At 68.9% G+C, this 115343-nt stretch carries 108 protein-coding genes (2 of these 108 cut by a window edge); 78 read left to right on the top strand and 30 right to left on the bottom strand.

Annotated elements, in window-relative coordinates; translation table 11 throughout:
• The 6 genes from FV560_RS12195 to dapB form a co-directional block, all read left to right on the top strand.
• Positions 1-857: the 3' portion of an aldo/keto reductase gene (locus FV560_RS12195; RefSeq protein WP_159621818.1), read on the top strand. 97 nt of this gene lie to the left of the window's left edge; 857 of the gene's 954 nt are visible here — the last part of the coding sequence; its start codon lies beyond the left edge, outside the window; its stop codon occupies positions 855-857.
• Positions 858-989: 132 nt separating this feature from the next.
• Positions 990-1988 carry a bifunctional riboflavin kinase/FAD synthetase gene (locus FV560_RS12200; RefSeq protein ID WP_159621819.1) on the top strand — a complete coding sequence of 333 codons (999 nt, stop codon included), beginning with the start codon at positions 990-992 and terminating at the stop codon, positions 1986-1988.
• A gap of 89 nt (positions 1989-2077) precedes the next feature.
• A complete protein-coding gene (rpsO, locus tag FV560_RS12205; RefSeq protein ID WP_159621820.1) occupies positions 2078-2347 on the top strand; it encodes a 30S ribosomal protein S15 in 270 nt (89 codons plus the stop codon).
• A 187-nt stretch (positions 2348-2534) separates the two neighbouring features.
• Positions 2535-4802 (top strand): polyribonucleotide nucleotidyltransferase, encoded by a 2268-nt coding sequence (locus FV560_RS12210; RefSeq protein WP_159621821.1) that lies wholly within the window; start codon positions 2535-2537, stop codon positions 4800-4802.
• 16 nt (positions 4803-4818) lie between these two features.
• Entirely contained in the window at positions 4819-6204 is a 1386-nt protein-coding gene (locus tag FV560_RS12215; protein ID WP_159621822.1) for a M16 family metallopeptidase, read from the top strand.
• 11 nt (positions 6205-6215) lie between these two features.
• On the top strand, positions 6216-7013 hold the full coding sequence (gene dapB / locus FV560_RS12220) for a 4-hydroxy-tetrahydrodipicolinate reductase (protein ID WP_159621943.1): 798 nt from the start codon (positions 6216-6218) through the stop codon (positions 7011-7013).
• Positions 7014-7092: 79 nt separating this feature from the next.
• Here dapB and FV560_RS12225 read toward each other — a convergent pair whose 3' ends face one another.
• On the bottom strand, positions 7093-7656 hold the full coding sequence (locus FV560_RS12225) for a GNAT family N-acetyltransferase (protein WP_159621823.1): 564 nt from the start codon (positions 7654-7656) through the stop codon (positions 7093-7095).
• Between the two features lie 121 nt (positions 7657-7777).
• On the opposite strand from FV560_RS12225, the gene dapA reads away from it, so the two are divergent.
• From dapA to FV560_RS12240, 3 genes are all read left to right on the top strand, one after another.
• Positions 7778-8695: a 4-hydroxy-tetrahydrodipicolinate synthase gene (gene dapA, locus FV560_RS12230; RefSeq protein ID WP_159621824.1), complete on the top strand. Its 918-nt coding sequence runs from the start codon at positions 7778-7780 to the stop codon at positions 8693-8695.
• Entirely contained in the window at positions 8692-10377 is a 1686-nt protein-coding gene (locus FV560_RS12235) for a ribonuclease J (RefSeq protein ID WP_159621825.1), read from the top strand. Before dapA ends, FV560_RS12235 begins: the two co-directional genes overlap by 4 nt.
• A gap of 103 nt (positions 10378-10480) precedes the next feature.
• On the top strand, positions 10481-11095 hold the full coding sequence (locus tag FV560_RS12240; protein ID WP_159621826.1) for a hypothetical protein: 615 nt from the start codon (positions 10481-10483) through the stop codon (positions 11093-11095).
• Positions 11096-11114: 19 nt separating this feature from the next.
• On the opposite strand, the gene FV560_RS12245 is transcribed toward FV560_RS12240, so the two are convergent.
• The gene (locus tag FV560_RS12245; RefSeq protein ID WP_159621827.1) at positions 11115-11693 is read right to left on the bottom strand and encodes a TetR/AcrR family transcriptional regulator; all 579 of its coding nucleotides are present in this window, start codon (positions 11691-11693) and stop codon (positions 11115-11117) included.
• An 84-nt stretch (positions 11694-11777) separates the two neighbouring features.
• Here FV560_RS12245 and FV560_RS12250 point away from each other — a divergent pair, with 84 nt between their 5' ends.
• Both FV560_RS12250 and FV560_RS12255 read left to right on the top strand, forming a co-directional pair.
• A complete protein-coding gene (locus tag FV560_RS12250) occupies positions 11778-12182 on the top strand; it encodes a hypothetical protein (protein ID WP_159621828.1) in 405 nt (134 codons plus the stop codon).
• Positions 12183-12339: 157 nt separating this feature from the next.
• Positions 12340-15012: an FtsK/SpoIIIE family DNA translocase gene (locus FV560_RS12255; protein WP_159621829.1), complete on the top strand. Its 2673-nt coding sequence runs from the start codon at positions 12340-12342 to the stop codon at positions 15010-15012.
• A gap of 17 nt (positions 15013-15029) precedes the next feature.
• Here FV560_RS12255 and FV560_RS12260 read toward each other — a convergent pair whose 3' ends face one another.
• The gene (locus FV560_RS12260; protein ID WP_235020094.1) at positions 15030-16334 is read right to left on the bottom strand and encodes a CapA family protein; all 1305 of its coding nucleotides are present in this window, start codon (positions 16332-16334) and stop codon (positions 15030-15032) included.
• A gap of 74 nt (positions 16335-16408) precedes the next feature.
• On the opposite strand from FV560_RS12260, the gene pgsA reads away from it, so the two are divergent.
• The 3 genes from pgsA (at position 16409) to FV560_RS12275 (ending at position 18065) form a co-directional block, all read left to right on the top strand.
• Positions 16409-17011: a CDP-diacylglycerol--glycerol-3-phosphate 3-phosphatidyltransferase gene (pgsA, locus tag FV560_RS12265; protein ID WP_200837645.1), complete on the top strand. Its 603-nt coding sequence runs from the start codon at positions 16409-16411 to the stop codon at positions 17009-17011.
• Positions 17008-17577 carry a CinA family protein gene (locus FV560_RS12270; RefSeq protein ID WP_159621830.1) on the top strand — a complete coding sequence of 190 codons (570 nt, stop codon included), beginning with the start codon at positions 17008-17010 and terminating at the stop codon, positions 17575-17577. Before pgsA ends, FV560_RS12270 begins: the two co-directional genes overlap by 4 nt.
• A gap of 170 nt (positions 17578-17747) precedes the next feature.
• The gene (locus tag FV560_RS12275) at positions 17748-18065 is read left to right on the top strand and encodes a helix-turn-helix domain-containing protein (RefSeq protein ID WP_159621831.1); all 318 of its coding nucleotides are present in this window, start codon (positions 17748-17750) and stop codon (positions 18063-18065) included.
• 90 nt (positions 18066-18155) lie between these two features.
• Here FV560_RS12275 and FV560_RS12280 read toward each other — a convergent pair whose 3' ends face one another.
• The 3 genes from FV560_RS12280 to FV560_RS12290 all read right to left on the bottom strand — a co-directional run bounded on the left by FV560_RS12280 (position 18156) and on the right by FV560_RS12290 (position 25731).
• Complete coding sequence (locus tag FV560_RS12280) at positions 18156-18935, bottom strand: DNA-formamidopyrimidine glycosylase family protein (RefSeq protein ID WP_159621832.1); 780 nt, start codon at positions 18933-18935, stop codon at positions 18156-18158.
• Between the two features lie 2 nt (positions 18936-18937).
• Positions 18938-23812 (bottom strand): Lhr family ATP-dependent helicase, encoded by a 4875-nt coding sequence (locus FV560_RS12285; RefSeq protein ID WP_159621946.1) that lies wholly within the window; start codon positions 23810-23812, stop codon positions 18938-18940.
• Positions 23813-24015: 203 nt separating this feature from the next.
• Positions 24016-25731: a DUF222 domain-containing protein gene (locus FV560_RS12290; protein ID WP_159621833.1), complete on the bottom strand. Its 1716-nt coding sequence runs from the start codon at positions 25729-25731 to the stop codon at positions 24016-24018.
• 331 nt (positions 25732-26062) lie between these two features.
• Here FV560_RS12290 and FV560_RS12295 point away from each other — a divergent pair, with 331 nt between their 5' ends.
• Positions 26063-26284 carry a DUF3046 domain-containing protein gene (locus FV560_RS12295; protein WP_200837646.1) on the top strand — a complete coding sequence of 74 codons (222 nt, stop codon included), beginning with the start codon at positions 26063-26065 and terminating at the stop codon, positions 26282-26284.
• 224 nt (positions 26285-26508) lie between these two features.
• Here FV560_RS12295 and FV560_RS12300 read toward each other — a convergent pair whose 3' ends face one another.
• Together FV560_RS12300 and FV560_RS12305 are read right to left on the bottom strand one after the other, a co-directional pair.
• Complete coding sequence (locus FV560_RS12300; protein ID WP_159621835.1) at positions 26509-27750, bottom strand: hypothetical protein; 1242 nt, start codon at positions 27748-27750, stop codon at positions 26509-26511.
• Entirely contained in the window at positions 27750-28079 is a 330-nt protein-coding gene (locus tag FV560_RS12305) for a PadR family transcriptional regulator (protein WP_159621836.1), read from the bottom strand. Before FV560_RS12305 ends, FV560_RS12300 begins: the two co-directional genes overlap by 1 nt.
• 363 nt (positions 28080-28442) lie before the next feature.
• Between FV560_RS12305 and recA the strand changes: the two genes are divergently transcribed.
• Together recA and FV560_RS12315 are read left to right on the top strand one after the other, a co-directional pair.
• Positions 28443-29495, top strand: coding sequence for a recombinase RecA (recA, locus tag FV560_RS12310; protein ID WP_159621837.1), 1053 nt, complete (start codon positions 28443-28445; stop codon positions 29493-29495).
• A 161-nt stretch (positions 29496-29656) separates the two neighbouring features.
• Positions 29657-30202 (top strand): regulatory protein RecX, encoded by a 546-nt coding sequence (locus tag FV560_RS12315; RefSeq protein ID WP_200837647.1) that lies wholly within the window; start codon positions 29657-29659, stop codon positions 30200-30202.
• Between the two features lie 142 nt (positions 30203-30344).
• Here FV560_RS12315 and FV560_RS12320 read toward each other — a convergent pair whose 3' ends face one another.
• The 4 genes from FV560_RS12320 to FV560_RS12335 all read right to left on the bottom strand — a co-directional run bounded on the left by FV560_RS12320 (position 30345) and on the right by FV560_RS12335 (position 33780).
• Entirely contained in the window at positions 30345-31250 is a 906-nt protein-coding gene (locus FV560_RS12320; RefSeq protein ID WP_159621838.1) for an amino acid ABC transporter permease, read from the bottom strand.
• Positions 31247-31921 carry an amino acid ABC transporter permease gene (locus tag FV560_RS12325; RefSeq protein ID WP_159621839.1) on the bottom strand — a complete coding sequence of 225 codons (675 nt, stop codon included), beginning with the start codon at positions 31919-31921 and terminating at the stop codon, positions 31247-31249. Before FV560_RS12325 ends, FV560_RS12320 begins: the two co-directional genes overlap by 4 nt.
• Before the next feature lie 98 nt (positions 31922-32019).
• The gene (locus tag FV560_RS12330; protein WP_159621840.1) at positions 32020-32925 is read right to left on the bottom strand and encodes a glutamate ABC transporter substrate-binding protein; all 906 of its coding nucleotides are present in this window, start codon (positions 32923-32925) and stop codon (positions 32020-32022) included.
• Between the two features lie 57 nt (positions 32926-32982).
• Positions 32983-33780: an amino acid ABC transporter ATP-binding protein gene (locus FV560_RS12335; RefSeq protein WP_159621841.1), complete on the bottom strand. Its 798-nt coding sequence runs from the start codon at positions 33778-33780 to the stop codon at positions 32983-32985.
• 179 nt (positions 33781-33959) lie between these two features.
• On the opposite strand from FV560_RS12335, the gene miaB reads away from it, so the two are divergent.
• Genes miaB through dapF form a run of 5 tightly spaced genes read left to right on the top strand, consistent with a single transcriptional unit; the run spans position 33960 to position 38826 of the window.
• Positions 33960-35516 (top strand): tRNA (N6-isopentenyl adenosine(37)-C2)-methylthiotransferase MiaB, encoded by a 1557-nt coding sequence (gene miaB, locus FV560_RS12340; protein ID WP_275401900.1) that lies wholly within the window; start codon positions 33960-33962, stop codon positions 35514-35516.
• A 30-nt stretch (positions 35517-35546) separates the two neighbouring features.
• Entirely contained in the window at positions 35547-36404 is an 858-nt protein-coding gene (locus FV560_RS12345) for an AraC family transcriptional regulator (protein WP_159621842.1), read from the top strand.
• 28 nt (positions 36405-36432) lie between these two features.
• The gene (locus FV560_RS12350) at positions 36433-36957 is read left to right on the top strand and encodes a VOC family protein (protein WP_159621843.1); all 525 of its coding nucleotides are present in this window, start codon (positions 36433-36435) and stop codon (positions 36955-36957) included.
• 25 nt (positions 36958-36982) lie between these two features.
• Positions 36983-37903: a tRNA (adenosine(37)-N6)-dimethylallyltransferase MiaA gene (gene miaA, locus FV560_RS12355; protein WP_159621844.1), complete on the top strand. Its 921-nt coding sequence runs from the start codon at positions 36983-36985 to the stop codon at positions 37901-37903.
• Positions 37900-38826: a diaminopimelate epimerase gene (dapF, locus tag FV560_RS12360; protein ID WP_159621845.1), complete on the top strand. Its 927-nt coding sequence runs from the start codon at positions 37900-37902 to the stop codon at positions 38824-38826. The genes miaA and dapF overlap by 4 nt, the downstream gene beginning before the upstream one ends.
• Before the next feature lie 50 nt (positions 38827-38876).
• Here the strand turns inward: dapF and FV560_RS12365 are convergent, their stop codons facing one another.
• The gene (locus FV560_RS12365) at positions 38877-39473 is read right to left on the bottom strand and encodes a class I SAM-dependent methyltransferase (protein ID WP_159621846.1); all 597 of its coding nucleotides are present in this window, start codon (positions 39471-39473) and stop codon (positions 38877-38879) included.
• A 124-nt stretch (positions 39474-39597) separates the two neighbouring features.
• Here FV560_RS12365 and hflX point away from each other — a divergent pair, with 124 nt between their 5' ends.
• The 3 genes from hflX (at position 39598) to FV560_RS12380 (ending at position 44239) form a co-directional block, all read left to right on the top strand.
• Positions 39598-41106: a GTPase HflX gene (gene hflX, locus FV560_RS12370; protein ID WP_159621847.1), complete on the top strand. Its 1509-nt coding sequence runs from the start codon at positions 39598-39600 to the stop codon at positions 41104-41106.
• 163 nt (positions 41107-41269) lie between these two features.
• Positions 41270-43198 (top strand): ATP-dependent DNA helicase, encoded by a 1929-nt coding sequence (locus tag FV560_RS12375; protein WP_200837661.1) that lies wholly within the window; start codon positions 41270-41272, stop codon positions 43196-43198.
• An 84-nt stretch (positions 43199-43282) separates the two neighbouring features.
• Entirely contained in the window at positions 43283-44239 is a 957-nt protein-coding gene (locus FV560_RS12380; RefSeq protein ID WP_159621849.1) for an L-lactate dehydrogenase, read from the top strand.
• A gap of 22 nt (positions 44240-44261) precedes the next feature.
• Here the strand turns inward: FV560_RS12380 and lexA are convergent, their stop codons facing one another.
• A complete protein-coding gene (gene lexA, locus FV560_RS12385; RefSeq protein ID WP_159621949.1) occupies positions 44262-44885 on the bottom strand; it encodes a transcriptional repressor LexA in 624 nt (207 codons plus the stop codon).
• A gap of 316 nt (positions 44886-45201) precedes the next feature.
• Between lexA and FV560_RS12390 the strand changes: the two genes are divergently transcribed.
• Both FV560_RS12390 and nrdR read left to right on the top strand, forming a co-directional pair.
• The gene (locus tag FV560_RS12390; protein WP_159621850.1) at positions 45202-45696 is read left to right on the top strand and encodes a LysM peptidoglycan-binding domain-containing protein; all 495 of its coding nucleotides are present in this window, start codon (positions 45202-45204) and stop codon (positions 45694-45696) included.
• 167 nt (positions 45697-45863) lie between these two features.
• Positions 45864-46331, top strand: a complete 468-nt coding sequence (gene nrdR, locus FV560_RS12395) for a transcriptional regulator NrdR (RefSeq protein ID WP_159621851.1) — start codon at positions 45864-45866, stop codon at positions 46329-46331.
• 67 nt (positions 46332-46398) lie between these two features.
• On the opposite strand, the gene FV560_RS12400 is transcribed toward nrdR, so the two are convergent.
• The gene (locus FV560_RS12400) at positions 46399-47451 is read right to left on the bottom strand and encodes an aldo/keto reductase (RefSeq protein ID WP_159621852.1); all 1053 of its coding nucleotides are present in this window, start codon (positions 47449-47451) and stop codon (positions 46399-46401) included.
• A 190-nt stretch (positions 47452-47641) separates the two neighbouring features.
• Here FV560_RS12400 and FV560_RS12405 point away from each other — a divergent pair, with 190 nt between their 5' ends.
• Entirely contained in the window at positions 47642-47797 is a 156-nt protein-coding gene (locus tag FV560_RS12405) for a DUF5302 domain-containing protein (RefSeq protein ID WP_159621950.1), read from the top strand.
• A 28-nt stretch (positions 47798-47825) separates the two neighbouring features.
• Here the strand turns inward: FV560_RS12405 and serA are convergent, their stop codons facing one another.
• On the bottom strand, positions 47826-49043 hold the full coding sequence (serA, locus tag FV560_RS12410; RefSeq protein ID WP_235020095.1) for a phosphoglycerate dehydrogenase: 1218 nt from the start codon (positions 49041-49043) through the stop codon (positions 47826-47828).
• 4 nt (positions 49044-49047) lie between these two features.
• The gene (locus FV560_RS12415; RefSeq protein WP_159621951.1) at positions 49048-51306 is read right to left on the bottom strand and encodes a HelD family protein; all 2259 of its coding nucleotides are present in this window, start codon (positions 51304-51306) and stop codon (positions 49048-49050) included.
• A gap of 211 nt (positions 51307-51517) precedes the next feature.
• On the opposite strand from FV560_RS12415, the gene FV560_RS12420 reads away from it, so the two are divergent.
• Complete coding sequence (locus tag FV560_RS12420) at positions 51518-52447, top strand: proteasome assembly chaperone family protein (RefSeq protein ID WP_159621854.1); 930 nt, start codon at positions 51518-51520, stop codon at positions 52445-52447.
• Between the two features lie 282 nt (positions 52448-52729).
• Entirely contained in the window at positions 52730-52933 is a 204-nt protein-coding gene (locus FV560_RS12425; protein WP_089772977.1) for a cold-shock protein, read from the top strand.
• A gap of 107 nt (positions 52934-53040) precedes the next feature.
• On the opposite strand, the gene FV560_RS12430 is transcribed toward FV560_RS12425, so the two are convergent.
• Positions 53041-53901 carry a spermidine synthase gene (locus FV560_RS12430; RefSeq protein ID WP_159621855.1) on the bottom strand — a complete coding sequence of 287 codons (861 nt, stop codon included), beginning with the start codon at positions 53899-53901 and terminating at the stop codon, positions 53041-53043.
• Positions 53902-54027: 126 nt separating this feature from the next.
• Between FV560_RS12430 and FV560_RS12435 the strand changes: the two genes are divergently transcribed.
• The 3 genes from FV560_RS12435 to FV560_RS12445 are packed head-to-tail and all read left to right on the top strand — an operon-like array spanning position 54028 to position 56122.
• On the top strand, positions 54028-54435 hold the full coding sequence (locus FV560_RS12435) for an SAV_6107 family HEPN domain-containing protein (RefSeq protein ID WP_159621856.1): 408 nt from the start codon (positions 54028-54030) through the stop codon (positions 54433-54435).
• Positions 54436-54448: 13 nt separating this feature from the next.
• Positions 54449-55699 (top strand): DNA polymerase IV, encoded by a 1251-nt coding sequence (locus FV560_RS12440; protein ID WP_159621857.1) that lies wholly within the window; start codon positions 54449-54451, stop codon positions 55697-55699.
• A gap of 48 nt (positions 55700-55747) precedes the next feature.
• Positions 55748-56122, top strand: coding sequence for a DUF3040 domain-containing protein (locus tag FV560_RS12445; protein ID WP_159621858.1), 375 nt, complete (start codon positions 55748-55750; stop codon positions 56120-56122).
• Between the two features lie 220 nt (positions 56123-56342).
• Here FV560_RS12445 and FV560_RS12450 read toward each other — a convergent pair whose 3' ends face one another.
• The 3 genes from FV560_RS12450 to FV560_RS12460 are packed head-to-tail and all read right to left on the bottom strand — an operon-like array spanning position 56343 to position 60571.
• Positions 56343-58487: a transglutaminase TgpA family protein gene (locus FV560_RS12450; RefSeq protein ID WP_159621859.1), complete on the bottom strand. Its 2145-nt coding sequence runs from the start codon at positions 58485-58487 to the stop codon at positions 56343-56345.
• Positions 58484-59611: a DUF58 domain-containing protein gene (locus FV560_RS12455; RefSeq protein WP_159621860.1), complete on the bottom strand. Its 1128-nt coding sequence runs from the start codon at positions 59609-59611 to the stop codon at positions 58484-58486. Before FV560_RS12455 ends, FV560_RS12450 begins: the two co-directional genes overlap by 4 nt.
• A 6-nt stretch (positions 59612-59617) precedes the next feature.
• Positions 59618-60571: an AAA family ATPase gene (locus tag FV560_RS12460; RefSeq protein ID WP_159621861.1), complete on the bottom strand. Its 954-nt coding sequence runs from the start codon at positions 60569-60571 to the stop codon at positions 59618-59620.
• Positions 60572-60810: 239 nt separating this feature from the next.
• On the opposite strand from FV560_RS12460, the gene mraZ reads away from it, so the two are divergent.
• From mraZ to FV560_RS12560, 21 genes are all read left to right on the top strand, one after another.
• Positions 60811-61239, top strand: coding sequence for a division/cell wall cluster transcriptional repressor MraZ (gene mraZ / locus FV560_RS12465; protein ID WP_159621862.1), 429 nt, complete (start codon positions 60811-60813; stop codon positions 61237-61239).
• 240 nt (positions 61240-61479) lie between these two features.
• On the top strand, positions 61480-62448 hold the full coding sequence (gene rsmH / locus FV560_RS12470; protein WP_235020097.1) for a 16S rRNA (cytosine(1402)-N(4))-methyltransferase RsmH: 969 nt from the start codon (positions 61480-61482) through the stop codon (positions 62446-62448).
• Entirely contained in the window at positions 62445-62852 is a 408-nt protein-coding gene (gene ftsL, locus FV560_RS12475; RefSeq protein WP_159621863.1) for a cell division protein FtsL, read from the top strand. The genes rsmH and ftsL overlap by 4 nt, the downstream gene beginning before the upstream one ends.
• 33 nt (positions 62853-62885) lie before the next feature.
• On the top strand, positions 62886-64670 hold the full coding sequence (locus tag FV560_RS12480) for a peptidoglycan D,D-transpeptidase FtsI family protein (RefSeq protein ID WP_159621864.1): 1785 nt from the start codon (positions 62886-62888) through the stop codon (positions 64668-64670).
• A 35-nt stretch (positions 64671-64705) separates the two neighbouring features.
• On the top strand, positions 64706-66310 hold the full coding sequence (locus FV560_RS12485; RefSeq protein WP_159621865.1) for a UDP-N-acetylmuramoyl-L-alanyl-D-glutamate--2,6-diaminopimelate ligase: 1605 nt from the start codon (positions 64706-64708) through the stop codon (positions 66308-66310).
• A complete protein-coding gene (locus FV560_RS12490; protein ID WP_159621866.1) occupies positions 66307-67755 on the top strand; it encodes a UDP-N-acetylmuramoyl-tripeptide--D-alanyl-D-alanine ligase in 1449 nt (482 codons plus the stop codon). The genes FV560_RS12485 and FV560_RS12490 overlap by 4 nt, the downstream gene beginning before the upstream one ends.
• On the top strand, positions 67752-68834 hold the full coding sequence (mraY, locus tag FV560_RS12495) for a phospho-N-acetylmuramoyl-pentapeptide-transferase (RefSeq protein WP_159621867.1): 1083 nt from the start codon (positions 67752-67754) through the stop codon (positions 68832-68834). Before FV560_RS12490 ends, mraY begins: the two co-directional genes overlap by 4 nt.
• A 131-nt stretch (positions 68835-68965) precedes the next feature.
• A complete protein-coding gene (locus FV560_RS12500; protein ID WP_159621868.1) occupies positions 68966-70468 on the top strand; it encodes a Mur ligase family protein in 1503 nt (500 codons plus the stop codon).
• Positions 70469-70713: 245 nt separating this feature from the next.
• Positions 70714-71886 (top strand): FtsW/RodA/SpoVE family cell cycle protein, encoded by a 1173-nt coding sequence (locus tag FV560_RS12505; RefSeq protein ID WP_235020098.1) that lies wholly within the window; start codon positions 70714-70716, stop codon positions 71884-71886.
• Complete coding sequence (locus FV560_RS20135; RefSeq protein ID WP_200837648.1) at positions 71879-73003, top strand: UDP-N-acetylglucosamine--N-acetylmuramyl-(pentapeptide) pyrophosphoryl-undecaprenol N-acetylglucosamine transferase; 1125 nt, start codon at positions 71879-71881, stop codon at positions 73001-73003. Before FV560_RS12505 ends, FV560_RS20135 begins: the two co-directional genes overlap by 8 nt.
• The gene (murC, locus tag FV560_RS20140) at positions 73000-74355 is read left to right on the top strand and encodes a UDP-N-acetylmuramate--L-alanine ligase (RefSeq protein WP_235020099.1); all 1356 of its coding nucleotides are present in this window, start codon (positions 73000-73002) and stop codon (positions 74353-74355) included. The genes FV560_RS20135 and murC overlap by 4 nt, the downstream gene beginning before the upstream one ends.
• A gap of 323 nt (positions 74356-74678) precedes the next feature.
• Positions 74679-75440 carry a cell division protein FtsQ/DivIB gene (locus FV560_RS12515; RefSeq protein ID WP_159621870.1) on the top strand — a complete coding sequence of 254 codons (762 nt, stop codon included), beginning with the start codon at positions 74679-74681 and terminating at the stop codon, positions 75438-75440.
• Between the two features lie 180 nt (positions 75441-75620).
• Entirely contained in the window at positions 75621-76838 is a 1218-nt protein-coding gene (gene ftsZ, locus FV560_RS12520) for a cell division protein FtsZ (protein ID WP_159621871.1), read from the top strand.
• Between the two features lies 1 nt (position 76839).
• Positions 76840-77616, top strand: a complete 777-nt coding sequence (locus FV560_RS12525; protein WP_159621872.1) for a purine nucleoside phosphorylase YfiH/LACC1 family protein — start codon at positions 76840-76842, stop codon at positions 77614-77616.
• Between the two features lie 45 nt (positions 77617-77661).
• Positions 77662-78141: a cell division protein SepF gene (locus tag FV560_RS12530; protein WP_159621873.1), complete on the top strand. Its 480-nt coding sequence runs from the start codon at positions 77662-77664 to the stop codon at positions 78139-78141.
• A 1-nt stretch (position 78142) separates the two neighbouring features.
• Positions 78143-78436, top strand: coding sequence for a YggT family protein (locus FV560_RS12535; protein ID WP_159621874.1), 294 nt, complete (start codon positions 78143-78145; stop codon positions 78434-78436).
• Between the two features lie 102 nt (positions 78437-78538).
• Complete coding sequence (locus FV560_RS12540; protein ID WP_159621875.1) at positions 78539-79249, top strand: DivIVA domain-containing protein; 711 nt, start codon at positions 78539-78541, stop codon at positions 79247-79249.
• Between the two features lie 82 nt (positions 79250-79331).
• The gene (gene lspA / locus FV560_RS12545; RefSeq protein ID WP_159621876.1) at positions 79332-79958 is read left to right on the top strand and encodes a signal peptidase II; all 627 of its coding nucleotides are present in this window, start codon (positions 79332-79334) and stop codon (positions 79956-79958) included.
• Positions 79951-80877, top strand: a complete 927-nt coding sequence (locus tag FV560_RS12550) for an RluA family pseudouridine synthase (RefSeq protein ID WP_159621877.1) — start codon at positions 79951-79953, stop codon at positions 80875-80877. Before lspA ends, FV560_RS12550 begins: the two co-directional genes overlap by 8 nt.
• Complete coding sequence (locus tag FV560_RS12555) at positions 80870-81136, top strand: GNAT family N-acetyltransferase (protein WP_159621878.1); 267 nt, start codon at positions 80870-80872, stop codon at positions 81134-81136. Before FV560_RS12550 ends, FV560_RS12555 begins: the two co-directional genes overlap by 8 nt.
• 4 nt (positions 81137-81140) lie before the next feature.
• Positions 81141-81620 (top strand): YqaA family protein, encoded by a 480-nt coding sequence (locus FV560_RS12560; RefSeq protein WP_159621879.1) that lies wholly within the window; start codon positions 81141-81143, stop codon positions 81618-81620.
• On the opposite strand, the gene FV560_RS12565 is transcribed toward FV560_RS12560, so the two are convergent.
• Positions 81621-82886, bottom strand: a complete 1266-nt coding sequence (locus FV560_RS12565; RefSeq protein ID WP_159621880.1) for an aminotransferase class I/II-fold pyridoxal phosphate-dependent enzyme — start codon at positions 82884-82886, stop codon at positions 81621-81623.
• 144 nt (positions 82887-83030) lie between these two features.
• Between FV560_RS12565 and dnaE the strand changes: the two genes are divergently transcribed.
• Positions 83031-86582, top strand: coding sequence for a DNA polymerase III subunit alpha (gene dnaE, locus FV560_RS12570; RefSeq protein WP_159621881.1), 3552 nt, complete (start codon positions 83031-83033; stop codon positions 86580-86582).
• A 3-nt stretch (positions 86583-86585) separates the two neighbouring features.
• Here dnaE and FV560_RS12575 read toward each other — a convergent pair whose 3' ends face one another.
• Positions 86586-86822 (bottom strand): RNA-binding S4 domain-containing protein, encoded by a 237-nt coding sequence (locus FV560_RS12575; protein WP_159621882.1) that lies wholly within the window; start codon positions 86820-86822, stop codon positions 86586-86588.
• A 34-nt stretch (positions 86823-86856) separates the two neighbouring features.
• Between FV560_RS12575 and hisD the strand changes: the two genes are divergently transcribed.
• The 11 genes from hisD to rplT all read left to right on the top strand — a co-directional run bounded on the left by hisD (position 86857) and on the right by rplT (position 95090).
• Positions 86857-88251, top strand: a complete 1395-nt coding sequence (gene hisD, locus FV560_RS12580) for a histidinol dehydrogenase (RefSeq protein ID WP_159621883.1) — start codon at positions 86857-86859, stop codon at positions 88249-88251.
• A 170-nt stretch (positions 88252-88421) separates the two neighbouring features.
• Positions 88422-88682 (top strand): PspC domain-containing protein, encoded by a 261-nt coding sequence (locus FV560_RS12585; protein ID WP_159621884.1) that lies wholly within the window; start codon positions 88422-88424, stop codon positions 88680-88682.
• 184 nt (positions 88683-88866) lie between these two features.
• Positions 88867-89991, top strand: coding sequence for a histidinol-phosphate transaminase (locus FV560_RS12590; protein WP_235020100.1), 1125 nt, complete (start codon positions 88867-88869; stop codon positions 89989-89991).
• A complete protein-coding gene (hisB, locus tag FV560_RS12595) occupies positions 89988-90608 on the top strand; it encodes an imidazoleglycerol-phosphate dehydratase HisB (RefSeq protein WP_159621886.1) in 621 nt (206 codons plus the stop codon). Before FV560_RS12590 ends, hisB begins: the two co-directional genes overlap by 4 nt.
• Positions 90605-91405 carry a hypothetical protein gene (locus FV560_RS20145; protein ID WP_200837649.1) on the top strand — a complete coding sequence of 267 codons (801 nt, stop codon included), beginning with the start codon at positions 90605-90607 and terminating at the stop codon, positions 91403-91405. The genes hisB and FV560_RS20145 overlap by 4 nt, the downstream gene beginning before the upstream one ends.
• Positions 91402-92016, top strand: coding sequence for an imidazole glycerol phosphate synthase subunit HisH (gene hisH / locus FV560_RS12610; protein ID WP_159621888.1), 615 nt, complete (start codon positions 91402-91404; stop codon positions 92014-92016). Before FV560_RS20145 ends, hisH begins: the two co-directional genes overlap by 4 nt.
• 41 nt (positions 92017-92057) lie before the next feature.
• Positions 92058-92789, top strand: coding sequence for a bifunctional 1-(5-phosphoribosyl)-5-((5-phosphoribosylamino)methylideneamino)imidazole-4-carboxamide isomerase/phosphoribosylanthranilate isomerase PriA (gene priA, locus FV560_RS12615; RefSeq protein ID WP_159621889.1), 732 nt, complete (start codon positions 92058-92060; stop codon positions 92787-92789).
• Positions 92786-93535, top strand: coding sequence for an SseB family protein (locus tag FV560_RS12620; protein ID WP_235020101.1), 750 nt, complete (start codon positions 92786-92788; stop codon positions 93533-93535). The genes priA and FV560_RS12620 overlap by 4 nt, the downstream gene beginning before the upstream one ends.
• Positions 93536-93852: 317 nt before the next feature.
• A complete protein-coding gene (gene infC / locus FV560_RS12625) occupies positions 93853-94449 on the top strand; it encodes a translation initiation factor IF-3 (protein WP_159621954.1) in 597 nt (198 codons plus the stop codon).
• 28 nt (positions 94450-94477) lie between these two features.
• Positions 94478-94672 (top strand): 50S ribosomal protein L35, encoded by a 195-nt coding sequence (gene rpmI / locus FV560_RS12630; protein WP_159621890.1) that lies wholly within the window; start codon positions 94478-94480, stop codon positions 94670-94672.
• A gap of 28 nt (positions 94673-94700) precedes the next feature.
• The gene (gene rplT / locus FV560_RS12635; RefSeq protein ID WP_159621891.1) at positions 94701-95090 is read left to right on the top strand and encodes a 50S ribosomal protein L20; all 390 of its coding nucleotides are present in this window, start codon (positions 94701-94703) and stop codon (positions 95088-95090) included.
• A 95-nt stretch (positions 95091-95185) separates the two neighbouring features.
• On the opposite strand, the gene FV560_RS12640 is transcribed toward rplT, so the two are convergent.
• Positions 95186-95851, bottom strand: a complete 666-nt coding sequence (locus FV560_RS12640) for a hypothetical protein (protein ID WP_159621892.1) — start codon at positions 95849-95851, stop codon at positions 95186-95188.
• A gap of 211 nt (positions 95852-96062) precedes the next feature.
• A complete protein-coding gene (locus FV560_RS12645; RefSeq protein ID WP_159621893.1) occupies positions 96063-96224 on the bottom strand; it encodes a hypothetical protein in 162 nt (53 codons plus the stop codon).
• A gap of 208 nt (positions 96225-96432) precedes the next feature.
• On the opposite strand from FV560_RS12645, the gene katG reads away from it, so the two are divergent.
• The 4 genes from katG (at position 96433) to FV560_RS12665 (ending at position 102155) form a co-directional block, all read left to right on the top strand.
• A complete protein-coding gene (gene katG, locus FV560_RS12650) occupies positions 96433-98628 on the top strand; it encodes a catalase/peroxidase HPI (protein ID WP_159621894.1) in 2196 nt (731 codons plus the stop codon).
• Positions 98629-98950: 322 nt separating this feature from the next.
• Positions 98951-100519, top strand: coding sequence for an HNH endonuclease signature motif containing protein (locus FV560_RS12655; RefSeq protein WP_159621895.1), 1569 nt, complete (start codon positions 98951-98953; stop codon positions 100517-100519).
• 58 nt (positions 100520-100577) lie between these two features.
• The gene (locus FV560_RS12660; protein WP_235020103.1) at positions 100578-101465 is read left to right on the top strand and encodes a TrmH family RNA methyltransferase; all 888 of its coding nucleotides are present in this window, start codon (positions 100578-100580) and stop codon (positions 101463-101465) included.
• A gap of 21 nt (positions 101466-101486) precedes the next feature.
• Positions 101487-102155 (top strand): nucleoside/nucleotide kinase family protein, encoded by a 669-nt coding sequence (locus tag FV560_RS12665; RefSeq protein WP_235020104.1) that lies wholly within the window; start codon positions 101487-101489, stop codon positions 102153-102155.
• Positions 102156-102201: 46 nt separating this feature from the next.
• On the opposite strand, the gene mgtE is transcribed toward FV560_RS12665, so the two are convergent.
• Together mgtE and FV560_RS12675 are read right to left on the bottom strand one after the other, a co-directional pair.
• Positions 102202-103518 carry a magnesium transporter gene (mgtE, locus tag FV560_RS12670; protein ID WP_159621896.1) on the bottom strand — a complete coding sequence of 439 codons (1317 nt, stop codon included), beginning with the start codon at positions 103516-103518 and terminating at the stop codon, positions 102202-102204.
• Positions 103515-104021 (bottom strand): hypothetical protein, encoded by a 507-nt coding sequence (locus tag FV560_RS12675; RefSeq protein WP_200837652.1) that lies wholly within the window; start codon positions 104019-104021, stop codon positions 103515-103517. Before FV560_RS12675 ends, mgtE begins: the two co-directional genes overlap by 4 nt.
• A gap of 36 nt (positions 104022-104057) precedes the next feature.
• Between FV560_RS12675 and FV560_RS12680 the strand changes: the two genes are divergently transcribed.
• From FV560_RS12680 to FV560_RS12700, 5 genes are all read left to right on the top strand, one after another.
• Positions 104058-105059, top strand: a complete 1002-nt coding sequence (locus FV560_RS12680; protein ID WP_159621897.1) for a hypothetical protein — start codon at positions 104058-104060, stop codon at positions 105057-105059.
• On the top strand, positions 105056-105676 hold the full coding sequence (gene thpR / locus FV560_RS12685) for an RNA 2',3'-cyclic phosphodiesterase (RefSeq protein ID WP_159621898.1): 621 nt from the start codon (positions 105056-105058) through the stop codon (positions 105674-105676). The genes FV560_RS12680 and thpR overlap by 4 nt, the downstream gene beginning before the upstream one ends.
• A 212-nt stretch (positions 105677-105888) precedes the next feature.
• Entirely contained in the window at positions 105889-106917 is a 1029-nt protein-coding gene (locus tag FV560_RS12690; protein WP_235020113.1) for an ATP-dependent DNA ligase, read from the top strand.
• Positions 106918-106977: 60 nt separating this feature from the next.
• Entirely contained in the window at positions 106978-107244 is a 267-nt protein-coding gene (locus FV560_RS12695; protein ID WP_159621899.1) for a type II toxin-antitoxin system VapB family antitoxin, read from the top strand.
• Positions 107241-107639: a type II toxin-antitoxin system VapC family toxin gene (locus FV560_RS12700; RefSeq protein WP_159621900.1), complete on the top strand. Its 399-nt coding sequence runs from the start codon at positions 107241-107243 to the stop codon at positions 107637-107639. The genes FV560_RS12695 and FV560_RS12700 overlap by 4 nt, the downstream gene beginning before the upstream one ends.
• Here FV560_RS12700 and ligD read toward each other — a convergent pair.
• Positions 107636-108682: a non-homologous end-joining DNA ligase gene (gene ligD / locus FV560_RS12705; protein WP_159621901.1), complete on the bottom strand. Its 1047-nt coding sequence runs from the start codon at positions 108680-108682 to the stop codon at positions 107636-107638. The genes FV560_RS12700 and ligD overlap by 4 nt on opposite strands.
• A gap of 102 nt (positions 108683-108784) precedes the next feature.
• The gene (locus FV560_RS12710; RefSeq protein ID WP_159621902.1) at positions 108785-109873 is read right to left on the bottom strand and encodes an aminotransferase-like domain-containing protein; all 1089 of its coding nucleotides are present in this window, start codon (positions 109871-109873) and stop codon (positions 108785-108787) included.
• Positions 109874-110073: 200 nt separating this feature from the next.
• Between FV560_RS12710 and FV560_RS12715 the strand changes: the two genes are divergently transcribed.
• On the top strand, positions 110074-112095 hold the full coding sequence (locus FV560_RS12715) for a DUF5107 domain-containing protein (protein WP_159621903.1): 2022 nt from the start codon (positions 110074-110076) through the stop codon (positions 112093-112095).
• Between the two features lie 26 nt (positions 112096-112121).
• Here FV560_RS12715 and FV560_RS12720 read toward each other — a convergent pair whose 3' ends face one another.
• Positions 112122-113006: a PfkB family carbohydrate kinase gene (locus FV560_RS12720; protein ID WP_159621904.1), complete on the bottom strand. Its 885-nt coding sequence runs from the start codon at positions 113004-113006 to the stop codon at positions 112122-112124.
• A gap of 330 nt (positions 113007-113336) precedes the next feature.
• On the opposite strand from FV560_RS12720, the gene pheS reads away from it, so the two are divergent.
• Both pheS and pheT read left to right on the top strand, forming a co-directional pair.
• Positions 113337-114419 (top strand): phenylalanine--tRNA ligase subunit alpha, encoded by a 1083-nt coding sequence (gene pheS, locus FV560_RS12725; protein WP_159621905.1) that lies wholly within the window; start codon positions 113337-113339, stop codon positions 114417-114419.
• Positions 114419-115343, top strand: partial view of a phenylalanine--tRNA ligase subunit beta gene (gene pheT, locus FV560_RS12730; protein WP_159621906.1) — the beginning only. The gene runs 1739 nt beyond the window's last position; the window shows 925 of its 2664 coding nt (coding positions 1-925); it begins with the start codon at positions 114419-114421; its stop codon lies beyond the right edge, outside the window. Before pheS ends, pheT begins: the two co-directional genes overlap by 1 nt.

A 115343-nucleotide genomic window follows, 5' to 3' on the forward strand; every position in this document is an offset into this window, starting at 1 on the left:
CCGGGGTCGAGCCGGGCAGCCCGGCTGAACGGGACGCCGTCGAGCTCGCGACTGCGATGCTGCACGGTCCCGCGGCCGTGGTCGACACCTCGAACGTCTACGGCGGCGGCAACAGTGAGCGCATCCTCGGGCTCGCACTACGGGAGTCCGGGATCGCGCCGGGCCGGCAGATCGTGACCAAGGTCGATGCCGACCCCGAGACCGGTGCGTTCGACCGCGACCGGGTGCTGCGCTCCTACGACGAGAGCCTGGCTCGGCTCGGTGTGGACCGGGTGAGTCTGCTGCACCTGCACGACCCGTACCGGATCGACTTCACCGAGGCGATGGGCCCTCAGGGTGCGGTTGCCGGTCTGCTGGAGCTGCGGGAGTCCGGGGCCGTGGATGCGATCGGTATCGCCGCCGGGAAGGTCTCGGTGGTGGGGCGCTACGTCGAGAGCGACTGCTTCGATGTGCTGCTGACCCACAACCGCTTCACCCTCGTCGAACGGCGGGCCATGACGCTGCTCGAGGCCGCCCGGCAGCGGAAGATGGGCGTCTTCAACGCGGCGCCCTTCGGCGGCTCGTTGCTGGCCCGCGGTTCGGCGAGCGGCGGTACGTACGCCTACCGCCCCGCCCCGCCCGAGCTCGTCGCGCGGGTCCGGCAGCTGGAGCAGATCTGTGCGTCCCACGGGATCGACCTGGCGACGGCGGCCCTGCAGTTCTCGCTTCGGTCACCGCTGGTGGACTCCACCGTCGTGGGCATCTCGCGACCGGAGCGGATCGCAGACCTGGAGCGACGGCGGGCCGTGCAGGTGCCGGACGAGCTCTGGGATGCCATCGACGACCTGGGTGTTCCGCCGTCGGTGGTCGAGGACTGACCCTCCTCGCCGCGGGGCCGGAGCTCGCTGAACTCGCGGGCAGGTGGCACGCTGGGAGGCGCTGCGGGTGAGCCTGCAGCACATGCATGACGTCGACGACGTCACTCACGGCATCGAAGAGATGGGACTCGAGTGGAGCGGTGGTATGGGATCGATCAGGTCCCCGCTGATCTGACCGCGAGTGTGGTCACGATCGGGAACTTCGACGGAGTTCATCTCGGCCACCGGGCCGTGCTCGCCGACGTCGTCGACACCGCTCATGCCCTCGGGTGCCAGTCGGTGGCGGTTACTTTCGATCCGCACCCGGCGGCCGTGCACCGGCCGCAGGAGGCGCCTGAGCTGCTCACCGGTCTCGCGGACCGGCTGGATCTACTTGCTGAGACCGGACTCGATGCCACTCTGGTGATCGCCTACACCGCCGGCTTCGCTGCGCAGTCCCCTGAGGAGTTCGCGCGGCGTACCCTCGTCGACGCGCTCCGGGTCCGCCGGGTGGTGGTCGGCGAGGATGTGCGCTTCGGACGTGACAACAGTGGCGACCGGACGACGATGGTTCAGCTGGGTGAGCGGCTCGGCTTCTCGGTCCAGCTCGTCAAGGACGTCTCCGCTGTGGGCGATCGACGCTGGTCTTCCACCTGGGTGCGTGAACTGCTGGCGGCCGGCGACTGTGCCGGAGCCTCGGCGGTGCTCGGCCGCCCTCACCGCATGCGTGGCAGCGTCGTCCACGGCGAGGCGCGCGGGCGTCAGCTCGGGTTCCCGACGGCGAACCTTGCGACCGACGCGACCGGTACCGTCCCCGCCGACGGCGTCTATGCGGGCTGGCTGCTGTGGGATCCCCGGCATCTGCAGGCGGCTCAACCCCATCGGCTTCCCGCCGCGATCTCCATCGGTACCAACCCGACGTTCGACGGCACCGTGCGCCAGGTGGAGGCGCACGTCCTCGGCCGGCGCGACCTGGATCTCTACGACGAGGAGGTCGTCGTCGAGTTCGTGAGACGTCTGCGTCCCACGGTCCGGTTCGAGGGCTTCGAAGCGCTCGTGGAGCAGATGCGGCGGGACGTGGTCGAGGCGGCCGATGTGCTTGACGTCCCACGTCCGGAACTCCTTCCGGCAGTGCCCGGGGTGATACCCTGACCTTGCCGTCAGATCGGCCGCGGATGTGTCATGCCCGGGTGGACATGCCCCGGTGCTCCGCGCAACGAGTGAATTACGAAGGAGATCCTGTGGCCCTGGAGCCGGACGTCAAGAAGCAGATCATCACCGAGTACGCCACGCATGAGGGCGACACAGGTTCCCCCGAGGTCCAGATCGCGCTGCTGACGCGGCGCATCAGCGACCTCACCGAGCACTTCAAGGAGCACAAGCACGACCACCACTCCCGTCGTGGTCTGTTGTTGCTGGTCGGTCAGCGCCGCCGGCTCCTCGGATACCTGCGCAGCGTCGAGATCGAGCGCTATCGCTCGCTGATCGAACGTCTCGGCATCCGCCGCTGATTCCTGGACCGGCTCGGGCCCCTAGGGTCCGGGCCGGTCGCACGTCCGGGCCGGTGGTCCGGACCGACAACTGCATCACCGACGTACACACCCGGGTTCGCTGGTCCTCGGTAGTGGCTTCCGGACTGACGGTCCGTGAGCCTCGATCGATGACCGCCGGGCCCTTCACCACAGAAGGAGGGCACCCATGGAGGGTCCCGAAATCCAGTTCGCCGAAGCCGTGATCGACAACGGCTCATTCGGCACCCGCACGGTCCGGTTCGAGACCGGTCGCATCGCCAAGCAGGCTTCCGGCTCCGCCGTCGCCTATCTCGACGAGGACACGATGGTCCTGTCGACCACGACGGCCGGCAAGCACCCGAAGGACCACTTCGACTTCTTCCCGCTCACGGTGGACGTGGAGGAGCGCCAGTACGCCGCAGGGAAGATCCCCGGTTCGTTCTTCCGCCGCGAGGGACGTCCCTCGACCGAGGCCATCCTGGCCTGCCGCCTCATCGACCGACCACTGCGTCCGCTGTTCGTCAAGGGACTGCGTAACGAGGTCCAGGTCGTCGAGACCGTGCTGGCGATCCACCCTGACGACGCGTACGACGTCCTGGCCATCAACGGCGCCTCGATGTCCACGCAACTGTCCGGCCTGCCGTTCTCCGGCCCGGTCGGCGCCACCCGGATCGCCCTCGTGGACGGCCAGTGGGTCGCGTTCCCGCGCTACAGCGAACTCGAGCGCGCTGTCTTCTCGATGGTTGTCGCCGGTCGCATCGTGACCGCCGAGGACGGTTCCCAGGATGTGGCGATCGCCATGATCGAGGCCGAGGCGACCGACAATGCCTGGACGCTCATCACCGAGCAGGGCGTGGGCGCCCCCACCGAGGACGTCGTGGCCGAGGGTCTCGAAGCGTCCAAGACCTCCATCCGCGCGCTCGCCGAGGCGCAGATCGCGCTCGCGGGCCAGGCGGCCAAGGAGGTCCAGGAGTTCCCGCTGTTCCCGGACTACGCCGACGATGCATTCGAGGCTGTGGAGGCCCAGGTGGCCGCCAAGCTCTCCGAGGCTCTGGCCATCGCCGGCAAGGCCGAGCGCGAGGCTCGTATCGACGAGATCAAGGACGCCATGCTCGGCGCCCTGCAGGACGGCTTCGACGGTCGGGAGAAGGAACTGTCGGCCGCCTTCCGTCAGGTGACCAAGACCCTGATCCGCAAGCGGATCATCACCGACGGTTTCCGCATCGACGGTCGCGGGCTGCGCGACATCCGGCCCCTCTCGGCCGAGGTGGAGGTGCTGCCCCGGGTACACGGCTCGGCCATCTTCGAGCGCGGAGAGACCCAGATCATGGGCGTCACCACGCTGAACATGCTCAAGATGGAGCAGCAGCTGGACACGTTGTCGCCGCAGACTCGCAAGCGGTACATGCACAACTACAACTTCCCGCCCTACTCCACCGGTGAGACCGGCCGAGTGGGAAGCCCGAAGCGTCGGGAGATCGGCCACGGCGCGCTCGCCGAGCGGGCGATCGTGCCGGTGCTGCCTACGCGCGAGGAGTTCCCGTACGCGATCCGGCAGGTCTCCGAGGCGCTCGGTTCCAACGGGTCCACCTCGATGGGTTCGGTCTGCGCCTCCACGCTCGCACTCTTGAACGCCGGTGTGCCGCTGCGCGCACCGGTGGCAGGTATCGCGATGGGGCTTGTCTCGGACACCATCGACGGTGAGACGCGCTACGCGGCGCTCACCGACATCCTCGGGGCCGAGGACGCCTTCGGCGACATGGACTTCAAGGTCGCTGGTACCCGAGAGTTCGTCACCGCGATCCAGCTCGACACCAAGCTCGACGGGATCCCCGCGCATGTCCTGGCTGGTGCCCTGACGCAGGCCAAGGAGGCGCGTCTGCACATCCTGGACGTCATGGCCGAGGCGATCGACACGCCGGACGAGATGGCCGCCACGGCCCCGCGTGTGATCACCGTGCAGGTTCCGGTTTCCAAGATCGGCGAGGTCATCGGCCCGAAGGGCAAGATGATCAACCAGATTCAGGAGGACACCGGCGCCGACATCTCCATCGAGGACGACGGCACCGTGTTCATCGGTGCCACCGACGGTCCGTCGGCCGAGGCGGCGCGGCAGGCGATCAACGCGATTGCCAACCCGCAGATGCCCGAGGTCGGTGAGCGGTTCATCGGTACGGTCGTCAAGATCATGTCCTTCGGCGCGTTCGTCTCGCTCGCTCCGGGCAAGGACGGCCTGCTTCACATCACCCAGATCCGTCGCCTGGTCGGCGGCAAGCGGGTGGAGTCGGTCGAGGACGTGCTCTCGGTCGGTCAGAAGATCGATGTGGAGCTCGCCGAGATCGACGACCGCGGCAAGCTCTCGTTGCACGCGGTCATCGAGGATGACAAGGCAGCTGAGGAAGCCGAGTCGGCTGACTCGACTGAGTCGGATTCGGCCGCCGAGGCGACGAACTGATCGTGCCGGGTCCGGTATGGCAGAGCTGATCCTGGGTCCGGCCGGCGCGCCGGGCACCGAGCTCACGGTGGAGACCGAAGCAGGTGCCCTCGTGCGCCGGTCGGTGCTCCCGGGTGGTATCCGGGTGCTGACCGAGGCCATGCGCGGTCAGCGCTCGGTGGCCGTGGGAGCCTGGGTGGCCGTCGGTTCGCGTGACGAGACCGACGGCCACCACGGTTCCACCCATTTCCTTGAGCACTTGCTGTTCAAGGGCACACCGCGCAGGGACGCGATGGCGATCGCTTCGGCGTTCGATGCCGTCGGCGGTGAGGCCAACGCGGCCACCGGCAAGGAGCACACGTGCTACTTCGCACGTGTCCTGGACGCCGATCAACCGATGGCCGTGGATGTCATCCTCGACATGGTGACCTCCGCCGTCCTGGATCCGTCCGAGTTCACCAGCGAACGCGAGGTGATCCTCGAAGAGCTCGCCATGAACGAGGACGACCCCGGTGATGTCGCACATGAGCGATTCTCCGCCCAGGTGTTCGGTACACATCCGCTCGGGCGGCCGATCGGCGGCACGCCGGAGACGATCCGTGACGTGCCCAGGGACGCGGTCTTCGAGCACTACCGCCGGACCTATATCCCCTCGGAGCTGGTGGTGACGGCGGCCGGCGGCGTCGACCACGACGAGCTGTGCTCGCAGGTGCTCTCGGCAGTGCGGTCCGGGGGTTGGGATCTGCTCGAGGGGGTACGTCCCGCAGCACGGCGCCGTGCCGGCGGCGATCAGCACGTCGGGGCTTCGGGGGATTTCCCGACCGATCCGAGCATCTTGACCGTGCACCGTTCCACTGAACAGGCGAATGTTCTTCTCGGCGGCCTCGGTCTGCCGGCCGGGGACGAGCGCCGGTTCGAGATGTCTGTGCTCAACGCCGTGCTGGGCGGATCCATGAGCTCGCGGCTGTTCCAGGAAGTGCGCGAGAAGCGTGGCCTGGCGTATGCGGTCTACTCGTTCTCGGGCGGGTTCGCCGATGCTGGCATGTTCGGTCTCTACGCAGGGTGCGCTCCTGGCAAGGTCGAGCAGGTCGTGGATCTGCTCGAGGAGCAGTGGCAGCTCCTGGCCAGTGACCTTGTACCGGTGCAGGAGCTGGAGCGGGGAATCGGTCAGGTGTGCGGCCAGATGGTGCTGGGGCTGGAGGACAACGGCTCCCGGATGTCACGACTGGGCCGCACCGAGATCAGCACCGGCGAACTGCTGACTGTGACCGAGACACTCGATCGCGTACGCGCAGTACGGGCGGAGGACGTCCGGGCGCTGGCGGCAGATCTGCTGGTTCAGCCTCGCCACCTGACGGTCGTGGGCCCGTTCGACTCTGCCTACCGAGGTCAGGGCAGGTTCGAGAAGGGACGTGAGGTATGACCGAGGAGAGTATGCAGGGCACTCGTGCGGAATCCGCTCGGGGTGCAGTGCCGGCTGGGGGAAGCCCCGTGCGGGTCGCCGTCCTGGGAGCAGCCGGCCGGATGGGCAGTACCGTGTGCGGGGCGGTCGAGGAGGCCCCGGATATGGAGCTGGTGGCCCGTCTCGACGTCGGCGACGATATCGAGGTGCTCGCAGGTGTCGCGGATGTCGCCGTGGATTTCACGGTGCCGTCGGCCGCGGAGTCGAATGTGCACGCACTCATCGATGCCGGGGTTCATCCGGTGGTGGGAACCACCGGATGGGATGAGCCAGCGCTGGACCGGGTGCGTGAGCATCTCGGACGAGATGGTCGGGGGCTGGGCGCCCTGATCGCTCCGAACTTCGCTCTCTCGGCCGTCCTCGCCATGCAGTTCGCTGCCCAGGCTGCGCGCTACTTCGAGTCGGTCGAGATCATTGAACTCCATCACCCGAACAAGGTTGACGCCCCCTCCGGTACGGCGGTGCACACGGCACAGGCGGTGGCCCGAGCCCGGGAGGGGATGCCCATGGCTCCGGACGCCACGCAGACCTGTCTCGACGGAGCACGTGGCGCGCGAGTCCATGGCATCCCCGTACACGCAGTCCGGTTGCAAGGGCTGGTCGCCCATGAGGAGATCTTGCTCGGCAACGCGGGTGAGCAGCTGACGATCCGCACGGACAGCTTCGAACGTTCCTCGTTCATGCCCGGGGTGTTGCTCGCGGTGCGAACCGTGAGTTCCCGCCCCGGACTGGCTGTGGGACTGGACGCCTACCTGGACCTGGGACGCTGAGGTCAGCCGCCACAGCTGCGGCGGGACTCGCATCGGGCGCGCTGCTCGCGTGAGCAGACACTCACACGTGAGCGGACACTCACAGCAGGGCCGACCAGGCCTCTTCGCGCACGTGCGTACCGGCCACGTCCAGTATCCGGCGCACGCCGATCGGCTCCAACCCGGCCGTGGCGAGGAAGGCTGAGCGGGCGTCGTCCCCGTCGACGACCCACGCCCGCACGTGGGTAGCGCCGGTCTTGCGCAGGATGTCGGTGCAGGCGGCGAGGAGGCGAGACCCGTGCCCGGCACGGGCATGGCCGGGGTCAACCTCCAGCGCCACGACCTCTCCCGTCTCCTCAGTCCGGGGTGCCGGCGCGAGCGCCGCGAATCCGACAACTTGTGGACCATCGCATGCGGTCAGCATCCGGTGCTTCGCCGAGGGCGGGGACGTGATCGCGGACCGCCAGGCCCGTGCGAACCCGTCGGCGTCGAGTGCATCGAGGGCCGTCTCGGGCAGCGTATCGGCGTGGGCCGCACGCCACGCCCTGGCCTGGATGAGACCCAACGCGGGGGCGTCCCCGGCGACGGATGGCCGGACGGAGACGTCGGCGTGCAGGTCACCGTGGTGATCGGCGGGTCCGGATGACGGGGGAGGCAGATCCATCCGTCCACCCTAGAGGTTCCGCCGGGAACCTCTGAGGCGGTGGCGATACTCACATGCTCTCGCGCGTCCGGGAGCGTGTAAGGGCAGCAGCGGTACCGGTGGACGCGGTAACGTCGTCTCCATGTCCAGTTCGTCGCGCCCGTCGCGCTCTTTCGGTTCCGTCAGCGTCGCCATGGTGACGCCGATGAAACCTGACGGCACGATCGATATCGCCACCTCGCGACGGCTGGCACGCCACCTGGTCGATTCCGGTGCCGACGGTCTGGTGCTCAACGGCACCACCGGCGAGTCACCGACCACGCACCAGCCGGAGAAGGACGAGTTCGTGGCGGCCGTCGTGGACGAGGTCGGTGCTGAGGCGATGATCATCGCCGGCGCCGGCTCGAACGACACCGCTCACGCCGTCCGGATCGCCGAGGCTGCCGAGCGCACCGGTGTGCACGGACTGCTCGTGGTCTCGCCCTACTACAACCGGCCCTCTCAGGAGGGTGTCTACCGCCATCTGCGGGCTATCGTGGAGTCCACCAGCCTTCCAGCGATGCTCTACGACATCCCTGGGCGCACCGGGGTGGCGATCGGCGATGAAATCCTCGACCGCCTCGCCGAGCACCCGCAGATCAGGGCGGTCAAGGACGCCACCGGCAACGTCGCCCAAGGATTCGACCGGATGCGGCGCACGGGTCTGGAGTACTACTCCGGGGACGACAATCTCAATCTCGCCTGGCTGGTGCACGGCGCCTCCGGGCTCGTCTCGGTGGTCAGCCACGTGGAGGCCGGTCGCTACGCCGAGATGGTGGGTGCGGTCGACTCCGGTGACCTGTACCGCGCCCGGGACCTGTCAGCGAAACTGGCGCCGGTGGTCGAGGCGATCATGGGAGGCGGCCAAGGAGCCGTCATGGCCAAGGCAGCGTTGCAGCTGCAGGGTCACCTCCCGCACCGATCGGTCCGCTCGCCGCTCGTCGAGGCAAACGCCGCCGAGATGGCAGACTTGCGCACCGCACTGACCTTGCACGGACTACTTGAGGACTCCGATCGATGAGCCACCCCCACCCTGACCTCAAGCCCCCGGGTCCGCTGGCACCGGGCGCGCTCCGGATCGTCCCGCTCGGCGGTCTCGGCGAGGTCGGGCGGAACATGGCCGTGCTGGAGTTCGATGGCCGACTGCTCGTCATCGACTGTGGCGTGCTGTTCCCCGAGGATCACCAGCCGGGCGTCGACCTGATCCTGCCCGATTTCGGGTATCTCGAGGATCGGATGGACCAGATCGAGGCGATCGTGCTCACCCACGGGCACGAGGACCACATCGGTGCCGTGCCCTATCTGCTGCGGCTGCGCAAGGACATCCCGCTGATCGGCTCGAAGCTGTCGCTGGCGTTCGTGGCGGCCAAGCTCAAGGAGCACCGGATCAAGCCGGTGCTTCGTGAGGTTGCCGAAGGACAGCGCCGGACATTCGGGGTGTTCGACCTCGAGTTCGTGGCCGTCAACCACTCGATCCCAGATGCACTGGCCGTCGCGGTGCGCACGCCGGCGGGAATGGTTCTCCACACCGGTGACTTCAAGATGGACCAGCTCCCGCTGGACTCACGGATCACGGACCTGAGGGCCTTCGCCCGCCTCGGCGAAGAGGGTGTCGATCTGTTCATGACCGACTCGACGAACGCCGAGGTGCCGGGGTTCACGACCTCCGAGCGCGACATCGGCCCGGTGCTGGACTCCGTGTTCGCACAGGCGGAGGGCCGGATCGTGGTTGCCTCCTTCTCCTCGCACGTGCACCGCGTTCAGCAGGTGCTGGACGCGGCAGACGCCCATGGTCGGCGTGTCGCCCTGGTTGGCCGGTCGATGGTACGGAACATGACGATCGCCTCCGAGCTCGGATATCTGAACGTGCCTGACGGAGTGCTGATCGACGTCAAGAAGATCGACGATCTGCCCGAGGACCGGATGGTGCTCATGTGCACCGGGTCTCAGGGTGAGCCGATGGCGGCGCTGTCGCGGATCGCGAACCGGGACCACCGGGTCTCGGTCGGCCCGGGCGACACCGTGATCCTGGCCTCCTCCCTCATCCCGGGGAACGAGAACGCCGTCTTCCGGATCATCAACGGGTTGATCCGTCTCGGTGCCAAGGTCGTGCATCAGGCCAACGCCCGTGTCCACGTCTCCGGGCACGCCTCAGCAGGGGAACTGCTCTACTGCTACAACATCGTGCGCCCCAAGAACGTGATGCCGGTGCACGGTGAGGTGCGTCATCTCGTGGCGAACGGCGCGCTCGCCGTCAAGACCGGAGTGCCGCCTGAGCGGGTCGTGCTGGCTGAGGACGGCGTTGTCGTCGACCTCGTGGACGGTAGGGCGAAGATCGCCGGCGCCGTCCCGTGCGGGTACATCTACGTCGACGGTTCGTCGGTCGGAGGTGTGACCGAAGCCGAACTGAAAGACCGGCGGATCCTTGGTGAAGAGGGCTTCATCTCCATCTTCGTCGTCGTCAACTCCTCGAGTGGAGAGGTCGTCGCCGGCCCGGAGCTGCACGTTCGTGGTGTCGCCGAGGGTGAGGACAAGCTGGCCGCGATCGTGCCCGAGATCACCAAGGCGCTCACCGAGGCGGCCGCCGGTGGGAATGCCGATACGCACCAGTTGCAGCAGGTGGTGCGCCGTGTTGTCGGCCGCTTCGCCTCGAGCAAGCTCAAGCGGCGCCCGATGATCATTCCGGTGGTCGTGGAGTCCTGAGTTCGTCGGTCACAATTCGGTGACTGTTGAGCGCGCGGTCGACCACGGGCGCGTGCGCCATGACAGGATCGTGCCCATCTGGTCATGACCTCGGGAGATGCCGATGCGCCGCCCTGCCCTGCTGGCCGCCTTAGCCGTCCTTGTCGTGCCTGTCCTGGCCGGGTGCACCCCGGACACGGGGGTGGGATCCGGTGTCGAGACCAGTGCGTCTGCCGAGGCGAGCCAGACTCCGACGGCGTCGGCTGAGTCCACCGATCCCTCACCGCAGGAGTCGGAGCCGGTGGAGCCGGAGGAGACATCCGCACCGACCGGGCCCCAGGAATGTGGTCAGGTGATCTCCACGATCGGGGAGACGGTGACGGTGGAGATCATCGCCGGGGACGTGGACTGCGTCTTCGCTGAGGAACTGCTCGACACCTACTACAACGATCCTCCATCGATCCCGGAGGGCAGTGGCGCCTATCTCGCCATCGGGGACTGGGAGTGCAACTCATCGTCCAGCCAGGAGCCGGGTCGCGCTTCCACCTGTCGCACGCAGGACGGTGGCGAGATCGTCACCTGGCCGGCCGATCGCGCACCGTCGACACCGGCGTCCGGTGGCTACTGCGAGCAGATCGATCAGCCCACGCTCGACCAGCTCTTTGGCGACGATCCCTACGATGAGCAGGTGTGTGAGACCTACATCGGCGGCGAGACGGCGATCGACCAGCAGGAGTAGCCGTCGCCCCGCGATGGTGTCAACGGCCGGACCGGTAGGCATCGGCGAGCAGGGTCTCGCGGAAGACCTCCTCGCCGTTCTCGCTGGTGTCGCCCTCGGGCAGGAGGCCGTAGAGTTCCAGGCTGACCAGACCGTGGACGAGCGCCCACAGGCGCAACGCCTCGGCCTTGAGGGGGGCCGGTGAGAGGTCCGGGTGGACTCGGGCGACGGCGTCGAGAAGGATGCCAAAGGTGGGTTCGCTGACGCTGTCGCTGCCTGCGCGCAGGTCCGAACCGAACAGCACCCGGTAGAAGTGCGGGTCGGCGAGTGCACTGGCCCGATAGGCGAGTCCGAGGGCGAGCAGATCGGCCCGTGCGTCGGTCGTGCGGGGGACGGCCGCGAGATGGTCGTGGAAGCGCGCGAATCCCTCGGCGACGACGGCATCGAGCAACTGGTCACGACTGCCGAACAAGGTGTAGATGGCCGCGGTCGTGGTCTCACATGCCGCGGCGAGAGTGCGCAGTGAGAGTCCAGGAGGGCCTGCGGCGGACAATTGCTCCGAGGCGTGGTTCAGCAGGCGACGGCGAAGCGCGTCGTCGTACTGGCGTGGTCGGGCCATGGGGTCACGATACGGCCTTGACAGGCGTTTCCACACACTGTTTGCTAACGGTGTTAGGTAACCGCTCTCGACTCTGGAGCCCCGATGATCCTCTCGCCCGACGCCCAGGTCACCGCTGGGATCGTGCTGCTCGCCGCCGTCACCGTGACTTCCGGTGGCGCCTTCCTCGCGCGCATGGCCTCCGGCGGCATCCCCGCCACCGATTTCCAGCGCTCGTTCTTCCGCGCTGGTCACGGCCACGCGGGAGTGCTGATCGTGTTCGGCCTCGTCTGCCTGATGCTCGCCGAAGCCACCACGCTGACCGGAGTGGCGCTCTGGCTGGCGCGGACCGGGGTGCTGATCTCCGCTATCGTGATGCCGGCGGGCTTCTTCTTCGCTGCCATGGGGCGTGGGCGCACCCGCCCCAATCGCTGGATCGTGCTCGTGGTCGCCGGTGGTGTGCTGCTGGCAGCAGGGCTGGTGACTCTCGCCGTCGGGCTCCTCATGTAGCGCGAGGCCTCAGTGCGGGCCGGCTGGATCCTGTCCGATCAGGGTGCGATCTGGGCGCTTGGGCGTGTCAGACGGCGCGCCTGCAGGCCTCGCCTGGTTGAGTGGGTTGCGACAGGCCTGTCTCGGCATGCCTGATTGAGGAGGGACGAGACATATCATGGCGACCCGGACGACTTCCCCCGGACGGTCCGCCGCACCAGGACGGAAGAAGAGCGCGACCGCGGGCAGCAGCAAGTCCCGGTCGGGTTCGTCGACGTCCCGCGGTCGCGGCCAGCAGCCGTCGAAGCCTGCCCTGCCGATTCGGATCGTGCGTGGCCTGTGGATGGGTACGGCGCACGTGATCGGTGGAACGGCACGTTCGATCGGCTCCGGCGCCAAGGGTCTCGACCCGGCCCACCGCCGCGACGGACTGGCGTTCCTGCTCCTGGCGTTCGCCGTGATCGTCGCTGTCCGTGAGTGGTTCGGCCTCTCCGGGACCGCAGGGGAGTGGGTCCATGCTGCTGCCGCCGGGGGTGTAGGCGTCCTCGCCGTAGCGATCCCGGTGATCCTGGTCTTCCTCGCCGTCCGGTTGATGCGTCATCCGGACCGACCTGAGGTGAACGGCCGGATCACGATCGGGTTGAGCGCGATCGTCGTGGCCGTGTGCGGCCTCGTGCACGTGGCGTCCGGACGCCCGGCCCCTCCGGACTGGTTCGACGTGTTCGCAGCGGGCGGCCTCATCGGATGGGTCGCGGCGAACCCCCTATCGACAGCACTGACGATCTGGGTGGCCATCCCGCTGCTGTCACTGCTGGGCTTCTTCGGCCTGCTCGTCGTGACCGCGACACCGGTGGCCTCGATCCCGCGCCGCTTCCGGCAGGGATTCGACTGGATCTCCGGCCGTGACATCGACGCTGATGCCGACGCCGACGATGACCTCGCCCGTGACGATGACGCCATCGGGGCTCTCGAGCCCGGGGATGAGAGGAACGACGCCGCCGCCCGCGCTGCGGTCAGACGACGTAGGAAGGCGGAGGCGAAGGAGAAGGCGAGCGCCGCCGTCGAGCCGGGTACCTACCACGGGGACGAGGCGTTCGAGCAGGCCGCGCAGATCGCGGCGGACAACGAAGCCGCGGCGGCGTCTGCGGCCGCCCAGGGCCCCCAGACGACGGGGCAGCCAGAAGCGGACGAGGACCTCACGCCACCGCCGACCGAAGCGCTGCCCGCCAGGGCTGAGCAGCTGGTCCTCGACCCCGGGCTGACCTACACACTCCCGGGTGACGACGTACTGCTCCAGGGCCCTCCGCACAAGACCCGTTCAGCGGCCAACGATCGCGTGGTCGAGGCCCTGACCACCGTCCTGACCGATTTCGGTGTCAACGCCGAGGTCACCGGCTTCACCCGCGGACCGACCGTCACCCGCTACGAGGTGGAGCTCGGAGCAGGTGTGAAGGTCGAACGTGTCACGGCACTGAGCAAGAACATCGCCTACGCTGTCGCCTCCGCCGATGTGCGGATCCTCTCCCCGATCCCGGGCAAGAAGGCGATCGGTATCGAGATCCCGAATGCCGACCGCGAGACGGTGGCACTCGGTGATGTGCTCCGCTCCGGCCCCGCCCGCCGTACTGAGCATCCGATGGTGATGGGCGTGGGCAAGGACGTCGAGGGGGGCTACGTGGTGGCTAACCTCGCGAAGATGCCGCACATGCTGGTGGCCGGTGCCACCGGTGCCGGTAAGTCCTCGTTCGTGAACTCCATGATCACCTCGATCATGATGCGGGCCACACCCGAAGAGGTCCGGATGGTGCTGGTGGACCCCAAGCGGGTGGAGTTGACCATCTACGAGGGCATCCCGCACTTGATCACCCCGATCATCACCAGCCCCAAGAAGGCCGCCGAGGCGCTGGAGTGGGTGGTGCGCGAGATGGACACCCGCTATGACGATCTCGCCACGTACGGCTATAAGCACCTCGATGACTTCAACGCCGGCGTGCGCAGCGGGAAGGTGCAGCCGCTGCCGGGCAGCGAACGCAAGATCACGCCGTACCCGTACCTGCTGGTCATCGTCGACGAGCTCGCCGACCTGATGATGGTTGCTCCGCGAGATGTCGAAGCCTCCATCCAGCGCATCACCCAACTCGCCCGGGCCGCCGGTATCCACCTGGTGCTCGCCACCCAGCGGCCGAGCGTCGATGTGGTCACCGGGTTGATCAAGGCCAACGTCCCGTCGCGGCTGGCGTTCGCGACGTCCTCCCTCGCCGATTCCCGCGTGGTACTCGATCAACCGGGTGCCGAGAAACTCATCGGGCAGGGTGATGCCCTGTTCCTGCCGATGGGTGCAGCCAAGCCGATGCGCGTGCAGGGTGCGTGGGTCACCGAGTCGGAGATTCACGAGGTTGTCGAGCACGTCAAGAGCCAGCTGAAGCCGAACTACCGCGAGGACGTCATCGTCCCGCAGGCCAAGAAGCAGGTCGACGAGGACATCGGAGACGACCTCGACCTGCTGCTGCAAGCCGCAGAACTGGTGGTGACCACCCAGTTCGGTTCCACCTCGATGCTGCAGCGCAAGCTCCGCGTCGGGTTCGCCAAGGCCGGACGTCTCATGGACCTGCTGGAATCGCGCGAGATCGTCGGCCCGTCGGAAGGGTCGAAGGCGCGCGATGTGTTGGTCCAGCCCGACGATCTGCCGGCCACGCTGGCCACGCTACGTGGCGAGACACCGCCGGCAGCCTCCGGCGAGGGTGAGGACGTCTACGATGACAGCGCCGCCGAGGTCGTGACCGACTATTCCGACGGAGCGGACGGGGCCGGCGACTCCGAGGATGCCTGGTCACTCACCGACCGGGCGTGACCGGCCGGCGTTGAGGGTCACGAGCGCGGCACGACCTCCGGCTCCGGGCCCGTCGGTTCGGGCGGATCGGTCCGCTCTGTGAAGGTGGCACCGGCGGACTGATCCATCACCTCGCGCACACCAGCGTCACGGGAGGTGAGCACCGGCTCTGAGAGCGTGACCTCCTGGGTCAGTTCCGCGGGGACCTGCCCGGCGAGCAGCGCGGCGAGTGGGTAGACGTGCTGACCACCCACTCGATCGACCGTCATCGCCGACCACTCCATCCCGGTCACCCGCACGGGGCCGGCGGCTGGTGCCTCGACCGTGGCCGTCATGAACAGGCCCGTCGCGGTCTGCGGGACGCAGCAGGCGTCGTCCTGGTTGGAGATGAAGTTCCCCAACGACCAGGCGACCCACAGCCCCGAACCGTCAGGGCCGCCGTCGAGGAGCTCGAACGGCTGCGGCACGTGCGGGTGGTTTCCGATGATCAGGTCGATCTCGCCGGAGGCGGCAAGCGCCTCGGCGAGGGCCCGCTGCTCCTCGTTCGGGGCGGACTGGTACTCCAGCCCCCAGTGCAGTGTCGCCACGACCAGATCGGCGCCCTCTGCCCGGGCCGACCGCGCCTGCTCGGTGAGCGTGTCGGCGTCCAGCAGGCTCACCGACCACGGGGCGTCGTCGGGGATCGGTAGCCCGTTGGTGCCGTAGGTGCCACCCAGCTGGGCGACGGTGATGGTGCGTCCACCGCGCTCGAGCCGGTACAACTGCGGTGCGGCGGCCTCATCCTGGCTCCGGGCGGTACCGGCGTGCCCCAGGCCGACATCGTCGAAGACGTCCAGGGTGTAGGCGAGGTTGTCGTAGCCGCGATCAAGGGAGTGATTGGTGCCGGTGGAGCAGCCGTCCCAGCCGAGGTCGGCGAGATTCCCGGGGAGCTGGTCCGGGGCTCCGAACAGTGGGTACCCGGTGGGTTCCTCGTCCGGAAGCGAGAGTGGCACCTCCATATTGCACAGCGCCAGGTCGGCCCCCGAGCTCCAGGGGCGGGTGGCCTCCAGCATCGGGGTGAAGTCGTACCCGTCCGTGGTCCGTGCCTCACCGATGGGGGTGTCGTGGGGGAGGACATCGCCGGTGGCACCGATCGTGAAGACGACGTCCTCGACCGGATCCGCTTCAGGGGGAGAGGAGGGGGAGGGCTCGGCTGCCGGAGCGGTGGGAGCCGTCGTCGGCGTGGGGGCCGGATCGTCGTCACCGCGTGGCAAGGACAGGGCTAGCGCGACGGTGCCTCCGATGATCACGATGAGGGTGAGAATTGCTGGGATGAGCCAGCCACGGCGGGGGTTCGTAGGCACGGGGCACAGGGTACCGGCGGGATCTGAACGCCCGTGCACCTGCCGCCGGCTGGTCCGTCCCCTACGCTGGGTGGGTGACGAGCACGCCAGAATCTGCCGCCCACCCGATCTCACCGGTGTGGAACCTGCCGAACGTCCTGACGATGCTGCGGATCGCGCTGGTCCCGGTATTCGTGGTGCTGCTGTGGCAGGACACGCCGGGGATGAGACTGGGAGCATTGGCGGTCTTCATCGTTGCCGCCATCACCGACAAGCTCGACGGATCGATCGCGCGCGCCCGCGGGATCGTCACGAACTTCGGCAAGATCGCCGACCCGTTCGCGGACAAGCTTCTCACCGGGTCGGCGTTCGTGGTGCTGTCGTTCCTCGGTGATATCCCGTGGTGGGTGACCATCGTGATCCTGGTGCGGGAGATCGGCATCACCGTGCTGCGGTTCGTCATGGTGCGCCGGTCGGTGATGGCAGCCTCCAACGGTGGCAAGCTCAAGACGGTGCTTCAGGTGGTGGCGATCTGCCTGCTGATCTTCCCGGCCCAGGCGCTGCTGGGTGATCCGTTCGGCACGATCGTTGTCGTCAGTGGTCTGATCGTGCTGTACGCGGCTGCTGCTGTCACGGTGGTGACCGGGCTGGACTACTGCTGGCGGGCGTGGCGGATCGCGGCAGACCAACGCACATGAGCGCACCGTCGGCCCCGTCGGCACAGTGGCGCGTGATCGACCACGCACGTGGGGCCGGTGTCAGTATCGCGGTCGCAGAGTCTTTGACCGCCGGTGCACTGACCTCCCGGCTCGCGGATGTGCCGGGAGCGTCGGCGGTGATGCGCGGTGGCGTGGTCGCGTACGCGACCGATCTCAAGGCGTCACTGTTGCAGGTGGATGCGGAGCTGCTGGATCGCTCCGGTCCCGTTGATCCGCGCGTTGCGGTGCAGATGGCCGACGGCGTCCGTCGCCTTCTCGGGGCGCGGCTCGGACTGGCCACGACGGGTGTCGCCGGACCCGGGCCCGCCGATGGGCACCCTGCTGGCACGCTCTACGTGGCCGCTGTTCTCGGCGTGAGACGGGGCGGGGCGGAAGGTGAGACGCGGATCGTGCAGGTTCGCGGGCACCGCCTGGCGGGGACACGTCCCGCGGTGCGGACCGCTGCGGTTGATCTTGCGCTCGCGGTTGCTGTGACGGTGCTCTCAGACGCGTATGTGCGTGCCGGCGGGGAACAGAACGAGACGACCTTGCGTTGGACAGGGTGATGATGCAGACCAGGAAGCCGAATCCGACCGTCCGGCCCACCCGGCGCGGTGGGACGCACCCGCCGGTGCACAGTACGCGTCCACGTCGTGGCGCACGTAACGCATCTGTGACCCCAGCGGGGTACGGTAAGACACCAACAAGCAGCGCTGAGCGAGAGGAGGGACACACCATGGTGGTTCTACGACGAGAGATCGGTGATGTCCTTCGGGGCGCCCGGCAGGGTCAGGGCAGGACGCTGCGTGAGGTTTCCTCCGCCGCGCGAGTATCGCTCGGCTACCTCTCCGAGGTGGAGCGTGGTCAGAAGGAAGCGTCCTCCGAGTTGCTGTCCTCGATCTGCTCAGCACTGAACATTCCGCTTGCGGTGGTGCTGCGTGAGGTCTCCGATCGCGTGGCGATCGCCGAGGGCGTCGCGATCCCGGACACCATCCCGCCGGACTTCGTCTACCAGGTCGGCCGCGACCGCGACGAGGACCTCGCCGTCGTCTGAGCAGTTCCAGTCTGAGCGGCTCCGGTCTGCGTGGTCATATCACCCCCGCGACTCTCGCCGAGCGCTATGTCAGGTCGTCTCGTAGGTCCGTCAGGCCGCCTGGCACGCCGGGCAGTGGTAGGCGGGCCGGTCGAACGGCGGCTCGCCGACCGAGGCGACCGCGATCAGGCCACCGCACCGCGGGCATGCCAGTCCGGCGCGGTCGTGCACGAACGTCGGTTGCTCGCGCAGACCGGTAGCCGTGAGCGTCGGGGCGTCCGCGGAGCGCCGCATCAGGGCCGCCGCCGTGGCGAAGACGGACTCCGGGTTCTCGACCTCGTTGGACGGGCGCCACGGGCTGATCCGGTGGCGCCAGAGTGTCTCCGCCAGGTAGATCGTCCCGATTCCGGCTGCCACGCGCTGGTCCAGCAGGACGGCGCCGATGCTGCGCCCTCCTTGGGTGCGGAGATTCGCTGCGGCGCGTGAGACGTCGGGTTCCTCGGCCATCAGGTTCGGGCCCAGGTGGCCCAGGAGGATCGGCTCGTCGCGGGTACGCAGCACGTCCATCATGCCGAGTTCCTCGCCGACGCACGTCCACCGCTGAGTAGCCAGCACGGCCCGCACGAGCGGTCGGCCGAGCCGTTCCGGCGGCGTGGTGGTATGCCGGATACGCCAGCGACCTTCCATGCGCAGATGGGTGTGCAGAGTGTGTCCGTTGTCCAGACGGGTCAGCAGGTGCTTGCCGTAGCAGGCGGTGCCGAGGCTGGTGTGACCAGTCAGTTCAGCGTCGGACACCCCCGGCCACCGCAGCTCCACCCGCACCAGCGGCAGATCAGCCAGCGCGGCGGTCAAACGCCGCGCTACTCGCAGGAGGACATCTCCTTCGGGCACGCCTACCTCCGCCGGATCCGGAGCCCGCCTGGGGTGGCGAGGAAGCCGGCGTCGAGCAACTCTGCGGCGGTCGGCGTGGACGAGCCGAGGGCAGGCGCGCCGTCGATCTTCGTGACGGTGAACCTGCCGAGCACTCCCGACTCTGCCATGCGCACCAATTCTGCTGCGGCAGCCTCCAGCCGTGCCGGATCGGTGGTGAAGCTCAGCACCGACCGTGCCCCGCGTTCGAGGTAGAGCACCGCCTCGCCCTGGCACAAGATGACGCTGGCCCCGACCTTCCGGCCCGGCCGGTGGGCCGTGCCGTCGCTCGAGAGGGCTACTGGATCCGGCCACGCCAGTGCCGCACCGTAGGGATTCGCCGGATCGGTGGCTGCCAGCAGCAGAGCCTCACCTGCTCCGCTGTCACTGGTGCCTCGGAGTCGTTCCACCGCTTCCGGCAGTGCGAACTGGGCAGCTCCCAACCCCTCGACGAAGTAGCCGCGCCGAACCTGACCGCTCTCCTCGAGCGCTGCCAGCGCACGGTAGGCGGTACCGAATCCACCAGGAACCGCCAGTGACGCACTGCCCCGTGTCACGATTCCGTCCCGGTCCAGCAGCGCCACGGCGGCGATCGTCGTGCGACGTGAGGTGTCGGCACGGTCGGCTACCGACGACCAGCGCCCCACGGCTGTCTCGGGAACCGGTGGCCCCGACCGCATCCCGCGTAGGGGACGGCCACGTGGTCTGGCCCGGCGAGTCGTTGCCGATCCTGGGCGAGGGCGTGCGCCGAGCCGCGCCCGCAAGGGGGCGAGGCTGTCGTTGGTGACGGTGCCGGCCCAGACGCAGTCCCACAGGGCGGATAGGATCTCGTCGCTGGACGGCGGATCCTGCGACCACGAGTCGCGTACGGCCACCACGAGGTCGCGAAAGAACAGGCCGCCTCCGCGTCCGAGCACGTGCTGCACTGCGTGGTGCACAGGTGTTGCCAGGGTGAGCTCCGCCGTCGGTGCCAGATCGGGGGCGGAGTCAGCCGGCACCAGCGCCACCTGCCCGTCGTTGCCGGGACCGGAGCCCGCGCCCACCCACACCACCTCACCGGATGTCGTCAGCTCGTCGAGCATCTCCGGTGCATAGTCGCGCACGCGTGCCGGCAGCACGAGTGACTCCCATGCGGAGGCGGCCACCGGGGTGCCTGCGAGCTGATCGATGGCGGTGAGCACACCATCGACGCCGCGTAGCGAGCGCACCTGGTGCCACCGGGGCAGGAACAGGCCCAGCCGTGCAGGAGGCACGGCCTCGACCTCGGCGCGCAGGGCGGCCAGCGACCGGCGCCGGATCCGCCGGAGGACGTCGACATCGCAGTAGTCCGGTCCGGGCATGGCCCGGGTCGCTGCCGTGTGGGACTCCGGGGGGCGGAGCGTGCCACTGGTCAGCGCACCGTCGCGCACCAGGGCGGTGAGGGTGGCGGTCAGCGCCCCGGGCCCGAGTCCGAGCCATGCCGCGAGTTCGCCGGTCCGGAACGGTCCGTGCGACCGCGCGAACCGGCGCACCAGATCCTCCAGTGCTCGCGGGACGGGGGCGGTCAGTGCCTCGGGTAGCCCGGCTGGGAGAGCGACACCGAGGGCGTCGCGCACCCGGCCGGCGTCTTCGACGACGATCCATCGGGTCTCACTCGCCACCCGGACCGGCAGGACCCGGCGATCGCCCTGCAGTGTGGACAGCCAGCTCGTCAGCTCGTGTGGCTGCGCAGATCGCGCGCGCAGATCGGTCTCGGTCACCGGGCCGAGCCGGCGGATCAGATCGAGCAGCGCCTCGTCGTCACGCGCACGAGTGCTCTCGGTCCGCCAGCTGACCTCCTCCTCCACTGACCGCAATGCGGCCGGATCGAGGAGATCGGCGATCTCAGCGCCGTCACCGAGCAGATCTGACAGCAACGACGCATCGAGAGTGAGGGCCGCGGCCCGTCGTTCGGCCAGCGGTGTGTCCTCGCCGTAGAGGAACTGTGCGACGTAGCCGAACAGCAGCGACTGCGCGAACGGTGAGGGCGTGGGGGTGCTGACCTCCACCACCTGAACGTCGCGGCCACGGATGCTGCGCATCAGGTCCGTCAGAGCCGCCACGTCGTAGTCGTCCTGGAGGCATTCGCGTACGGCTTCCAGCACGACCGGGAAGTCCGGGTGGTCAACCGCCACGGACAGCAACTGGGCACTGCGTTGACGCTGCTGCCACAGCGGCTGGCGCCGATCGGGGCGTCGGGCGGGCAACAGGAGCGATCGGGCGGCAGCTTCCCGGAACCGGGCCGCGAAGTGGGCGCTCCCTGAGAGTGCAGCCAGTGCATCGGAGGCAATCTGGTCGGGGTCCAGCAGCAGGTCGTCGAGGCTGACATCGGCGGGAGAGCTGCCCCCGGGTGGGTGAAGGCCGTCGACGATGCGCGTGCCTGCGGTGCCCGTGACCGGGCCGAACGGATCGCTGGTCGTGCTGGGGGCTTCGCCACTCAGCGACCAGGTCGCATCGGTGTCGGGCAGGCGCAGCACGATCCCGTCGTCGGCGTGCATGGCAGCCACATCCATTCCGAACCGCTCCCGCAGGCGGGCGGTCAGGATCAACGCCCAGGGAGCGTGTACTTCGGCGCCGTAGGGGGAGTGGATGACCACGCGCCAATCACCGAGCTCGTCCCGGAACTTCTCCACGACGATCGACCGGTCGGTGCTCAACCGCCCGGTGGCCTGCTCCTGGTCGCGTAGGTAGGCCAGGAGGTTCTCCTGTGCCCAGTCGTCCAGGCCCCAGCCCTCGACGGCGGTCGCTGCCATCCCGCTCTCAGCCACCTCGCGCATCATGGCACCGATGGCACGACCGAGTTCGGCGGGCCTGCCGGGCCGGTCCCCCTTCCAGAAGGGGAGACGCCCGGGCAGGCCGGGCGCTGGGGAGACCAGCACGCGGTCCGGTGTGATGTCCTCGATGCGCCACGTGCTGGAGCCGAGGGTGAACGTGTCACCCACACGTGACTCGTAGACCATCTCCTCGTCGAGCTCACCGACCCGCTTGCCGCCTCGCGCGGTCGCCTCCTCGCCGACGACGTACACGCCGTAGAGCCCGCGGTCCGGGATCGTGCCGCCACTCGTGGCGGCCAGCAGCAGTGTTCCGGGACGTCCGGTGAGGGTGCCGGCCACCCGGTCCCACGTCAGGCGTGGGCGCAGATCAGCGAACTCCTCGCTCGGGTAGCGGCCGGCGAGCATGTCGAGCACCGCTGTGAGGACGCGATCGGTGAGATGGGAGAACGGCGCCGAGCGCCGGACCACGGCAGCGAGCTCGTCGACGGCCCACGTCTCCTGGGCGCACATCGCGACGATCTGCTGGGCGAGCACGTCCAACGGGTTGGCAGGTGGGTGCACCGCCTCGATGGCACCTGCGTTCGCTCTGACGGCGGTCGTGGCCGCGGCGAGCAGGTCACCGCGGTGCGTGGGTAGCACCACGCCGTGGGAAAGAGCACCGACCTGGTGACCTGCACGCCCGATCCGCTGCAGCGCGCTGGCGACCGATGGCGGAGCACCGACCTGGACGACGAGGTCGACGGCTCCCATGTCGATACCCAGCTCGAGGGAGCTGGTGGCGATGACCGCAGGCAGGGTGCCGTTCTTGAGGGCTGTCTCGGTAGCCGTGCGTTCGTCGCGGCTCATCGAGCCGTGGTGCGGGCGGGCGATGATGGCTTCTGCGGGAAGGGTCTCGGGCCGGGGGAGGGCCGTGCCCGACTGGGCCGGTACCTCGGCCGCCCATGCTGATCCTTCGTCCAGGTCCGAGCCCAGACCGAGACGCTCGGCGTAGTGCTCGTTGATGCGTGCTGCGAGCCTCTCAGCCCCTCGTCGGGAGTTGGTGAACACGATGGTCGACGAGTGTGAGGTGATGAGGTCGACGACCCGCTCGGTCACGTGCGGCCAGATCGAGCTGCCCCTGGCGGTCTTGCCCTCTGGCACCAGACCCGCGGCGTCGCCGCTGAGGTCCGGGCCATGCGCCTGCTCGATCGCTGGCTTGGTCGCTTGGCGGGGCACGTGCCCGGTCGCTTGGTTGGCCGTTGGTCCTGTCGTGCTGAGATCGGCGAGGTCCGGCACCGGGACGACGACGTCGATCCGCAGCTCCTTGTCGACATGCGGCTGAACGATACGAACGGAGCGGCCGCCGTCGTCGGTCTGACGTGTGCCGGCCACGTAGGAGGCCACGGTCTCGGCTGGACGCACGGTCGCCGAGAGCCCGATCCGTTGGGCCGGTCGCTCCAGGAGCGCGTCGAGACGCTCCAAGGACAGGGCCAGGTGCGCACCGCGCTTGTTCCCCGCGAGTGCGTGTACCTCGTCGACGATGACCGCCTCTACCCCGCGCAGTCCCTCGCGGGCGGAGGAGGTCAGCATCAGGAACAGCGACTCGGGGGTCGTGATGCAGATGTCCGGCGGGCGGCTCGCGAAGGCTCGGCGCTCGGCGGCAGGTGTGTCCCCGGTGCGCAGCCCTACCTGCACATCGTTGACCGGTGACCCCTGCGCGGTCGCTGCCTGCGTGATCCCGACCAACGGAGAGCGCAGGTTCCGCTCGACGTCGGTGGCAAGTGCCTTCAGCGGGGAGACATAGAGGACGCGGCATCGTCGTGCCCGATCGGCCGGCTGAGTGCCGGTCAGGAGCTGGTCCAGCGCCCACAGGAATGCAGCCAGCGTCTTGCCTGAACCGGTCGGTGCGATCACGAGGGCGTGCTCTCCGGAGGCGATCGCGTCCCAGGCTCCAGCCTGAGCTTGGGTGGGCCGCTCGAACGCCCCCGTGAACCACGAGCGGGTCGGCGCGCTGAACTCGGCGAGCGGTTCGCTCGTCTGACTGGTTGCGGACGCGCCTGAGTCGGGGGTCGGGGACACGATCCTCATTGTGCCGCCCTGGTCGGACATACCGGCCTCACTCCCTGTCCAGTTCGCTTCACTGCACTCGGCTTCGCTTGACCATCGCTCGGTGCCGGTGCCGGTGCCGGTGCCGGTGCCGGTGCCGGTGCCGGTGGCATCCTTGTGCTCAGCGTTCGCCGGATCCACCGGTCCGCTCGTCGGAGCTACTGTCACCTCGCCGGATCCACCCGTCAGAAGGGTGGGTTGTCGTCGTCCGATGCGTGCGAGTCGCTCCGCTTCTCGTGGTGTCGTCGGTGGTTGCGTGCAGGTGTGAGGTCGGTGGTGGTGCCGTCGCGTTCTCGTCGGTAGCGGTGGCCGGTGGGGGTGGCCCATTCGAAGATGCCGGGTTCGGGTTGGGTGAGGGTGAAGTGACCGTGGGTTTTGATCAGGTGGTCACGGGTGCACAGGGCGCCGAGGTTGGCGTCGCTGGTGTGGCCGCCATGGTTGTAGGCGGTGGTGTGGTCGAGTTGAGCCTCGCTGGCAGGGTGGGTGCACCCGGGGCGCACGCAGGTACGGTCACGGGCACGGATCCGGTCAGCCATGGCGGTCGGTGGTGTGTAGCGGGTGGTGCCGATATCGACCGGGGAACCTGTGAGGGGGTCGGTGACCAGGCGCCGCCAGATCCCACCGGCCGCCAGGGCGCGGGCGGTGGCCGGGTCGATCGGGCCGTACCCTTCGAGCACGGGCACCTGACCGACCGGGATCGGTGTCCCGGGATCCGTGGCGCCCTCGGGTGGGCGTCCGGTGGCCCCCTCGTGCGGGGTTCCGGTGGTGCGCTCGGGCCGGTGGCTGGTGCTATTGCCGCACCGGGGATCAGCTCTGACCTCGACAGGTTCGGGCACGAGCTGTTCCAGGCTCATCGTGACGTGAACACTGGGCCGGTGCCCGTTGCGAGTCGCCACCGGCCACCGTGCGTTCGGCCCACTCTGCTCGGCAGGCGGCGTGGGTGCGGTGGGCGTGTCGAGGGCACCGGTTTCGAGGGCACCGCTCTCAAGGGCACCCGTCTCGAGCGCGCCTGTGGCCAGGGCGTGGTGGCCGAGACTGGTCAGGGCGTCGAACCGCAGCTGTTCCAGAGTGCGGGCATCCCCACTGGCTTTCGCAGCCCGGGCGGCGCCGTCCAATGCCAGGTCCAGGGCGAGCACGTCCCCAACGGGACCTTCCACCCGCACCGAAGCCACGCCGTCGGGGTGGGCACGAGGGCGACTCACGCGCCGCTCGTGGCGGCGCCGCTCGGCACGTGCGTGAGCCTCGTCCGGGTCGACCGCAATCAACGCGGCGGCGACGTCGGCACGTACCTGCGCCGGGGTTCGATCCGGGGCACGCTCGATCACCTCGTCCTCGACGGCGAGGGCGATCTGCCAGGGCACGTGCTCCACCCCGTCGGCGATCGCGACCGCACGGGCCAGATCGATCGCCCCGGCCGCGAGCGCCTCCTCGGTCCGGGTCAGGTAGGTCGACAACTGGTGCCCACGCCGGACCAGGTCGTGCCCCTGACGCTTGCTGCACCGCAACCGCAGTGCCAGGCAGTCGCCGGCCACCCCGGCCGGGCCAGTGGTGTGCTCGGCCAGCACCTGTGGATTCATCGGCTCCCGCGCCGTCAGCGTGGCTGCGGCCCGCAGCTGGATCTGCTGCGCCCGCGAGGCCACCCGCTGCGCCGCAGCCGCGACCTCCACCAGGGCGCCCTCATCCAGTTCCTCCAGGTCCAGGCCTTCCAGGTCGGCCAGCAACCCGGCGCTGCCGGCCTGGGCGTGCAACCGGTCCTCCCACGGAGTCTCGTGAGCAACCAGGGTCGCCAGCATGCCCGCCTCGATACCCGAGAGCTCCTCGTCGGACCGTCCCAACTCGTGCAGCAGGCGCTCCCGGGTCTCCTGCGACCCGGGAACTTCTTCCCATCGCACGTCGAACATGCGTTCCATTCTAGTGGGTCGGGCGCCACGCGGCAACACCTCGCCGGGGAGAGGTGGGAGCAGCACCCGGCCTGTGTTTCCGGGCTCACCACCAGGACGAGCTGACCTGCCGGATCCCCCATGGTGAGCGCGATCCGCAGCGCTGCGGGAGCGACCCTCGTCGCCTCCGCTGTGCCGCTCCCGCTCGATCTCTGCCATGACCAGCATGGTGTCACCAGGGTCTGACATCGCTCGCTCCCGCGGTATCGAGCTGTCGAGTTGTCGGGTGCAACGCGAGCCCTGGGGCTGCGGGACGTCCCGGTCCGCCCGGTCGGCGACGTAGGCTGGAATGGTGAAGCACTCCGAGTTTCAGGTCGCGATGCGGGACACCTTCGGTGCCTACGCCTCATCGCTCGCTGAGGATCTGGTCCTTGCACCGCTCGGCAGCAGGACGGCGAACCAGGCACTGGCGGACGGGGAGTCTCCGCGAGCCGTCTGGGCGGCGATCTGCGAGGTGAACGAACTGCCGGAATCGGTGCGGTGGCATCATCGGCGCGCCGAGCAGAAGCGTTAGGACACGGCCGTCGGTCGCGTTGAGTCGAACTCGTCCTGGTGCCGCCTGTGGCTGCACCGGGGCATTGTCCAGAGGGTTCGGTCGGCATGGCCGGGACTGTCGGCACAACGTCTGCGACCGGCACGGGGTCGCGGAGGAAGCCGGCGGCGATGACCCCTCCCGTCATCGCCGCCGGCGGTCTGGAACCGATGCGAGGTGACGGCTCGCAACGGTAGGTATGCCAACTAGTCGTTCTCTTCGGGAGAGGCGTCTTCGGGTGCGGACTCCTCCGTGGCGGAATCATCGGCCGAGGACTCGTCGGAGCCCGTCTCCTCCGATTCCTCCGATTGGGCCGTGTCGGCGTCAGCTGGCTCCTCGGGACCTCCATGTGTCTCGGGTAGGGGGAACAGCGATGGCGCCGGCCACTGAGGTTCTCGTACCGCCTCGGAGTCCCAGGTCCAGCCGCCGTCCTGCTCCGGGATCAACTCGGCAGGGGAGAGGGTGCGGTAGGGGAAGGCGTTGAGCGGAGCGTCGCCCTCCAGCGCAGCGAGCGGGACGCCTGATCCCGGAATGCCGACGCCGTCGTTGTCCCACGTCCTCCAGTCGCCGCCCTCAGGCTGCAGGATGAGCGGGTTGCCGTCCTGGTCGACGATCTGCGCCCCCTCGATGGGCTGGCCATCGGGGCCGTAGACGAAGAGATTGTCGGCGCGAGTGCCATCGAAGTAGACGCCGTCTGTGGGTGTGGGAGGCGGTGCAGCGTTCAGCCCGTCGGCGAACCCGGCGTCATACGAGGCGACAGTGTTTGACCGGTTGGGATTCTCAGCGAACGCGAGATAGTTGCTCGCGATTGGAAGGGCCGCGATGAGCGAGAGCGCACTGACGAGGTGACCGATGGTGCGTGCGCCACGTCCTTGACCAAACGCTCCTCGTCCCCACTGGATACTGGTGAGGGTGACGGCAAGGAAGACCAGCCAGGCGACGGCGTTCTGGGGGAGCAGTGCCCAATTCTGCGCCACCAGTAGCTGAAGGATCTGGTACAGCAACCACCCTCGCACCAACCACCATGCCGGACGTAGATCACGCACGACGGGTGTGATCGCCGTCAGGACTCTGTGCCTGGCGACGAAAGCTGACCAGCGCTCGCCGACTCCCCGTGCGGCCTCGGACAGTACCTGACCGAGGGTGCGGCGTCCCGTGGGCACCGATGCCGGCGGTGCGATCCCAGCGGCGTCGCGCATCTCGGCGGCGTAGTCCCCGGGGTCGCCGAAGCGCCGGGCGAGGTCGGTGAGAGTGAGGCGGTCGAGCTCGGCCTGCGGCAGCCGGTCTGCGAGGGAATCGTTCAGATCCGCCTCGAGGCCACCGGTGAGCTCGTCGAGCGTCTCGGGCTGGAGATCGCTCAGGTGGTGCCGGACAGCGCCGGCGTAGGCGGCGACGGCGTGCGCGGCGCCGGTCGTGTCGGTGGTGGTCGTGTCGGTGGTGGTGGACATCAGGACGCCTCCGCCAGGTCGAGCAGTTCGGTCATGGTGCGTTCGAACTCTCGCCACTGTTTGGTCTGGAGTTCGAGTGAGGCCCGTCCTTGGGCCGTGATTCCGTAGTACTTGCGGTGCGGCCCCTCCTCCGAGGGGACCACGTAGCTGGTGAGAGCGCCAGCGGCGTAGAGCCGGCGGAGCGTGCCGTAGACCGAAGCGTCACCGACCTCGGTGAGCCCGCTGCCCCGCAGGCGTCGCAGGACGTCGTAGCCGTAGCCGTCTTCGCGGGAGACGACGGCGAGGACGGCGACATCGAGCACCCCCCGTAGTAGTTGAGTCGTATCCATCCCTTCCCCTTTCGCGGTGGTACCTCGTGACGCCCGGGTTGGTCGGTGCGCACCACGCACACTATAGCGGTTCGCGTAGTACCGCACGTTGCGCAGATGGCGTGTCGACCATCCGGGTGAGGGAGATCTCCGGCGTGTCGGGTGTGCCATCCCTTGATCGAACAGCCGTTCGTATACTCTGTTCACAGGCGCATGGACGATGGCGCGCCGTCCACAGCCAGTGGCCGGCCGGTATCGGATGTCGGTGGTCGGACATAGCCTGCGTCCAGGTAGCCGTCCGGAGAGGGCGGGCCCTGACGAGACCAGTCCTAGCCGTAGACGAGGCGGGTTCTCCCGCCACCAGAGACACAAGAAGGTGAAGAGATGGCTGCACCAGTCGCAGACCGCACCAAGGCTCTTGAAGCCGCCCTCGGACAGATCGACCGTGCCTACGGCAAGGGGTCGGTGATGCGCCTCGGCGATGACTCACGTCCGCCGGTCGAGGTGATCCCCACCGGCTCGATCGCGCTCGACGTCGCCCTCGGTGTCGGCGGGCTGCCGCGTGGGCGGATCATCGAGGTCTATGGCCCGGAGTCCTCCGGTAAAACGACCGTGGCTCTGCACGCGGTGGCGAACGCTCAGAAGAACGGCGGGATCGCTGCCTTCATCGATGCTGAGCACGCCCTCGACCCCGAGTACGCCAAGAAGCTCGGCGTGGACACCGACGCGCTACTCGTCTCCCAGCCGGACACGGGCGAGCAGGCGCTGGAGATCATGGACATGCTGATCCGCTCCGGTGCGCTGGACATCGTCGTGATCGACTCCGTGGCGGCGCTCGTGCCGAAGGCGGAGATCGAGGGCGAGATGGGCGACAGTCACGTCGGCCTGCAGGCCCGGCTGATGTCGCAGGCCCTGCGCAAGATCACCGGTGCGTTGAGTGCCTCCGGCACCACGGCGATCTTCATCAACCAACTCCGAGAGAAGATCGGTGTCTTCTTCGGATCGCCGGAAACCACCACCGGCGGTAAGGCGCTCAAGTTCTACTCCTCGGTGCGCATCGACGTGCGCCGGATCGAGACCCTCAAGGAGGGCACCGACTCGGTCGGCAACCGCACCCGCGCCAAGGTCGTGAAGAACAAGATGGCGCCGCCGTTCAAGCAGGCTGAGTTCGACATCATCTATGGCGTGGGGATCTCCCGCGAGGGCAGCCTCATCGACCTCGGCGTGGAGCATGGCATCGTGCGCAAGTCCGGTGCCTGGTACACCTACGAGGGCGATCAGCTCGGGCAGGGCAAGGAGAACTCTCGCCGCTTCCTGAAGGACAACCCCGAGCTCGCAGTCGAGATCGAGCAGAAGATCAAGACCAAGCTCGGGATCGGGGTCAAGCTGGAGGCCGTCACGGAAGACACAGACGCAGCTGAGGCCGTCGACTTCTGATCGAGGCACATGCTGACCGCATCAGGTCGCCGTCGGGGTCCCAGTCGTGAACCCCGACGGCGGCCGGCGCCCGTCCCGGTTGTCCCGGTCGCGTGGGTGTGGCAGCACGTAGGTCCGTCGTAGCAGCGTGGTCTGCGAGTTGAACCAGGGGAGTGGTCGAAGTGAGAACCGCCCGACGGCGTCCCGTGCGCGGGCAGGAACCGCCCGACCAAGGCGCCGCCGCCCAGGATGCAGAACCTGATCCCGAGGGTGTGGCGCGCACGATCGCGCTGCGTAAGTTGAACGCTGCACCTCAGTCGCGTGCGCAGCTGGCTGAGGCGATGGCAGCCAAGGACGTCCCCGACGAGGTGGCCGAGAAGGTGCTAGACCGGTTCACCGAGGTCGGGCTCGTTGATGACGCCGCCTACGCCGAGATGTTCGTGCGTAGCCGCCACGGGGACCGCGGACTCGCCCGGCGGGCTCTCGCCCAGGAGCTCGAGCGCAAGGGCATCGACCGTGAGACTGCCCAGACGGCGCTGGAAGCGATCCAGCCCGAGGACGAGCGCGAGCGCGCTCGCGAACTGGTGCGGCGGAAGGCTCGCAGCACCGCCGGACTCGACCCGCAGAAGCGTCGGCGCCGGCTGGTGAACATGCTGGCTCGGAAGGGGTACGGACCAGGCGTGGCACTCGGGGTCGTGGACGAGGTGCTACGCCATGACGATGAGTAATCCGGCGCCCACTCGTTCCCGGAGACGCCCTGAACGACGATTCGTTGCCGCGTCGACGGTGCCCGTACGTCCGGACGGATGCTGTCGTGGCCCAGTCCGCGGTGCGTTGCCGTGCCTGCGTACGCGGCGCGCCTAGTTGGCGTCAGTTTCCTCCGGTCTCGTCCCGCGTGTCCGCGGTACCGGCCAAGCCGGTCGTGATCCCGACCCGAGGTGCTGGCTTCCCGGAGCCACTAGAACGGCCTCCGAACCGTCGAGCCAGCCGGCCCGCCGCCCACGAGAGCAGGAAATTGATCACGATGAACAGCACCGCCGCCACGGCCATGGCCTGCAGGATGGGGAACGGTGCGTCCGAACCGACCAGGCGCGCAGATCGCAGCAGTTCAGGATAGGTAATGATGTACCCGAGCGCTGTGTCCTTGAGAATCACCACGAACTGGCTGATCAGCGAGGGCAACATGGCGATGAGCGCCTGGGGGAGCTCGACCGATCGCAGTGATTGGCCTCGCGTCATCCCGATGGCGAGTGACGCCTCTCGCTGCCCCTTCGGCAGTCCGTGGACGCCCGAACGTACGAGTTCGGCGATGACTGAGCCGTTGTAGAGCGTCAAACCCGCAACAACCCCGAACAGGGGTGCGTCTTCTGGCGGGATGTTCAGTAGGAGAGCAGCGGAGAACCAGCCTGCGATCATCATGATGAGCACCGGCACGGCACGGAAGAACTCCACGACGAGTCCGCAGAATCCCCGGATCACGGAGTTGGACGCCAGTCGGCCCACACCGAAGAGGAGCCCGAACACCATCGCCAGCACGATCGCGTACGCCGCGGCTGTCAGGGTGTTCTGCAGCCCAGGGAGGAAGTAGAACTGCCACGTCTCCGGGTCGACCATCACTGCCCACTTGGCGGGGTCGAACTGCCCCTTCGAGCCCATCTGAACCAGGGCCCAGGCGAGCACACCGAGCACGATGACCGTGCCCACGATGTTGCCGATGGCAATGTTCCGGCGGCCTTTCGGCCCTGGGGTGTCGAAAAGAACTGCCTGGGCGCTCATCGGGAGACCGCCAATCGTCGAGAGAGATAGGTCGTCAGCACGCCGACCGGCACGACGATGATCACGAACCCGACTGCGATGGTCAGGAATATGGGAACCACGAAGTTGGCGTCGTTCTCGACCATTTCGCGCATGAGCACCGAGATCTCCGGAACCGAGGCTGCCGCTGCGACCGTGCTGTTCTTGATCAACGCAATCAACGTGTTCCCGAGCGGTGCGATTGCCCCGCGGAAGGCTTGTGGAAGGATCACCAGGCGTGCGGCGGGAAGAAATGCCAGGCCTATCGCCCGGGCTGCTTCCGCCTGTCCGACCGGCACGGTGTTCACTCCGGAGCGAATCGACTCACACACGAACGACGCGTGATACACGGCCAGCGCGATCACGGCCAGCCGAAAGAAGTTCGTGGCGAAGTCGTCTGCCAAAGTGAGGCCCAGTTGCGGCCAGAGCACCAGGATCATCGATGCCATGATGATGGTCAACGGCATGTTCCGGACGACGTTGACATAGGTCGTGCCGGCCCAGCGCAGCGACGTCACCGGTGAGATGCGCATCATCGCCAGTGCCGTCCCGAGCACCAGGGCAAGGACCGCCGCGAACGCGGTGAGCTTCAGATTCACCCAGTATGCACCGGCGATGTCATAGCCACTCAACGTGTCGAGAAACTCACTCACGAGCACCACCTCTCCTCTTGACCGGGCCGCGTGCTGTGCGCGGCAGAACAGGACCGGGGGTGGGGCCTGTCGCAGGTCCCACCCCCGGCTCACTCACGTCAGGATGCGCAGCCGCGCATCTCCGGTGGGTTCAGGTCGGCGTTCGGCGTGTAGCCGGTGCCATCGGTGTTCGCGGTGACGGCCGCCTCCCAGGCACCATCGTCGATCATGGCCTGAATGGCGGTGTTGATGTCCTCGCAGAGGTCCGAGCCCTCGGGGAGCCCGACGCCGTAGTTCTCCTCCGAGAATGGCGCGCCGACGACCTGAAGGCTTCCGCTGCCCTCAGCGGCCGCCAGTCCCGCCAGGATGATGTCGTCGGTTGTCACGGCATCGACCTGGCCTCCGGTGAGGAACTGGATGCACTCGGAGTACCCGGGTTGCTCGATGAGGTTCGCGCCGGCCGCGTACTCGTCCTTGACTCGCTGGGCCGAGGTGGAGCCTGAGACAGAGCACAGGTTCAGGTCGTCCAACGCTTCCGGGCCGGTGATGGTCCCAGCGTCTTCGGACCGGATCAGCAGATCCTGCCCCGCGACGAAGTACGGGCCGGCGAAGTCGACAGCTTCGTCCCGCTCATCGGTGATCGAGTACGTGGCGAAGATCATGTCCACCTGGCCGTTCTGCAGCATCGTCTCGCGTTGGGCTGACGGCGCCTCGACGAATTCGATCTGATCGGCACTGTAGCCGAGCTGCTCGGTGACGTAGAGGGCGACATCGACGTCGAAGCCGGTGTAGTCACCACCGTCTTGAAAGCCCAGGCCCGGCTGGTCGAACTTGATGCCGATCCTCAGGGTCTCCATATCACCGGAGTCGCCACCCTCGTCGCCTGCGTCCTCGCCGTCGTCGGTCATCTCCTCACCGGCGTCGGCGTCGGTCTCCTCTGCGCCGGGCTCGGCTGTGCTACAGGCGGCGAGCGTCAATGCCCCGACGGCGGCGAACGCCGCCAGCGCTACGCGCGTGCTCTTCATCATGTCTCCTTCTGGTTGTGCGAGTTCTGCTCGGTCGAATAGTCCGGCGGGTCTGGTCTAGTGGGAGAGAATCTTCCCGAGGAAGTCCTGGGCACGATGGCTCTGTGGATCGGTGAAGAACTTCTCGGGTTCGGCCTCCTCGACGATCTGGCCGTCCGCCATGAACACCACGCGGTCGGCAGCCTTGCGGGCGAAGCCCATCTCATGCGTGACGACCACCATCGTCATGCCTTCCTTGGCAAGGGCGACCATGGTGTCGAGCACCTCGTTCACCATCTCCGGGTCGAGCGCCGAAGTCGGCTCGTCGAACAGGAGCACCTTCGGCTGCATCGCCAGCGCCCGGGCGATCGCCACCCGCTGCTGCTGACCGCCGGAGAGCTGCGCCGGGAGCTTGTCGGCCTGGTTGGCCACCCCCACGCGCTCCAGCAACTCCATCGCCCGCTGTTTCGCCGCAGCTGTCTTCATCCGCTTGACCTTGATCGGCCCGAGCGTCACGTTCTCCAGGATCGTCTTGTGCGCGAACAGGTTGAATGCCTGGAACACCATTCCCACGTCCGCCCGCAGGCGCGCCAGTGCCTTCCCCTCAGCGGGCAGCGGCTGCCCGTCGAGCGTGATCGTGCCCGAGTCGATCGGTTCCAGCCGGTTGATCGCCCGGCACAGAGTCGACTTTCCGGAGCCGGACGGCCCGATCACCACCACCACCTCGCCGCGATGCACGGTCAGGTTGATGTCCTGCAGCACGTGCAGCTCCCCGAAGTGCTTGTTGACCTCGGAGAGCACCACGAGCGGTTCGCCGGAGTGGCTCGGGACACGTTCGCCGTCCGGTGTGACGGAGGTCACGAAACTGTCAGTCATAGACGCAACCTAACCCCTAAGTGTGACGCGGGCGAGGCACATCGGTCACAGAACGGAAACGATCCGTTCGGCGGCAGACGGCCTCGGCTGGGTTCGGGGCCGCTTCGTCTCACTGTCGGCAGCTGCGAGTTCCCGGGGCCACCCCGTAGAACCGGGGCCAACCCGTAGAATCAGTACGCGTGAGCACCCTCGACCGCCCCCGCACCTATCTGGTGCGCACGCTCGGCTGCCAGATGAACGTGCACGACTCCGAGCGCATGGCCGGGCTGCTCGAGGATTCGGGTTACACCCCGGCGACCACGCGCGGCGCCGGTTCGCTGATGGCGCAGGCAGAAGGCGCCGACGTCGTCGTCATCAACACCTGCGCCGTCCGTGAGAATGCCTCAGACCGCCTCTACGGCAACCTCGGGCAGCTCGCAAGCCTGAAGAAGACTAACCCCGACCTGCAGATCGCCGTCGGCGGATGCCTGGCCCAGCAGGACCAAGGGGGCATCGTCGATCGCGCCCCGTGGGTGGATGTGGTCTTCGGAACTCACAACATCGACGTGCTGCCCGCCATGCTCGAGCGTGCCCGGCACAACCAGACTGCGCAGGTCGAGTTGGAGGAGTCGCTGAAGACATTCCCCTCCACCCTGCCCACCAAGCGGGAGAGTGCCTACGCTGCCTGGGTCTCGATCTCCGTCGGCTGCAACAACACGTGCACCTTCTGCATCGTGCCGCACCTTCGGGGCAAGGAACGCGACCGCCGGCCCGGAGAGGTGCTCGCCGAAGTCGAGGCGGTCGTGGCACAGGGAGCCATCGAGGTCACCCTGCTGGGCCAGAACGTCAACTCCTACGGGGTGGGTTTCGGCGATCGGGGGGCGTTCGCCAAGCTGCTGCGAGCCACGGGCCGGATCGAGGGTCTGGAGCGGGTGCGCTTCACCTCCCCGCACCCAGCCGCCTTCACCGACGACGTCATCGACGCCATGGCCGACACCCCGAACGTGATGCCGCAACTGCACATGCCGCTGCAGTCCGGCTCGGACCAGGTACTGCGCGCGATGCGCCGCTCCTACCGCAGCGCGAAGTTCCTCGGAATCCTCGACCGGGTCCGCGAGCAGATCCCGCACGCCGCGATCACCACTGACATCATCGTCGGCTTCCCCGGCGAGACCGAGGAGGACTTCCAGGCCACGCTCGACGTCGTCGAGGCCTCCCGCTTCGCCAGTGCCTTCACCTTCCAGTATTCCCCGCGCCCGGGTACCCCCGCCGCCGACCTGCCCGATCAGGTTCCCCCGGATGTCGTGGCCGAGCGGTACGCCCGCCTGGCAGCGCTGCAGGAACGCATCTCCGAGGAGGAGAATGCGGCGCAGATCGACCGCACTCTGGACGTGCTCATCGCCGAGAGCGAGGGCCGCAAGGACACTGCCACCCAGCGCGTGACTGGTCGCGCCGAGGACAACCGGCTCGTTCATGTCGGTCTCCCCGCGCACATGGCCAACCTCCCCGAGATGGAGCGGCCGCGCCCCGGCGACATGGTCACCGCCACTATCACCCGCTCCGCGCCTCACCACCTGATCGCCGACTCCGGGCTGGCCGGGGGCACCTTCGAGGTTCGCCGCACCCGCGCCGGGGATGCGTGGCAGGCACGGAAGGAGGGCGGGCACTCCCACGCCGCGCCTGGAACCCCCGACGGCGGAGCACCGTCCGGCGGGCCCGTCACCCTGGGTATGCCCTCGCTGCGGCCCACCCAATAGTGCCGTCGAACCGAACCTCCTGGGCTCGCCATGGCTGATCCTTCCCCACCGCTGACCCGCGGGGTCCTGCCGGACTCGGCCCGTCGCCCTGGCGTGCACGTCACGCGCCATACCGCCGCCGACGACGTCACGGACCTGGTCAGGCACGTCTGGGTGCCGCGGTGGGCGCTGCCACCGGGGGAGCGGGTGCGGCAGGAGATCCTGCAGTACCCCGGAGGAAACGTGGCTGTCCTCGCCGACGAGGCAGCCTTCTACGGCGTGGACGCGGGCCTCGGCACCCGCGAACTCACCGGCACCGGCTGGGCGGTCGGGGTGCTGCTGCGCCCAGCCGCCGCCTTCCTGATGCTGCGCCGGCCGCTGAACGAGATCGCAGACGCGACCATCACCGACCTCCCGGGCGAGTTCACCACCCTCTGCGCTCGGGTTCGTGCACATATGAGCCGCCCGACGCCGGAGGAGACTTCCGCAGCCCGGCATCTGCAGGCGTGGGTGCGGCAGGTGTGCGGGCCGGTCGATGACGACGGGATCCTGGCGAACGCGATCGTCGACACCGTGGACCCACCGCACGGCCCGGCGTCCGGTGGTCGCCGGGACGGTGTGCAGACCGTCCGGGAGCTTGCGGACGCCGTCGGGATCTCCGAACGGCACCTCCAGCGCATTTGCCGCACCCGCATCGGCCTGAGCCCGAAGTGGCTGCTCCAACGCCGCCGCCTGCAGGAAGCGGCGGATCGACTCTCCGGAGGTCCGGCCGAGCACATCGAGCTGGCAGCCTTGGCCGTCGAGCTCGGCTACGGCGATCAGGCGCACTTCACCCGGGACTTCACGCGCGTGGTCGGTCGACCACCCGGACGGTTTCGCGCGGACGTGGCGGATTCCGACAAGACCTGACGCCCCGTCGCCCGGGATCGTGGCAGCTATGACGCATGTGAACCCCATCCCCGCCGGCTACACGTCCCTCACTCCGTTCTTCGTCGTTTCCGATGGTGCCGGAGCGATCTCCTTCTACACCTCCGTCTTCGGTGCCGAGCTGGTCTCGCGCACGGACGCTCCCGACGGGACCGTCGCGCACGCCGAGCTCGACTTCGGTCACGGGCGCCTGCAACTCGGCGATGCCAATCCCGCGTTCGGGTTGGTGGCGCCGGTGAGGTCCGGCACGGCCGACACAGCTGACACAACTGACACAGCCGACACAGTCGACACGGCTGACACTGTGACCCACTCGATCTGTCTGTACTGCCCCGACGTGGACGACGTCGTCGACAGGGCGGTGGCTGCGGGTGCGACCCTGCGCGAGCCGGTGAGCACGTTCGTGACCGGGGATCGATTCGGCTCGGTACTGGACCCGTTCGGCCAGCGGTGGGCGATCATGACGCGCGTCGAGGACGTCTCCGACGAGGAAGCACAGCGCCGGGTGGACGAATGGATGGCGACGCAGGGGTGAGGCGCCCTCGGTAGGCTCGTGCCCCATGGTCGAACGCGCACATCCCCCGGTGATCGCCGTCGTCGGGCCCACCGCCACCGGCAAGTCGGACCTCGCGCTCGATCTCGCCGATCGGCTTGGTGGCACATCCGGGGCAGAGATCGTGAACGCCGACGCGATGCAGCTCTACCGCGGGATGGACATCGGCACCGCCAAACTGGGTCCGCATGAGCGCCGCGGTATCACCCACCACCAGCTCGACATGCTGGAGGTGACCGAGGAAGCCAGCGTCGCCACCTACCAACAGCAGGCGCGGGCCGATGTGACTGCCATCCACGAACGCGGCCGGGCGGCGATCGTGGTGGGCGGATCTGGGCTCTACGTGCGAGCGCTGCTGGACCGGATCGACTTCCCCGGCACCGATCCGGCCGTCCGCGCCGCCTGGGAGCGTCGCGCAGCCGAGGAGGGCCCGGGGGCGCTGCACGGCGAGCTCACCCGGCAGGACCCGGAGGCCGCACGCAGGATCGACAGCGCCAACACCCGCCGCATCGTGCGCGCCCTGGAGGTCATCGAGATCACCGGGCGACCGTTCTCGGCGAACCTGCCCGACCACACCTATGAGATCCCCGCCGTCCAGATCGGCCTCGACCTGCCCACCGGCGAGCTCGACCGGCGCATCGGCACCCGCGCCCGGCGGATGTTCGCCGAGGGGCTCGCGGCCGAGACCGAGCTGCTGCTCGCCGAGGGGCTCGAGGACGGCCGCACCGCCTCCCGTGCCGTCGGCTATGCCCAGGCGATCGCGTGGATCCGGGGGGAGTGCAGCGAGGCCGAGGCGATCGAGAGCACCGCGCTGGCCACCCGGCAGCTCGCCCGCCGACAGCGCAAGTGGTTCCGCCGTGACCCGCGGGTGACCTGGCTCACCCCGGGGGACGATCTGCTGGACCGGGCACGTACGCTGATCGGGTGAACGCAGCGGATCTGCCCACTTTCGTCAAGGGCCACGGTACGGGCAACGACTTCCTCCTCTTCGCCGACCCCGACGGCGTGTCGGAACTGACCGCCGACACCATCGCCGCGGTGTCCGACCGGCACACCGGATTCGGCGCCGATGGCGTCATCCGCGCCGTGCGCACCAGCGCCCCCGGCGTCCCGGTGGGCATCGCCGGCGCCGAAGCTGAGTGGTTCATGGACTACCGCAACGCCGACGGCTCGGTCGCGGAGATGTGCGGGAACGGCATTCGCGTGTTCACCGCCTTCCTGCGCCACGAGAGCCTGCTCGACCTGCCCGACGGCGGATCCACCGCGATCGCGACCCGCGCGGGTGTGCTGCAGGTTCGGCGAGAAGGTGAGGAGTACGCCGTCGACATGGGGGTCTGGTCGGCCCCCGGCGGACCGGACGCACTCGCCGAGGGCTTCGATGTCAGTGTGGTGGTTCCGGGCCTGACCGAGCAACGCCCTGGCCTTCGGCTCGACCTTCCCAACCCCCACACGGTCGTCGCGGTGGAATCGGCGGATGAGCTCGACGAGCTGGACCTGCACCGGGCGCCGGGCGTGGACCCCTCGCCCACGCACGGCACGAATGTGGAGTTCGTCCTCCCGCTCGGGGAGCAGGAGGTCGACGAGGTGAATCGTGACGGTCAGGTGACCGGCACGGTCACCATGGGTGTGGTCCGGATGCGGGTGCACGAACGTGGTGTGGGGGAGACGCTCTCGTGTGGCACCGGTGCCTGCGCTGCGGCGCTCGCGGTGCGCTCCTGGTTCGGGGACGGCGCCCCTGATGAGTGGCAGGTGCAGGTTCCTGGTGGCACGCTGCGCGTGCGAGCCCTGGCCGAGCAGCATGTCGAGCTCGCCGGACCGGCACAGCTGGTGGGCCGCGTCACGCCGCTGTAGTCGATCCCGGGAGGGCAGTCTCGCGCACAGGTAGACAGACGTGCGCGGGCTCAGGCGCCCTGCACCTGCAGCACCCGGAATCCCTTCGAGCTGGCGATCCGCTCGACCGGCAGCCCCAGCTCGGCACCGATCCACCGCTGCAGCGAGTCCGAGCCGAGGTTCTTGGCCACCACCAGGTGCGCCAGCGCCCCCGGCCGCAACCGGGGCAGCCAGGTCCGTAGCAACCGGTGCAGGGCCGGCTTTCCGATCCGAATCGGCGGATTCGACCACAACGCATCCAGCCGCAGGTCGGGCTTGGCCGCCAGCAGCTCCTCCGGCTGCCAGGCCTCGATGTGGTGGCCGGCACCATTGAGCCGGGTGAGCTCCAACGCCCGGTCGTTGACGTCGACGGCGAGCACGCGCGCGGCCGGGCTGGCCTGGGCCAGCGCGAGCGCGACTGGTCCCCAGCCGCATCCCAGGTCCAGCAGGATGCCCGACGGCGGAGGGTCGCCGACCGTCTCCAGCAGCACCGTGGTACCGGGGTCGAGCCGGTCGGCCGAGAACACCCCGGAGTCCACCTGCACCTGCACCTGGGTGCCCCGGATCGTGACGGTGAGCGTGCGCCGTCGGCCCGGGCCCTCGGGTGAGGTGAAGTAGTGGCTGTTCACGAGCGCCCACCCTACCCACCGGGCCGATGGCTGGGCGGCGCGCGTGTGCTCTGGGTGAAATCCCTTGGATCAGGCGGCGGCAGGTGGGATCGTAGATCATCACATTGCCGCTCGAGAGGACACCATGACCGCACCTTCCGCCCGTACGACGCCGCACCCGGACGCCTCCACCGAGGACCGCGCGCAGGACGTCGTCGCCCGGATCCTGGCGAGGGCGGGAACGGCCATCCAGGCCTCCGGTGATCAGCACAGCACTCACGACGGTGACCAGCTCGATCTCGATGAGCGTGCCGCGCTGCGCCGTGTGGCCGGGCTCTCCACCGAACTCGAGGACGTCACCGAGGTCGAGTACCGGCAGCTGCGTCTGGAGCGGGTCGTGCTCGTGGGTCTGTGGACGCGCGGGAGCGCCGAGAATGCGGAAGTCTCGCTCCGGGAGTTGGCAGCGCTGGCCGAGACCGCCGGTTCGGAGGTGCTTGACGGGTTGCTGCAGCGCCGCTCCGCGCCCGATCCGGGGACCTACATCGGCTCCGGTAAGGCCGCCGAACTGGCCGATGTGGTCAAGCGCACGGGTGCCGATACCGTGATCGTCGACTCCGAGTTGGCGCCTTCGCAGCGCCGCGCACTCGAGGACGTGATCAAGGTCAAGGTGATCGACCGGACGGCTCTGATCCTCGACATCTTCGCCCAGCACGCCAAGTCCCGCGAAGGTAAGGCGCAGGTGGAGCTCGCCCAGCTCGAGTACCTGCTGCCCCGTCTGCGTGGCTGGGGTGAGTCGATGTCACGGCAAGCCGGTGGCCGGGCTGCCGGTGGTGAGGGCATCGGCTCGCGCGGGCCCGGTGAGACCAAGATCGAGCTGGACCGGCGTCGCATCCGGACCCGGATGGCGAGGCTGCGACGGCAGATCGCGGGGATGGCGCCAGGGCGTGCCGCACGCCGCAGTTCGCGCCGCACCGGCGCGGTGCCGTCGGTGGCGATCGCCGGGTACACCAACGCCGGGAAGTCGTCCCTGCTGAACCGGCTCACGGGGGCCGGAGTGCTGGTGCAGAACGCGCTCTTCGCGACCCTGGACCCCACGGTCCGTCGCGCCGAGACTACCGACGGACGCCTCTACACGCTGGCCGATACGGTCGGATTCGTCCGCAACCTGCCCACGCAGTTGGTCGAGGCATTCCGTTCCACCCTGGAGGAGGTGGGGGAGTCCGACGTCATCCTGCACGTCGTGGACGCCTCTCACCCCGATCCGGAGGGGCAGCTCACTGCAGTCCGGGACGTACTCCGCGACATCGAGGGCGTCAAGGACATCCCCGAGATCGTCGCCCTGAACAAGGCAGATCTCGCCGAGCCGGAGACTCTCGCGCGCCTGCGCACCCGGGAGCCCGGAGCGATCGCCGTCTCTGCCAAGACCGGCGCGGGAGTGGCCGAGCTGCAGGCGAAGATCGCCGAACTGCTTCCTCGCCCGGCCGCGGAGGTCGACCTCGTGGTGCCCTACTCCCGAGGTGACTTGCTTCACCGCGCCCACACCGCGGGCGAAGTGATCTCCACCGAGCACCTCGCCGAGGGCACGCGCCTCGTTGCCCGCGTCGACCAGGCGCTGGCAGTCGAACTCGATGCGGCGGCCCGCGCCGCCTCCTGAGGCGTTTCCACACCACGGCCGGTCGTTGTCGGCGGACAGCGTCGGTCCACGCTACCGTCGTCTGGTGCCTGCTGACGCTCGTCCCACCACCACGGCCGATAGGCCGACCGGCACCGCCGACGAGCACCCGATCGATCCGGTGCTCGATGCGGTCGTGGCGGCGATGGGCGGCGCCCGCCGGGAAGGCCAGCACGCGATGGCCCGGGCCGTGGCGGACACGCTCGACGACGGCAGCCACCTGCTCGTGCAGGCCGGAACCGGGACGGGGAAGTCGCTCGCGTATCTCGTCCCGACCCTCATGCACACCGTCACGTCCGGTCAGCGCGCGATCGTCTCCACCGCCACCCTCGCGCTGCAGCGCCAAGTCATCGGACACGACCTCCCCCTGGTGGCCGACGCGCTCGCCGACCGTCTGCCCCGGCAACCCGAGGTCGCCCTGCTCAAGGGATGGCACAACTACGTGTGCAAGCACAAGCTTGCCGGCGGCTACCCGGACGACGACGAAGGTGCGCTCTTCTCCGCGAGCGAGGCGGCGCCGTCGGCGGCCGAGGAGCACCCGGGAGAGGAGGCCGCAGAGGACAGCCTGGGCGGCCAGGTGGTGCGGCTGCGTGAGTGGGCGACCGAGACCGAGACCGGCGACCGGGACGACCTCGTCCCCGGAGTGAGTGAGCGAGCCTGGCGCCAGGTCTCGATCACCTCGATGGAGTGCCTGGGACAGAAGTGCCCGTTGCTGGATGAGTGCTTCCCCGAGCGGGCTCGTGCAGCCGCGCGGGAAGCCGATCTGGTCGTGACCAATCACGCCATGCTCGGAATCGCCGCCTCCGGATCCCCCAAGGTGCTGCCCGAGCACGAGATCCTCCTCGTGGATGAGGCGCACGAACTCTCCGACCGGGTGACCGCCCAGGCCACGGTGGAACTCTCGGCCGCGGTCGTCGAACGCACTGCCCGGACTGCCCGGCGTCATGGCGGGGTGGCTCTGCCGGAGATGGACGCTGCCGCGGCCGAACTGCGCACACTGCTGATGCAGGTACCCGAAGGCAGACTGCAGACGGGCCTGCCCTCCGAGCTGACCGCCGTCGTACGTTCCATCGCCGACGCCGCACGTGAGGGCATGGCGACCATGAAGGGGGAGGGCAAGGGCGACGCGGCCGGCGGGATGAGCATGGCCAAGAGCGCACTGCTGGTGCTCTTCGAGGTTGCTGACCGATTGCTCTCGGACCGGGTGGCCGACAAGGTCGACGTGCTCTGGTGCGAGCGTGGGCGGCGCCCAGGTGAAGGATCGCGACTCATGGTCGCCCCGCTGAATGTGGCCGGTCCTATCGCCGGGGAACTCCTGTCGGGCCGGTCCGCCGTCCTCACCTCAGCCACGCTCAGCCTCGGCGGAAGCTTCGATGCCACCGGCGGTGCACTCGGACTGGCGCCCGGCACCTATCGCGGTGAAGTGGTCGAGTCTCCCTTCGACTACGGCAAGCAGGGAATTCTCTATGTTGCCAAGCACCTGCCGCCGCCGGGCCGCGACGGCACGGACGAGAAGGTACTGGACGAGATCGCGGAACTGATCACGGCCGCAGGAGGCGGCACGCTCGGGCTGTTCTCGTCCCGCCGCGGCGCCCAGCTCGCCGCCGAGGCCATGCGCGAGCGGCTCGACACTCCCGTACTGCTGCAGGGCGATGACGTGCTGCCGACCCTGGTGCGGGAGTTCGCTGCCGATCCGGCAGCCTCGTTGTTCGGCACCCTGTCGCTGTGGCAGGGCGTGGACGTCCCGGGTTCGTCCAACCGTCTCGTCCTCATCGATCGCATTCCCTTCCCTCGCCCGGACGATCCGGTCAAGGCCGCGCGCACCGAGGTTGTGGCAGCAGGTGGTGGTAACGGGTTCATGGCGGTCTCGGCCACCCACGCCGCACTCCTGCTCGCGCAGGGGGCAGGACGATTGATCCGATCAACGAGCGACAGGGGTGTCGTGGCCGTGCTCGACCCTCGACTTCGGACCGCGCGATACGGCAGCTTCCTGGCGGCGAGCCTGCCGCCCCTGTGGCCGACCACCGATCCTGCGGTGGTGCGAGCCGCGCTTCGCCGGCTCGCGGCGTCGTAACGTTCGAGATGTCGTGACGGTAGTGATCCGCGGCTGCCACTGCAACGGCGTCACTCGCTATTCTCACGGTGTGGAGGTGCGCAGATGAACAACGCAGCCGGACCTGCGGGAGCGGGACTGAGCACGATCGCCGTCGTCGGGGCCGGGTCGGTCGGCGCCACGTACGCCTACGCAGCCCTGATCAGTGGCGTGGCGCGCCGGGTGGTGCTCTACGACATCGACGGCGCCAAGGTGCGTGCGGAGGCCCTTGATCTGGCCCATGGGATCGAGTACACGCCCATGGGCAGCGTCGATGGCTCCGACGAGGTCGGCATCTGCGCCGGAGCGGATCTGGTGGTGGTGACCGCTGGAGCCAAGCAACGACCGGGGCAGAGCCGGATGGAGCTTGCTGAACGGACCGTGGGGCTGATGCGGACGTTGCTGCCCGATCTGGTCGAGGTCGCTCCGGACGCCATCTACCTCATGGTCACGAACCCCGTGGACGTCGTGACCTATGCCGCCCAGCAGATCTCTGGATTGCCGGCTCGGCGGGTGCTCGGCTCCGGGACCGTGTTGGATTCGTCCAGGCTGCGCTACCTGGTTGCCGGTGCATGCGGAGTCGCTGTGCGCAACGTCCATGCGTATGTGCTCGGCGAGCACGGCGACTCAGAGGTGCCCATCTGGAGCTCGGCCACGATCGGGGGAGCGCCGGTGCGGGAGTTCAGCGAGCTCGACGCGGCGGTGCGCGACCGTATCGCGCGTGAGGTTGTCGAATCGGCCTATCGGATCATCGAGGGCAAGGGCGCGACGAACTACGCCATCGGCCTGGCGGCGACCAGGATCAGTCAAGCCGTGCTCCGTGGTGAGGGGGCTGTGCTCCCGGTCTCGAGCCGGCTCCGGGACTACCGCGGAATCTCCGACGTGTGCCTGTCGGTACCGTCGGTCGTCGATCGCACCGGCGTCGCCCGCCAGCTGGAGATCCCGCTGGACGAGGCCGAACTTGCCGCACTACGGGCCAGCGCTGAGTCGGTACGTGCCATCGCCCGGCGATGCGGGTTCTGATCTCAGAGGGACATCTGTCGGCTCAGAGAGAACGGAGCACGCTCACCACACGACCGAGGATCTCGGCGTCGGTGCCGTCAATCGGGCTATAGGCCTCGTTCGCGGGTAGCAGCCACAGAGCGTCCGCAGTCCGCTTCAGCGTCTTTACCGTGGCCTCGCCGTCGATCATCGCTGCGACGATCTCGCCGTTCTCGGCCACCTTCTGCTGCCGGACGACCACCCAGTCGCCGTCGCAGATCGCGGCATCGATCATGGAGTCGCCGACCACCTTCAGCAGGAAGAGCTCACCCTCGCCGACGAGCTGCCGAGGCAGCGGGAAAACGTCTTCGACGGCCTGCTCGGCCAGGATGGGGCCACCGGCGGCGATCCGTCCCACGACCGGGACGTAGGTGGCTCGCACGCCGGACTCCTCGCCGTCGTGCATCGTGAAGCTGGCCGGATCCGCACTGACCTCCTGGGCGTCGTCGGGGTGGATGATCTCGATCGCCCGGGTGGAGACGGGATCGCGTCGCAGATACCCCTTCTTCTCGAGCAGATGGAGCTGGTACTTCACCGACGAGGGACTCGCCAGACCGACCGCCTGGCCGATCTCACGCATCGTGGGCGGGTACCCCTTCTTCTCCAGGCTGATGCGGATCGAGTCCATGATCTTCCGCTGACGAGGGCTGAGCCCGTCGGGTCCGGGACGGTCCTTCGGGTCGGCTGGCTTCGCGGGGCTCACGGCGTCCTCCAAGGTGCCTCGGGCGTCGACGCTGGCGTCGATGTCAGTGGTCGGTGGTGTGCTCTGCAGGTGTCGGTGTTCACCCTACGGCGGGCGCCGACGGATCGGAAACATCTGTTCGATTGGCGTGTCGACAACTGTCGCACATGCGTGCTACTGTCGCAACAGATGTTCGACGAACGAGTGTTCGAACCGCCAGATGTGGACACTCGCCGAGAGCACCAGTGAGAGGAGAGCGCAGATGAGCGCCCTGGCCCTTCCCGTCCCGGAGATCGCCCCCGTACCGGCCCGTCGCCGCCATCTGGTAGTCGTGCCGGCTCTCGTTCCCGAGGCTCCGTCCACCACGCCTTCTGCGCTGCCGACGGAGCGCCCGGGGTCAGCGCCGGCTGTCACGACACATGGTGATCGGCTGGTTCGCTCCCGTCGTGCCGGGGCGGACGAAGGACGCCTGCGGCTGACGGTCCGTGGGCAGATCGTGCTGAGCGTTCTGGCGCTCGTGGTCGCTGCCGGACTCGGTTCTCTGCTCGGTGTCGCGCTCCCTGCGGACGGTGCCGTGCCGTCCGAGGTCTCCACGGTCACGGTGGGCGCAGGGGAGAGCCTGTGGGTCATCGCCGAGCAGGCGGCGGGTCCGGGCGAGGACGTGCGCGTGGTGATCGATCAGATCATGATGCTGAACGGTCTGTCGGACTCCACGGTGCACGCCGGTCAGCAGTTGAGCGTTCCCGCGGAGGGCTGAGCGTTCGCGACCGCGGGCGTCTCTAGTCGGGGCATCGCCTCTTGAGCGACTACTTGCGTTCGGAGCTCCTGACTGTCTACGGTTTCCCTACATCTAGTAGTTACACTGATGTGATTGCCGCAGATATGGTAGATGCGGCCAGCGTTCGAGGAGAGGGATCCCGACCGGTGCATTGCCCGTTCTGTCGCCACAGTGACTCCCGTGTGGTCGATTCGCGCACGGCTGACGACGGAGCCTCCATCCGTCGACGCCGACAGTGTCCCGAGTGCGGGCGGCGTTTCACGACGGTCGAGAGCACCAGCCTGAGCGTGGCCAAGCGCTCCGGCGCCGTGGAACCGTTCAGCCGGGACAAGATCATCGCGGGGGTGCGTAAGGCCTGCCAGGGTCGTCCGGTCTCCGATGACGACCTGGCGCTGCTGGCTCAGCAGGTCGAGGAGGCCGTCCGCTCCACGGGCGTGGCGGAGGTCGATGCCCACGAGGTGGGTCTGACGATCCTGGGACCGCTGCGAGCCCTGGACGAGGTCGCCTATCTGCGATTCGCCAGCGTCTATCAGTCCTTCTGCTCGCTGGAGGACTTCGAGGCGGCGATCACCGCCCTCCGAGTGGACCGCGACGCCGCGCGTCAGCTCCCCTAGACAGCCGGTGGTGGCGCGGGAGGGGAAGCCCGGGCCACCACCGGCGATCACCGATGCGGGGGCGGCTTCAGAGGTTGCTCGACCGGTGTGCCCAGATGTTGACGTCCCCGTCCTGGGCGTGCCGGTCGATGGCACGGAGCTCATCACGAGTGAAGTGCAGGTTCTCCAGCGCCCCCAGCGTGTCGTCGAGCTGCGTCACGCTCGAGGCGCCCACGAGGGCGGTGGTGATCCGCGGGTCGCGGAGCACCCAGGCAACCGCCAACTGTGCCAGCGTCTGGTGGCGACGGCCAGCGATCGCGTTCAGGGCCTGGATGCGTGAGAGGTTCTCCTGGTTGAGGAAGGACGTGTGCAGGGGTCCCTCCGCCGCAGCGCGGGACCCTTCCGGTACGCCGTGTAGGTACTTGCGCGTCAGCATCCCCTGTGCGAGTGGTGAGAAGACGGCGGCTCCCAGGCCCGTATCGCCCAGGACGTCGAGCACGCTCTCGCCGGAGGAGTCGGGGCGCTCGATCCAGCGGTTGATCATCGAGTACGAGGGCTGATGGACGAGCAGATCCAGGCCGATCCGCTCGGCGACAGCCATCGCCTCACGCGTTCGCGTGGCGGAGTATGAGGAGATCCCCGCGTAGAGCGCCTTGCCGGAATCGACTGCGGTCTTCAGCGCTCCGAGCGTCTCGTGCAATGGAGTGGTCGGATCGAACCGGTGGCTGTAGAAGATGTCGACGTAGTCGACACTGAGGCGCCGCAGGGAGGCCTCGAGCGAGGCGAGCAGATACTTGCGTGAACCGCCCTCGCCGTAGGGTCCCGGCCACATCCGGTACCCGGCCTTGGTCGCGACCACCAGTTCGTGCCGGTAGGGCGCGAGGTCGGTGGCGAGCATCCGGCCGAACATCTCTTCGGCAGCGCCGCGGGGTGGACCATAGTTGTTCGCGAGGTCGAACTGGGTGATACCGCGGTCGAAGGCGTGCAGCACGATCTCCCGTTGTGTCTCCGGCGAGCGATCAGTGCCGAAGTTCTGCCACAGCCCGAGCGAGATGGCCGGCAGGTCGAGGCCGGAGCGTCCGCACCGGCGCATGGGCATCGAGTCGTAGCGGGTCGGGGCGGCGTGATACGGCGTGCTCATGTCCTGATGCTATTTCTCTGGTGCTCGTGCGGCATCCGGGGCACTCTTGGGGTGGGCCGAGTAGTGCCGCCCGGGCCCGGACCGCCAGGTCATCCAGGACGGCACCCGAGGAGGCACTGTGGCACAGCAGTCGGAGGTACCGAAGTCAGCGGTCGACGGCGCAGGATCACCGTCCGAGCAACCTGACCCCATGGCATCGGCGAAGGCACGGATGCGCGAGGCACTGGAACGCAAGGCCGAGCGCGATCATCCGAGTGCGCGCGGTGCCCGGAACACGGGAGCTGTGCACGGACCCGAGGTAGAAGGCGCGGGAGGCCGTCGCGTCTTCCGCCGAAAGTCGGGCTGACCGGGCGGATGTGGACCGGCGTCGGGTGCTAGTCGTCGGCGCCCGGCCGCAGGGCACGCACGCGGATGGTGGCGTCCATCGCTTCGATCTGCGCGATCGTGTCCTCCGGAAGGTCACCACCGACGTCGGTCACCACATAGCCCACCGAGCCGGAGGTGCTTAGTACCTGGCTCTCGATGTTGGCGCCGGCGTTCGAGAGAGTCTGGTTCACTGCGGCGAGCACGCCGGGCACGTTGTGGTGGAGGTGCGCGATCCGATGGGTTTCCTGTGCGGGGCGGTCGAGGATCAGCGAGGGGAGATTGACGCTCAGAGCCGTCGCCCCGTTCTCCAGGTAGTCGCGCAACTTGGCTGCCACGAACATCCCGATGTCCTGCTGTGCCTCCTCGGTGGAGCCGCCGACGTGCGGGGTGAGAATCACGTTCGGCAGGTCGCGCAGCTCGGAGTCGAACGCGTCTCCCTGGCGCTTCGGCTCGTGGGGGAAGACGTCGACGGCTGCTCCGGCGATCCGACCGTCGAGCACTTCCTGCCGGAGCCTCGCGTAGTCGACGAGAAAACCGCGGGAGAGGTTCAGGAAGATCGCGCCGTCCTTCATGCGCGCGAACTGCCGTGCTCCGAACATCCCGGCGTTCCCAGATCGGCCGTCCACGTGCAGTGTCACGATGTCGGCCTCGTCCAGGAGGGCGTCCAGGCTGGGCATCCGGCGAGCGTTGCCGAGGGCGAGCTTTTCCGCGGTGTCGTAGAAGATGACCCGCATTCCCAGGGCCTCGGCAACCACCGAGAGCTGGGTGCCGATGTTGCCGTAGCCGACGATTCCGAGGGTCCGCCCGCGGACCTCGTGCGCTCCACTCGCCGACTTGTCCCAGACGCCGGAGTGCAGGGACTTGTCCTTCTCGGTCAGTCGCCGCGTGAGGGCGATGATCTCCGCCAGCGCGAGCTCGACCACCGAGCGAGTGTTGGAGAAGGGGGCGTTGAACGCGGCGACACCGGAATGGGCCGCGGCGCGCAGATCGATCTGGTTGGTTCCGATGCAGAAGGCCCCGACGGCCAGTAGGTCGGGCGCATTGTCGATCACCCGCTGCGTGAGGTTCGTCTTGGAGCGTAGCCCGAGCACCTGCACTCCTTGCAGAGCCTCGATGAGCTCGTCCTCGTCGAGAGCCCCGGTGCGGGTGCTGACGTCGATGCCGGCCCCGTGCAGCAGCTCGCTGCCGAGGTGATGGATGTTCTCGAGGAGAAGTGCCTTGACCACGGGCCTATCGTGCTCCTGACGTTGCCGAAGTCCCAATCGTTCTCAGGTGCTGGACGTTCTCCAGGCCCGCAGGCAGCGGTTCGGTGTGCACCAGGTGCAGCCGGCGGGTCGGCCGGGTCATTGCGACGTACAGGTCACCGGGACGGCCGGCTTCGGCGAGCATGCGCGCGGGCTCGACGAGCACGACCACGTCGAACTCCAGGCCCTTGCTGCCCGTCGGGTCCAGCACCACCACCTCCCGGGTGAGGTCGACACGGCCCTCGCTGCCGAGGGCCTGGGAGATCGGCGCTCGCAGGCTGGGCGGAACCAGGACGGCCAACCGGCCACCGTCGAGGTGCGCGCGTTCATCCGCCACCACAGCGGCGATGCCATCCAGCAGATCGGGCACGGTCGAAGCCACGACGGCGTCCGGTACGTCCCGGGCCGAGGTCACCGGAGTCGGGGGGTGCTCCGGGTCCGCCGCGATCATCATGGCGTGGGCCGCGTCCATGACCCCTGCAGGCGTGCGGTAGTTCACGGTGAGCGTCGCAGTCCGGTACCGGCCTCGGAGTGGACGCTCCAGCATCTGCGACCAGCTGCGCGCCCCCGCTCGGCTCGAGGTCTGCGAGACGTCGCCGACGACGGTCATCGACCGGGTCGGGTTCCGTCGCAGCAGGGCGTGCCACGCCATCGGTGAGAGCTCTTGTGCCTCATCGACGACGACATGCCCATACGTCCAGGCGCGGTCGGCCATGGCACGTTCTGCCGTGGTCATCCGAGGACCGGTCGCGGCGAACCGGCCGGCGACCGTCTCGGCGTCGACGAGGCCGTCGCCCGCGCCCGACTGCTGCAGCATCTCGCGGGCGTAGGCGATCTCGGACTCACGCTGGGTCTGGTCAGCGCGAGTACGGGCCTGGTCGGCTTCGTCGTCCTCGCCGATCCGTTCGGCGGCCTCGTCCAGCAGCGGTACGTCGGCAGGGGTCCACGGCGTGCCACGGTCACGGTAGAGCGCACGTCGCTCCCGGGCCGAGAGCCGGGGAGCGGCCTCGGCGAGCCGGTGCGGCTTGGCGTACAGGTCCTCCAGCAGTCCGGTGGCCGAGAGCGGCATCCAGCAGAGGTTCAATGCGACCCGTACGTCCCGGGAGCTGCGCAAGTCGTCGATGATGTCCGCACGGTCGTCCTCACCCACGCCGGGTACCTTCTCGGCGTACTGCTCCGCGAGCGACGTGAGCATGTGGCGGACGAATGTCACCCGTGCCACGTTGTGCGGGGCGCGGCTGCGTCGTGCACGCTCCTGGGCCTGCCGTACGTCTCGTTCGAGCAGGCGCAACCGGACCGACCCGACCATGAGGTCCTGTTCGGGAAGGACGCGCTGGCGTGCGCGGACCGCGGCGCCGATGATCGTCGTCCACTGCCGACGGCCCTTGATCTCTGCGACCTCGTCGTTCTCGGTACCGGTGGCCTCGACACCGGGGACGAGGTCAGCGATGGTGGTGGCCACCACGCCGGTCTCTCCCAGGGCGGGGAGCACCTTCTCGATGTAGCGCAGGAACACCCGGCTGGGCCCCACCAGGAGCACACCGGAGCGTTCAATCCGCTCCCGGTGCGCATACAGCAGAAATGCGGCGCGATGGAGTGCCACTGCGGTCTTCCCCGTACCTGGCCCGCCCTCGACGATCAGTACCCCGTCGAGTTCGGAACGGATCACCGCATCCTGCTCAGCCTGGATCGTGGCGACGATGTCTCCCATCCGCCCCGTCCGCTGGGCGTTGAGCGCAGCCAGCAGCGCACCCTCGCCGGAGAGGTTGACGTCGGTCTCCTGCACCGCGTCCAGGTCGAGTACGTCGTCCTCGATACCGACGACGCTGCGGTGCCTGGTCTGCAGGTGCCGCCGCAGCACCACGTCACCCGGCTGGGCGGCGGTCGCCTGATAGAAGGCACGTGCCGCCGGAGCGCGCCAGTCGGTCAGCATCGGGACCTGCTCGGCATCCGAGAGCCCGATCCGGCCCACATAGCGACGTTCGCCACCGGTGAGGTCGAGGCGTCCGAAGACGAGGCGCTCCTCGACGGCATCGAGCTGGGCGAGCCGGTCCTCGTACAACGTGGCGAAGGCATCTCGCTCCGAGCGATTCTGATGGCTGCCCGTGGCCCCGCTCCTGCGCACGGCCGTCAATCGGCTGCGGGTGTGCTCGCGCAGGTCGTCCAGCCTCTCGTAGACGCGATCCAGGTGATCCTGTTCGACCCGGTGGGCCACCGACGGGCCCGACGAGGACTGGTCGGGCATCGCATCGTGAGAGGCCACGTATCGGCGCTCCTTTTCGTGCTCGGCGTCGTGAGACGAACATCCATTATCCACGACCATCTATGATCCAAGGCGCACCCTGCTCCTCGCCGCCGGCGCCGCTTTCGCTGCTGGTGAACGCTGGAATGGTGGCTCCACGGCCCATGTTGGCGCAGGCGGTAGGAAGTAACGTGGTCCGACGCGAAGGATGAGGATGAGCGATCCCCGGGAGCTGTACCGCGTGGTCGAGGACCCGCCGGAGTTGTACGAGGACGAAGCACCGGTCCTGCTGCATGCGATGCAGGGCTCGATTGACGCCGGGCATGCCGGCAGCCTGGTCGCTCGGCACCTGGCCGACAAGCTGCCCTCGCGTCGGCTCCTCGAGTTCGACGTCGATGCGCTGATCGACTACCGGGCACGTCGGCCGGCCATGACCTTCGACGAAGGGACGTGGACCGAGTACGACCAGCCCGAGCTTGTGGTGGATCTGGTCCGCGACGACGACGGCGCGCCGCTGCTCCTGCTCCACGGGTTGGAGCCGGACGTGCAGTGGGAGAGGTTCGTGCGCGCAGTCAGGACGGTGGTGGAGGACTATCGGGTGGGCCTGACGATCGGCGTTCACGGGATCCCCATGGGAGTGCCCCACACTCGGCCGCTGACGGTGACCGCACATGCCACGCGGGGTGAGCTGATCGAGGCGTACCCGAACTACTTCTCCCGGGTCCAGGTGCCGGGGAGCGCGGCGGCCCTGCTCGAGCTGCGGCTCGGCCAAGAGGGGCGCGACGCGATGGGGTTCGCAGTGAACGTGCCGCACTACCTCGCGCAGTCGGAGTATCCGCAGGCGGCCGCCGAACTGGTCCGCCACATCACCCGGGTCTCCGGTATGAGCCTTCCCGTCGGTGACCTGGAGGCGAGCGGGGCGCAGGTGCGCGCCGAGGTCGACCGCCAGGTGGCCGAATCCGAGGAGGTGACGGCCGTCGTCCATGCGCTGGAACGCCAGTATGACTCCTTTGTCGAGGCCTCCGACGATGAGACGCGGCAGGCGCTGGGGCCCGCGATGGAGGAACTTCCGAGTGCCGATGAGTTGGCAGCCCAGTTCGAGGCGTTCCTGGCCGGACGTGAGGACACCGACGGCGGTCCGTGAGCTCATCGAGGCAGGTGAGAACACCGGCGTCCGCCGGTGTCCGCTGCGCAAGACGATCGTGCGCAGATGGTGGCGTCCGGGCGAGTTCGCATGCCAGAATTGTCGCCGTTGCAGGCGTTTCACTTACGTACGACCCGGGGCACGCACCTCGTGGTGCAGGTCTCACGGACGGCTGGCGGCTCACCGTCGGCCGACCGCACTGACGTGGGGCGAAGCATTGCGGCACCACCAGCGGCGGGCACAGGGCTCGTCGACCCAAGTCCCCGGAAGGACATGCACGACATGGCACAAGGAACCGTCAAGTGGTTCAACGCGGAGAAGGGCTACGGCTTCATCGCACAGGACGGCGGCGGCGACGACGTCTTCGTCCACTACTCCGCCATCCAGTCGGACGGCTACCGCACCCTCGACGAGGCGCAGCGGGTGGAGTTCGAGATCACGCAGGGTCCCAAGGGCCCGCAGGCGGAGAGCGTCCGCGCGGTCTGAGTGGATCGACGCTGTAGATCGACGCTGGTGGCCCGTACCCACGTGGGTGCGGGCCACCGGTGCGTCCAGGCCCCATTCCAACGCCTCCTGGGCCCGGAAGCGGCTGCTCAGAGTGGTCGGTCCCGCAGCGCCGGGAACGTCCCCACGAACTCGGCGACCTGCCTGCCGCTGAGAAATGAGGCGGGGACCGGGAGAGTGCGCATCCGGCGGTCGAGTGCGGATACGGGAAGTGGCCGCGCGGATCCGAGTGTGACGACATTCCCGTACCGTCTGCCTTTGAGCACCGCCGGCTCGGCGATGATGCCGACGTGCTCGAACACCTCGCGCACCGTGGCCACCTCGCGACGGGCCCGGTCCAGCGGTGGGCGGTCGGCCGTGTTGAGCAGGTAGATGCCTCCTGGGTCCAGGGCGGCAGCGACGGCCTGGGTGAACTCCACCGTGCAGACGTGGGGCGGCGGACGGCGATCGGCGAACACGTCCCGTACCACGATGTCCTTGCTCCCCGGGTGCAGGCCCTCGACAGCCTCGCGCGCATCGGCCACACGGATGCGCAGTGCCGGTGAGCGGGGCAGATCGAACCATTGCCGGACGTACTCGGCAAGACGTGCATCGATCTCGACCGCGATCTGCCGGGAACCGCGCCACGTGGCATCGATGGCCCTCGGGAGCGCGCAGCCCGCCGCACCCAGATGCACGGCGCGCGGCCGGGCCCCGTCGTCGAGCACCTCCTCCAGGACGGCCAGCATCTGCTGCATGTACTCGAACAGCAGCCGACGCGGATCGACGAGGTCCAGGTGCGAACTCTCCGCACCGTCGAGGAGCAGCATCACACCGTGGGGATCGGCAGTGTCGGTGGTCAGTTCTACTGTGGCGTATGTGGTTGAGATGGGCCCGGTCGGCAGTATCCGTCCGGCCGGCGAACGTCCCGAGGTCGCAGGGCCCCGGCGGCGAGAGGAGCGGCTCGGCATGGTGACGACGGTACCGCCCGCACCATCAGGACGAGCGGCACTCTTGACGACATAGAACTGATGTTCGATACTGGGATGGACGGAATCGGTCGACGCCCGCAGGCGAGCGGCAGGAGGTCACACGTGATGGTCGGAACGACAGCAGCGCAGCTACTGCGCCGGGCGCAGCACGAGCTGGGACAGATCCAGTCCGATGGCGATCTGCACACCACGTTCCTGCACGCCCACATGGCGGCCCTTCGTGCGGGTGCGGCCGTGCTCGCGCTCCATCCGGCGGGAAGCGCGCCCAGGTCCCGGCGACGTCAGGTGCGCAGCGTGTGGGAGCAGCTCGGCGAATGTGGACCGGAGTGGATGCCGTGGGCGGCGTACTTCGCGCAGGGAGCCGCGGTGCGCGCAGCGATCGAGACCGGCCGTCAGGTGGAACTGACCCGGCAGCAGGCCGATGAGGTGGTGGCCACGGCGACCGACTTCCTGGCACGGGTGAGTGAGGCTGTCCGCGAGAGTCAGCCCGCGATGCCTGCGCTGGCGTCGTGACAGGGGAGCGATCGTGAGTCGAGCGCCGCGGAGTGCTGGGGCGCGACGCGACTGGGGCAGTGACGACTCCCAGACGCCGATCTTGCATGTCGACATGGACGCCTTCTTCGCCTCGGTGGAACTGTTGAGCCGACCGGAACTACGCGGACGGCCGGTGATCGTCGGAGGCAGGCGTCGCGGGGTGGTGCTCGCAGCCACGTACGAGGCACGAGCCAGCGGTGTGCATTCGGCGATGCCGATGACCCGGGCGCGGGTGCTCTGTCCGCAAGCAATCGTCATCGCCCCGGATCACAACAGATACCGGGAGATGTCACGGGGAGTGATGCGCATCCTCGGTGACATCACACCGGTGATCGAACCACTGAGCATCGACGAAGCATTCTTGGATGTCTCCGGTGCCCGGCGTCGTCTCGGGTCGCCCGCGGTGATCGCGGGGCGACTGCGAACCCGCATCGCCGAGGAGCTCGGCCTTCCTGCCTCCGTGGGTATCGCCTCAACGAAGTTCGTCGCCAAGCTCGCCTCGAGCCACGCCAAACCAGACGGGATGCTGCTCGTCCCGCGCGACGCCACGGTGGCGTTCCTGCACTCGCTGCCCGTCGGGGCCCTGTGGGGAGTGGGCGAACGCACGGAGGCGACACTCGCCCGCCTGGCGATCCGCACGGTGGCCGACCTGGCGCACACACCGCCCGACACGCTGCGGGCAGCGCTCGGGGACTCCGGTGGGCGCCGTCTGCTCGACCTGGCGTGGGGGAGAGATCCTCGCGCCGTTGAACCAGTGCGGCGAGAGAAGTCGATCGGTCACGAGCAGACGTTTGCCGAGAATCTGCGAGATCGTGCCGATCTCGCAGCGGTTCTGCTCGATCAGGCACATCGATGCGCCGCCCGGCTGCGGTCGGGCGGCTTGTTCGCCGCCGGTGTCGCGATCAAGGTGCGTGGTGCAGACTTCACGACGCTCACCCGGTCGCGGTCACTGGAGGCACCGACGGATGTCGCGCACGACCTCTACCAGGTAGCGCGTGAGCTGCTCGCCGGCGTTGCGGTTCCGCCCGGCGGGGTGCGCCTTCTCGGCCTGCGGTGCGAGTCGCTGAGCGAGGCCGCGAGCACCGCGGTGCAGGTCAGGCTCGACGATTCCGGTCCCGAACGACGTGATGCGGAGCTCGCGATGGACCAGATTCGCAGGCGCTACGGTCGGTCATCATTGACGGCTGGATCTCTTCTACCGGTCCCAACTACCGAGAACGCCCGCGGCGACTTATCCTGTTAGGAAGAAGCCCCCGCAGGTGGGGGTACCTGGAACCGATCGGGAGGTGCGATGCCTCTCTCCGAGTACGAGCAGCGCGTGCTGGAGCAGATGGAGCAGCAGTTGCGCTCCGACGACCCCAAGTTGGCGAACGCGATCTCTGGCGGGGCCGTACGACGTCCTCGCAACGTCGTGCTCGGTACCCTCCTCGGCCTAGCGGGCGTCGGCCTGCTGGTCGCAGGCGTGGCCACGTCGTATGTCGTGTTGGGCATCGTTGGATTCTTGGCGATGTTTGCCGGTGTGATGCTCGCGATCTCGCGGCCACGAACGGCGGAGGCGAACGACGTTCGCGAGAGCAACGTACGTCCGTTGAAGCAGAAGTCGAACGGCTCGTTCATGTCGCGGCTCGAGGAGCGCTGGGACAGGCGTCGCGACGAGAACCGGTAGGGGGGTCGCTCAGGTGGCGCCGACTGGCGCCACCTGAGCGCGTCGCCGACTGGCGTGCTTGAGCGCAACTGGTCACCGAGTGATCGGGTGGCTGGGAGGTGCGGTCCTTCCGATCGTGCGGAGTCGTCGCCAGGCCAGTCGTCTCGCGCTGAGTCGTCGCGAGGTGTCGATACGACGTGCGTCCGATCAATCTGGCACGTCCGCTCTGCCTGGTGTCAGATCACCTGCGGTCAGCGAGGCTCTTCTTGATCGCATGCACCCATCTGCTGATGGCAGCCGCGTCGGCAGCCGCAGGGTGGGGTCCGTAGCGTTCGTCCTGTACAGCCGCAGCGAACTGCTCGAGCGCGCGCGTCCCGTCCTCGTCCAGTACCTCGCCACCACTGTCAGCGATCGTGCGAGGGGTACTCTGCGCCGTCACCTCGACCCCCGCGCGTTCCAGTCGATCCACCGTTCGGTGCCACGCAGGTTCGATCCCGGTGCGTCCGAGCGCTGCGCGTCGCCGTAGCCAGAGACTAGCCAGACCGGCTCCGGCTCCGAGTACGAGTGCAAGCACCAGCGCCCACCACTGCCTCTCGTCCGCCGACCTCGCGGCACTGTCGGGTGCGTCGGCGCCGGTCGCGGCCTCGGCGTCCTCGGTCGGCTCCTCCGAGACCACCTCCGGGGACGGCTCGGCGGCCTCGGGCTCGCTCTCGGTTGGTGCCGGTGTCGCTGCGGCATCATCCGGCTCGGGTGCCCACACAGGTGCGGACCCGGTCTGCTGCGACGGGGTCGGTTCGAACCGCACCCACCCAGTGCCCGGGAAGTAGATCTGGGGCCAGGCATGGGCGGAGTGTGACCCGATCGCGCCGCCCTCGTCGGTCTCGGCTCCGGGCAGATAGCCGATGGCCAGGCGGCTCGGCAGCCCGAGACTGCGCGCCAGCATGACCATCGTGGTGGCGAACTGCACGCAGTAGCCTCGCCGGTCGTTGAGGAAGTCCCAGACGGCATCGGTGGTCCGGACGCCGGTCACGGACTCCGTATAGGTGAACTCACCCGGGTCGCGCAGGTAGTTCTGCAGCGCAAGCACCTCGTCGTAGGGGGTCTCGGCGCCGGCCTCCTCGACGATCTGCCGTGCCACGTCCTCGATGTCATCGGCGTAGCCGGTGTCCGGTAGCTCGAGGAGTACCGGATCCGTCTCAGCCTCCCGGGGGTCGGACTCGCGCAGCGTCTGCGGTTCGAGGTCGCGACGGAAGATGGTCACCTCGTAGGTGAGGGCGTTACCTGGCCGGGCACGATCCACCTGGAGTTCGTCGGAGACCGGATCGTAGCTCGTACCGTCCGGGACCGCGACGCTGCGTGGCTCACCGGGAAGGAGGAGCCGGTCCTGGCGCAGATCGTGCACGGTGATCGCGACGGTGCTGCGCGTGGTCCGGCTGGCAGACTCCGGCCAGAGCATCTGGTCCTCCGAGGTGACTGCTACCGCATCGCTCGTACCTTCGCGGCGGCGATCCCAGGTCGACCCGTCGAACTCGGTCACCGTGTAGGCGTGCAGTGGTCCCAGCTCCTGTGGGGGTGCGCCTGTGTAGCTGACGACCTCCTCCTCGGAGCGCCGGACCAGATCGTCGCGGAGGTCGAGGCCGAGCTCGAGGCGGGTGAACCGAGCCTGACCGATCTCGGCCGGTGTGTGGATCCGCACCGGGTTGGGCAGGGCCACGACGGATGGGGCCACCGCCATCGCGAACACCAGGCTGACTGCGACGCTCGCTGCGAGTGCGAGGGCCGGTGCGCGACGGGATCGCCGTGACCTCGACTCGGGTGCGGCTCGCGGCTCGGGTGCCGCAGCCGTGGCGAGCACGGCGAGAAAGGCCAGCCCGCACGCCACGAGGATAGTGGGTGCCACCGGGGCGTCCAGCAGTACCGGCACGCACCACAGTGCCAGCACCGGCACCATCGACCAGGCCGGTGCCCGGCACCCGACCGCCACGAGTTCGGCGAGCAGGAAGGACGCGAGGGCGCCCGCGACGATGAGCAGGCCGACGCCATCCTGGTCCGTGATCGGAGGCAGGACGACCTGCGTGTGGGCCACCGCCGTCGTGATCAGGTGCTCGAGGTAGGCGATGCTCTCCCGGTCGGGAAGGCCGGGGATGCCTGCGACGCCCCGGGTGTACCAGCCGTGCAGTATCAGCGCGCCGATCGCGGTTGTGACGAGGGTGGGCACCAGCACCGGCCGGATCCTGCGGCGCAGTAGCACGAGCAGCGCGCCACACAGAGCTAGTGTGACCGCCAGTTCGGGAAGCCACAGTGAAGCCGCCACGAGGCCGGCCATCGCCCCTGTGCTCGCCAGGACGAGGGCAGCCACGGCGGCGGTGCGCGCGGCGGCGATCATGCCTGGCTCCCCAGCAGGTCGGCCCAGACGTCGTCGACCGGAGCGTCAGGTCCACCGACCCGCACCGCCCACCCCGCGTCGGCGAGTGTCCCCGCTGTGCCGTGCCGGTCGTCGGTCAGCAGCGCCACGCGCCGGCCCGGCCACGCGGAGAGGGCGGCGGCGGTCTGCGCCGAGGGTGCGCGGAGTGCGACCAGGCAGAAGGCAGCGCCGGGCTCGGTAGGCACGACAGGGGAGGTCGAGTGACGGGCTCGCGCATACAGGTCCAACGCCGTCGCCGTGTCCGCAAGGGTGGTGCTTCCCATGTCGCTGGAGCGGTCCGCGCGGGACCAGGTCGCGCTGATGTGCACTCGAAAGCCGTAGTCGATCAAGGCCACCGTGATCGAGGCCGTGGCCGCGACGAGCCACTCGGTGCTCGTGTCCGGATGAGCGGGCTCGGGTGGACCGATGTCCAGCAGCAGGTGGGCCAGGTGGTCCTGGGTGGGCTCGTCCTGCCGCGTGAGAAGCTCACCGTGGCGTGCTGAGGCGCGCCAGTGGACGCGGCGGAGGTCGTCACCGGGCCGGTACTCGCGCAGGGTGAGGTCGTCCGGTGTGCGGTCGGGGCGTCCGGCTCGTGCGTGCGCCGACAGGCGGTCGGCCCACGCCCGCACGAGCGGTCCGAGATCGGTCACCGGTGGCCAGACGATCAGGTCGTCCTGCCCACGTGCCGAGAACCGGCTCCGCGCCAGGCGTAGCGGGTCGGACTGGACCACAACCGCCGGACCGACCCGGTACATCCCGCGCAGCAGGGGGCGCACCGTGTATCCGGTCGGGTTGGTCTGCTCGCGATTCAGCCCTGTCGGGATGCGTTCTCGTAGCGAGGTCCACGCATCCGGACCGGTGCCGCCGGTGCTCAGCCGTACCTGTACCGGTTCCCCGGCGTGCGGGCGGCGTGGCTCGATGGTCCGGGTGAGATCGGGGGCGTGTCCGACGATCCTGCGCACGACCAGCCATAGCAGGCTCACCACCGGGGCCGTGAGGGCGAGTGCGGCGAGCGTGGCGATCTCCGACGATCTCATGGCGGAGGCGAGGAACGCCAGACCGGCGCCTGCGAGCAGCAGGCCCGCACCGCGTGCCGTCGGTCGCATGGAGCCTTACCGGTGGACCGGGACGGATGCGGCGATCTCCGCCAGGACTGCATCGACTCCCGTGTGCGCGAGCCGCGCCGTCCGGGTGAGCATCACCCGGTGTCCCAGGACAGGGTGGATGAGTGCCTGCACGTCGTCGGGGATCACGTAGTCGCGCCCGGCCATGAGGGCCACCGCGCGCGCGAGCGCGACCAGGTGCAGTCCGGCTCGTGGCGATGCACCGAGTGAGAGATCGGCGTGCTCGCGGGTGGCGTGGACGAGGTCCAGGACGTAGCGCAGCACGTTCTCCGACGCATGCACCTGCCGGGCGGCGACTGCCATGTCCCGGACGTCGTCGAGCGAGATCACGGGCCGCAGCGTCGACAGCGGATCATGCTCCCCGCCGGCGCTGAGCAGGCCGAGCTCGTCGGTGGCAGGTGGGTACCCGATCGAGATCTGGGCCATGAACCGGTCTCGCTGTGCCTCCGGCAACGCGTACGTGCCCTCCATCTCCACCGGGTTCTGGGTGGCGATCACCATGAACGGGCGCGGGAGGTCGTGCGTGGCGCCGTCGACGGTGACCTGGCGCTCGGCCATGCACTCCAGCAGGGCCGACTGCGTCTTCGGAGACGCCCGGTTGATCTCGTCGCCGATCACGACGGTGGCGAAGACAGGCCCCGGGTGGAAGTCGAAGGAGGCCGTCTCCTGGCGGTACACCGTCACGCCCGTCAGGTCGCCAGGCAACAGGTCGGGAGTGAACTGGATCCGGCCCACGGTCCCGGCCACCGATGCGGCCAGTGCCTTGGCGAGCGTCGTCTTACCGACTCCGGGCACGTCCTCGAGCAGCAGGTGCCCCTCGGCCAGGAAGGTGGCGATCGCTGTGCGGACCGCCTCCGGTCGCCCCCGCACCACGGTCTCCAGATTCTCCTGGAGGCGGGCGATCGAGAGGGCAGCTGGCGTCATCGTTCCCTGCTCGGTCATGTCCCGAGCCTACGTCGATGGCGGCGGATGCGATGCACAACCTCGGGCTCCGAGGTCCCCGACGCTGAGCTGCCCGCTGGGTCAGTTATCGCAGCGGGATGGGCCTCCACTTTCCTCCACCCCTGCTGGCCTGCGGTTTTGCTGTGCCGCCATGCAAATACGGTCGCTAAGATCCTTGCTTGTGGAGGGAAGTGGAGTAATGTGGGGGATACCGGAGAGGAGTGGGAAGGAGGTGGACCTTGTTCCTGGGGACGTACGAACCGCGACTGGACGACAAGGGCCGCCTGATCCTGCCCTCGAAGTTCCGGGAACCGATGTCGGCGGGGATCGTGATCACCCGCGGGCAGGATCGGTGCCTGTACGCCTATCCGCGAGTGGAGTTCGAGCGGATCCTGGCTCGGATGCAGGACGCGTCCACCACGTCCAAGCGCAACCGTGACTACATGCGGGTCTTCCTCTCCGGGGCATCGGACGAGATCCCCGACAAGCAGGGCCGCGTGACCATCACATCGAATCTGCGCAACTACGCCGGACTTGGCCGCGACCTGGCCGTGATCGGCGCCGGCACCAAGGTCGAGATCTGGGATCTGCAGGCCTGGACCACCTATCTGGAAGAGAACGAACAGGCATTCGCCGACATCAGTGAGGAGGTGCTCCCGGGACTGTGAGGTACTGCACGCAGCGGCCCCGGCGTTCATCCCGCTTGGTCTCTCACCGCGACTCTGACGCACTTCCCCGGCGCCAGAGCAGGCGGGGGGAGTCCTGGCCGGGTGAGCGGAGGGCCACCCGGCCACCTCTGTCAGATCCCTTCCCCACCTGTCCCTCCACTTCCCTCCACCCCGACGGCGGAGCCCACCTCACCCCGTGAATCCACCCGCTCCTATCCACCACCGACGAGAGGCCCGATCGTGACGACATCGCCGGACCGGCACATCCCCGTGCTGGCGCAGCGGTGCCTCGACCTGCTCGAGCCCGCGGTGGGTGACCCAGGCGCGGTCCTCATCGATGCGACTCTCGGCCTCGGCGGACACGCCGAGGCCGCGTTGCGTCGGTTCCCACACCTGCGGGTGGTCGGGATCGATCGTGATCCGGAGGCGATCACCACGGCGAGCGAACGTCTCGCGGACTTCGCTGACCGGTTCGTCGCGGTGCACGCGGTCTACGACGAGATCGGCGCGATCGCCGCTGAGCACGGACCGGGCGGCCGGGTGCAGGGCATCCTGTTCGACCTCGGCGTCTCCTCGATGCAGCTGGATGAGGCCGAGCGTGGCTTCTCCTACGCTCAGGACGCCCCGCTGGACATGCGGATGGATCAGAGCACCGGACGGACAGCCGCAGATCTGCTGGCTGAGGCACCTGAGGCGGAGTTGCGACGGATCCTCTTCACCTATGGAGAAGAGAAATTCGCCCCGAGGATCGCCCGTGCGCTGGTCCGGGCCCGCGCCGAGCAGCCGCTGACCCGGTCCGGTGAGCTGGTGGAACTGGTGCGCGCGAACATCCCGCACGCGGCCCGCCGCACCGGCGGCAATCCGGCCAAGCGCACGTTCCAGGCGCTGCGGATCGCTGTCAACGCGGAGCTGGAGGTGCTGGGGCGAGCGCTTCCGGCGGCGATCGATGCGCTCGTGGTCGGCGGGCGGATCGTCGTCGAGTCGTATCAGTCGCTTGAGGACCGGATCGTCAAGCGAGCACTCGCGACTGGTGCCCGATCGAGTGCCCCCGACGATCTTCCGGTACCGCTGCCCGAGCACGCACCGTCGCTGCGGTTGCTCACACGGGGTGCGGAGCAGGCCGATGAGGACGAGCGAGAGCACAACCCGCGCTCGGCGTCGGTGCGGGTCCGGGCCGCTGAACGGATCCGGGAAGGGAGTCCACGATGAGTGCAGTTCCACTCCGGCCGCTTCGCGCGCGCCAAGCCCCGGCCACAGGTGCCGGCTGGCGGCCACGGCTGCGCATCGTGCGGGCTCCGCAACCCGGTCGCAGCCGGGTGCCGTTCATCCTGCTGTGCCTGAGCATCCTCGCAAGTGCGCTGCTGAGCGTGCTGCTCCTCAACACCTCGATGGCGGCCACCTCATATGAGATCCACGAGCAGCGGATCGCGCTGGCCCGACTATCGGAGCAGCAGCAGGCACTGTCACAGGACGTGGATCGCCTCGCCTCTCCGGCCGAGCTGGAGCGGGCGGCACTGGCGATCGGGATGGAGCCGGCGGGTCAGATCCGGTACCTGGTGCTCTCCGAGGGGACGATCCTCGGCGAGGACGAGGCTCTGGTCGGCGAGGGATGACGGAAAGTTCGCAGGGGAACGAGAGGACGCACGATGGCACAGTCGAGACGGGTGAACCCGGTCATGGCCGTCGGTACGCCGGAACGCCGTCAGGCGGTGCTGCTGGCGATGCTGCTGGTCGTCGTGCTCGCGTTCGCCGCCCGCTTGGTGTGGGTGCAGGTCATCGAGGGGCCACGACTGGCGGCCGCGGCACAGGCGGATCGCAGCTACACCTACACCGATCACGCTGCCCGCGGTTCGATCGTGGACAGCAATGGCACCGTGCTCGCCACCTCGGTACAGACCTACCGAGTGGTCGCCGACCTGATGTCGATCCCCGCCTATACGCCCCAGGACTCCGAGGGTGAAGTCACCGGCTACGGTGCGGCGGCTGCGGCGCGCGACCTGGCTCCGATCCTGGGCCTCGACCGCAACCGATTGGGCGCCGAGCTCGTGGGGGAGGACCGGTACCACATCATCGCGCGTGAGGTGACCCCGGAAGTCTGGCAGGAGATCGCCGCGCTCAACGTCCCCGGCATCTCCGCCGAGGAGACCGCCGAACGGTCTTATCCCAACGGCAGCACGGCGGGGCAGATCGTCGGTTGGGTCAACGATGAAGGTGACGGTGCGGCGGGTCTGGAGTCCAGCCTGAACTCGCGACTGTTGGGCACAGACGGCGAGTTCACCGTCGAGATCGGTGCCACGGGTCAAGTCATTCCCACCGGACAGAACGTTTCCACGCCCGCCGTGCCGGGATGCGATGTGCACCTGACGATCGACGCCGATCTGAACTGGTATGCCCAGCGCACCATCGATGAGACGGTCGACACCTACGGTGCGGACTGGGGCGCCGTCGTCGTGATCGACACCCGGACCGGACAGATCCTCGCGTTGGCAGACTCCGACGCGGTCGACCCGAACGACCCAGGTGCCTCGCGCTACAGCGGGTCCCACGCCGTCCAGGACGTCTACGACCCTGGGTCGACCGGCAAGGTGCTCACCGTGCTCTCCGCGCTCGAGGAGGGCGAGGTTACCCCGACCACTGCGATCGAGGACCCATATCGCCTGACCACGGAGAACGGCCAGACTTTCCACGACCACACCGAGCACCCGGACCAGATGCTGACCACCACCGGGGTATTGGCCTATTCCGCGAACACCGGCACTGTCAACATCGGGTCCCGGATGAGCGATGCGACCCGGTACGAGTACATGCAGCGACTCGGCTGGGGGACCCGGACCGGGGTCGGTCTGCCCGGGGAGACGGCGGGGCTCCTGCACCACTACGAGGACTGGGACGGCGCGATGCGCTACACCACCATGTTCGGCCAGGGCGTCTCGGTGAACCTGCTGCAGAACACGAGCGTCTTCTCCACCATTGCCAACGATGGCGTGCGTATGCCGCTGAGCATCGTCGACGGCTATGACTGCTCCGACGGCTACGAGGAGGTCGACCCCGGCGAGCCGGTCCAGGTGGTCTCCGAGGAGTCCAGCGAGCAGATGATCCGGATGCTGGAGAGCGTCGTGGGCGAGGAGGGCACCGGCGAGCGGGCCGCGATCGACGGTTACCGCACGGCCGGGAAGACCGGGACGGCCCAGATCCCGGACGGCCACGGTGGCATCAGTGATGTCGCGGCCTCCTTCGTCGGGATCGCCCCCGCGGACGACCCGCAGATCGCCGTCGGTGTGGTGGTCTACCGCCCGGACAGCGGCTTCTTCGGGGGCACGATCGCTGCACCCGTCTTCCAGGACGTGACGTCCTTCGCCCTGCAGTCCCTCGGCGTCCCGCCCAGCAGTGAGCCCGCCGATCCGTACCCGCTCCGGCCCGACGATCAGTGACCGGTCAGAGACGACGGGCGGTAGATTTCTCACTCATGAACACCATTCCCGCGGCCCGGACGACGGCGGACCTCGCCGTCGCCTTCGGGCTCGATCTGCGAGCCGGTGACAGTGGTGGCGGTGCTGCCGGCGACCCCGGTGCCGCTGCTGCCGAGAATGTCGTCGTCACCGGTGTCAGCCTGGACAACCGCCAGACGACACACGGCGACCTGTTCGCAGCACTTCCCGGTGCCCACACCCACGGGGCTGAACATGCATCCGCCGCCGTCGATGCCGGTGCGGTCGCGATCCTCACCGATCCCGACGGCGCAGCTCGCCTCGAGCGTGCCGGCGTGGCGGGCGTGCCGGTTCTGGTGGCCGAGGACGTACGCGGGGTGCTCGGGGCCGTCAGCGCGGAGGTGTACCACCGCCCGGCCGAGCAGATGCGGACCTTCGGGGTCACTGGGACGAATGGTAAGACCACGACGACGTACCTGCTTGAGGAGATCCTCCACGGTCTGGGGCGCAGCACCGGTCTGATCGGAACCGTGGAGATCAAGGTCGGTGAGGAGCGCAGACCCGCCAGGCTGACCACACCCGAGTCGCCGCAGGTCCAGGCGCTGCTCGCCCGGATGGTCGACGCCAGGGTGGAGGATCTGGTGATGGAGGTCTCCTCCCACGCCCTCGCGCTGCACCGCGTGGACCCCGTTGTCTACGACATGGTCTCCTTCACGAACCTGACTCCCGACCACCTGGACTTCCACGGCGACATGGAGTCCTACTTCCGCACCAAGGCTGAGCTGTTCACACCCGCGCGGGCGCGTCGAGGTGTCGTGCTCGCCGACGATGCGTGGGGCGCCCGGCTGGCGGCCGAGGCGACGATCCCGGTGGTGACGGTGGGATCGCAGACCCCGCCCACGCAGCCAGACCCCGACACCGACTGGCTGATCACGCTCACCCACGGCCGGCCCGACCACACCGAGTTCACCCTCACCCACCGGGATGGGCGCAGCCTGTCCACCGCGGTCTGGATGCCCGGCCGGTTCAACGTGCTCAACGCTGCCGTGGCCCTGGTGATGGTGATCGAGGCCGGCGTACCCATCTCGGAGCTGCACGACCACCTGCGTACGGGGCTGCGGCCGTCCGTGCCGGGACGTATGGAGCGTGTGGCGGACAACCCGCGCTGCATTGTTGACTTCGCACACAACGCCGATGCGCTCGCCCTGGTGCTGCGCGCCTTGCGACCGACGACGAAGGGTCGTCTGTTCGTGGTCTTCGGCGCCACCGGCCAGCGGGACACCGCCAAGCGCCCCCGGATGGGCGAGGTGGCGGTGCGTGGCGCCGACGTAGTGGTCGTCACCGACGACGACCCGCACGATGAGGACCCAGCGACGATCCGCTCGGACGTCATGGCCGGGGCTCTGCGCGCGGTCGCGGAGCAGCAGCGTGGCGGTCGTACGGTCGACCTGTTCGAGGTTGCGCCCCGTGCCACGGCGATCCGCCGCGCCGTACATTTCGCGGGCCCTGCGGACACGGTGCTGATTGCGGGCAGGGGCCACGAGACGATCCAGGAGATCGCCGGGGTTGAGCATCATCTGGACGATCGGGACGAGGTGCGCGCCGCACTTGCCGACCGTCCGCTTCATCCTGGAGCCTCATGATCACCCTCACCCTGGCCGAGATCGCGGCCGCCACGTCTGGTCGTGTCCATGACCCGGGGCAGTCCACCGGCCGGCCCGCTGAACCGTCGGAGCTCGTGCAGGTCACCTCCGAGGTGGTGATCGACTCCCGGCTCGCAGCCCCCGGTGGTCTGTTCGTCGCCGTCACCGGTGAGCGGGTGGATGGTCATGACTACCTGACGGCGGCCGCCGAGCGCGGAGCTGTCGCAGCCCTGGTCTCGCGCCCGGTGCCGGACAGTCCCGTCCCGTACGTGCACGTACCCGACGTCCAGCTTGCACTCGGCGCCCTGGCCCGGGAGGTGCTGGTACGCCTGCGCGCCGCCGGGCAGATCACGGTCGTGGCGATCACCGGATCGGTGGGCAAGACCAGCACCAAGGATCTTCTCGCACAGGTGCTGGCGCCAGTGGGTGACCTGATCGCCCCGGCGGGATCGTTCAACAACGAGCTCGGCCTGCCGTTGACCGTGCTTCGAGCCAACGAGAGAACCCGGGTGCTGGTGCTCGAGATGGGAGCGGACCGGGTCGGCAACCTCACCTACCTGACGGCGATCGCCCCACCGGACATCGCCGTGGTGCTCGCGGTCGGAACGGCTCACCTCGGCGGCTTCGGTAGCGTCGAAGCCATCGCGATGGCGAAGTCGGAATTGGTCCAGGGTCTGCGCCCGGACGGGATCGCGGTGCTGAACGCCGATGACCCGCGGGTGGTCACGATGGCTGAGGTCTCGGCCGGTGCTGAGGTGCGCAGCTTCGCCCAGGTCGCCGATGCACACGTGCGTGCCACTGATGTCACGGTGGACGCTGACGGGCATGCCACGTTCACGTTGAGCGCCGGACCCGTTCACGTTCCTGCTCGTCTCGCGCTGGTGGGGCGCCACCACGTGACGAACGCGTTGGCTGCTGCCACCGTTGCCCTCACGCTCGGGCTGACACTTGAGCAGGTGGCAGACGGGCTCGGAACTGCCGCGGCGTTGAGCCCGCACCGGATGCATGTCCGGTCCTGGGGGCGGCGTACTCTCATCGACGATGCCTACAACGCGAACCCGGACTCGATGAGGGCGGCGCTGGACGCCCTCGGGTCCATCGCCGGCACCCGGCGCCGGGTCGCAGTGCTGGGCGAGATGCGTGAGCTCGGTGAGATCGCTGCACAGGCACACGAGGAGATCGGCCGGTACGCCGCCGGCCAGGGAACCGACCTGGTCGTGACCGTCGGCAGTGGCGCCGAGCCGATCGCTGGCGGTGCGAGAGCCGCCGGTGTACCGGTGGTGAGGTCGGTGGCTGACGTGGGCGAGGCGGAGGAACTGCTGGTGAGCGAGCTCGGCGACGACGACGTGGTGCTGGTCAAGTCCTCCAACTCGGCCGGTCTGGCAGCGCTTGCCGACCGGCTGGTTGCCGCGGCGGGATCGACCGGGGCGGGGGAGTCCGCATGATCGCCATTCTCGTCGCCGGAGCGGTGGCGCTCGTGGTCTCCCTGCTCGGCACCCCGTTGTTCATCCGGTTCCTGGTGCACCGCAACTACGGGCAGTTCATCCGCCAGGACGGTCCGACGGCACACTTCACCAAGCGCGGGACCCCCACCATGGGCGGTGTGGTCATCATCGTGGCCACCTTGGTGGCCTACGCCTTCTCGAACGTGGTGACCGGCAACCTGCCCAGCGCTTCCGGTCTGCTGCTGTTGTTCCTCATGGTTGGGCTGGGCGTCGTCGGCTTCCTCGACGATTTCATCAAGATCAGCCGACAGCGCTCCCTGGGGCTGAGCCCCGCCTGGAAGATCGTCGGCCAGGGCGTGATCGGCGTCGTCTTCTCGGTGCTGGTGCTGCAGTTCCCGAACGAGCGGTTCCGCACACCGGCGAGCACCGAGATCTCCTTCTCCCGGGATCTCGGGATCGACCTGGCGTTCGCCGGCGCGACTGTGGGGCTGCTGCTGTTCGTCATCTGGGCGAACTTCCTCATCACCGCCTGGTCGAATGCGGTCAATCTGACCGACGGGCTCGACGGTCTCGCGACCGGCGCGTCGATGTTCGTCTTCGGGGCTTACACCTTGGTGACCATCTGGCAGATGAACCAGAACTGTCAGCTGCTCTCCAGCGTGGGACCGAGCTGCTATGAGGTCCGGGACCCGCGCGACCTGTCGATCGTGGCGGCCGCGATCGTCGGAGCCTGCTTCGGGTTCCTGTGGTGGAACGCCTCCCCGGCGAAGATCTTCATGGGTGACACGGGAGCGCTCGCACTGGGCGGCGCGCTCGCGGGGATGACGATCCTGACCCGTACCGAGATCCTGGGAGCGATCATCGGAGGACTGTTCGTGCTGATCATCCTCTCGGACGTCATCCAGATCGGCTTCTTCAAGGCGACTGGCCGCCGGGTGTTCAAGATGGCCCCGCTGCATCATCACTTCGAGCTGATGGGCTGGGGCGAGGTGACGATCGTCATCCGGTTCTGGATCATCGCGGCCCTGTGCGCGAGTCTCGGGCTGGGCATCTTCTACGCCGAGTGGATTGCTGGATGATCCCGAGGAGCCCCGGCGGAGGTGGCCCGACGGAGGAGGGGCGGCGGAGCCAGGCACCGCAGGGATCAGACCACGAGGACTGGATGATCCCGAGGAGCCAGGCACCGCAGGGATCAGACCAAGGGCGCAGGATGATCGACTCACTCCGCGGCCGCGAGGTGCTCGTCGCCGGACTCGGCATCTCGGGACGAGCCTGCGTCGAGGCGCTGGTCGAGGTGGGTGCGCGGGTCTGCGCCGTGGATTCGCGGCCGGGACAAGCCGAGGGGCTGCCTCCGGGCGTGCGCGTGGTCACGGGGGAGGAGCCGACGGCGCTGGCCGAGCAGGCATGGGAGCGTCCGCCGAGCCTGGTGGTCGCCTCGCCGGGGTGGCGACCGGCGTCTCCGGTGCTGCAGCTCGCGGCCGAACGTGGCGTCCCGGTCTGGAGCGAGGTCGAGCTGGCCTGGCAGGTCTGCTCACCGCAGGTGCGTTGGCTGACCCTCACCGGCACGAACGGGAAGACCACCACCGTCGGCATGCTCGAGCAGATGCTCACCGCACACGGGTGGCGGGCGCCGGCCGTGGGCAACGTCGGCAGGCCGATCGTGACCACGGTGCTGCAGGCCCGGGCCGGTGGGGAGAGACTCGATGCTCTCGCAGTGGAGCTGTCGTCGTTCCAGTTGCATTACACCCACTCGGTCTCCCCGGTCGCCTCCGCGTGCCTGAATGTCGACGCCGACCATCTCGACTGGCATGGGTCCTTGGACGCCTACGCGGCCGCGAAGGCCCGGGTCTTTGAACGGACGCAGGCGGCTTGTGTCTACAACGTGGCCGATCCACGTACACGGCGCATGGTGGAGGAGGCCGACGTGATCGACGGTGCTCGCGCCGTCGGGTTCACCCTCGGGATGCCAGGACCGGGTCAGGTCGGCGTGGTCGAAGATGTCCTCGCGGACCGGGCGTTCCCACCCAACCGGCACACGCACGCAGCCGAGCTGGGAACCCTCGCGGACTTGCGCCACCTCGGCGGTGGTGCGGCTTCCGCCACGTCGATCCCCGGTGATCCGTCGATCCCCGATGATGCGGACGGGCTGTCCATCCCGCCGCATGTGGTGGCGAACGCCCTCGCGGCAGCGGCACTCGCACGGGCCGCTGGGGTGGAACCCGGCGACATCGCGGCGGGCCTGCGTGCTTACCGCCCGGGGGCGCACCGCATGCAGGTCGTCGCCGACGTGGACGGTGTGCGCTTCATCGACGATTCGAAGGCCACGAACGCCCATGCGGCGTCCGCTGCGCTGGCGGCGATGGAGCCCGGGTCGACGGTGTGGATCGCCGGCGGATTGGCCAAGGGCGCCCGGTTCGACGATCTGGTGGAGCGGCACGCGGGGAAGCTGCGCGCCGTGGTGGTGATCGGCGTCGATCCGGAACCGATCGTCAGCGCGCTACAGCGACACGCGCCCGACATCCCACGCCTGGTGGTACCCGCTGGCGACACTGAGGTCATGAGACAGGCCGTCGCTGCAGCCCGCGCGCAGGCGCGCCCGGGTGATGCGGTGCTGCTCGCTCCGGCGTGCGCTTCGATGGATCAGTTCGAATCCTACGCAGCCCGCGGCGAGGCGTTCACCGCATCGGTCCATTCGCTCGTGGAGCGGTCGTGAGTACCGCCGCACCTGCCCGCCGGCGACCTGCCACGCGGAGCGCATCGTCGAAGAAGCCGCCTTCGACGCGCACGGCGGCGCAGAAGACAGCGACCAAGGCAGCCAAGAAGACAGCCAAGAAGACACAGCCTCAGCGCTCGCCCTCACCTGCCCGGAAGCCGTCATCGGCACGTCAGCCGCGGTCCGCGCAGCCTGTACGCGCACGTCGGGCGCCGTGGGCTCAGAGCGCGGCCTGGCAGTCCCCGGTGACCAGCTACTACCTGATCGGTGGCGCGACGCTCCTGCTGCTGGCGCTCGGCCTCATCATGGTGCTCTCGGCGTCCTCGATCCCCTCCCTGCGCGATGGTGACTCCATCACCGGTGGCTTCCGCAATCAGGCGATCTATGCCGCGGTCGCAGTCGTCGGCGCGGTGATCATCACCCGGCTCCCGGTGCGGTGGATCCGCCGGCTGGCGTGGCCGGCGATGCTCGGCACGCTGGCACTGCAGGCCCTGCTCTTCACTCCGTTCGCTGTGGCCGCGGGCGGCAATGCTGCGTGGGTGTACTTCGCTCCTGGCGTGGGGCTCCAACCCTCGGAGTTCGGCAAGTTCGGCCTCGCGATCTGGTTGGGTGCGGTCCTCGCGACCAAGGGGCGGCTGCTGCAGCACTGGGGGCACGTGCTCTTCCCGGCGGTGTTGGTCGCCGGCATGTTCCTGGGCACGGTGATCTATAGCCATGATGTGGGCACCGGCCTGATCCTGATCATGCTCGTCGCCGGTGCTCTCTGGGTCGCAGGTGTACCCATCTCGAAGTTCGTGGTGGCGGGATCGGCCGTGGTGGCCGGTTTGGCGTTCCTCGTCATCTCCTCCGGCAACCGGACGAGGCGCGTGATGCAGTTCCTCGGCATGGGCGGTGACGATGACCCGTTGGGCGCGAACATGCAGCCGGAACGCGCCCTCGAGGGCCTCGGGACCGGTGGAATCTCCGGTGTGGGCCTGGGCGCATCGCGGGAGAAGTGGCTCTGGCTGCCGGCGGCCGAGGACGACTACATCTTCGCCATCATCGGTGAGGAGCTCGGCCTGCTGGGGTGCCTGTTGGTGCTCGCGCTCTTCGCGGCCCTGGCCGTAGGCTTCTCACGCGTGATCCGTCGCCATCAGGACCCGTTCGTGAAGATCACCACGGCCGCGATCGGGTGCTGGATCCTCGGGCAGGCGATGGTGAACATCGCTGTGGTCATCGGCCTGCTCCCGGTGATCGGTGTACCGCTGCCGCTGCTGTCGAAGGGAGGCTCGGCGTTGGTGACGACGATCGCGGCGCTGGCCGTGGTGCTGGCCTTCGCGCGCGACGAGCCCGGTGCGAAGGAGGCGATGGCCGCTCGCCGTGGCTCGATGCGGCGATCCTTGGCCGTGATCGCAGCCGGGGGCCGCGGGCGTGGCTGATCACATTGTGCTGGCCGGCGGGGGGTCGGCCGGCCACGTCAACCCGCTGCTGGCCACCGCCGCCGAGCTGAAGGCGCGTGAACCCGGTGTGGCTCTGACCGTGCTCGGTACGGCCGAAGGGCTGGAGGCCGATCTGGTTCCGGCCGCCGGTCTCGAGCTGACAGTGATCGAGAAGGTGCCGATGCCCCGGCGGCCCAACCTCGACGCGCTCCGGTTCCCCGGGCGCTGGCGACGGGCGATACGGACGGCGAGAGACGCGGTCGGCGGTGCTCGTGCGGTGGTGGGCTTCGGCGGCTACGTGGCCACCCCGGCCTACCTGGCGGCTCGCCGGCTGGGTGTACCGATCGTGATCCATGAGCAGAATGCGCTCCCTGGCCTCGCGAACCGTCTCGGCGCGCGGTGGGCTGAGGCCGTGGGGGTGACCTTCGCCGGAACACCGCTGCCGAAGGCACGGTGGGTGGGTCTGCCGCTGCGGCCCCCGATCGCGGATCTGGTGGCCGCCCGTGCGGCTGACGCGCGGGGACGGGCCAGGGACGGCGCGCACGCGTGCGGACTCGACCCCGATCGGCGCACCGTCCTCGTGACCGGCGGCTCCCTCGGTGCCCTGCGGCTGAACGAGCAGATCCCGACGATCGCAGCTGAGCTCGTGGCCGCCGGCGCGCAGGTCCTGCACGCGACCGGCCGTGGCAAGCTCGAGCCGGTGCTCGCTGCGCGTTCGGCGATGGCCCCCGACGTCGCAGCTCACTACCACGCGGTGGAGTACCTCACCGAGATGCACGAGGCATTGGCCTGTGCCGATCTGATGATCGGCCGTGCCGGGGCCGGGACGGTCAGTGAACTCGCCGCGCTCGGGATCGCGGCCGTATATGTCCCGTTGCCGGTCGGTAACGGCGAGCAACGCCGCAATGCCGCCGGCGTGGTCGAGGCCGGCGGGGGACTGCTGGTCGAGGACCAGGAGTTCACGGCCAGCTGGCTGCGGGAGCACGTGTTGCCGTTGATCGCCGACGGTGAGCGATTGCGGGCCATGGCTCAGGCGGCCTCCACCGCCGGTGTCCGTGACGGCGCGGCGCGGGTGGCCGACCTGGTCCGTGAGGCGGCGGAGGGGAGGACGCGGTGAACGTTCATCTCATCGCGATCGGTGGGGCCGGTATGTCGGTGATCGCCGAGCTCTTGCTCGCCGGTGGGGCCCAGGTCTCCGGATCGGACCGGCAGGACTCGGCCGTGCTGCGACGCCTGGCGGACCTTGGTGCGAGGGTTCATGTGGGCCACGCCGCCGAGCACGTACTGGGTGCGGATCTGGTGGTGGTCTCCTCGGCGATCGGCTCCGACAACGTCGAGCTGCGCGCCGCCCGTGAAGCCGGGATCGAGATCGTGCACCGGTCGGTCGCCCTCGCGCAGGCATCCGCCGGGAAGGACTTCGTGGCCGTCGCCGGGGCGCACGGCAAGACCACGACCTCCGCGATGCTGGCGGTCGCGTTGCGGGACGCGGGAGGTGACCCCTCGTTCGCGATCGGCGGAGCCGTGCTCGCACTGGGCTCCGGGGCCCGTGCCGGGACGGGTCAGGTCTTCGTGGCCGAGGCGGACGAGTCCGATGGTTCCTTCCTCAACTACACCCCGCGGGTCGCGATCGTGACGAACATCGAACCCGACCACCTCGACCACTACGGCACCCCCGCCGCTTTCGAGGCCGCTTTCGACGACTTCGCCGGCCGCGTGGTGCCCGGCGGACTGGTGATCACCTGTGCCGATGACGAGGGGGCCGCACGGTTCGCCGAACGGGTGAGAGCCGGTGGGACGCGCGTGCGCACCTACGGCTCACACCCTGCGGCCGACGTGCGGCTGGACCGCATCGTTCTCGAACCGTCCGCGGCGAGCGCGCGGCTGCTCGCGCCGGAAGGTGAGTTCGAGCTCGAACTCGCGGTCCCAGGTGAGCACAACCTGCGCAACGCCGCAGCCGCATGGTGCGCCGGGGTAGAGCTGGGCGTGGCCGCCGAGACGATGGCGGCGGGACTCGGCACGTTCACCGGCACAGCCCGGCGATTCGAAGACCGGGGCACGGTTGCGGGTGTGCGAGTGGTCGACGACTATGCCCACAACCCGACGAAGGTGGCAGCGGCTGTACGGACCGGCCGGGGTGCGGTCGGTGCAGGCCGCGTGCTCGTCCTCTTCCAGCCCCACCTCTTCTCGCGCACCCAGACCTTCGCAGCCGAGTTCGCCGACGCTCTGGCCGGTGCAGACGAGGTGATCCTCACCGCGATCTATCCCGCGCGGGAGGAGCCGCGGCCAGGCGTGACCTCAGCGCTCATCAGCGATCGGCTACCCGGTGCCCGGTACGTGCCCGACCATCGCCATGCGGCGCACGCGGTCGCCGACCTCGCACGAGAGGGCGATCTCGTGATGACCATCGGAGCCGGCGACGTGACCGTCCTCGGCGAGGTGGTCCTCGATCGGCTCCGGGAGCGCGGATGAGGGCCCCGGCGCAACCGCGTCCGCGCGCGACGGGCCCGGGTGAGGACCGCGGACAGGTGTCCACGCGCGCGGAGCGCTCCCGCCCCGCCGCGGACCGAGCGCGGGGAAGGCAGGACGAACGGGAGAACCGGGGTCGCGCCACGTCCGCGCCGAGGGCCGGCCGCAGCGCAGCCACGACGGCGGGCCGGAAAGCGACGGACCGGAAGACGACAGACCGGAAGACGACAGACCGGAAGGCCGATCGGTCGAAACCGAGTCCCACGCAGGGACGGTCCCGGTCCGGAGCCGACCGGCCCGCGACCACCGGTCGATCCCGGGGTGAGGTGCAGCGTGCCGCTGACCCGGACTCTTCTGGAGTGGGCCAGCTGGCGGAGCGGCTGCGCGAGCGCCGGGCGGCGGTGCGCCGGCTGCGGTGGCGGATGGTGCTCGCCGTGGTGGGCTCGGTGCTGACTGTGGGCGTGCTCGGCTGGGTCGTGTTCGCCTCACCGGTGCTGACCGTCCACCCGGAGGACGTGCAGGTGAGCGGGACCTCGTCGTTCGTGCCCGAGGAGGAAGTGCTCGAACTGGCCGAGGTCGCCCATGATCAGCCGGTCGCCCGCGTGGACACCGGGGCGCTCGCGGAGCAGATCACCGCCCTGGCCGCCGTACGCGACGTTCAGGTGCGACGCGCGTGGCCCAACGGCCTGACCATCGCGATCGAGCCGCGAGTCCCCGTCGCCGTGGTCGCTGACGGCGACCAGTACGCCGTGCTGGACGCCGACGCCGTCGTGGTGGCGCGTGACGACGCACCGGTGGACGGCCTCGCCGCGGTCACCGTGCCGCTGGGGGAGGAGGCGGCCGCTGACTCCCTCGACGCTGTCCTGACGGTCCTGGCGGCGCTTCCTGGAGAGCTGCGTACGGATGTGATCAGTGCCGGTGCACAGACGCCGTACCAGGTGGTGCTCACGCTGGCCGGCGGTGCGGAGGTGATGTGGGGCAGTGCGGTGGAGAACGACCTCAAGGTCGAAGTGCTCCGCACGTTGCTTCAGGAAGACGCGGGCCGGTACGACGTTTCCGCGCCCCGTTCACCGATCACCTCCGAGTGAGCCCTGGCACAGGCATATGCCTGTGCGACACACCCGCCGATGTCGTTGCCCTGCGGGGGCGAGAGACCTAGCGTCATGGGTGCGAGAGAATGACATAACTCTTACTCTCAAGTTGAGGGTTAGGGTTTGAAACGTGGGTCAGCAGCACCCGAGCACGAGCACCGGACGAGAGGGATCGACGTGGCGGCACCGCAGAACTATTTGGCGGTCATCAAGGTGGTCGGGATCGGTGGCGGAGGCGTCAACGCCGTCAACCGCATGATCGAGGTCGGGTTGAAGGGCGTGGAGTTCATCGCCGTCAACACGGACGCCCAGGCCTTGCTGATGAGCGACGCCGACGTCAAGCTCGACGTCGGACGAGAACTGACCCGAGGATTGGGCGCCGGCGCCGATCCTGAGGTCGGCAAGAAGGCGGCCGAGGACCACACCGAGGAGATCGAAGAGGTCCTACGCGGAGCCGACATGGTGTTCGTCACGGCCGGCGAGGGGGGCGGGACCGGTACCGGTGGTGCCCCGGTCGTCGCCAAGATCGCCCGGTCGCTCGGCGCCCTGACGATCGGGGTGGTGACACGCCCGTTCACCTTCGAGGGACGTCGTCGGGGGGTTCAGGCCGATTCTGGGATCGAGGCACTCCGGTCGGAGGTCGACACCCTCATCGTCATCCCGAACGATCGTCTGCTCTCGATCAGTGACCGGAACGTCTCCGTGCTGGACGCGTTCAAGTCGGCCGACCAGGTGCTGCTCTCCGGTGTGCAGGGCATCACCGACCTCATCACCACGCCGGGTCTGATCAATCTCGACTTCGCCGACGTCAAGTCCGTGATGCAGGGCGCCGGGACCGCGTTGATGGGGATCGGCTCGGCCCGAGGCGAGGACCGCGCCGTCCAGGCGTCGGAGCTGGCGATCTCCTCGCCGCTGCTGGAGGCGAGTATCGACGGCGCCCACGGGGTGCTCCTCTCGATCCAGGGTGGCAGCGACCTGGGCCTGTTCGAGATCCACGAGGCCGCCCGGCTGGTGCAGGAGGCCGCTCATCCGGAGGCCAACATCATCTTCGGGGCAGTCATCGACGACGCACTCGGAGACGAGGTGCGGGTGACGGTGATCGCTGCAGGATTCGACAGCGGTGCGCCCGGCCGGGCCGGTGTGGCACCCGCTGCCCGAGCGGCTGCCGCACCTGCGGCCGCACCGGCCAACGAGGTGCGCGAGACGCCGGCTGTCCCCGCTCGGGCGGAGGAACCCGAGGAAGAGGCGGAGACGACTCCTGCCGTCCCGGCCCCCGCCCCCGAGCGGGCCGCCGAACCGCAGCCCGTGGCGAACCCGCTCGAGGTGCCGCGCGTCTTCGACGAGGACTCCCGCCGACGAGAGGACGACCTCGACGTGCCTGACTTCCTCAAGTGAGGTGCTGACCGCCGACCTGGGACCCGGCGTCTGGGCTGGGTTCACCACCCGGGCCGGTGGTCGCAGCAGCGCCCCCTACGACACGTTCAATCTGGGTGCGGCGGTAGGAGACGAACCCGCAACCGTCGCGGCGAACCGCCGCATGCTGAGCGACCGGGCTGGCGCTCCGGTCGTCTTCCTGAACCAGGTCCACGCCTGCGACGTCCTGTTCGATCCGCAACCCGGGCGGCCGGTGGGCGAAGAGCCGGCGGCCGACGCCGTCGTGCTGACCGATCCCTGCGCTGCGGCCGCAGTTCTCGTGGCGGACTGCCTCCCGGTGCTGCTGGCCGGTGTGGACCACCGAGGCGTGCCAGGGGCGGTGGCTGCGGTCCATGCCGGGCGCCGCGGAGTCCTTGCCGGGATCGTCGGGCAGGCAATCGCGCAGATGCGCGAGGCGGGCTTCGAGGTGCGGCGTGCGGCCGTCGGCCCGGCCATCTGCGGACGCTGCTACGAGGTGCCCGAGCAGATGCAGCGCGAGTGCGTCGCGATGCTCCCGTCACTGGCTGCGCACACCTGGCACGGGACCCCGGCGCTCGACCTCCGTGCCGGAGTCCGGGCGCAGCTGGACGCTGCTGGGGTGACCGAGGTGGACGACCACGCCGTGTGCACGCGTGAGGACCCGCGGCTCTACTCCTATCGGCGCGATGGCCGCACAGGAAGGTTCGCCGGCGTCGTGCGTCTCGAACGACACGCCGAGTCGCTTGGTGCTGGTGGGCAACGACACTGGTCTAGCGTCTAGACAGACGCCGATCGTCCGGTTGGCCCGATCAGAAGAGGAGCAGGCATGGGAGCGCTGCGCAAGACGATGCTGTACCTCGGCCTCTCCGAGGCTGAGGCCGAGCGCGAGGAACGATACGCCGAGGAGTCCTACGTCGACGGGTACGAGCAGGTCGACAACGACCACGAGGACGACGACTACGTCGGCGCGGTACAGGAGGCTCAGGTGACCCCGATCAGTCAGGCCGCCTCCCACAGCGGCCACAACCTACGTCGGATCACCACCGTGCATCCGCGCACCTACACCGATGCGAAGTCCATCGGCGAGGCGTTCCGTGCGGGGACTCCCGTGATCATGAACCTCACGGATATGACCGATGCCGAGGCCAAGCGTCTCGTCGACTTCTCCGCGGGCCTGATCTTCGGCCTGCACGGAAGCATCGAGCGGGTCACCAACAAGGTGTTCCTGCTCTCACCGGCCACGGTCGAGGTGGCCAGCGAGCGTCACGAGCCGGAGACCACGACCCGATTCTTCAACCAGAGCTGACGTGGGCTGGCTCTTCGGGATCCTCTATCTCCTGGTCCTGCTGTTCCTGGTTGCCATGCTGGTCCGGATGGGCTTCGACTGGGTGAGCCATTTCGCGAGGGACTGGAAACCGCGGGGCCTCGCCCTCATCGTTGCCGAGGTCGTCTACACGCCGACCGACCCGCCGTTGCGTGCCTTGCGTCGCCTGATCCCGCCTCTGCGGATCGGGGGCATCGCGCTCGACGTCGGCTTCCTGATCCTGCTCTTCGCCTGCTGGATCCTGCTTGCGATCCTGGCAGGCTTGGCGTCAATGTGACGCGTACGATGTCATCATCCGCTACGGTGATCTCGCTGAACCCCCCAAAACTTCGTGTCAGCACCATCGCTGAACCGACCGACACAGACCGAGGTGACGAGAATGGCTCTGCTCACGGCAGACGACGTCCTCAACAAGAAGTTCCAACCCACCAAGTTCCGTGAGGGGTACGACCAGGACGAGGTGGACGACTTCCTCGACGAGGTCGTCAACACCCTCCGGGTCGTGGGTGGCGAGAATGAGGAGTTGAAGGCCAAGCTCGAGGCTGCCGAGCGGCGTATCGCCGAGCTGTCGAACGGCGCTCCGGCGCCTGCGGAGCCCGCTGCCGAGCAGACGACGCAGTTCTCACCGGTGGCCGCCGAGGAGCCCGCCGAGCAGGCCGCACCGGCTGAACAGCCCGTGCACGACGCGCCGGCGGAGCCGGCGGCGCCGGATGCCGAGGCAGCGGCCGCCGCGATGACTGCCGGTGGGACGGAACCGGAGTCGGCGACGGGCATGCTGCAGCTCGCCCAGCGTCTGCACGATGAGTACGTCAACAACGGCAAGGCCGAGGCCGAGCGCCTACTGTCCGAAGCCCGCCTGGAGGGTGAGCGCCTCACCCGGGAGGCCGACGAGCAGCGCAACCGCACGCTGAGCCAGCTCGAAAGTGAGCGTTCGCTCCTGGAGCGCAAGATCGACGAGCTGCGCGTCTTCGAGCGCGACTACCGGACCCGGCTCAAGAGCTACCTGGAGGGTCTGCTCAGCGACGTCGAAGGTCGCGGCAGCATCGCGGCTCAGTACAGCGGCGACGAGAGCGAGTCACGTCGCCCGTAGGCGGAGCCCCAGAGCACTGTTGAGACGGCGGGTCCCCGCAGCCGGGGGCCCGCCGTCGTCATGACCGAGGAGACCGACCGCCATGGCTGGCGCATCACGCACGCACGACGAGGGGCACGACGACCGCGCCGACGACCTGGCGACCGACACCTCCCCTGTGCGCCCTCGCGCCCGCGGCCTCCTGCTCGCACTCGCTCTGGTGATTCTGGTGGTCGACCAGGTCTCCAAGCAGCTGGTTCTGGGCCGGTTGGAGGAAGGTGGCTACCAACCGCTCCTCGGTGACCTCCTGGGCTTCAGCCTGGTCTTCAATCCCGGAGCGGCATTCTCCTTCGCCGAGGGCTCCACATGGATCTTCACCATCGCAGCCGTCGTGGTCACCGTGGTGATTCTCGTTCTTGCCCGCCGGCTCAGATCCCGGTCTTGGGCGCTGGTGCTGGGTGGACTGCTCGGCGGCAACCTCGGCAACCTGGTCGACCGCCTGTTCCGCGAGCCCGGCTTCGGAGTGGGCCACGTCGTCGACTTCATCAACTACGCCGGCTTCTTCGTCGGCAATATCGCCGACATCGCGATCGTGGTCTGCGCTATCGGCATCGCCCTGCTGAGCTTCCGGGGGGTTCCGCTCAGCGGACGACCGGTCAGCAAGCCAGCACCGGCCGAGGACGACTCGCAGGACCCACCGGCGCATCGCGGAGAGGACCGCGATGACTGACGTGCGGTCGATGCCGGTCCCGGACGGCCTCGCCGGCGAGCGCGTCGACGCGGCGCTGGCACGCCTTCTCGGACTGAGCCGCACCAAAGCTGCCGAGCTGGCCGCCACCGGTGCAGTGCTGCTCGATGGGCGCGAGCTCGGCAAGTCCGACCGCCTGACCGCCGGCGGGTGGCTCGAGGTCACCATCGCGGACCTGTCTCCGGAGCCGGCCACGCCACCCGAGCCGGTGCCCGGGATGGCCATCCGCCTCGATGACGACGACATCGTGGTCGTCGACAAGCCGGTCGGGGTAGCCGCCCATCCGAGCCCGGGATGGAACGGGCCCACGGTCATCGGTGGCCTGGCGGCCGCTGGATACCGCATCGCTACCTCAGGGGCAGCCGAGCGGCAAGGGGTCGTGCACCGTCTCGACGTCGGCACCTCCGGGCTCATGGTCGTGGCCAAGAGCGAGCGCGCCTACAGCACGCTCAAGCGTGCCTTCAAGGAACGCACTGTCGAGAAGGTCTACCACGCCCTCGTGCAGGGGCACCCGGACCCGACGGCCGGCACTGTCGACGCACCGATCGGACGCCATCCCAAGCATGACTACAAGTGGGCCGTGGTCGCCGACGGGCGCCCCAGCATCACCCACTACGACACCCTCGAGGCGATGACCCGGGCGACGTTGCTCGAGATCCACCTCGAGACCGGGCGCACCCATCAGATCCGGGTGCACATGTCCGCGATCGGCCACCCCTGCGCGGGAGACCTGACCTATGGGGCCGACCCGGTGCTCGCCCGGCGCCTAGGGCTGCAGCGGCAGTGGTTGCACGCAATGCGACTGGGCTTCACCCATCCCGGCTCCGGCACCTGGGTCGAGGTGAGCAGCACCTATCCCGAGGACCTGCAGCACGCCCTCGACGGGCTGCGCGATGCCTGACGTGCACGTCGTGACTGTCGATGCCGCCGCCCCGCAGGCCGTGGCGCGCGTGCACGCCATCCGGTTCGAGGTGTTCGTCGATGAGCAGGGCGTGGCGCGTTCGGACGAGCGGGATGAACGGGACCGCGAGCCGGGCACGGTGCACCTGCTCGCTGTGGGGGAGGCGCACTCAAGTCACACGGCGAGTGCCGAGCACTACCAGGAGGCTGGGATCTGGCACCGCGACGCTGTGAAGCCGCTTCGGCCCGGCGGGGCTTGAGGGGGTGGGCGCCGACTGGTGGTCGCTGGCAGCGGCGTTCGGTTACTGCGCCCTGTCGGCGGTCGTCATGGTGCTACCGGCCGAGGCCTACCTCGTGGGTGCGGCGCTGGTCACTGACGTCCCGCCGCTCTGGTTGGCCCTCGCGGGGGCGATCGGTCAGGTCGCCGGGAAGATGCTCTCCTACCTGGTCGGGCGCGGCGTCCTGGACGTGGCACGGTGGCGTGCTCGTCCGAACAAGCGCTGGCGGGAGCGGATGCGCAGGATCGAGGAGTGGTGCACCAGGCACGCCTGGGGACCGCTGGCCGTCACCGGGGTCAGTGCCTTCGCCGGGGTTCCTCCCTACGCGCTGGTGGCGGTGCTCGCCGGGTCGGTGCGGATGAGGTGGTGGTCCTTCGCTGCGATCTCGATCGTGGGCAGATTCGGCCGGTTCTGGGCAGTGGTGAGCATCCCGCACCTGCTCCCGGACGTTCTCTTCGGTCTCTGATCAGGGCGCTGCGTTCCTCAGTCTCGTCAGCCGCTGCATCGCCTCGGCGATCGTGGCCTCGGATTTGACGAAGGTGAAGCGCACCCATCGGCGCAACGACTCACTCACCGGGGAGCCGGTGGTCGTGAATGCGGTCGCTGGGACGGCGACCACCCCGCACAGTTCCGGCAGCCGACGACACAACTCGGCGCCGGTGCTGATGCCGGTGCCTGCGAGTGGTCCGGTGAGGAGCGCGGTGGCGTCGGCCATGACGAAATAGGTCCCCGCCGCGGGAACGGGAGGCAGGCCGGCCGCGCGCAGCCCCTCGGTCAGCTGGTCCCGTCGGCGTGCCAGGGAGGTACGCAGCCCGCTCAGCCAGTGGGCATCCGGGCCATTGGTGGTCTCCAGGCCGAGGGCGAGGGCTACCGCAGGTTGGAACGGTGCGCCGCTGGTGTAGGTGAGGAACTGCTTGACGGCGCGCACTGCGTCCACCAGCGGTGCCGGCCCGCTGACCCAGCCGATCTTCCACCCGGTCACCGAGAACGACTTCCCGGCCGAGGAGATCGTCAGCGTGCGTTCGGCCATCCCGGCGAGCGTGGCGATCGGGAGGTGAGCGACGCCGTCATAGGTCAGATGCTCGTACACCTCGTCGGTCACCACGATCGCATCGTGGGCCTGCGCCAGCCGGGCCACCTCCGCCAGCTCGGCCGTCGTGAGCACCGCGCCGGTCGGATTGTGCGGGCTGTTCAGCAGGATCACGCGGGTACGATCGCCGACGGCGGAGCGCAGGCTCTCGAGGTCGAGCCGCCAGCCGTCGGGGCCGGGGCGCAGCGCCGCCCGCGTGTGGCGCGCCCCGGCGAGGGCGATCGTGGCCGCATAGGAGTCGTAGTAGGGCTCCAAGGTGAGGACCTCGTCCCCGGGGCCGGCCAGGGCGAGCACGGCTGCGGCGATCGCCTCGGTCGCCCCGGTGGTGACCAGCACCTCGCTGTCGGGGTCCAGGTGCAGCCCGTAGTGCCGATGCTGATGGTCGGCGATCGCCCGCCGGAGCCCGGGAGTTCCGGGGCCGGGCGGATACTGGTTGACGCCGTCGAGGATGGCTTTACTCGCCTCCGCCGTCACAGTTGCGGGACCGGGTTCGTCCGGGAAGCCCTGCCCGAGGTTCACCGCCCCGGAACGGGTGGCCAGCGCCGTCATCTCGGCGAAGATCGTCGGCTTGGTGGCGCCGTCGGGGGTGAGCAGGCCGGCGGCTGCGGCCACCTGCTGCCAGGGGCGGGAGGGGAAGCTCATGGGGCCTCTCTGGGAGTGAATGATGCCTGCGATCGTAGTGGTCTCCCCGGTGCCAGCTGCCGGCGCCACCGGGTTCTGACGAGCTCCCGGTCGACCCGTGTGGGCGCCCCCTGCTCGTCGGTGGCACCTCGTAGACTGGCACGCATGGCAGCCGATTTCGTCCACCTGCACGTGCACACCGAATATTCGATGCTGGACGGAGCGGCCCGCCTGGACGACCTGTTCTCCGAAGCCCAGCGCCTGGGGCAGAGCGCGGTGGCGATCACCGACCACGGCTACCTCTTCGGGGCCTATGACTTCTGGTCCAAAGCTCGCAAGTACGGGATCAAGCCGATCATCGGCGTCGAGGCGTACGTCACCCCGGGCACCAGCCGGTTCGACAAGTCCCGGGTGCGATGGGGCGAGGCCGACCAGGCCAAGGATGACGTCTCTGCCCGCGGTGCGTACACGCACATGACGATCCTCGCCAAGGACACTCCGGGGATGCACAACCTGTTCCGGATGAGCTCCCTGGCCTCGCTGGAGGGGCAGCTCGGCAAGTGGCCACGGATGGACCGCGAGCTGCTGGAGACCTATAGCAAGGGGCTGATCGCCACCACAGGATGCCCCTCGGGTGAGGTGCAGGTCCGCCTGCGCCTGGGCCAGTACGAGGAAGCGGTCCGGGCGGCGGGCGAGCTGCAGGACATCTTCGGCAAGGAGAACTACTACGTTGAGCTGATGGATCACGGGCTCGACATCGAGCGCCGGGTCACCCAGGACTTGCTGCGGCTGGCCAAGGAGATCAACGCCCCACTGCTGGCGACGAACGACCTGCACTACACCAAGCACGAGGATGCCCACGCCCATGAGGCCCTGCTGTGCGTGCAGTCAGGCTCCACGATGGAGGAGCCGACCTACGACCAGGGCGGGAAGCGGTTCGCCTTCGGCGGCAGCGGCTACTACCTCAAGTCCGCCGAGGAGATGCGCGAGCTGTTCGCCGAACTGCCCGAGGCGTGTGACAACACCCTCCGGGTGGCCGAGCAGTGTGAGGTGGCCTTTACCGAGGAGGTGGGCCGGTACATGCCCCACTATCCGGTGCCGGAGGGGGAGGACGAGGTCTCCACCTTCGTCAAGGCCGTCGAGGTCGGGCTGCAGGAGCGATACGACGGTGCCGTTCCGGATTCCTCCCGCAAGCAGGCCGAGTACGAGATCGAGGTGATCACCGGCAAGGGCTACGCCGGCTATTACCTCGTGGTCGCCGACTTCATCAACTGGGCCAAGGAGAACGGCATCCGGGTGGGGCCGGGCCGCGGGTCGGGTGCCGGGTCGATCGCGGCCTACGCCATGAGCATCACCGAGCTGGACCCGCTCGAGCACGGGCTGATCTTCGAGCGGTTCCTCAACCCCGAACGTGAGTCGATGCCCGACTTCGACATCGACTTCGACGAGCGCCGGCGCGGGGAGGTGATCAAGTACGTCAGCGACAAGTACGGCGAGGACAAGGTCACCTACATCGTCACCTACGGCACCATCAAGGCCAAACAGGCCCTCAAGGACGCCTCCCGTGTGCTGGGGTACCCGTTCGCGATGGGGGAAAAGCTCACCAAGGCGATGCCGGCTGCCGTGATGGGCAAGGACGTCTCACTGGCCGGCATGTTCGATCCGGAGGACAAGCGATATGCCGAGGCGGATGAGTTCCGATCGGTGGTCAACTCCGACCCTGAGGCCCAGCGGGTGCTGGAGACGGCGCGCGGCCTGGAGAACCTCAAGCGCCAGTGGGGCGTGCACGCGGCGGGTGTGGTGATCGCGAGCGAACCGCTCCTGGACATCATCCCGATCATGCGTCGTGAGCAGGACGGCGCCGTGATCACCCAGGTGGACTTCCCAGCCGGTGAGGATCTCGGCCTGGTGAAGATGGACTTCCTCGGACTGCGCAATCTCACCATCCTCGATGACGCCCTCGAGAACATCGTGGTCAACGGCAAGGAACCGGTGCGGGTGGAGGAACTCACCCTGGACGACCGGGCCACCTACGAGTTGCTCGGACGGGGGGAGACGCTCGGTCTCTTCCAGCTCGATGGCGGGGGTATGCGTTCGCTGCTGCGGATGATGAAGCCGGACAACTTCGAGGACATCTCCGCCGTCGGCGCCCTCTACCGGCCCGGTCCGATGGGTGCGAACTCCCACACCAACTACGCGCTGCGCAAGAACGGCCAGCAGCCGATCACCCCGATTCACCCCGAGCTTGCCGAACCTCTGGAGTCGATCCTCGGTACCACCTACGGCCTGATCGTCTATCAGGAGCAGGTGATGGAGATCGCGCAGAAACTGGCCGGGTACTCGCTCGGCCAAGCCGATCTGCTCCGACGCGCGATGGGTAAGAAGAAGAAGTCGGTGCTCGATGCCGAGTACACCAACTTCGAGGCCGGGATGAAGGCGAATGGCTACTCCGCCAACGCGGTGAAGACGTTGTGGGAGATTCTGCTGCCGTTCTCCGACTATGCCTTCAACAAGGCCCACTCGGCAGCCTATGGGGTGGTCTCCTACTGGACCGCCTTCCTCAAGGCGCACTACCCGGCCGAGTACATGGCCGCCTTGCTGACCTCCACGCGCGATGACAAGGACAAGTCCGCCCTGTACCTGGGCGAGTGCCGGCGGATGCGGATCACGGTGCTGCCACCGGACGTGAACGATTCGGCCGCACAGTTCACCCCGGTCGGGGCGGACATCCGCTTCGGCCTCGCCGCAGTACGCAACGTGGGGCAGAACGTGGTGGCCGCGATCGCCAAGGCGCGGGAAGAGAAAGGAGCGTTCACCTCCTTCACCGACTTCCTCGACAAGGTCCCGGCGGTGGTGTGCAACAAACGCACCATCGAGTCCCTCATCAAGGCGGGGGCGTTCGATTCGCTCGGGCACACCCGCCGTTCGCTGCTGATGATCCACGAGCAGGCGGTCGATGCCGTCATCGGAGTCAAGCGCAAGGAGGCCGAGGGGCAGTTCGATCTGTTCGCCGGGCTCGGTGGCGACGACGACGGCGATGGCTCCTCAGGTTTCTCCGTGGAGGTACCGGACCTACCGGAGTGGGACAAGAAGCAGAAGCTCGCCTTCGAGCGGGAGATGCTCGGCCTGTACGTCTCCGACCACCCCCTCTCGGGTATCGAGCACGTGCTCACCCAGGCGGCGGACGTCTCCCTCGCCACCCTCACCACCGATGAGACCAGGGCGGACGGGTCGACGGTCACGATCGCCGGTCTCATCACCTCCCTCCAGCGGAAGATGTCCAAACAGGGCAACCCCTGGGCCGCCGTCACGATCGAGGACATGGAGGGCTCGGTCGAGGTGATGTTCTTCGGTGAGACCTACCTGGCCTACTCCACGGCGCTCGCCCAGGATCAGGTGGTGGTGGTCAAGGGCCGGATCCGGCGCAGGGACGAGACCCTCTCGCTCCAGGCGATGGAGGTGACGCTGCCGGACGTGACAGCGGGGGAGTCGGCCCCGGTCACGGTGCGGATCGCCGAGGCTCGATGCAGCGAACCCGTGCTCCTGCAGCTACGGGACGTGCTCTCCACCCACCCCGGGGTCACCGAGGTGCACGTGCGGCTCACATCGCCTGGCCGGGCGACGGTGATGCGACTCGAGGACGCGCTTCGCGTGGAACGCACCCCAGCGCTGTTCGGGGATCTGAAGGCGCTCCTGGGGCCGAACTGCCTGGTGTGAGCCTCAGGCTGTGATCTGCAGCCTCCGGACGCCGGTGGGAAGGTCGACCTCGATCTCGTCACCGGCCACGAGCTGACGGCCCCGGCGGGTCTCCACCTGCCCGTTGACCTGGACCGCGTCGTCGGCAAGCAGCAGCCGGGCCGACGCCCCGTCCTCCACCAGCCCGGCGAGCTTGAGCAGCTGGCCGAGGCGGATCATCTCGTCACTGATGGGCACAGGTTCAGCGGCTGGGCGACTCATCGCACCATTATCGCCCCGCCGTAGACTCGGGCCCATGCTGCGCACCATCGATCTGCGAGGACGGACCCTTACCCCGGCCGAACTCCGGGAGGCACTGCCGCGAGCCGAGGTCAATATCGACGTCGCCACCGAGCGGGTGCGTCCGATCCTGCACCGGGTGCGCCACGAGGGTGCCCAAGCTCTGGCCGACCTTGCCGAGACCTTCGACGGCGTCCGGCCGCCCAGTCTGCGCGTTCCCGCCGAGGCGCTCACCCAGGCGTTGCAGGCGCTGGACCCCACCGTGCGGTCCGCGCTCGAGGAGGCGATCCGGCGGGCCCGCCTGGGCCACGAGGCACAGGTGCCGAAGGAGGCGACGACGTCACTCGGGCCCGGCGCGCAGGTACGTCAGCGCTGGGTTCCGGTGCAGCGGGTCGGCCTGTACGTCCCGGGCGGCCTGGCAGCCCTCGTCTCGTCGGTGGTCATGAACGTCGTGCCCGCACAGGTGGCCGGCGTGGGCTCGCTCGCCGTGGCCAGCCCACCGCAGAAGGACAACGACGGATTGCCCGACGCCGCGATCCTCGCCGCATGCGCCCTGCTGGGCGTGGACGAGGTCTACGCCACCGGGGGAGCGCAGGCGATCGGTATGTTCGCCTACGGCGTGACCACCGAGATCAACGGGATCAACGGGATCAACGGTACGAACGGTACGGCGGGTACGGGCGGTACAGGCGGTTCGGTAGATCCGGCGAACAGTTGCCCGCCCGTGGACGTGGTCACCGGGCCGGGGAACATCTACGTTGCCGCGGCCAAGCGTGCGGTGCTCGGTGTCGTGGGGATCGACTCCGAGGCCGGCACCACGGAGATCGCGGTGCTGGCCGACGAGACCGCCGACCCGGCCTTTGTCGCCGCCGACCTGATCTCCCAGGCCGAGCACGACCCCGCCGCGGGGTCGGTGCTGGTGACCGACTCGCCAGCGCTCGCCGAGGCCGTGGCCGCCCAGATCGGTCTCCAGGCCGACGAGGCCAAGCACGCACAGCGGATCCGGACCGCCCTGACCGGTGCCCAGTCCGGCATCGTGCTGGCAGACGACCTCGACCACGCCATCGAGGTGGTGGATGCCTACGCAGCCGAACACCTGGAGATCCAGACCGCCGATGCCGCGGCCGTCGCGGAGCGGATCCAGAACGCCGGCGCCATCTTCGTCGGCCCGCACTCCCCGGTGCCGCTGGGGGATTACATCGCCGGTTCCAACCACGTCCTCCCCACCGGCGGGACCGCCCGGTACGCGAGTGGCCTGGGTGTGCAGGCCTACCTGAAGTCGGTGCAGGTGATCTGCTACGACGCTCAGGGACTCGACGACGTCACCGATCACCTGGTGACCCTCGCCGAGTCGGAGGACCTGCCGGCACACGGGCGGGCCGCCACGCTCCGGCGCGAGCGCGGGCGCTGACCCAGGACTCCGGCCGGCCCTTCCCGGATCTGGGCTCAGACCGGATTCAGGGCCGATCTCAGGGCCGGTTTCAGGGCCGATCTCAGGGCCGGTTTCAGGGCCGGTTTCAGGGCCGGTTTCAGGGCGATCCCCGATGTGGGACCGGCCACGCCGGACCTAGCGTAGGTGGCATGACTCGTTTCTTCGATGCGATCCGCAACTTCGGCTACCGACGGGGACCAGACCGCCTGGTCGGTGGGATCTGCGGCGGCCTCGCCGCCCAGGCCAATGTCAGCGTGGTCCTCGTGCGCGTGCTGATGTTGATCGCGTTCCTGCTGCCCGGCGTGGGCCTGCTCGCCTACCTGATCGCCTGGATCCTCACTCCATGGCAGAGCGGGAGCATCCCGCTCGAGCGGTTCCTGGACCGGCTCAGCGGCCGCGACAACACCTGAGCTGGTCGCGGGGACCGGTGGCCCGCGCCATCCTGCGACCGCTGGGACCGGCGGCCGCAGGGACAGACAACCGCAGGCACCGATGACCGCACCATCAGAGCTGGCAGCACAGTCGGAGCACGGTCCAGTCCGCCACCCGGTCATCGGGGCGGAACAGGGCGCGGGCACGCCTAGACTGGCGTGCGTGCCCGATTCTCCCGCCCCCGAGCTTCCACTGCGTCCCGACCTCGTCGGTGAGCAGCCCTACGGCGCACCTCAGCTCGACGTCCCGCATCTGCTCAATGTCAACGAGAATCCCTACGCCCCGCCGGCAGAGGTGATCGAGGACATCGCAGCCTCCGTCACGGCGGCCTCGGCCGGGCTGAACCGGTACCCCGATCGTGACTTCCGTGACCTGCGGGGCGAGCTGGCCGCGTACCTGGAGCGGGAGTCCGGCGCGACTGGCCTGACCGCCGACCACGTGTGGGCCGCGAACGGGTCCAACGAGGTCATGCTCCACCTGCTGCAGGCCTTCGGCGGCCCCGGCCGTGCCGTGATGTCGTTCGGACCGACCTACTCGATGTACCCCGAGTACGCGCGCGACAGCCTCACTCAGTGGGTGGAGGGCAGCCGCCGTCCGGACTACTCACTCGACCCCGACGCGACCATCGCGCACATCGAGCAGGTGCGCCCCGCCGTCGTGCTGCTGGCCAGCCCCAACAACCCGACAGGAACGGCCCTGCCGCTGGACGACGTGCGTGCCATCGCTCGTGCGTGCGAGGGCACGGGGCCGGACGGTGCCGCGACGGTTCTCGTGGTCGACGAGGCCTATGCGGAGTTCCGCCGAGAGGGAACCCCCTCAGCACTGTCGGTGCTGGCCGACTTCCCGCACCTGGCGGTGGCCCGGACGATGTCCAAGGCCTTCGCCCTCGCCGGAGCACGTGTGGGCTACCTTGCGGCGGCGCCACGGCTGGTGGACTGCCTGCGCATCGTGCGCCTGCCCTACCACCTCTCGGCTGTGACGCAGGCGGTTGCACGCGCTGCGCTGCGGCACACCGATGCGCTGCAGGCGCAGGTGACGCAGCTGCGTGCCGAGCGAGACGCGTGCGTGACCTGGTTGCGAGACCAGGGTTTCACGGTGGCCGACACCGATGCGAACTTCGTGCTGTTCGGCCCGTTCGAGGACCGTCACGCCGTGTGGCAGGGGCTGCTCGACCGGGGCGTGCTCATCCGGGAGACTGGACCGAAGCAGTACCTGCGTGTCTCGATCGGGACCGCTGACCAGATGGCCGCCTTCCGGGGCGCACTGAAGGAGGTGACCGGCCGATGAGCCAGTCCGAGGAGCAGACGAGGCGGGTGGCGCGGATCGAGCGCACCACCTCCGAGTCGAGCGTGATGGTGGAGCTGGACCTGGACGGCACCGGTGCCGTGGATGTGGCCACAACCGTCCCCTTCTACGACCACATGCTGACTGCGCTCGGCAAGCACTCCCTCATCGACCTGACCGTGCGCGCCAGCGGTGACACCGACATCGATGTCCACCACACCGTGGAGGACACAGCGATCTGCCTGGGGCAGGCGCTGCGACAGGCCCTCGGAGACAAGTCCCGGATCGCACGCTTCGGTGACGCGCTCGTGCCCCTGGACGAGGCGCTCGCGCAGGCAGTGGTCGACGTCTCCGGGCGCCCGTTCCTGGTGCACTCCGGTGAGCCTGCCGGGCAGGAATACCACCTCATCGGCGGTCACTTCACCGGTTCGCTGACCCGGCACGTGCTGGAGGCGATCGCCTTCCACGCCGGCATCTGCCTGCACGTGCGAGTGCTGGCAGGTCGCGACCCGCATCACATCGTCGAGGCGCAGTTCAAGGCGCTGGCGCGGGCGCTGCGGGCCGCCGTGGCACCCGACGCCCGCGTCTCGGGGGTGCCCTCGACCAAGGGACTGCTGTGACCGGGCGGGAGGAGACTCCGCCTCCCGGGGAGCCGGAGTTCGACGCGGACGCCTTCGAGGCCGCCTTCGCGCAGGAGTTCGGTGAGGCTGTCGAGCCTGAGCGTGTAGTGCACGACCGTGCCGTGGACGACGCGGATGCGGATGAGGTCGCCGGCAGCAGTGACAATCAGGCCGACGGAGCCGACGGAGCCGACGGAGCCGACGGAGCCGACGGAGCCGACGGAGCCGATCGAGCCCACGAGGCCGGTGCGGCGAATCCGGACGCCGGGCCCCGTCGTACCGGGTCCGATGCTGCCGACGAGCCTGCGCGCCGCCGGGTGGTCGCCGTTGTACTGACGCCGATTGCGTCCGCGCCGGCGCTCGCGGGGCTGTGCGCGATGGCGAAGATCGACGCCGACATCGTGCCCACTCGCCGGGGTGCGCTCGCGGCCCGGGTGATCGAGACCAGCGCCGACGACCCGAGTGAACTGCTCGGCGGCCCGCCCGCCGAGGCGGATGAGCTGGCGGTCACGCTCTCACGCACCTCCAAGGCCGGGGTGGTGTTACTGACCGCGCGTCTCGGGACCGGCGACGAGGGTCTGACCGGCACGATCACGGGCCGCCAGTACACCGCAGGAGAGGCCGGTGAGGAAGTCGCCGCCGGACTAATGCTCGCTCACGCCGACGATGTCGTCGAGCAGATCCTGCTCGGCATGCTCGCGCCGGCCGATGCACCGGGCCGGCTCGCACCGAAGGAGCTGAGCCGTTGGCAGGCAGCGCGGCTGCTCTCGAAGGCGACCAAGAGGAAGCGTCCATGAGTACCCACCGCGTCGTCGTCCTCGACTATGGATCGGGCAACGTCCGCTCCGCTGTCCGCGCTCTCGAACGCGTCGGCGCAGCGGTCGAGCTCACCGCCGATCCGGAGGCAGCCCTCGCGGCAGATGGGCTCGTCGTGCCCGGAGTTGGGGCGTTCGCCTCCGTGATGGAGGGGTTGCGCAGCGTCGGCGCCCCGCGACTGATCGACCTCCGGCTCGCCGGCGGCCGGCCGGTGCTCGGGATCTGCGTCGGCCTGCAGGTGATGTTCACCCGCGGCGAGGAGCACGGTGCACCGGCCGAAGGGCTCGACCAGTGGGAAGGCGTCGTCGAACGGCTGGACGCCCCCGTGGTGCCGCACATGGGCTGGTCTACCGTCGAACCCCCCGAGAACAGTGCGCTCTTCGCGGGAATCGAGCGTGAACGCTTCTACTTCGTCCACTCCTACGCAGCCCGCAGCGCGCCTGACTTCGTCGACGTCACCTGGTCCCAGCACGGACCGACGCGATTCGTCGCCGCCGCCGAGAACGGCCCGCTGCGCGCGACCCAGTTCCACCCGGAGAAGTCCGGGGACGCCGGAGCCGAGCTGCTGCGCAACTGGCTGGGCACTCTCTGACTCCCGCTCCATTACCGACCGCCCCAGAAAGGTCCTCTCACGTGAGCACCCGTTTGCAGCTGCTTCCCGCCGTCGACGTCGCCGACGGTCAGGCCGTCCGCCTGGTCCAGGGTGAGGCCGGGTCCGAGACCCACTACGGCGCCCCGATGGACGCCGCGATGGCGTGGCAGTCCGACGGCGCGGAGTGGATCCACCTGGTCGACCTGGACGCGGCATTCGGGCGCGGGTCCAATGCCGAGCTGCTGGCCGAGGTGGTCGGAGCGCTGGATGTGGACGTCGAGCTCTCCGGCGGCATCCGTGACGATGACTCGCTCGAACGCGCGCTGGCGACCGGGTGCCGCCGCGTGAACCTCGGGACCGCGGCGCTGGAGAACCCGGAGTGGACGGCACGCGCGATCGCCACGCACGGCGACCGGATCGCCGTGGGCCTGGACGTGCGCGGTTCGACGCTGGCCGCACGTGGCTGGACCCGTGACGGCGGTGACCTGTGGGAGGTGCTCGCGCGCCTGGATGCCGATGGCTGCTCGCGCTATGTGGTCACCGACGTGACCAAGGACGGCACCCTCAAGGGCCCGAACCTCGACCTGCTACGGCAGGTCTGCGAGACCACCGACGCCCCCGTGGTCGCTTCCGGCGGTGTGTCGAGTCTCGCTGACCTGGAGGCACTGCGCACACTCGCCGACGCCGGAGTCGAAGGAGCGATCGTGGGCAAGGCGCTCTACGCGGGAGCCTTCACCCTCCCGCAGGCGCTGGACGTGGCCGGGAGGCCGTGATCGACTCCCACGCCTGCGACGGCGCATCGGCGCCGGGCCCACCCGGGCGGGCGTTGCCACCCACGTCGCCCCACGCCGGCGATGACGGCACCGCCCCCGGAGCACTGGCGGCAGCGCTGGTCGTCGGCGCGGACCGCCGCCTGCCGGCCGTGGTCGCGGCCCTGGCTGAGGTCCGGGTGCTGGTGCCCGTGGTCGCCCAGGTGGAGGAGATGGCCGAACCCGGTGCCGACGGGATCGCGGGGGAGAAGTCGGCCTCGGCCGCGATGGTGACCGTGGCCGCTCCCGACGGACGCTCGGCCATCCCGGTGTTCTCCAGCATGGCCACGCTGCAGCGGTGGCGTCAGGACGCCCGACCGATCCCGGTGGAAGCACCACGGGCGGCTCTCGCGGCGGCCTCCGATGCCGACGGGCTGCTGGTGCTGGACCCGGGTGGACCGGATACGGTGCTGATTCCGCGGCCGGCGGTGTGGGCGCTGGCGCAACAGCGACCATGGACCCCGGCGAGCGAAGACCCTGAGGTGAGGGCCGCCGTCGAGAGGGCCGTGGGGGCCCTCCCTGAGGTGGCCGCGGTACGGGTCGAGCCCGGACGTCAGGCCGAGATCCGGGTGGTGCTGGGACTGCCCGCCGGGCTTGACCGGGGGCAGGTGGACCGGATTGTGGCGGCTGCCGGGCAGGTGCTCGCCGCGGACGAGACGGCCGCCGACCGGGTGGACTCCTTCGAACTGCAGGTCCGGGCATATCCGTGAGCGAGATCGCAGTCCATGGCACTTCCGGTAGATGCGGGGGTGCGTGCTATCCTGAATGCTGACCGATCGGTCTGGCGTGTTTCACCTGGATGTGTAGGTGTGACAAGGCAGATCGATGTGCAAGCGGAGACACTCCCACCCTTGCTCGACCGGACTGGCTGACGCCGGGACGACAGAGCCCGGGTTTCAGGTCGAGGAACGTGGTTCCTCCGTCGTACCCCTGGTATGGCGCCACCTGTAGCCTCCGTGCGCACGTCGCCCGGAGGCTTTTTCATGGCGACGGTGAACTGACGTCCATCTCAGGTGAGGAGCACCACATCAGCGAGCCCCGTATCAACGATCGGATCCGCGTATCCGAGGTGCGTCTGGTCGGACCGGGCGGCGAGCAGGTCGGCGTCGTGCGGGTTGAAGACGCGCTCCGGCTGGCGCAGGAGGCCGATCTCGACCTCGTCGAGGTCGCCCCGAACGCCCGTCCGCCTGTGTGCAAGCTCATGGACTACGGCAAGTACAAGTACGAAGCCGACATGAAGGCACGCGACGCGCGACGCAATCAGGCCAATACGGTCCTCAAGGAGATCCGGTTCCGGCTGAAGATCGACCCGCACGACTACGGCACCAAGAAGGGCCATGTCGAGCGGTTCCTCGCCGGAGGCGACAAGGTCAAGGTCATGATCATGTTCCGCGGACGGGAGCAGTCCCGCCCGGAGATGGGCATGCGCTTGCTGGAACGCCTTGCCGAGGATGTCGCCGAGCTGGGCCACGTGGAGAGCGTGCCACGCCAGGACGGGCGCAACATGACCATGGTGCTCGGTCCGAACAAGAAGAAATCCGAGGCCCGCAACGAACAGCGTCGCCGCTCCCGTCAGGCGTCCGAAGACGCCGGGGATACCGGGGACGCTGCTACCGCTGGCTGAGCGCAGCCCAACCGAAGAAGAGAGAACGATGCCGAAGAACAAGACGAACTCCGGTGCCAAGAAGCGTTTCCGGCTCACCGGTTCCGGGAAGGTCATGCGCCAGCGGGCCCGTCACGTCCACAAGTTCCAGGAGCGCCCGAAGCGTCAGTCGCGCCGCCTCGTGAACGACGTCGTGGTCGCCCCGGCCGACGCGAAGAACATCAAGAAGATGCTCGGCAAGTAACGCCGACCCCCGACACAAGGAGTACGACGTGGCACGCGTCAAGCGGGCGGTCAACGCCCAGAAGAAGCGCAGGACAGTTCTCGAGCAGGCCAGCGGATACCGCGGGCAGCGTTCGCGGCTCTACCGCAAGGCCAAGGAGCAGGTCACTCACTCGCTGAGCTACTCCTACCGTGACCGCCGGGCCAAGAAGGGTGACTTCCGTCGCCTGTGGATCCAGCGCATCAACGCTGCAGCGAGGGCTGAGGGCCTGACGTACAACCGCCTCATCCAGGGCCTCAAGGCCGCGGGTGTCGAGGTTGACCGTCGTGTCCTCGCCGACCTCGCAGTGAACGACTCCGTGGCGTTCAACGCCCTGGTCGCGCAGGCCAAGGCCGCGCTGCCGGAGGACGTCAACGCGCCGAAGAGCCCGGCTGCCTGAAGCAGCTGATCAGCTCCGCTGATCACACTCATGACGGCGCCCCTTCCGTTCTGCGGAAGGGGCGCCGTCGTGCTGTGGTCGGGTGGACTCGATCGTCAGCCCGCGATGCCCGCCCACGGGTCGTCCGGGTTGACCTGACCGTGCATCACGGGCCGGATGACGGCGGCGACCGCGTCCCATTCCGCCCCGTCGATCATCTGCCCGGGACAGGTGAAGCGGAGGGCGAGCGTCTGGCTGGACTGCGAGCCATCGTGGTGCTGGACGTTCGTCACCCGGGCGAGGCCGCGGACGGCCTGATCATCTGTGGTCCAGTCGGAGCTGACGAGCATCAGGGTATGCGCCGGGTCGTTGCCCTCGCCGGCGCCGCTGGTGACCATCTCCCGGTCGGTCGCTTCCGGGGTGCCGGCGCCGTCAGTGCTGGCCATGGCTTGGACCTGCTCGACGGAGGCGGCCCGCAGGTCGGGTGCGACGCCGTCGGCGGTCATTCCGCGTGCGGCGAGCGTGCACCCGTCTTCGGCGATCAGAATGTCGCTCCAGTCGCTGGACAGTTCCTGCACCACGGCGTCGCGCTCGTACCCAGGAGGCGCGTCCAAGACATGGAGAGAGGGGGCCTGAAGGTCGGGCTCGGTCGTGCTGGACCGGGGAGCCTCGGAGGGTGGGGACGACGGATCGTCCGCCGTCCCCACCGGCGTGCACGCGGCCAGCGCGAGCAGCGATGCCGCAGTCAGGCATCGCGTGCGATACACGTGTGGTCTAGTCATGGACTTCTTCCGCTCACTTGCCGGGCTGGCGGCCAGGTTCAGAGGAGGATGCGGCCGTGGCTACGTCTCATGATCTCCTGACCGTGGCGACGATGGAGTCACCGCCAGCTGTTACAGAGACATGTCCGGCACTTGCTGATCGATAACAGGGGTACCGGTATCTGAGACTTCTCGGCTCATTCCGCGGTTGTCGCAGAAGAAGTGCGCGCTGTCAGGAGGGTTGCGATCCTGCTCCTGGCGGCCGGTCGTGCTGCCGCCGATCGGTAGTCGCCCGGTTCCTCGCAAGCAGGATCACCGTCACTACCGTCGCGCTGAGGACGACGACGGCACCCAGGGCGAGGAGGGCGATCCACAGGACCGAGCTGGCGACCATCGAGGAGCTCCTTCCGTCGCTCGCGGACTACCGTGACATCGCCCCTGCGCGCCGTCAACGAACGGCAGATGACCGCTGGGTGTCCAGTTCGCCGAGGGGGCGTTGAGCGAGCCGGTGGGAGATGACGGGCTGTCGGGGGAAGCGCATAGGGTTGATCTGTCCGGCGGCTCCAGCCCGCCTGCCTGTGTCCCTGCCACGAGAGGTATCCATGCCCGAGAACGACACGATCACCGCCTGCCCCGTCGCACATGACGGTCTGCCGCACCCGACCGGGGGCGACCAGAACCGGCACTGGTGGCCGAACCGGCTGAACGTCAAGCTGCTCGCCAAGCACGCCGATGTCATCGACCCGATGGATGCCGGCTTCGACTACGCGACCGAGTTCTCCAGCCTAGACCTGGCGTCGGTCAAGGCGGACATCGCCGAGGTTCTCACCGACTCCAAGAGCTTCTGGCCGGCGGACTTCGGCCACTACGGCCCGCTGATGATCCGGATGGCCTGGCACTCGGCGGGCACCTACCGGGTCAGCGACGGCCGCGGTGGCGCGAGCCAGGGTCAGCAGCGGTTCGCACCGCTGAATTCCTGGCCCGACAACGGCAACTTGGACAAGGCGCGCCGGGTGCTGTGGCCGGTGAAGAAGAAGTACGGCAAGAAGCTCTCCTGGGCGGATCTGATGATCCTCGCGGGGAACGTGGCGCTGGAGTCCATGGGGTTCAAGACGCTCGGCTTCGCGGGCGGTCGTGAGGATGTCTGGGAGCCCGAGGATGAGGCCTACTGGGGCACCGAGGTCGAGTGGCTCGGCAGTGACACGCGCATCACCACCGACACCGGTGAGCGAGTGCTCGACCGCTCCCTCGGTGCCACGCACATGGGCCTGATCTACGTGAACCCGGAGGGGCCGGAGGGCAAGCCGGACCCGGTGGCGGCCGCACACGACATCCGCCTGACCTTCCGCCGGATGGCGATGACCGACGAGGAGACGGCTGCACTGATCGTCGGCGGCCACACCTTCGGCAAGACCCATGGTGCACACCCCGACGACAAGCAGGGTCCCGAGCCGGAGGGCGCGCCGCTGGAAGCGCAGGGCCTGGGTTGGGCGAACGGGCACGGTACCGGGAAGGGCGCGGACAGCCTGACCTCCGGTATCGAGGTGACCTGGACCTCCACCCCGACCCAGTGGGGAAATGAGTTCCTGCAGAACCTGTACGGCTTCGAGTGGGAGCTGGTCCAGAGCCCGGCAGGTAAGCACCAGTGGGTGGCCAAGGACGCTCCGGAGACGATCCCGGATGCTCACCGTGAGGGTGTGAAGCACAGGCCCACGATGCTGACGACGGATCTGACGATGCGTATGGACCCGGGCTTCGAGCAGATCACCCGCCGGTGGCTGGACCACCCGGAGGAGCTTGCCGACGCTTTCGCTCGCGCTTGGTACAAGCTCACCCACCGCGACATGGGACCGATCCAGCGCTATCTCGGCCCTGAGGTACCGGAGGAGGTCTTCTCCTGGCAGGACCCGCTGCCCGAGCGCGGGGACTACACGCTCAGCGAGGCCGACATCACTGCTCTCAAGGAGCAGATCCTGGCCACCGGTCAGCCGGCGTCGGCTCTGATCAAGGCCGCGTGGGCCTCGGCATCCACGCACCGCGTCAGCGATAAGCGCGGCGGGGCGAACGGCGCGCGCATCGCGCTGGAGCCGCAGAACGGCTGGGCAGTCAACGATCCGGCCGAGCTCGCCGGCGTGCTCGACGCCCTGCGCGGGGTGCAGGCCGGATTCGACTCCCACGTCTCGCTCGCGGACCTGGTGGTGCTCGGTGGCGTGGCAGCGATCGAGAAGGCCGCTGCAGACGCCGGTACTCCCGTGGCGGTGCCCTTCACCCCGGGCCGGGTGGATGCCACTCAGGAGCAGACCGACCTCGAGCAGTTCGGCTACCTCGAGCCGGTCACCGACGGCTTCCGCAACTGGGTCGGGCCCGACGCGGAGCTGCCGGCGGAGTACCACCTCATCGACCGCGCGAATCTGCTCTCACTCACTGCACCGGAGATGACCGTACTGGTGGGCGGACTGCGGGTGCTCGGTGCCAACACCGGCGGTACATCCACCGGCGTGCTCACCGATCGCCCCGGTCAGCTCACCAACGACTTCTTCGTGAATCTGCTCGATCTGGACCGCAGCTGGAGGCCGGTCGACGGGGAGGGGCACACCGCCACCACGTTCCAGTGCCACGACGACGTCTCGGGTGCGTCGTTGTGGACTGGCAGCCGCGTGGATCTCGTGTTCGGCTCCAACTCCGAGCTGCGCGCCCTGGCCGAGGTCTATGCGGCCGACGATGCGCAGGAGAAGTTCGTCCGTGACTTCGTCGCAGCGTGGTCCAAGGTCATGGACCTGGACCGCTACGACGCCTGACCTTCGCAGGGCCACACGGCGCTCCACGACGGCGTCCCATCCGCACGGCGGGTGGGGCGCCGTTCTCGTGTGGTTCCTCAGGTGTGGGCCTTCGCAGTATGGAGCGCGCTGGTTCCTGGGCGTCCCGGCATGCGGGTAGCTGGAATCGGAGGTAGCCGGATATCCAGGCGTGCAACAACCGTTCGATGTCAGACCCTCTTGAGAGTCTTGCTGTCATGCCGGAGCGCATGGGCTCGCCCACCGCGAGCGCCTCTCGCGATCCAGGTATCGGATTGACTGATTCGAACGTACGTTCTATGATGGTGTGCAGGGAGGGATCCTCATGACGCAGACGATGGAGCCACAGCGCACGGCCCTGTCGCGTCTGGAGACTCTTGTGAGCGAGGCGCGAGAACTTGCTCAGGCGGACCTGCTGGATGAGGTGGATTCGTTCGACCTGCCGCGGATGGTGAACCTGGTGGAGGAGCTCGGCCGGGTGCAGGAAGCGCTGTCGGTGAACGCTGCGCGGACGATGGAGGCCGACGGCGGATGGGCGCTCAGTGGTGCGCGCACCTTCTCCTCGTGGTGGGCGATGCGGACGGGGCGCCACCAGGTCAGTGCCCGCCAGGAGGTGAAGATCGCACGGGACGTGCGTGATGACCTGCCCGCTTCGGGCCAGGCGCTGGCGGCGGGGGAGATCAGTGGTGATCACCTGCAGGCGTTGTCGCGTCACGCCACGCGGACGCAGCAGCTGCGCGACCAATTGCGGGATGCCGAGCTGGGAGAGGAGTTCTTGCTCACCCACGCCCGGAAGATGGATGCGACGGCGTTCGTGAAGGTCGTCAAGGCTTGGGCCGTGGCTGCTGATCCCGAGGCGGCGGACCGGGAATGGGTGGAGGACTCAGCGACCGAGCACATGTTCCTCTCGCGCACCATGGGTGGCTGGGCGTACCGGGGCTGGCTGGGAGACGTCAGCGGCGCGGCGCTTGATGAGATGCTCACTGCTCGGATGGGCGTACCGGCGGCCGGGGATGAGCGCCGGCCGTCGCAACGACGAGCAGCTGCGCTGGTCGATGTGGCGCGGGAGATGCTGGACTCAGGGCAGCTGGCACCGGGGGCGCGGGTGCGTCCGCAGATCGCAGTGACCGTGCCGATCGACACGCTGGAGCGGTTGATCGAGGCGACCGACCCTGCACGGGCAACGACCGTGCCGGTTCCGAGCCTGGACCGGAGTCCACGGGCCGTGCGGCCCAGGATGTTCGGCTCCGCCGATGCCGATGCCGATGCCGATGCCGATGCCGATGCCGATGCCGATGCCGATGCTGGTGCTGGTGCTGGTGCTGGTGCTGGTGCTGGTGCTGGTGCTGGTGCTGGTGCTGGTGCTGGTGCTGGTGCTGGTGGTGCCCGCACGAGTGCGTCCGTTGATGGTGGCGACGCTGAGCCCGACCCGTTGGAAGGGGTCGTGATCAGCACGAGCCTCGATCCGGAGGTGATGCGTGGTGCTGAGCCGGCTTCGCTGGCCGATCAGACTCCGATCCCACCGGCGCTGCTTGCGAGGCTGGTCTGTGAGGGTGAGTTCCATCGGGTGATCTTCGGCCCGGAGTCGGAAGTGCTTGATGCGGGCCGGGCGAGGCGGCTGTTCTCGCGAGGTCAGACGCGGGCGGTGATCGCACGAGATCGTCAGTGTCAGTATCCCGGGTGTCATGCTCCGCCAGGGCGGGGAGAGATCCACCATTCGATCTGGTGGTACGAGCAGAACGGGCCGACCGACACCAAGCATGGCGTGTTGTTGTGCTGGCACCATCATGATTGGGTCCACCAGATGAGCATCACGATCGAGCGTCGTGAGGGTCGATGGCGGTTCTACCGGCCGAGCGGGGCCGAGGTCACAGTGCGCCCGATCGCTGCGTGAAGCGGCTGGCGCTGCGTGGATTGGCCACGGCTTCCATCCACGCGGGATACTGGCGCATGTGACCGCCGACGTGACCAACCCCAAGTCTGACCGGGTGCGTGCCGTACGAGCGCTGGCGCAGGCGTCCGTTCGCTCGCGGCGCGGACAGTTCCTGGTCGAGGGGCCGCAAGGGGTGCGTGAGGCTGTGCGCTTCGCGGCCGAGCAGGTGCGTGATCTCTACCTGACCGTCGATGCTGCTCAGCGGTACCCGGAGATCACCGATGCCGCTGAATCGGCGAGTCTGCACACCCATCTCGCCGCGCCCGAGGTGCTCGCCGCCATGAGCGACGACGCCCAAGGTGTCGTCGCCGTCCTTCGCCACCGCGCCATCGACACCGACGAGGTTCTCGCCGCGCGCCCGCAGCTCGTGGCACTGCTGCACCACGTGCGCGACCCGGGCAATGCCGGGACCGTGATCCGTGCCGCCGACGCCGCTGGAGCCGACGCCTGCGTACTCACTCACGGCAGCGTCGACGTGCACAACCCGAAGGTCGTGCGATCCACCGTGGGATCGTTCTTCCATCTGTCCACAGCCACGGGCGCCGACCTCGCCGAGACCATCGCTCGCGCTCGGGAGGCAGGTCTGCAGGTCCTTGCCGCTGACGGTTCCGGTGACCATGACCTTGACCAGCTCGCTGGTGCTGCCGAGGTCACCGTGGCCGGCGGCGCTGCCCAGGCCGGCGATGCCACTGGTGCTGCCGACTCCACTGAAGGTCCCCATCTCGCCCGGCCGACGCTGTGGATCTTCGGCAACGAAGCCCACGGTCTGACCAGCCACGAACGTGACATGGCCGACGCCGTCGTGCGTATCCCGATCCACGGGCACGCCGAGTCCCTCAACCTCGCCATGGCTGCCACCCTGTGCCTGTATGCCTCCGCTCGCGCTCAGCGGCACGCCCACCGTTGAACCCACCCCACAGGAACTCTTGTGTCCCTCCAGCTCACCGCGGCCCCGGGCCGAGTGACCAGCCTCACCGAACGGCTCCTGGAGCAGGCGCACGCCCGGGACGCGCGAATCATCGTCGGGATCGTCGGCGCCCCCGGTTCCGGGAAGTCCACCCTCACCGATGCCCTCCACCGTGAGCTCGATGCACATGGGCTGAGCTCCGCCGTCGTGGGCATGGACGGCTTCCATCTCGCCCAGGCTGAACTCGAACGGCTGGGACGGACCGACCGTAAAGGCGCCATCGACACCTTTGACGCCCACGGCTACCTGGCGCTGCTGCACCGGCTGCGGGACCAGGTCCCCGGTGACGGGGTGATCTACGCCCCGCGCTACGTACGGGGCTCGATCGAGGAGCCGATCGGCAGCGCCGTCCCCGTGGCGCCGGATGTGCAGGTGGTGCTCACCGAGGGTAACTACCTGCTCGCCGACATCCCGCCGTGGGACGAGATCAGAGCAATCGTCGACGAGACGTGGTTTGTGGCCACCGATCCAGTGAGCCGGCGCGGACGGTTGCTCGCACGCCACCTGGCCAACGGCAAGACCATGGAGCGAGCCCTCGCCTTCACCGACGGTTCCGACGCCCGCAACGCCGAGCTCATCGAGTCCACCGCACCCCGCGCGGACGTGCAGGTGGCCTGGCAGGAGGCATGATCTCTCAGCGCTGAGAGCGCTGAGAGCGCTGAGGGGCGAACGCTCGTCAGATGCCCAGAATCAGTTTGGCGATGGAGAAGTACAGCACCAGCCCGGTCGTGTCGACGAAGGTGGAGATGAACGGGGCCGAGACGATCGCCGGGTCGATCCCGATCCTCCTGGCCACCAGCGGGATGCAGGCTCCCACCGTGGTCGCCAGCGAGCACACGCCCACCACCGTCAGGGCCAGCACCGCCGCGATGTCCCATCCGGCCACCCACGCGGCCGGGGCTATCCCCACCGCCGCGAGTGTGCACCCGAGCACCGCGCCGGTGAGCAGTTCGCGGCCAAGTACCCGCCACAGGTCCGCGGTGCGGACGTCACCGACCGCCATGGACCGCACGATCGTGGTCGCCGCCTGGGATCCGGCATTCCCGCCCGTGCCGATCAGGAGCGGGATGAACAGTGCCAATGCGACCACGGCATCCAGCTCGGCCTCGAAATAGGACTGCACACCCACCGTGAGGGTCGCGGCCAGGATCAGCACGAACAGCCACACGATCCGGGACCGGACCACGCTCAGGACCGGGGCGGACAGGTACGGGCGGCGCAATGGTTCGGTACCGCCGACACGGGCGGCGTCCTCGTCGTCGGCAGCCTCCAGCACCCGCATCGCATCGTCCACGGTGAGGATCCCCAGCAGCCGGTCCTCGGCATCGACCACCGGCACGGCCACATACCCACCGTCACGGACCACGTTCGCAGCATCCTCGGAGGAGTCGGTGGCACGGACCGTCGTCGCAGGCACCATGAGGTCAACGACCCGTGTGTCCGGATCACTGACCAGCAGCCGGCGCAGCGAAACCACGCCATGTACCCGGCGCCGCGGCCCGGTCACGGGGAGTACGTAGATCGTCTCCACCGACTCTGGGGCATCTCGCACCTGTGCCAGCGCGGAGGCCGCAGTGGTGTCCTCGTCCAGGGTGAGCACTTGGGGCGACATACGGCGCCCGGCGCTGTCCTCCGGGTAGCCGAGCAGTGCCATGGTCTGCGCCTGCTCGTCGGGGGAGAGGTCCTCGAGCAGGCGCGCGGCCACACCGGCGGGCAGCTCATCCAGCAACGGGGCCCGATCGTCCGGGTCCAGGGCGGCGAACAACTCAGCGGTGGTGTCCTCCCGGAGCCCGTCCACCACCTCGCGCTGCACACGCGGGTCCAGATCCTCGAAGACGGCCACGGCACGGTCCTTCTCGAGCAGCCGGAACTGGACCGCCCGCTCGGCACTGTCCAGCCGACCGAACAGCTCCACCAGCTCCGCGGTGCTCAGGCCCTCGAGCCTGCGTCGGCGGCTCTGCAGCCCGTCGGCGCTGGGGTATGCCTCGCTCATCGCTGCCCCTCCGAACGATCCGGTCCACGGCCCGCACGGACGTCCTTCATCAACTGTGGGGTGCGGCGCTGACCCACCAGAGACGGCCACTGCGACGCCGGGTACGCCAACCGGATGACGTAGTAGTTCAGGTACTCGATCGCCGCGAAGAGCCACACTCCGAGCCCGAGCACCGTGGCGCCGGTCGTCGAGGTCCGCCACACCAGCACCCCGAGACCGACTGCCAGGACGATCGGATTGACCCACCGCATCGCGGAGTAGGTGCTGGCCAGCACCGGTGGCATCAGCCCGGCGCCCACCCAGCGGCGTGCGAGCAACCAATAGACCCCCGCCTGCACCAGGATCAGCAGCAGCGGTGTCAACGCTGCACCGAGCGCGATCTGGTCGTCCCTGGTGAACCGGTCCTGTAGCAGCAGGTAGGCGACGGCGAACGCGACCGTGGCGGCCAGTTCACCGGTGCCCAGGCGCGCGTAGGTGGCGCGGCGGTCGTCGAGGGAACGCACCCGATCAGCCTACGGCCGCCGGGTAGGCTCGGATGGATGAAGCGATCCCGGTCTCGTGCGCGATCCCGGGAGTGGGTCGCGACGGCGATCCTTACGATCGCAGGCCTGCTCGCCGGCGGGGTGCCACCGGCTCACGCAAGCACCGGCGGATCGGCGCACGCCCTCGCCGTGGATGCCGTCGTGGCAGACCTCGAGTGGGATGTCACGGTCGACGGGGCGGCCGGAGCGCTGTCCGGACTCATCGACATACTCACAGGCGAGGCCGCCGTCGACGGGGTCGACGTGCGCGGGGTGGAGGCACAGACCCCGGCGAGCCCCGAGGGTACCGGCGGTGAGGCGGTCGGGCCCTACGCGATCGGCAGCGTCCTCACATTCCGGCAGGTCAACTCCCACACGGCGCGCGTGGAGGATGCCGAGCTCAGCGCACGCTCCGCCGTCGAGGGCGGAAGCCTCGACGTGCTCGGGACGAGAGTCCTGGATATCGGCGCTATCTCGGCCGCCGTGGCGCTCGCACCCGAGGGGGAGGCCCGCATCGATCGGCAGGTGAGTGGCCTGGAGGTGTTCGGGGAGCGGGTGGGAGCCGATCCGCAGGTCGACACGACGCGAGAACTGACCAGCTCCGACGTGCTGGACGCACTCACCGCGCAGTTTCCCGGGCTGGCCACGGCCGCGGACCTGGTGGGAGCCGCCGTGAGCGGCGGCGGGTCGATCGACGTGGTGGCCACCGGTCGCGACGACCGGGCCGCCGACAGTGCGAGCGCGGTCGGCCTGCATCTGGCGGTGAGCACGAATGCCAGCCTGACACTGTGCCTGCCGGACGGTTCCGGCGGCTGCACCGGCAGCGTCACCGTGACCGCCGCCGCCACCGTGCTGGATGCCACCTTCGCCCAGGTCCGGGTGGAACGCCCGGAGGCCCTGCCCGGCATCCCCGTCTGGCAGATCGTGGTCGGCGCCGCGGTCACACTCGTCTTGGTGGGCCTGGTCGTGTGGGCGATCAGGGAGAGCGTGCGGATCCGGCGGCGGGAGGAGGAACGATGAGGCTCTTCGCGGCGCTGAGGCCACCTGAGTACGTCCTCGACCATCTCGAGGCGGCGCTCTCCGGTGTGATGGGGCCCGCAGGCTCGGGCCCGCCTGCCTTACGACGCATCCCGCGGGAGAACCTGCACATCACTCTTGCGTTCTACGGCGAGATTCCCGACGGCGCAGCCTCCGACGTACGCGAGGCCCTCGCCGAGGAGGCCACCACGACGGCGCCCCTGCACCTGCGGCTGTCCGGTTCCGGTTCGTTCAACGAGCGGTCGTTGTGGATCGGGCTGGCGGGGGAGGTGCCCGCGCTGACCGAACTCATGACCGCATGCGCCCGGGCTCCCTACCTGATCGATGAGGGAGGCTCCCGGCGTCCGCGGCCGCACCTGACCGTGGCTCGGTCCTCCAGGCGGGCCGCTCCTGGAGGACCTGCGAGGCATTCGCGGCGCCGACGCGACCGGGAGGCCCTGGGGCCCTCGGCGATGGCAACCGCTGCCCGGGCGCTCGCCGTGTACCGCGGACCGGACTGGGTGGCCGAGGAGGTCGCGCTCGTCGCCTCCTTCCTCGGAGAGGGTCCGGGAGGCGCACCCCGGTACGAGGTGTTCGACTTGCTCGAGCTGGGTCGGTAGCGTGCGGCGACATCGCATCATCTCGGTGTGCTCCGCGAGGCAGATCTGGCATCGGCCCAGAGGGAGGCCACAGGCCCTGTACGCGGTGCTCCGCCGACGAGCCAACGGTGTGCTCACGGACAACGAGGCCAAGTCCCGAGCGTGATGCGCTCGAACACGGCAGACTGACTCAGGTGCCGATCTCGTTGCCCATCCAGTTGCCCATCACGCCCATGCTCGCCAAAGCGGCGAAAGCCGTGCCCGCCACCGATGCCGTGGCGGGGGGCTACACCTACGAACCCAAGTGGGACGGGTTCCGCGGAATCCTCCTGCGCGACGGTGACGACATCGAGATCGCCTCGCGGGGGTCGAAGCCACTGACCAGGTACTTTCCGGAGATGGTCGAGGCGATCCGTGAGCATCTGCCGCCTCGGTGCGCGATCGACGGGGAGATCGTGGTGCGTTCCGGGGAGCCGGGCTCACAACGCCTGGACTGGGAGGCGCTGTCACAGCGCATTCATCCGGCCGAGTCCCGGGTGAAGCGGCTCGCGGCCGAGACGCCGGCGGAGTTCGTCGCCTTCGACCTGCTCGCGGTCGACGATGAGGACCTCATGGCGGCGCCGTTCGCGCAGCGGCGTGCCCGGCTGGACGATGTGCTGGCCGATCTCGCCGAGGACGCCCCGATCCACCTGACCCGCGTCACCGCCGACGCCGCCGTGGCCCAGGACTGGTTCGAACGGTTCGAGGGTGCCGGTCTGGACGGGGTGATCGCCAAGCCGAACCAGTCCGTCTACGAACCCGGTAAGCGAACCATGATCAAGGTCAAGCACTCCCGCACCGCCGAGGCGGTTGTCGTCGGATACCGGGTGCACAAGTCCGGTCGGGGTGTGGGTTCGCTGCTCCTCGGGCTCTACACCGACGACGGTCAGCTGATCAACGTCGGTGGCATCGCCGCCTTCACGAACGCCCGCCGGCTGGAGCTGGTGGATGAACTCGAACCGCTTGTCCAGCGCGACGACGCGGGTGATGCCGTGCGCGGGGAGACGGACCGTTCCCGATTCAGCGCCAGCAAGGACGTCAGTTTCGTACGTCTGCGACCGGAGCGGGTGGTGGAGGTCAAATTCGACCAGCTCGAAGGCCACAGGTTCCGGCATGCCGTGACCTTCCTACGGTGGCGCCCGGACAGGGAACCCACGTCCTGCACGCTGGATCAGGTGGACCGGGCCGCGGCCTACGACCTGGACGAGGTGCTCACTCGCTGACCCGGATCGCGTTGTCTACCTGAGGTAGAAGAGTATTGCTACCAAGGGTAGAATCGTGTGATGGGTCTGAATATCAAGAACGAGGGTACGTCCGCCCTGGTACGTGAACTCGCCCAGCTCCTGGGCACCAGCCAGGTGGGCGCAGTCGAGGACGCCGTCCGGCACCGACTGTCCGAGGTGCGTGCCTCCGGCGACTACCATCACGCGAGATCTCAGGCGATCCTGGAGATCGCCGCGGACTTTCGCCGCCCCTTGACACCTGCCCAGATCGACGCCCTCCGGCACGCTGATGACGACCTCTACGACGACGCCGGTTTGCCACGATGATCGTGGACACCTCAGCCCTCGTCGCCGTACTTCTCGGCGAGGAGGACGCCGAGGCCATCGCCGACGCACTCGCTCGCGGACCTGTCCGCATCTCAGCTGCCACCGTCGTGGAGGCGCGTGTCGTCCTCCTCGCAAAGGTGGGGCCACACGGGCGCCGCCGGCTCGACGCACTCCTGCTGGAGGCCGACGTCGAGATTGTCCCGACCGATGCCGCGCAGGCGGACGTCGCCGCCGACGCGTACCGGGACTACGGGAAAGGAACGGGCCACCCGGCCTCGCTGAACCTGGGTGACTGCTTCAGCTATGCCTTGGCGACAGTGCTCCGGGAGCCGCTGCTCTACAAGGGCGGCGACTTCTCACACACGGATATCAGGTCAGTGCTGCCGACGCCTTAATCCTGGACCCTGTTCCCGCTGTCGTCCCAGTGCTCGGCGACCTTCTTGCTCGGCTGCACCCGCGGCGGCTCGCCCGGCATCTTCGGATACTCCGGAGGGAACGGCATCTCGCCCAACCCGCTGGCGACGTCCTGCTCCCACATCCGCAGGGCCGCGCCAAGATCCCCGACGGCGTCGTCCAGTCCCGCCCACGCGTCGCCCTGGTCGTCCAGCAGCCCGGGCACCGTGCGCACCGTGAAGTCCTCGATGGCGATGCTCTCCAGGTCCACCCAGCGCACCGGCATCGAGACAGGCGCGCCCTCCAGTGGGCGCGGGGAGTAGGCGGAAGCGATCGTGCGGTCGCGGTTCGCCTGGTTGAAGTCGACGAAGATCTTCTCCCCGCGCTCTTCCTTCCACCAAGCGGTGGTCACCAGTTCCGGGAGCCGGCGCTCCAGCTCGCGCGCGATGGCGATCACGCCGTGGCGCACGTCGAGGAACTCGTGGTCCGGGGCGATCCGGGCGTACACGTGCAATCCGCGACTGCCGGAGGTCTTCACCCACGGGGTGATGCCGATCTCACGCAACAGGTCGCCGAGCGCCTGCGCTGCCGTGACGATGTCAGCGAAGGTCCGACCCGGCTGGGGATCCAGGTCGATACGCAACTCGTCCGGGTTGTCCGTGTTGGCCGTGCGCACCGGCCACGGGTGGAACGTGATGGTGTTCATCTGCACCGCCCACACGGCCGTGGCGATCTCGTCCACCACCAGCTGGGGGTGCTTGCGGCCCGAGGGATAGGTGCACATCACCGTACGGGTGTAGTCCGGCACACCACGCGGCGGGTTCTTGGAGAAGAACTCCTCACCGCCCACCCCCTGCGGGAACCGCTGCAGGGTGACCGGGCGGTCGCCGAGGGCTCGCAGCATCGGTTCGCCCACAGCGGCCACGTACGAGGCGAGGTCCCACTTGGTGATCCCGGGCCAGATCTCGCGATCGGGACTGGAGATGCGAACCTCGCGGTCGCCGTCGGGGGAGGGGACGGTGAGCATTTGCGCACTGCTTGCCATGGTTCGACCCTAGCCAGTGCCCGTGCCGGGGCATAGGTGCCACGCAACGACGGCGGCCGCCCACCGAGGCAAGGTGAGCGGCCGCCGTCGTGAACGATGGGGTCAGAGCGAGCGGTAGGCCTCACCGAGGCGCTTGACGCCCTCGTCGATCTCGTCCGGGGTTACGCCGGAGTAGGCGAGCCGGATCGCGTTCTTGGAGTCGTCGAGGAGGAAGTCGCTGCCCTTGACGATCTGCACGCCACGGGCGGCGGCAGCGTCGAAGAGCGCATCCCCGTCCACGCCCTCGGGCAGGTTCACCCAGAGGAAGTAGCCGCCCTCCGGCTCGACGAACTGAGCGTCCGGGACGTGCTCACGCAGGCCAGCGCACAGGCGCTGGGAACGCTCGGCCAACGCGGTCTTTACCGTCTCGATCGAGGTGTCGAAGGATCCACCGCGCACGAACTCGTTCACGATGGACTGGGCCACCATGTTCGGCGAGATGTAGGTGCCGGTGGCGAGCTTGGCGATCTGGGCGATGATGTCGGCCTGGCCCACCAGGTAGCCCACCCGGATCCCCGGGCACACCGTCTTGGAGAACGAGGAGGCGTACACGACCTCGCCGCCGGTGGCGAGCGAGAGCATGGTCGGCTGCGGCTCACCGGAGAACCGGAGCTCGACGTAGGGGTCATCCTCGAAGATCGTGAAACCCTGCTCGCGGGCGAGTTCCACCAGTGCGCGCCGCTTGTCGCCGCTGAGGGAGTAGCCGGCCGGGTTCTGGAAGTTCGGGATCAGGTGCGCCAGCGCGACCGGGTTGGCACGCACGAGCTCGGTCAGCGCGGCCACGTCCACGCCGTCCTCTTCGAGCGGGACGGCGCGCAGGTCGGCTCCGCGGCCCTTGAGGGAGAGCAGCGTGCGGTCGTAGGAGGGGCGCTCCACCACCACGGTGTCGCCGGCGGAGACGAGCGTCTCGAACAAGAACGCGTCCGCCTGCATGGAACCGTTCGTGACGAGGACCTGATCCTCGGCGACGCCATGCCGCTCCGCGATCCAGGCGCGCAGCGGCTTGTAGCCGACCGACGTACCGTAGGCGAAAGAGCCGGCCGGGTCGTTCGTGAAGGCACGATCGGCGGCAGCGCGCAGACCCTCGACGTCGATGATGTCGAGCGAGGGAGCGCCACGGGCAAAGGAAATCGGGGCAGGTTCGGTTGCCATGCGCCCAGCGTAGTTGGACCGTTGACCTCGCCGCGCGGGCGTCTCGTCACTCGGCCCTCCCAGCAGGCGCCGACCACCAGAGCGGCACCGCCTGGCCGACCGGCACCGCCCACCCGACTGGCGCCGCCCACCCGACTGGCGCCGCCCACCCGACTGGCACTGTTGTCCCAAGCAGCGCGGCGCTGGCCTACCCTGCTGGTGTGAGCGAAACCTCCCGGCTATCCCAGGATCGACTCAGTCTTCGCGGCGCGCTCCCGGGCGAGGATCCGCTGCCGCAGCCTGGCACGATGATCGAGTCCGGTTTCACACTCGCCGACGACCTCCCGCCGGACATGATCCAACGATCCCGTCAGGGCTGGCCGCGCTCCATGCATCCCTACCTGCAGCAGGACCGCTACGAGCGGGACCTGACCGACCTCACCCTCGCGACCGTCGTGCTGGAGAACGAGCATCTGCGCGCCACCTTCGTCCCCGCGCTCGGCGGCCGGCTCTGGTCGCTGGTCTCGCTCCCGGACGAGCGGGATCTGCTCTACGCCAACCACGTGCTGCAGCCGGCGAATCTCGCCCTGCGCAACGCCTGGTTCGCCGGCGGGGTCGAATGGAACATCGGAACCAAGGGGCACGCAGCGCACACGATGGCGCCGCTGCATGCCGCTCGTCTGAGGACCGGTGACGGTGCCCCGCTGCTGCGGATGTGGGAGCTGGACCGCCTGCGCGGCACGATCTTCCAGGTGGACGCCTGGCTCCCCACCGGAGCTCGCGCCCTGCACGTCTATGTCCGCATCCAGAACCCGACCGCCACAGCCGCCCCGACGTACTGGTGGTCGAACGCCGCCGTGCCTGAGGCCGATGACGTCCGAGTGCTCGCCCCTGCTGCCACCGCGTTCTCCACCGCAACGGACGGCCCGGTCCGCCGGGTCCCGGTCCCACTGCGTGGCGACCTCGACGTCTCCTACCCCACGCGTTCGACCCACGCCGCTGACTACTTCTACGACATTCCCGACGGTGCCGAACCCTGGATCGCGGCGGTCGACGAGGACGGTCGCGGGCTGCTGCAGGCCTCGACCAGGCGGCTCCGTGGCCGGAAGATGTTCTGCTGGGGCACCTCCACCGGTGGGGCGCACTGGCAGGACTGGCTCAGCCCCGCCGGCGGGCAGTACCTGGAGATCCAAGCAGGCCTCCTGCCCACCCAGTTCGAGCACACGATGCTGCCGGCCGGGCAGGCGTGGGACTGGCTCGAGGTCTACGGTGACGCCGCGCTCGACCCACAGATCGCGCACGGCGGTGATTGGCCGGCTGCTCTCCAGATCGGCAGCCGGGCGGCACGCGGGCTGCTGCCCGACCCTGACGGCATCCTCGGACGAGCCCGGACCCTCGCCGACGAGCCACCGGTGGAGATCCTCGCCACCGGTTCGCCGTGGGGAGCGATCGAGGCACTGCTCGCCGGAGAGGACCGGGCGACGGTCTCGGCCGGGACGCCATTCCCGGCCCTGGCGCACGGGGCCCCCTCATGCAGGGGCGGCGCACCCACCGAGAGCGAGGGAGCACACCCAGCCGGCGATGTCACCACCGACCTGTGGTCGGCGCTGGTGGCCGATCACGATCGGGCCGGCAGCATCCTGGCCGCGGCCGACCCGGCAGTCCCACCCGCCTCCTACGCCGCGGGAGAACGATGGCTCGCGCTCCTGGCCGGCTACGAACCGGGGTGGGCTCGCGACTACCACCTCGGAGTTCTGACCCACGCCGCGGGCGATCTCGACGACGCCGCGCGCCACTACCGCAACTCCCTGGCTCACCACGAGAGCGCGTGGGCCCGCCGCGGGCTGGCGCAACTGGCCACCGAACGCGGGGAGCCTGCCGAGGCCCTCGCCGAGCTTCAGCGCGCCCTCACTGCACCCGGGGCGGCCGGTTCCGAGGCAGAACGCACCCTCGTGATGGAGGCGATGACCGCGGCCTTGCGGGCCGGCCTGCCGCAGGACGCCGTGACGATCGCGGAGCGGGCGACTGAGCCGGTGCAACGGCTGGGCCGGGTGCAACTGCTGCGCGCCCGGGCGGCCTGGTCCACCGGAACCGCAGCCGGAGCCTCGTTGGCGCGGGAGCTGCTGCTGGCGGGGATCGAGGTCGCCGATCTGCGCGAAGGGGAGCGCGAACTCAGCGACCTCTGGTCTGCTGCGTTCCCCGGCGAACCGGTTCCGAGCCGGTACGACTACCGCATGTCCTGACGGCGTCACTCACCCAGGTCGCCCGCTCACCCGCTCCGGCTCTGCATCTCGCGCGCCCACCCCAGGGCACCCGGATAGCGCACCGAGAGGCTGGCTACCTCGGCGGCGGCGCGCAGCACGTCCGTGCCGGTGACGTCACCGCCGGTCGCGATCGCGTGTGCCCAGGCACCGTGCAGCACATCGCCGGCGCCGAGCGTGTCGACCACCTCCGCGGTGGGCACCGCGGGTACGGGAACCTCGGCACGCCCATCCGGTCCGAGCACCCGGATGGGCCCGGCGCCCGAGCTCTGCCCGACGAGCTCTGGACCGTGGGCGGCGACGGCAGCGATCGGATCGCCGGTTCCCGGCCACATGAAGTCCTCCGAGAGCAGGACCGCATCGAGTGCGGCCAGCAGGCCCACCGCGGCCGGCTTGTAGGAGCCGCCGTCCATCAGAGTGGGTACGCCGCGCACTCGGGCGGCTGCGCACAGGATGAGGGATGCTTCCGGGAGGTGACCGTCGACGAGGACGCACCCGGCGCCGTCGGGAATCTGCTCCAGCCCGGCGGAGGCCGGTAACGGCCGTGCCGCTGTGAAATTCGTGGACACCACGGCCCGTTCGCCGGTCGCGGCAGTCACGAGCACGGTGGAGACCGGCGGGGCGTCGATGGTGCCGACATCGAGTACCTGGACTCCGCAGCCGGTGAGCTCGGAGCGGGCGAGGTCGGCCAGCGGGCCGGTCCCGAGCGCGGTGACGAGGACGGCAGGCGATCCCAGGGCGGCGGCGGTGAGCGCAGCATTCGCTGCCGGACCGCCCACGGCTACGCGGACGTCGCTGGCGACGATCTTCTCGTTCGCGGTGGGTGGGCTCGTCACCACCTGGGTGATGTCGAGGGTGGTCAGCCCACAGCAGACCGCCGTGCTCGTCGTCATCGGCTCGTCATCACTGGGTCGTGGCGGGAGCGCCGTTCTTGCCGCACAACACCATGATCTCCTCCCGACGGCGATGAGGGGCCCAGCGTCTCACGATCGTCGCGGGTCCCTGGTTCAGGGTCGGGCCCGAGTTCAGTTCGGGCGCGCGACGGTGTGGCAGACTCCTCCCATGCTCTCGCGCCGATTTATCCAGCCCGTCTCGGGCTGACGCGCGCTACCGGTCCTTTTTGACCGCGCTGATGTGCCCCGGGACGGGCAGCACGGGCACCCAGGCTTCCCTGTGTGCCCTCTAGACTCCACTGTGGTCCCACACGTCGGTGAAAGGTTGGCATGTCCACCCCTGAAGTTCCCTCCCCGCTCGATCCCGACGGCGTCGGTGCAGCACTCGAAGCCGCCCTCGCCGACATCGCTGCCGCGAGCGATCTGGATGAGCTCAAGGCTGCTCGTATCTCCCACACCGGCGACAAGAGCCCGCTCGCCCTGGCCAACCGTGAGATCGGCAGCCTCGCCCCGGCGGACAAGGCAACGGCGGGCAAGCTCGTCGGCCAGAGCCGTGGCCGCCTGAACAAGGCCATCGCCGCGCGCCAGGTCGAGCTCGAGGCCGAGCGCGACGCCCAGGTGCTGCGCACCGAGGCGGTCGATGTGACCGTGCCCCCGCAGCGGATCGCGCGCGGCGCCCGGCACCCCCTCGATGTGGTCATGGACGAGGTCGCGGACTTCTTCGTCGGGATGGGGTGGGAGATTGCCGAGGGCCCCGAGCTCGAGCACGAGTGGTTCAACTTCGATGCCCTCAACTTCGGCCCCGATCATCCGGCACGGCAGATGCAGGACACGTTCTTCGTCGCACCCTCGGACGGGTCCACCCTCGACGGCGTGCTCGACCCGGGCTCGGCGGACCACCTGGTGCTGCGCACGCACACCTCCCCGGTGCAGGCGCGTACGTTGCTCGAGCGGGACCTACCCGTCTACATCGCATGCCCCGGCAAGGTGTTCCGCACCGACGAGCTGGACGCCACACACACCCCGGTCTTCCACCAGGTGGAGGGCCTGGCCGTCGACAAGGGCCTGACGATGGCGAACCTGACCGGCGTGCTGGACCACTTCGCCCGCGCCATGTTCGGGCCCGAGGCGAAGACCCGGCTGCGCCCGTCGTTCTTCCCGTTCACCGAGCCCAGCGCCGAGATGGACCTGTGGTTCCCGGCGAAGAAGGGCGGTCCGGGGTGGATCGAGTGGGGTGGCTGCGGCATGGTCAACCCGAACGTGCTGCGCGCCTGCGGGGTGGATCCCGAGGTCTACTCCGGGTTCGCCTTCGGGATGGGGATCGAACGCACACTGATGCTCCGGCACGGGATCGAGGACATGCACGACATCATCGAAGGCGATATCCGCTTCTCCCGAGAGGGGGCCCGCTGATGCCGCTCATCCCGCTGCCGTGGCTGCGCGAGCACGTCGACGTCCCCGCCGGCACCACCGCTGAGCAGCTCGCCGCCGACCTGGTCCGGGTGGGCCTGGAGGAGGAGACGATCCACACCTCCGGCGTGACCGGACCGCTCGTGGTCGGCCGGGTGCTCCTGGTGAGGCCCGAGGAGCAGAAGAACGGCAAGACCATCAACTGGTGCCTGGTCGACGTGGGCGCCGAGCACGCTCCGGAGGCCGCACCCGAGGGAGCCGACGAGCCTGCGACCTGTCTGACTTACCACCCCCGTGGCATCGTCTGCGGCGCCCACAACTTCGCTGCCGGGGACAGTGTGGTCGTCGCCCTCTCCGGTGCCGTGCTGCCCGGCGACTTCGCCATCGCTTCCCGCAAGACCTACGGGCACATCTCCGACGGCATGATCTGCTCGGCCAAGGAACTCGGCCTGGGGGAGGACCACGACGGCATCATCGTCCTGGACGATCCACCCGCCCCCGGCGCTGACGCCCTCACCCTGCTCGGCCTCGCCGAGGAGGTGCTGGAGATCAACGTCACCCCGGACCGGGGCTACTGCTTCTCCATGCGCGGGGTGGCACGCGAGTACGCCCACTCCACCGGCGCGTCATTCACCGACCCTGGCCTGGTGGCACCGGCCGGTTCCGCAAGCCGGCTGCCAGCGGCCACCGGTGACGGTTTCGCGATCGAGCTCGCCGACGACGCCCCGATCCACGACGTGCCCGGCTGCGACCGGTTCGTCGCGCGGATCGTGCGCGGCATCGATCCCGCGGCACCCACCCCGGACTGGATGGCCACCCGGCTGCGCCAGGCCGGGATGCGCCCGATCTCGCTGACGGTCGATGTCACCAACTACGTGATGCTCGACCTCGGGCAGCCGCTGCACGCCTATGATCTGGCCACGTTGG

This window comes from Ruania rhizosphaerae (assembly GCF_009805705.1).
GTDB classification, from domain to species: domain Bacteria; phylum Actinomycetota; class Actinomycetes; order Actinomycetales; family Beutenbergiaceae; genus Ruania; species Ruania rhizosphaerae.

Bases quoted from the DNA above. Each gene is read 5' to 3' on its own strand.
- FV560_RS12480 (WP_159621864.1), top strand. From the start codon at position 62,886: ATGGCACAGTCGAGACGGGTGAACCCGGTCATGGCCGTCGGTACGCCG.
- FV560_RS12565 (WP_159621880.1), bottom strand. From the start codon at position 82,886: ATGAGCTTCCCCTCCCGCCCCTGGCAGCAGGTGGCCGCAGCCGCCGGC.
- FV560_RS12420 (WP_159621854.1), top strand. From the start codon at position 51,518: ATGAGCGATCCCCGGGAGCTGTACCGCGTGGTCGAGGACCCGCCGGAG.
- FV560_RS12405 (WP_159621950.1), top strand. From the start codon at position 47,642: ATGGCATCGGCGAAGGCACGGATGCGCGAGGCACTGGAACGCAAGGCC.
- FV560_RS12455 (WP_159621860.1), bottom strand. From the start codon at position 59,611: ATGCGACCGACGGCACGCGGTGCGGGCCTGCTGCTCGCAGGCGCCGGT.
- FV560_RS12210 (WP_159621821.1), top strand. From the start codon at position 2,535: ATGGAGGGTCCCGAAATCCAGTTCGCCGAAGCCGTGATCGACAACGGC.
- FV560_RS12415 (WP_159621951.1), bottom strand. From the start codon at position 51,306: ATGCCCGACCAGTCCTCGTCGGGCCCGTCGGTGGCCCACCGGGTCGAA.
- FV560_RS12335 (WP_159621841.1), bottom strand. From the start codon at position 33,780: ATGACTGACAGTTTCGTGACCTCCGTCACACCGGACGGCGAACGTGTC.
- FV560_RS12375 (WP_200837661.1), top strand. From the start codon at position 41,270: ATGGGCGGCGCCCGCCGGGAAGGCCAGCACGCGATGGCCCGGGCCGTG.
- hflX (WP_159621847.1), top strand. From the start codon at position 39,598: ATGACCGCACCTTCCGCCCGTACGACGCCGCACCCGGACGCCTCCACC.
- FV560_RS12215 (WP_159621822.1), top strand. From the start codon at position 4,819: ATGGCAGAGCTGATCCTGGGTCCGGCCGGCGCGCCGGGCACCGAGCTC.
- FV560_RS12330 (WP_159621840.1), bottom strand. From the start codon at position 32,925: ATGAAGAGCACGCGCGTAGCGCTGGCGGCGTTCGCCGCCGTCGGGGCA.
- FV560_RS12245 (WP_159621827.1), bottom strand. From the start codon at position 11,693: ATGGCCCGACCACGCCAGTACGACGACGCGCTTCGCCGTCGCCTGCTG.
- FV560_RS12235 (WP_159621825.1), top strand. From the start codon at position 8,692: ATGAGCCACCCCCACCCTGACCTCAAGCCCCCGGGTCCGCTGGCACCG.
- FV560_RS12320 (WP_159621838.1), bottom strand. From the start codon at position 31,250: ATGAGCGCCCAGGCAGTTCTTTTCGACACCCCAGGGCCGAAAGGCCGC.
- FV560_RS12445 (WP_159621858.1), top strand. From the start codon at position 55,748: ATGCCTCTCTCCGAGTACGAGCAGCGCGTGCTGGAGCAGATGGAGCAG.
- FV560_RS12640 (WP_159621892.1), bottom strand. From the start codon at position 95,851: ATGACTAGACCACACGTGTATCGCACGCGATGCCTGACTGCGGCATCG.
- FV560_RS12655 (WP_159621895.1), top strand. From the start codon at position 98,951: ATGACGCAGACGATGGAGCCACAGCGCACGGCCCTGTCGCGTCTGGAG.
- FV560_RS12255 (WP_159621829.1), top strand. From the start codon at position 12,340: ATGGCGACCCGGACGACTTCCCCCGGACGGTCCGCCGCACCAGGACGG.
- rpmI (WP_159621890.1), top strand. From the start codon at position 94,478: ATGCCGAAGAACAAGACGAACTCCGGTGCCAAGAAGCGTTTCCGGCTC.
- FV560_RS12695 (WP_159621899.1), top strand. From the start codon at position 106,978: ATGGGTCTGAATATCAAGAACGAGGGTACGTCCGCCCTGGTACGTGAA.
- mgtE (WP_159621896.1), bottom strand. From the start codon at position 103,518: ATGAGCGAGGCATACCCCAGCGCCGACGGGCTGCAGAGCCGCCGACGC.
- FV560_RS12270 (WP_159621830.1), top strand. From the start codon at position 17,008: ATGAGCGCACCGTCGGCCCCGTCGGCACAGTGGCGCGTGATCGACCAC.
- FV560_RS12680 (WP_159621897.1), top strand. From the start codon at position 104,058: ATGAAGCGATCCCGGTCTCGTGCGCGATCCCGGGAGTGGGTCGCGACG.
- FV560_RS12435 (WP_159621856.1), top strand. From the start codon at position 54,028: ATGGTCGGAACGACAGCAGCGCAGCTACTGCGCCGGGCGCAGCACGAG.
- FV560_RS12350 (WP_159621843.1), top strand. From the start codon at position 36,433: ATGACGCATGTGAACCCCATCCCCGCCGGCTACACGTCCCTCACTCCG.
- FV560_RS12460 (WP_159621861.1), bottom strand. From the start codon at position 60,571: ATGACCGAGCAGGGAACGATGACGCCAGCTGCCCTCTCGATCGCCCGC.
- FV560_RS12285 (WP_159621946.1), bottom strand. From the start codon at position 23,812: ATGAGGATCGTGTCCCCGACCCCCGACTCAGGCGCGTCCGCAACCAGT.
- FV560_RS12575 (WP_159621882.1), bottom strand. From the start codon at position 86,822: ATGAGTCGCCCAGCCGCTGAACCTGTGCCCATCAGTGACGAGATGATC.
- lspA (WP_159621876.1), top strand. From the start codon at position 79,332: ATGGCTGGCGCATCACGCACGCACGACGAGGGGCACGACGACCGCGCC.
- miaA (WP_159621844.1), top strand. From the start codon at position 36,983: ATGGTCGAACGCGCACATCCCCCGGTGATCGCCGTCGTCGGGCCCACC.
- FV560_RS12380 (WP_159621849.1), top strand. From the start codon at position 43,283: ATGAACAACGCAGCCGGACCTGCGGGAGCGGGACTGAGCACGATCGCC.
- FV560_RS12540 (WP_159621875.1), top strand. From the start codon at position 78,539: ATGGCTCTGCTCACGGCAGACGACGTCCTCAACAAGAAGTTCCAACCC.
- FV560_RS12240 (WP_159621826.1), top strand. From the start codon at position 10,481: ATGCGCCGCCCTGCCCTGCTGGCCGCCTTAGCCGTCCTTGTCGTGCCT.
- FV560_RS12500 (WP_159621868.1), top strand. From the start codon at position 68,966: ATGATCGACTCACTCCGCGGCCGCGAGGTGCTCGTCGCCGGACTCGGC.
- ftsL (WP_159621863.1), top strand. From the start codon at position 62,445: ATGAGTGCAGTTCCACTCCGGCCGCTTCGCGCGCGCCAAGCCCCGGCC.
- FV560_RS12645 (WP_159621893.1), bottom strand. From the start codon at position 96,224: ATGGTCGCCAGCTCGGTCCTGTGGATCGCCCTCCTCGCCCTGGGTGCC.
- FV560_RS12710 (WP_159621902.1), bottom strand. From the start codon at position 109,873: ATGGCAACCGAACCTGCCCCGATTTCCTTTGCCCGTGGCGCTCCCTCG.
- FV560_RS12530 (WP_159621873.1), top strand. From the start codon at position 77,662: ATGGGAGCGCTGCGCAAGACGATGCTGTACCTCGGCCTCTCCGAGGCT.
- ligD (WP_159621901.1), bottom strand. From the start codon at position 108,682: ATGGCAAGCAGTGCGCAAATGCTCACCGTCCCCTCCCCCGACGGCGAC.
- FV560_RS12450 (WP_159621859.1), bottom strand. From the start codon at position 58,487: ATGATCGCCGCCGCGCGCACCGCCGCCGTGGCTGCCCTCGTCCTGGCG.
- hisH (WP_159621888.1), top strand. From the start codon at position 91,402: ATGAGTACCCACCGCGTCGTCGTCCTCGACTATGGATCGGGCAACGTC.
- katG (WP_159621894.1), top strand. From the start codon at position 96,433: ATGCCCGAGAACGACACGATCACCGCCTGCCCCGTCGCACATGACGGT.
- FV560_RS12305 (WP_159621836.1), bottom strand. From the start codon at position 28,079: ATGGATACGACTCAACTACTACGGGGGGTGCTCGATGTCGCCGTCCTC.
- dnaE (WP_159621881.1), top strand. From the start codon at position 83,031: ATGGCAGCCGATTTCGTCCACCTGCACGTGCACACCGAATATTCGATG.
- hisD (WP_159621883.1), top strand. From the start codon at position 86,857: ATGCTGCGCACCATCGATCTGCGAGGACGGACCCTTACCCCGGCCGAA.
- dapA (WP_159621824.1), top strand. From the start codon at position 7,778: ATGTCCAGTTCGTCGCGCCCGTCGCGCTCTTTCGGTTCCGTCAGCGTC.
- FV560_RS12485 (WP_159621865.1), top strand. From the start codon at position 64,706: ATGAACACCATTCCCGCGGCCCGGACGACGGCGGACCTCGCCGTCGCC.
- FV560_RS12585 (WP_159621884.1), top strand. From the start codon at position 88,422: ATGACTCGTTTCTTCGATGCGATCCGCAACTTCGGCTACCGACGGGGA.
- FV560_RS12290 (WP_159621833.1), bottom strand. From the start codon at position 25,731: ATGTTCGACGTGCGATGGGAAGAAGTTCCCGGGTCGCAGGAGACCCGG.
- FV560_RS12345 (WP_159621842.1), top strand. From the start codon at position 35,547: ATGGCTGATCCTTCCCCACCGCTGACCCGCGGGGTCCTGCCGGACTCG.
- FV560_RS12430 (WP_159621855.1), bottom strand. From the start codon at position 53,901: ATGCCGAGCCGCTCCTCTCGCCGCCGGGGCCCTGCGACCTCGGGACGT.
- FV560_RS12550 (WP_159621877.1), top strand. From the start codon at position 79,951: ATGACTGACGTGCGGTCGATGCCGGTCCCGGACGGCCTCGCCGGCGAG.
- FV560_RS12390 (WP_159621850.1), top strand. From the start codon at position 45,202: ATGAGCGCCCTGGCCCTTCCCGTCCCGGAGATCGCCCCCGTACCGGCC.
- FV560_RS12300 (WP_159621835.1), bottom strand. From the start codon at position 27,750: ATGTCCACCACCACCGACACGACCACCACCGACACGACCGGCGCCGCG.
- FV560_RS12690 (WP_235020113.1), top strand. From the start codon at position 105,889: ATGCTCGCCAAAGCGGCGAAAGCCGTGCCCGCCACCGATGCCGTGGCG.
- FV560_RS12250 (WP_159621828.1), top strand. From the start codon at position 11,778: ATGATCCTCTCGCCCGACGCCCAGGTCACCGCTGGGATCGTGCTGCTC.
- FV560_RS12555 (WP_159621878.1), top strand. From the start codon at position 80,870: ATGCCTGACGTGCACGTCGTGACTGTCGATGCCGCCGCCCCGCAGGCC.
- FV560_RS12275 (WP_159621831.1), top strand. From the start codon at position 17,748: ATGGTGGTTCTACGACGAGAGATCGGTGATGTCCTTCGGGGCGCCCGG.
- FV560_RS12490 (WP_159621866.1), top strand. From the start codon at position 66,307: ATGATCACCCTCACCCTGGCCGAGATCGCGGCCGCCACGTCTGGTCGT.
- pheS (WP_159621905.1), top strand. From the start codon at position 113,337: ATGTCCACCCCTGAAGTTCCCTCCCCGCTCGATCCCGACGGCGTCGGT.
- FV560_RS12700 (WP_159621900.1), top strand. From the start codon at position 107,241: ATGATCGTGGACACCTCAGCCCTCGTCGCCGTACTTCTCGGCGAGGAG.
- thpR (WP_159621898.1), top strand. From the start codon at position 105,056: ATGAGGCTCTTCGCGGCGCTGAGGCCACCTGAGTACGTCCTCGACCAT.
- mraY (WP_159621867.1), top strand. From the start codon at position 67,752: ATGATCGCCATTCTCGTCGCCGGAGCGGTGGCGCTCGTGGTCTCCCTG.
- dapB (WP_159621943.1), top strand. From the start codon at position 6,216: ATGCAGGGCACTCGTGCGGAATCCGCTCGGGGTGCAGTGCCGGCTGGG.
- hisB (WP_159621886.1), top strand. From the start codon at position 89,988: ATGAGCCAGTCCGAGGAGCAGACGAGGCGGGTGGCGCGGATCGAGCGC.
- recA (WP_159621837.1), top strand. From the start codon at position 28,443: ATGGCTGCACCAGTCGCAGACCGCACCAAGGCTCTTGAAGCCGCCCTC.
- FV560_RS12400 (WP_159621852.1), bottom strand. From the start codon at position 47,451: ATGAGCACGCCGTATCACGCCGCCCCGACCCGCTACGACTCGATGCCC.
- FV560_RS12425 (WP_089772977.1), top strand. From the start codon at position 52,730: ATGGCACAAGGAACCGTCAAGTGGTTCAACGCGGAGAAGGGCTACGGC.
- lexA (WP_159621949.1), bottom strand. From the start codon at position 44,885: ATGGACTCGATCCGCATCAGCCTGGAGAAGAAGGGGTACCCGCCCACG.
- FV560_RS12225 (WP_159621823.1), bottom strand. From the start codon at position 7,656: ATGGATCTGCCTCCCCCGTCATCCGGACCCGCCGATCACCACGGTGAC.
- FV560_RS12720 (WP_159621904.1), bottom strand. From the start codon at position 113,006: ATGACGACGAGCACGGCGGTCTGCTGTGGGCTGACCACCCTCGACATC.